This window comes from Nonomuraea sp. JJY05, assembly GCF_043496855.1.
Taxonomy (GTDB): domain Bacteria; phylum Actinomycetota; class Actinomycetes; order Streptosporangiales; family Streptosporangiaceae; genus Nonomuraea.
In genome coordinates, this window is record NZ_JBIEIS010000037.1 from 1 (window position 1) to 115343 (window position 115343).

General features: G+C 70.2%; 96 protein-coding genes and 2 pseudogenes (1 of these 98 running past the window's edge). 49 read left to right on the forward strand and 49 right to left on the reverse strand.

What is annotated here, in order from left to right; translation table 11 throughout:
• Positions 1 to 350: 350 nt before the first annotated feature.
• Together recQ and ACFKCF_RS43175 are read right to left on the reverse strand one after the other, a co-directional pair.
• A complete protein-coding gene (recQ, locus tag ACFKCF_RS43170; protein WP_394501172.1) occupies positions 351 to 2162 on the reverse strand; it encodes a DNA helicase RecQ in 1812 nt (603 codons plus the stop codon).
• Between the two features lie 245 nt (positions 2163 to 2407).
• Positions 2408 to 3604, reverse strand: coding sequence for an MFS transporter (locus tag ACFKCF_RS43175; RefSeq protein ID WP_394501173.1), 1197 nt, complete (start codon positions 3602 to 3604; stop codon positions 2408 to 2410).
• Positions 3605 to 3702: 98 nt separating this feature from the next.
• On the opposite strand from ACFKCF_RS43175, the gene ACFKCF_RS43180 reads away from it, so the two are divergent.
• From ACFKCF_RS43180 to ACFKCF_RS43190, 3 genes are all read left to right on the forward strand, one after another.
• Complete coding sequence (locus ACFKCF_RS43180; protein ID WP_394501174.1) at positions 3703 to 4464, forward strand: SDR family NAD(P)-dependent oxidoreductase; 762 nt, start codon at positions 3703 to 3705, stop codon at positions 4462 to 4464.
• Positions 4465 to 4492: 28 nt separating this feature from the next.
• Positions 4493 to 4744, forward strand: coding sequence for a type B 50S ribosomal protein L31 (locus ACFKCF_RS43185; protein ID WP_394501175.1), 252 nt, complete (start codon positions 4493 to 4495; stop codon positions 4742 to 4744).
• A 90-nt stretch (positions 4745 to 4834) separates the two neighbouring features.
• A complete protein-coding gene (locus tag ACFKCF_RS43190; protein WP_394501176.1) occupies positions 4835 to 5107 on the forward strand; it encodes a DUF3040 domain-containing protein in 273 nt (90 codons plus the stop codon).
• Positions 5108 to 5165: 58 nt separating this feature from the next.
• Here the strand turns inward: ACFKCF_RS43190 and ACFKCF_RS43195 are convergent, their stop codons facing one another.
• From ACFKCF_RS43195 to ACFKCF_RS43210, 4 genes are all read right to left on the reverse strand, one after another.
• Positions 5166 to 5396, reverse strand: a complete 231-nt coding sequence (locus tag ACFKCF_RS43195) for a DUF6343 family protein (protein ID WP_394501177.1) — start codon at positions 5394 to 5396, stop codon at positions 5166 to 5168.
• A 21-nt stretch (positions 5397 to 5417) separates the two neighbouring features.
• Entirely contained in the window at positions 5418 to 6122 is a 705-nt protein-coding gene (locus ACFKCF_RS43200) for a maleylpyruvate isomerase family mycothiol-dependent enzyme (RefSeq protein ID WP_394501178.1), read from the reverse strand.
• A gap of 17 nt (positions 6123 to 6139) precedes the next feature.
• Positions 6140 to 6844, reverse strand: a complete 705-nt coding sequence (locus tag ACFKCF_RS43205; RefSeq protein ID WP_394501179.1) for a DUF4344 domain-containing metallopeptidase — start codon at positions 6842 to 6844, stop codon at positions 6140 to 6142.
• Between the two features lie 127 nt (positions 6845 to 6971).
• Entirely contained in the window at positions 6972 to 7706 is a 735-nt protein-coding gene (locus ACFKCF_RS43210; RefSeq protein WP_394501180.1) for a hypothetical protein, read from the reverse strand.
• A 176-nt stretch (positions 7707 to 7882) separates the two neighbouring features.
• Here ACFKCF_RS43210 and ACFKCF_RS43215 point away from each other — a divergent pair, with 176 nt between their 5' ends.
• Positions 7883 to 8755 (forward strand): sugar kinase, encoded by an 873-nt coding sequence (locus ACFKCF_RS43215; RefSeq protein ID WP_394501181.1) that lies wholly within the window; start codon positions 7883 to 7885, stop codon positions 8753 to 8755.
• Here the strand turns inward: ACFKCF_RS43215 and ACFKCF_RS43220 are convergent.
• On the reverse strand, positions 8752 to 12015 hold the full coding sequence (locus ACFKCF_RS43220) for a discoidin domain-containing protein (protein WP_394501182.1): 3264 nt from the start codon (positions 12013 to 12015) through the stop codon (positions 8752 to 8754). The two genes, ACFKCF_RS43215 and ACFKCF_RS43220, sit on opposite strands and share 4 nt — an antisense overlap.
• Positions 12016 to 12254: 239 nt before the next feature.
• On the opposite strand from ACFKCF_RS43220, the gene ACFKCF_RS43225 reads away from it, so the two are divergent.
• The 5 genes from ACFKCF_RS43225 to ACFKCF_RS43245 all read left to right on the forward strand — a co-directional run bounded on the left by ACFKCF_RS43225 (position 12255) and on the right by ACFKCF_RS43245 (position 18071).
• Positions 12255 to 13250 carry a LacI family DNA-binding transcriptional regulator gene (locus ACFKCF_RS43225; RefSeq protein WP_394501183.1) on the forward strand — a complete coding sequence of 332 codons (996 nt, stop codon included), beginning with the start codon at positions 12255 to 12257 and terminating at the stop codon, positions 13248 to 13250.
• A 148-nt stretch (positions 13251 to 13398) separates the two neighbouring features.
• On the forward strand, positions 13399 to 14730 hold the full coding sequence (locus ACFKCF_RS43230; protein ID WP_394501184.1) for an ABC transporter substrate-binding protein: 1332 nt from the start codon (positions 13399 to 13401) through the stop codon (positions 14728 to 14730).
• 5 nt (positions 14731 to 14735) lie between these two features.
• On the forward strand, positions 14736 to 15602 hold the full coding sequence (locus ACFKCF_RS43235) for a carbohydrate ABC transporter permease (protein ID WP_394501185.1): 867 nt from the start codon (positions 14736 to 14738) through the stop codon (positions 15600 to 15602).
• On the forward strand, positions 15599 to 16552 hold the full coding sequence (locus tag ACFKCF_RS43240; protein WP_394501186.1) for a carbohydrate ABC transporter permease: 954 nt from the start codon (positions 15599 to 15601) through the stop codon (positions 16550 to 16552). The genes ACFKCF_RS43235 and ACFKCF_RS43240 overlap by 4 nt, the downstream gene beginning before the upstream one ends.
• A 4-nt stretch (positions 16553 to 16556) precedes the next feature.
• Positions 16557 to 18071, forward strand: coding sequence for a glycoside hydrolase family 13 protein (locus ACFKCF_RS43245; protein ID WP_394501187.1), 1515 nt, complete (start codon positions 16557 to 16559; stop codon positions 18069 to 18071).
• A 78-nt stretch (positions 18072 to 18149) separates the two neighbouring features.
• Here the strand turns inward: ACFKCF_RS43245 and ACFKCF_RS43250 are convergent, their stop codons facing one another.
• Positions 18150 to 19025, reverse strand: a complete 876-nt coding sequence (locus ACFKCF_RS43250; RefSeq protein ID WP_394501188.1) for a LysR family transcriptional regulator — start codon at positions 19023 to 19025, stop codon at positions 18150 to 18152.
• Between the two features lie 62 nt (positions 19026 to 19087).
• On the opposite strand from ACFKCF_RS43250, the gene ACFKCF_RS43255 reads away from it, so the two are divergent.
• Entirely contained in the window at positions 19088 to 19846 is a 759-nt protein-coding gene (locus tag ACFKCF_RS43255; protein ID WP_394501189.1) for an SDR family NAD(P)-dependent oxidoreductase, read from the forward strand.
• A gap of 107 nt (positions 19847 to 19953) precedes the next feature.
• Here the strand turns inward: ACFKCF_RS43255 and ACFKCF_RS43260 are convergent, their stop codons facing one another.
• From ACFKCF_RS43260 to ACFKCF_RS43295, 8 genes are all read right to left on the reverse strand, one after another.
• Positions 19954 to 20811, reverse strand: a complete 858-nt coding sequence (locus tag ACFKCF_RS43260) for a phosphotransferase (RefSeq protein WP_394501190.1) — start codon at positions 20809 to 20811, stop codon at positions 19954 to 19956.
• Positions 20812 to 21807 (reverse strand): LacI family DNA-binding transcriptional regulator, encoded by a 996-nt coding sequence (locus tag ACFKCF_RS43265; RefSeq protein WP_394501191.1) that lies wholly within the window; start codon positions 21805 to 21807, stop codon positions 20812 to 20814.
• Between the two features lie 32 nt (positions 21808 to 21839).
• Positions 21840 to 23210, reverse strand: a complete 1371-nt coding sequence (locus ACFKCF_RS43270; RefSeq protein ID WP_394501192.1) for a GH1 family beta-glucosidase — start codon at positions 23208 to 23210, stop codon at positions 21840 to 21842.
• The gene (locus tag ACFKCF_RS43275; RefSeq protein ID WP_394501193.1) at positions 23207 to 24010 is read right to left on the reverse strand and encodes a carbohydrate ABC transporter permease; all 804 of its coding nucleotides are present in this window, start codon (positions 24008 to 24010) and stop codon (positions 23207 to 23209) included. Before ACFKCF_RS43275 ends, ACFKCF_RS43270 begins: the two co-directional genes overlap by 4 nt.
• Position 24011: 1 nt before the next feature.
• A complete protein-coding gene (locus ACFKCF_RS43280) occupies positions 24012 to 24956 on the reverse strand; it encodes a carbohydrate ABC transporter permease (protein ID WP_394501194.1) in 945 nt (314 codons plus the stop codon).
• Complete coding sequence (locus tag ACFKCF_RS43285) at positions 24953 to 26251, reverse strand: ABC transporter substrate-binding protein (protein WP_394501195.1); 1299 nt, start codon at positions 26249 to 26251, stop codon at positions 24953 to 24955. Before ACFKCF_RS43285 ends, ACFKCF_RS43280 begins: the two co-directional genes overlap by 4 nt.
• A gap of 122 nt (positions 26252 to 26373) precedes the next feature.
• Entirely contained in the window at positions 26374 to 27264 is an 891-nt protein-coding gene (locus ACFKCF_RS43290; RefSeq protein WP_394501196.1) for a serine/threonine-protein kinase, read from the reverse strand.
• Positions 27265 to 27387: 123 nt separating this feature from the next.
• Positions 27388 to 29205, reverse strand: coding sequence for an N-6 DNA methylase (locus tag ACFKCF_RS43295; RefSeq protein WP_394501197.1), 1818 nt, complete (start codon positions 29203 to 29205; stop codon positions 27388 to 27390).
• Between the two features lie 76 nt (positions 29206 to 29281).
• On the opposite strand from ACFKCF_RS43295, the gene ACFKCF_RS43300 reads away from it, so the two are divergent.
• Positions 29282 to 30052: a PP2C family protein-serine/threonine phosphatase gene (locus ACFKCF_RS43300; RefSeq protein WP_394501198.1), complete on the forward strand. Its 771-nt coding sequence runs from the start codon at positions 29282 to 29284 to the stop codon at positions 30050 to 30052.
• A gap of 181 nt (positions 30053 to 30233) precedes the next feature.
• Positions 30234 to 31103 carry a CHAP domain-containing protein gene (locus ACFKCF_RS43305; protein ID WP_394501199.1) on the forward strand — a complete coding sequence of 290 codons (870 nt, stop codon included), beginning with the start codon at positions 30234 to 30236 and terminating at the stop codon, positions 31101 to 31103.
• Between the two features lie 4 nt (positions 31104 to 31107).
• On the opposite strand, the gene ACFKCF_RS43310 is transcribed toward ACFKCF_RS43305, so the two are convergent.
• Complete coding sequence (locus ACFKCF_RS43310; protein WP_394501200.1) at positions 31108 to 32157, reverse strand: glucose 1-dehydrogenase; 1050 nt, start codon at positions 32155 to 32157, stop codon at positions 31108 to 31110.
• 126 nt (positions 32158 to 32283) lie between these two features.
• On the opposite strand from ACFKCF_RS43310, the gene icmF reads away from it, so the two are divergent.
• Positions 32284 to 35475, forward strand: coding sequence for a fused isobutyryl-CoA mutase/GTPase IcmF (icmF, locus tag ACFKCF_RS43315; RefSeq protein WP_394501201.1), 3192 nt, complete (start codon positions 32284 to 32286; stop codon positions 35473 to 35475).
• A gap of 82 nt (positions 35476 to 35557) precedes the next feature.
• Positions 35558 to 36058, forward strand: a complete 501-nt coding sequence (tpx, locus tag ACFKCF_RS43320) for a thiol peroxidase (RefSeq protein ID WP_394501202.1) — start codon at positions 35558 to 35560, stop codon at positions 36056 to 36058.
• A 42-nt stretch (positions 36059 to 36100) separates the two neighbouring features.
• Here the strand turns inward: tpx and ACFKCF_RS43325 are convergent, their stop codons facing one another.
• On the reverse strand, positions 36101 to 36904 hold the full coding sequence (locus ACFKCF_RS43325; RefSeq protein ID WP_394501203.1) for an SAM-dependent methyltransferase: 804 nt from the start codon (positions 36902 to 36904) through the stop codon (positions 36101 to 36103).
• A 99-nt stretch (positions 36905 to 37003) separates the two neighbouring features.
• On the opposite strand from ACFKCF_RS43325, the gene ACFKCF_RS43330 reads away from it, so the two are divergent.
• Positions 37004 to 37750: a helical backbone metal receptor gene (locus ACFKCF_RS43330; protein WP_394501204.1), complete on the forward strand. Its 747-nt coding sequence runs from the start codon at positions 37004 to 37006 to the stop codon at positions 37748 to 37750.
• Between the two features lie 4 nt (positions 37751 to 37754).
• Here ACFKCF_RS43330 and ACFKCF_RS43335 read toward each other — a convergent pair whose 3' ends face one another.
• Genes ACFKCF_RS43335 through ACFKCF_RS43350 form a run of 4 tightly spaced genes read right to left on the reverse strand, consistent with a single transcriptional unit; the run spans position 37755 to position 42020 of the window.
• The gene (locus ACFKCF_RS43335) at positions 37755 to 38912 is read right to left on the reverse strand and encodes an ROK family protein (protein ID WP_394501205.1); all 1158 of its coding nucleotides are present in this window, start codon (positions 38910 to 38912) and stop codon (positions 37755 to 37757) included.
• 3 nt (positions 38913 to 38915) lie between these two features.
• A complete protein-coding gene (locus ACFKCF_RS43340) occupies positions 38916 to 39761 on the reverse strand; it encodes a carbohydrate ABC transporter permease (protein WP_394501206.1) in 846 nt (281 codons plus the stop codon).
• Complete coding sequence (locus ACFKCF_RS43345) at positions 39748 to 40656, reverse strand: carbohydrate ABC transporter permease (protein ID WP_394501207.1); 909 nt, start codon at positions 40654 to 40656, stop codon at positions 39748 to 39750. The genes ACFKCF_RS43340 and ACFKCF_RS43345 overlap by 14 nt, the downstream gene beginning before the upstream one ends.
• Positions 40653 to 42020 carry an ABC transporter substrate-binding protein gene (locus tag ACFKCF_RS43350; protein ID WP_394501208.1) on the reverse strand — a complete coding sequence of 456 codons (1368 nt, stop codon included), beginning with the start codon at positions 42018 to 42020 and terminating at the stop codon, positions 40653 to 40655. The genes ACFKCF_RS43345 and ACFKCF_RS43350 overlap by 4 nt, the downstream gene beginning before the upstream one ends.
• 378 nt (positions 42021 to 42398) lie before the next feature.
• Here ACFKCF_RS43350 and ACFKCF_RS43355 point away from each other — a divergent pair, with 378 nt between their 5' ends.
• From ACFKCF_RS43355 to ACFKCF_RS43365, 3 genes and pseudogenes are all read left to right on the forward strand, one after another.
• The gene (locus ACFKCF_RS43355) at positions 42399 to 43427 is read left to right on the forward strand and encodes a zinc-binding alcohol dehydrogenase (RefSeq protein WP_394501209.1); all 1029 of its coding nucleotides are present in this window, start codon (positions 42399 to 42401) and stop codon (positions 43425 to 43427) included.
• Positions 43428 to 43429: 2 nt separating this feature from the next.
• Positions 43430 to 44215: a sugar phosphate isomerase/epimerase family protein gene (locus tag ACFKCF_RS43360; RefSeq protein WP_394501210.1), complete on the forward strand. Its 786-nt coding sequence runs from the start codon at positions 43430 to 43432 to the stop codon at positions 44213 to 44215.
• Positions 44212 to 45390 (forward strand): annotated as a pseudogene (locus ACFKCF_RS43365) (hypothetical protein); the annotation flags it as partial. The gene ACFKCF_RS43360 and the pseudogene ACFKCF_RS43365, both read left to right, overlap by 4 nt.
• 9 nt (positions 45391 to 45399) lie before the next feature.
• On the opposite strand, the gene ACFKCF_RS43370 reads toward ACFKCF_RS43365, so the two are convergent.
• Together ACFKCF_RS43370 and ACFKCF_RS43375 are read right to left on the reverse strand one after the other, a co-directional pair.
• Entirely contained in the window at positions 45400 to 46458 is a 1059-nt protein-coding gene (locus ACFKCF_RS43370; RefSeq protein ID WP_394501211.1) for a zinc-binding alcohol dehydrogenase, read from the reverse strand.
• Positions 46459 to 46507: 49 nt separating this feature from the next.
• Positions 46508 to 47551, reverse strand: coding sequence for a Gfo/Idh/MocA family protein (locus ACFKCF_RS43375; RefSeq protein WP_394501212.1), 1044 nt, complete (start codon positions 47549 to 47551; stop codon positions 46508 to 46510).
• A gap of 129 nt (positions 47552 to 47680) precedes the next feature.
• On the opposite strand from ACFKCF_RS43375, the gene ACFKCF_RS43380 reads away from it, so the two are divergent.
• Both ACFKCF_RS43380 and ACFKCF_RS43385 read left to right on the forward strand, forming a co-directional pair.
• On the forward strand, positions 47681 to 48631 hold the full coding sequence (locus tag ACFKCF_RS43380) for a glucosyl-3-phosphoglycerate synthase (RefSeq protein ID WP_394501213.1): 951 nt from the start codon (positions 47681 to 47683) through the stop codon (positions 48629 to 48631).
• A complete protein-coding gene (locus ACFKCF_RS43385) occupies positions 48628 to 49743 on the forward strand; it encodes a glycosyltransferase (protein WP_394501214.1) in 1116 nt (371 codons plus the stop codon). The genes ACFKCF_RS43380 and ACFKCF_RS43385 overlap by 4 nt, the downstream gene beginning before the upstream one ends.
• 70 nt (positions 49744 to 49813) lie before the next feature.
• Here ACFKCF_RS43385 and ACFKCF_RS43390 read toward each other — a convergent pair whose 3' ends face one another.
• Positions 49814 to 50608 carry a universal stress protein gene (locus ACFKCF_RS43390; protein ID WP_394501215.1) on the reverse strand — a complete coding sequence of 265 codons (795 nt, stop codon included), beginning with the start codon at positions 50606 to 50608 and terminating at the stop codon, positions 49814 to 49816.
• Between the two features lie 78 nt (positions 50609 to 50686).
• Between ACFKCF_RS43390 and ACFKCF_RS43395 the strand changes: the two genes are divergently transcribed.
• Positions 50687 to 50989, forward strand: coding sequence for a hypothetical protein (locus tag ACFKCF_RS43395; RefSeq protein ID WP_394501216.1), 303 nt, complete (start codon positions 50687 to 50689; stop codon positions 50987 to 50989).
• Positions 50990 to 51066: 77 nt separating this feature from the next.
• On the forward strand, positions 51067 to 51630 hold the full coding sequence (locus tag ACFKCF_RS43400; protein WP_394501217.1) for a phosphatase PAP2 family protein: 564 nt from the start codon (positions 51067 to 51069) through the stop codon (positions 51628 to 51630).
• On the opposite strand, the gene pip is transcribed toward ACFKCF_RS43400, so the two are convergent.
• Positions 51584 to 52555: a prolyl aminopeptidase gene (pip, locus tag ACFKCF_RS43405; protein WP_394501218.1), complete on the reverse strand. Its 972-nt coding sequence runs from the start codon at positions 52553 to 52555 to the stop codon at positions 51584 to 51586. The genes ACFKCF_RS43400 and pip overlap by 47 nt on opposite strands.
• A 44-nt stretch (positions 52556 to 52599) precedes the next feature.
• Here pip and ACFKCF_RS43410 point away from each other — a divergent pair, with 44 nt between their 5' ends.
• The gene (locus ACFKCF_RS43410; RefSeq protein ID WP_394501219.1) at positions 52600 to 53511 is read left to right on the forward strand and encodes a threonine/serine dehydratase; all 912 of its coding nucleotides are present in this window, start codon (positions 52600 to 52602) and stop codon (positions 53509 to 53511) included.
• Here the strand turns inward: ACFKCF_RS43410 and ACFKCF_RS43415 are convergent.
• A complete protein-coding gene (locus ACFKCF_RS43415; protein ID WP_394501220.1) occupies positions 53508 to 54080 on the reverse strand; it encodes a hypothetical protein in 573 nt (190 codons plus the stop codon). The genes ACFKCF_RS43410 and ACFKCF_RS43415 overlap by 4 nt on opposite strands.
• A gap of 75 nt (positions 54081 to 54155) precedes the next feature.
• The gene (mscL, locus tag ACFKCF_RS43420; protein ID WP_394501221.1) at positions 54156 to 54575 is read right to left on the reverse strand and encodes a large conductance mechanosensitive channel protein MscL; all 420 of its coding nucleotides are present in this window, start codon (positions 54573 to 54575) and stop codon (positions 54156 to 54158) included.
• 193 nt (positions 54576 to 54768) lie between these two features.
• Here mscL and glgX point away from each other — a divergent pair, with 193 nt between their 5' ends.
• Genes glgX through treZ form a run of 3 tightly spaced genes read left to right on the forward strand, consistent with a single transcriptional unit; the run spans position 54769 to position 60695 of the window.
• A complete protein-coding gene (gene glgX, locus ACFKCF_RS43425; protein ID WP_394501222.1) occupies positions 54769 to 56862 on the forward strand; it encodes a glycogen debranching protein GlgX in 2094 nt (697 codons plus the stop codon).
• The gene (gene treY, locus ACFKCF_RS43430; RefSeq protein WP_394501223.1) at positions 56855 to 58984 is read left to right on the forward strand and encodes a malto-oligosyltrehalose synthase; all 2130 of its coding nucleotides are present in this window, start codon (positions 56855 to 56857) and stop codon (positions 58982 to 58984) included. Before glgX ends, treY begins: the two co-directional genes overlap by 8 nt.
• Entirely contained in the window at positions 58974 to 60695 is a 1722-nt protein-coding gene (gene treZ / locus ACFKCF_RS43435; RefSeq protein WP_394501224.1) for a malto-oligosyltrehalose trehalohydrolase, read from the forward strand. Before treY ends, treZ begins: the two co-directional genes overlap by 11 nt.
• A gap of 653 nt (positions 60696 to 61348) precedes the next feature.
• On the opposite strand, the gene ACFKCF_RS43440 is transcribed toward treZ, so the two are convergent.
• Positions 61349 to 62629: a serine hydrolase gene (locus ACFKCF_RS43440; protein WP_394501225.1), complete on the reverse strand. Its 1281-nt coding sequence runs from the start codon at positions 62627 to 62629 to the stop codon at positions 61349 to 61351.
• 2772 nt (positions 62630 to 65401) lie between these two features.
• Between ACFKCF_RS43440 and ACFKCF_RS43445 the strand changes: the two genes are divergently transcribed.
• The gene (locus tag ACFKCF_RS43445) at positions 65402 to 65974 is read left to right on the forward strand and encodes a hypothetical protein (protein WP_394501226.1); all 573 of its coding nucleotides are present in this window, start codon (positions 65402 to 65404) and stop codon (positions 65972 to 65974) included.
• 249 nt (positions 65975 to 66223) lie between these two features.
• On the opposite strand, the pseudogene ACFKCF_RS43450 reads toward ACFKCF_RS43445, so the two are convergent.
• Positions 66224 to 66469, reverse strand: a pseudogene (locus tag ACFKCF_RS43450) (DUF6348 family protein); the annotation flags it as partial.
• Between the two features lie 165 nt (positions 66470 to 66634).
• Positions 66635 to 67045, reverse strand: coding sequence for a nuclear transport factor 2 family protein (locus ACFKCF_RS43455; RefSeq protein WP_326644037.1), 411 nt, complete (start codon positions 67043 to 67045; stop codon positions 66635 to 66637).
• A 50-nt stretch (positions 67046 to 67095) separates the two neighbouring features.
• Here ACFKCF_RS43455 and ACFKCF_RS43460 point away from each other — a divergent pair, with 50 nt between their 5' ends.
• Complete coding sequence (locus ACFKCF_RS43460) at positions 67096 to 67578, forward strand: MarR family transcriptional regulator (RefSeq protein WP_364677601.1); 483 nt, start codon at positions 67096 to 67098, stop codon at positions 67576 to 67578.
• 127 nt (positions 67579 to 67705) lie between these two features.
• Here the strand turns inward: ACFKCF_RS43460 and ACFKCF_RS43465 are convergent, their stop codons facing one another.
• The 11 genes from ACFKCF_RS43465 to ACFKCF_RS43515 all read right to left on the reverse strand — a co-directional run bounded on the left by ACFKCF_RS43465 (position 67706) and on the right by ACFKCF_RS43515 (position 78915).
• Positions 67706 to 67993 carry a hypothetical protein gene (locus ACFKCF_RS43465; protein WP_394501227.1) on the reverse strand — a complete coding sequence of 96 codons (288 nt, stop codon included), beginning with the start codon at positions 67991 to 67993 and terminating at the stop codon, positions 67706 to 67708.
• Positions 67994 to 68524: 531 nt separating this feature from the next.
• Complete coding sequence (locus ACFKCF_RS43470; RefSeq protein ID WP_394501228.1) at positions 68525 to 70120, reverse strand: FAD-dependent monooxygenase; 1596 nt, start codon at positions 70118 to 70120, stop codon at positions 68525 to 68527.
• A gap of 727 nt (positions 70121 to 70847) precedes the next feature.
• Positions 70848 to 71942, reverse strand: a complete 1095-nt coding sequence (locus ACFKCF_RS43475; RefSeq protein ID WP_394501229.1) for a hypothetical protein — start codon at positions 71940 to 71942, stop codon at positions 70848 to 70850.
• Complete coding sequence (locus ACFKCF_RS43480; RefSeq protein WP_394501230.1) at positions 71939 to 72433, reverse strand: SigE family RNA polymerase sigma factor; 495 nt, start codon at positions 72431 to 72433, stop codon at positions 71939 to 71941. The genes ACFKCF_RS43475 and ACFKCF_RS43480 overlap by 4 nt, the downstream gene beginning before the upstream one ends.
• A 44-nt stretch (positions 72434 to 72477) precedes the next feature.
• Positions 72478 to 72771, reverse strand: a complete 294-nt coding sequence (locus ACFKCF_RS43485) for an MTH1187 family thiamine-binding protein (RefSeq protein WP_394501231.1) — start codon at positions 72769 to 72771, stop codon at positions 72478 to 72480.
• 151 nt (positions 72772 to 72922) lie between these two features.
• Entirely contained in the window at positions 72923 to 73246 is a 324-nt protein-coding gene (locus tag ACFKCF_RS43490; RefSeq protein ID WP_185071335.1) for a hypothetical protein, read from the reverse strand.
• 10 nt (positions 73247 to 73256) lie between these two features.
• Positions 73257 to 73934, reverse strand: coding sequence for a uracil-DNA glycosylase (locus tag ACFKCF_RS43495; protein ID WP_394501232.1), 678 nt, complete (start codon positions 73932 to 73934; stop codon positions 73257 to 73259).
• 106 nt (positions 73935 to 74040) lie between these two features.
• The gene (locus ACFKCF_RS43500) at positions 74041 to 74940 is read right to left on the reverse strand and encodes a carbohydrate ABC transporter permease (RefSeq protein WP_394501233.1); all 900 of its coding nucleotides are present in this window, start codon (positions 74938 to 74940) and stop codon (positions 74041 to 74043) included.
• Positions 74937 to 76313: an ABC transporter permease subunit gene (locus ACFKCF_RS43505; RefSeq protein WP_394501234.1), complete on the reverse strand. Its 1377-nt coding sequence runs from the start codon at positions 76311 to 76313 to the stop codon at positions 74937 to 74939. Before ACFKCF_RS43505 ends, ACFKCF_RS43500 begins: the two co-directional genes overlap by 4 nt.
• Positions 76314 to 76325: 12 nt before the next feature.
• On the reverse strand, positions 76326 to 77660 hold the full coding sequence (locus ACFKCF_RS43510; protein WP_394501235.1) for an ABC transporter substrate-binding protein: 1335 nt from the start codon (positions 77658 to 77660) through the stop codon (positions 76326 to 76328).
• 7 nt (positions 77661 to 77667) lie between these two features.
• Positions 77668 to 78915 carry an ABC transporter substrate-binding protein gene (locus tag ACFKCF_RS43515; protein WP_394501236.1) on the reverse strand — a complete coding sequence of 416 codons (1248 nt, stop codon included), beginning with the start codon at positions 78913 to 78915 and terminating at the stop codon, positions 77668 to 77670.
• A gap of 130 nt (positions 78916 to 79045) precedes the next feature.
• Here ACFKCF_RS43515 and ACFKCF_RS43520 point away from each other — a divergent pair, with 130 nt between their 5' ends.
• The 3 genes from ACFKCF_RS43520 to ACFKCF_RS43530 are packed head-to-tail and all read left to right on the forward strand — an operon-like array spanning position 79046 to position 82541.
• Complete coding sequence (locus ACFKCF_RS43520) at positions 79046 to 79552, forward strand: PadR family transcriptional regulator (RefSeq protein ID WP_394501237.1); 507 nt, start codon at positions 79046 to 79048, stop codon at positions 79550 to 79552.
• Positions 79549 to 80277: an ABC transporter ATP-binding protein gene (locus ACFKCF_RS43525; RefSeq protein WP_350729980.1), complete on the forward strand. Its 729-nt coding sequence runs from the start codon at positions 79549 to 79551 to the stop codon at positions 80275 to 80277. The genes ACFKCF_RS43520 and ACFKCF_RS43525 overlap by 4 nt, the downstream gene beginning before the upstream one ends.
• Entirely contained in the window at positions 80274 to 82541 is a 2268-nt protein-coding gene (locus tag ACFKCF_RS43530; RefSeq protein ID WP_394501238.1) for an FtsX-like permease family protein, read from the forward strand. The genes ACFKCF_RS43525 and ACFKCF_RS43530 overlap by 4 nt, the downstream gene beginning before the upstream one ends.
• Here ACFKCF_RS43530 and treS read toward each other — a convergent pair.
• Together treS and ACFKCF_RS43540 are read right to left on the reverse strand one after the other, a co-directional pair.
• Complete coding sequence (treS, locus tag ACFKCF_RS43535) at positions 82528 to 84243, reverse strand: maltose alpha-D-glucosyltransferase (protein WP_394501239.1); 1716 nt, start codon at positions 84241 to 84243, stop codon at positions 82528 to 82530. The genes ACFKCF_RS43530 and treS overlap by 14 nt on opposite strands.
• A 263-nt stretch (positions 84244 to 84506) precedes the next feature.
• Positions 84507 to 86141 (reverse strand): asparagine synthetase B family protein, encoded by a 1635-nt coding sequence (locus ACFKCF_RS43540; RefSeq protein WP_394501240.1) that lies wholly within the window; start codon positions 86139 to 86141, stop codon positions 84507 to 84509.
• A 72-nt stretch (positions 86142 to 86213) separates the two neighbouring features.
• Between ACFKCF_RS43540 and ACFKCF_RS43545 the strand changes: the two genes are divergently transcribed.
• The 4 genes from ACFKCF_RS43545 (at position 86214) to ACFKCF_RS43560 (ending at position 91510) form a co-directional block, all read left to right on the forward strand.
• Entirely contained in the window at positions 86214 to 88058 is a 1845-nt protein-coding gene (locus ACFKCF_RS43545) for a hypothetical protein (protein WP_394501241.1), read from the forward strand.
• A gap of 23 nt (positions 88059 to 88081) precedes the next feature.
• Positions 88082 to 88717, forward strand: coding sequence for an anticodon-binding protein (locus ACFKCF_RS43550; protein WP_394501242.1), 636 nt, complete (start codon positions 88082 to 88084; stop codon positions 88715 to 88717).
• A gap of 124 nt (positions 88718 to 88841) precedes the next feature.
• Complete coding sequence (gene lysA / locus ACFKCF_RS43555; RefSeq protein WP_394501243.1) at positions 88842 to 90224, forward strand: diaminopimelate decarboxylase; 1383 nt, start codon at positions 88842 to 88844, stop codon at positions 90222 to 90224.
• A complete protein-coding gene (locus ACFKCF_RS43560) occupies positions 90221 to 91510 on the forward strand; it encodes a homoserine dehydrogenase (protein ID WP_394501244.1) in 1290 nt (429 codons plus the stop codon). Before lysA ends, ACFKCF_RS43560 begins: the two co-directional genes overlap by 4 nt.
• Here the strand turns inward: ACFKCF_RS43560 and ACFKCF_RS43565 are convergent.
• The 4 genes from ACFKCF_RS43565 to ACFKCF_RS43580 are packed head-to-tail and all read right to left on the reverse strand — an operon-like array spanning position 91507 to position 97140.
• Entirely contained in the window at positions 91507 to 93198 is a 1692-nt protein-coding gene (locus tag ACFKCF_RS43565) for a glycosyltransferase (RefSeq protein ID WP_394501245.1), read from the reverse strand. The two genes, ACFKCF_RS43560 and ACFKCF_RS43565, sit on opposite strands and share 4 nt — an antisense overlap.
• Positions 93195 to 95210 (reverse strand): glycosyltransferase, encoded by a 2016-nt coding sequence (locus ACFKCF_RS43570; RefSeq protein ID WP_394501246.1) that lies wholly within the window; start codon positions 95208 to 95210, stop codon positions 93195 to 93197. The genes ACFKCF_RS43565 and ACFKCF_RS43570 overlap by 4 nt, the downstream gene beginning before the upstream one ends.
• The gene (locus tag ACFKCF_RS43575) at positions 95207 to 96706 is read right to left on the reverse strand and encodes a glycosyltransferase (protein ID WP_394501247.1); all 1500 of its coding nucleotides are present in this window, start codon (positions 96704 to 96706) and stop codon (positions 95207 to 95209) included. Before ACFKCF_RS43575 ends, ACFKCF_RS43570 begins: the two co-directional genes overlap by 4 nt.
• Positions 96703 to 97140, reverse strand: a complete 438-nt coding sequence (locus ACFKCF_RS43580; protein WP_394501248.1) for a hypothetical protein — start codon at positions 97138 to 97140, stop codon at positions 96703 to 96705. Before ACFKCF_RS43580 ends, ACFKCF_RS43575 begins: the two co-directional genes overlap by 4 nt.
• Before the next feature lie 223 nt (positions 97141 to 97363).
• On the opposite strand from ACFKCF_RS43580, the gene ACFKCF_RS43585 reads away from it, so the two are divergent.
• Both ACFKCF_RS43585 and ACFKCF_RS43590 read left to right on the forward strand, forming a co-directional pair.
• Positions 97364 to 98473: a glycosyltransferase family 2 protein gene (locus ACFKCF_RS43585; RefSeq protein WP_394501249.1), complete on the forward strand. Its 1110-nt coding sequence runs from the start codon at positions 97364 to 97366 to the stop codon at positions 98471 to 98473.
• The gene (locus tag ACFKCF_RS43590; protein WP_394501250.1) at positions 98470 to 100116 is read left to right on the forward strand and encodes a glycosyltransferase; all 1647 of its coding nucleotides are present in this window, start codon (positions 98470 to 98472) and stop codon (positions 100114 to 100116) included. The genes ACFKCF_RS43585 and ACFKCF_RS43590 overlap by 4 nt, the downstream gene beginning before the upstream one ends.
• 96 nt (positions 100117 to 100212) lie before the next feature.
• On the opposite strand, the gene ACFKCF_RS43595 is transcribed toward ACFKCF_RS43590, so the two are convergent.
• The gene (locus tag ACFKCF_RS43595; protein ID WP_394501251.1) at positions 100213 to 101712 is read right to left on the reverse strand and encodes a glycosyltransferase; all 1500 of its coding nucleotides are present in this window, start codon (positions 101710 to 101712) and stop codon (positions 100213 to 100215) included.
• A gap of 158 nt (positions 101713 to 101870) precedes the next feature.
• On the opposite strand from ACFKCF_RS43595, the gene thrC reads away from it, so the two are divergent.
• The 12 genes from thrC to glyA all read left to right on the forward strand — a co-directional run.
• Positions 101871 to 102929: a threonine synthase gene (thrC, locus tag ACFKCF_RS43600; RefSeq protein ID WP_394501252.1), complete on the forward strand. Its 1059-nt coding sequence runs from the start codon at positions 101871 to 101873 to the stop codon at positions 102927 to 102929.
• 12 nt (positions 102930 to 102941) lie between these two features.
• The gene (gene thrB, locus ACFKCF_RS43605) at positions 102942 to 103868 is read left to right on the forward strand and encodes a homoserine kinase (protein ID WP_394501253.1); all 927 of its coding nucleotides are present in this window, start codon (positions 102942 to 102944) and stop codon (positions 103866 to 103868) included.
• A gap of 457 nt (positions 103869 to 104325) precedes the next feature.
• The gene (rho, locus tag ACFKCF_RS43610) at positions 104326 to 106359 is read left to right on the forward strand and encodes a transcription termination factor Rho (protein ID WP_394501254.1); all 2034 of its coding nucleotides are present in this window, start codon (positions 104326 to 104328) and stop codon (positions 106357 to 106359) included.
• Positions 106360 to 106506: 147 nt separating this feature from the next.
• Positions 106507 to 107772: a sensor histidine kinase gene (locus ACFKCF_RS43615; RefSeq protein ID WP_394501255.1), complete on the forward strand. Its 1266-nt coding sequence runs from the start codon at positions 106507 to 106509 to the stop codon at positions 107770 to 107772.
• A 10-nt stretch (positions 107773 to 107782) separates the two neighbouring features.
• Complete coding sequence (locus ACFKCF_RS43620) at positions 107783 to 108418, forward strand: response regulator transcription factor (RefSeq protein ID WP_185071359.1); 636 nt, start codon at positions 107783 to 107785, stop codon at positions 108416 to 108418.
• Between the two features lie 118 nt (positions 108419 to 108536).
• The gene (gene rpmE, locus ACFKCF_RS43625; RefSeq protein WP_106248153.1) at positions 108537 to 108755 is read left to right on the forward strand and encodes a 50S ribosomal protein L31; all 219 of its coding nucleotides are present in this window, start codon (positions 108537 to 108539) and stop codon (positions 108753 to 108755) included.
• Between the two features lie 80 nt (positions 108756 to 108835).
• Positions 108836 to 109888, forward strand: coding sequence for a peptide chain release factor 1 (prfA, locus tag ACFKCF_RS43630; protein ID WP_394501256.1), 1053 nt, complete (start codon positions 108836 to 108838; stop codon positions 109886 to 109888).
• A complete protein-coding gene (gene prmC / locus ACFKCF_RS43635; protein WP_394501257.1) occupies positions 109885 to 110739 on the forward strand; it encodes a peptide chain release factor N(5)-glutamine methyltransferase in 855 nt (284 codons plus the stop codon). Before prfA ends, prmC begins: the two co-directional genes overlap by 4 nt.
• 28 nt (positions 110740 to 110767) lie before the next feature.
• On the forward strand, positions 110768 to 111415 hold the full coding sequence (locus ACFKCF_RS43640) for an L-threonylcarbamoyladenylate synthase (RefSeq protein ID WP_394501258.1): 648 nt from the start codon (positions 110768 to 110770) through the stop codon (positions 111413 to 111415).
• Positions 111416 to 111612: 197 nt separating this feature from the next.
• Positions 111613 to 113610, forward strand: a complete 1998-nt coding sequence (locus tag ACFKCF_RS43645) for a hypothetical protein (protein ID WP_394501259.1) — start codon at positions 111613 to 111615, stop codon at positions 113608 to 113610.
• On the forward strand, positions 113610 to 113984 hold the full coding sequence (locus ACFKCF_RS43650; protein WP_357727531.1) for a hypothetical protein: 375 nt from the start codon (positions 113610 to 113612) through the stop codon (positions 113982 to 113984). The genes ACFKCF_RS43645 and ACFKCF_RS43650 overlap by 1 nt, the downstream gene beginning before the upstream one ends.
• A 424-nt stretch (positions 113985 to 114408) precedes the next feature.
• Positions 114409 to 115343 carry the 5' portion of a serine hydroxymethyltransferase gene (glyA, locus tag ACFKCF_RS43655; RefSeq protein WP_394501260.1) on the forward strand. It continues 331 nt past the right edge of the window, so only the first 935 of its 1266 coding nucleotides appear in the window; the start codon lies at positions 114409 to 114411; its stop codon lies beyond the right edge, outside the window.

Sequence of the window (115343 nt, forward strand, 5' to 3'; positions counted from 1 at the left end):
TCGCGCCCCGCGTGTTGCGCCCCGCGTGTCGGGCCCCGCGTGTCGGGCCCCCATCTCGGGTTGGTGCTTGGATCCCAGGTGTCGGGTGTCGGGTGTCGGGTGTCGGGTGTCGGGTGTCGGGTGTCGGGTGTCGGGTGTCGGGCGTCGGGTGTCGGGTGTCGGGTGTCGGGTGTCGGGTGTCGGGTGTCGGGTGTCGGGTGTCGGGTGTCGGGTGTCGGGTGTCGGGTGTCGGGTGTCGGGTGTCGGGTGTCGGGCGTCGGGCGTCGGGTGTCGGGTGTCGGGTGTCGGGTGTCAAGGTCGGCGTCCGGGGGCCGGAGGCGGGGGTGAAGGTGAGCAGGAAGGGTGGGACGTCAGGTGTCGTCCTGGAGGACCTCCAGGACTTGCTCTCCGTACTTCGCCAGTTTGTTCTCACCGACCCCGTTGATCCTGCTCAGCTCCGCCATTGAGGACGGCCGGGCGGTGGCGATCTCTCTCAGGGTCGCGTCGTGGAAGATGACGTACGCGGGCACGCCCTGCTCCTTGGCGGTGGCGCCGCGCCACGATCGGAGCCGTTCGAAGAGCGGGGCCGCTTCGGCGGGGAGCTCGGCCGCTGCCTGGGCTTTCGATGAGGTGGCCGCCTTGGCGCGGGCGGGGCGCAGGGTGTCGCGGCGCAGCAGCACCTCGCGCTGTCCCCGCAGCACCGAGGCGCTGTCGTCCGTCAGCACCAGCGCTCCGTAGTCGGACTCGACGGCCAGCAGTCCCTGGGCCAGCAGTTGCCGCACCACGCCGTGCCACTCCGCGTTGCCCAGGTCGGTGCCGACCCCGAACACGGTCAGCGTCTCGTGGCCGTGCTGCAGCACCTTGGCGGTCTTCTTGCCGAGCAGGATGTCGACCACCTGCCCCACCCCGAACTTCTGCCGCCGCTCCCGCGCCAGCCGCAACACCGTCGACAGCACCTTCTGGGCGGGAACGGTGCCGTCCCAGGACTGGGGCGGACTCTGGCAGGTGTCGCAGTTTCCGCACGGCTCGGCGCCCTTCTGGCCGAAGTAGTCGAGCAGCATCACCCGGCGGCACCCCACGGTCTCGCACAGCGCCAGCATGGCGTCGAGATGGACCACCTGGCGGCGGCGGTGGGCCTCGTCGCCCTCCATGGCCATGCGCCGGTGCTGGACGACGTCCTGGAGGCCGTATGCCATCCACACCGTCGCCGGGAGGCCGTCACGGCCCGCGCGCCCGGTCTCCTGGTAGTAGCCCTCGACCGACTTGGGCAGGTCGAGATGGGCGACGAAGCGCACGTCGGGCTTGTCGATGCCCATGCCGAACGCGATCGTGGCCACCACGATCAACCCGTCTTCGCGCAGGAAGCGGGACTGGTGGGTGGCGCGGGTGCGGGCGTCGAGGCCCGCGTGGTACGGCACGGCGGCGATGCCGTTGTCGACCAGGAACTCGGCGATCTTCTCGACCGAGGAGCGCGACAGGCAGTAGACGATGCCGGAATCGCCCGGATGCTCGGTGCGCAGGAACTCCAGCAGCTGTCGCTTGGGCTCGCTCTTGGGCGTGATCCGGTAGTGGATGTTGGGCCGGTCGAAGCTGGCGACGAAGTGGCGGGCCTCGCCCAGGCCGAGCCTGGAGGAGATCTCGGCGTGCGTGGCCGGGGTGGCCGTGGCGGTCAGCGCGATGCGCGGCACGTCGGGCCAGCGCTCGTGCAGCGTGGACAGCTCGAGGTAGTCGGGACGGAAGTCGTGCCCCCACTGCGCCACACAGTGGGCCTCGTCGATGGCGAACACCGAGATCTCCCCCTTGGCCAGCAGCCGCAGCGTGGCGTCCACGCGAAGCCGCTCCGGGGCGAGGTAGAGGAGGTCGAGCTCGCCGGCCAGGAACTCCGACTCGACCAGCTGCCGCTCGTCGAAGTCCTGCGTCGAGTTGAGGAACCCCGCGCGCACGCCGAGCGCCCGCAGCGCGTCGACCTGGTCCTGCATCAACGCGATCAGGGGCGAGATGACGACCCCCACGCCGCGGCGGACCAGGGCGGGGATCTGGTAGCAGAGGGATTTGCCGCCGCCGGTGGGCATGAGGACGAGCGCGTCGCCGCCGGCCACGACATGGTCGATGATCTCCTGCTGCCCCGCCCTGAACGAGTCGTAGCCGAACACGCGGTGCAGAACGTGGGTGGGGGTATCCATGTGGCTACCTTACGTGTTCGCGGATGAGCGTTTCGTGATTTCCGCCGACGGCGATCGGGGGCTCCAATGCGCTCGGCCTGGCCTCCCCAGTTTGCCCGACGGTGATCGGTCCATGAACCGATAAGGCGTCCTCCGTCCGTTGCCCTTCGCCCTCGCCGTCCGGTGTTCTGCGCGTTGGGCGTGGCTGGAGGTGACGGGGGAGAAGCAGTCAAGGGCGCGCGGGAGGTGCTCATCCATCATCGCTGTCATGCGGTGGCGGGGTTGGGGTGGGAGGTGCGGTGGTAGGCGATCAGGGAGAGGGCGCCGAGGGCGCAGGCTGCCGCCACCGCTCCCATCACCGCCGGATAACCGGCGAACTGGGCGATTCCGGCGGCCAGTAGCGGTGCGACGGCCTTGGCGACCGTGATGGGCAGCGCGAGTGCCCCGCTCAGGGACGCGTACGCGCCGGTGCCGTAGCGGTCGGCCAGGAGCGCCGGGCGGGCGATCGTGCCCACGCCGAACCCCAGCCCGAACAGCACCACCCCGGCCACCGCACCCGCCGTGCTCCTGCCGATCAGCGGCAGCAGCACCGCCGCCAGCCCTTGCACCCCGAACATCACCGCCGTGATCAACGCCACGGACCACCGGCCCTGCAGGCCGGTGGTGACGAGCCGCCCCGTGACCGACAGCACCCCGAGCAGGCCCGCGACGCCGGCGGCGAAGACGGGGGCGTGGCCGAGGGCGATCAGGTACGTGACCAGCAGGACGCCCATGACCGCCACCGCGCCGGTCTGGGTCAGGAAGGCCGCCGCCAGCAGCCAGAAGGGACGCTCGCGCAGCGCCGACCCGACGATCTCGCGCCGGTTCACGTGCGGGGGCGCGGCCCGGCTCCGTACCGCGAGGGCGTGCAGCGGCACCGAGGTCAGGGCATATCCGACGGCCAGGATGACCAGGGCCTGGCGCCACCCGTACAGGTCCACGAGAAAGCCCGTCAGCGGCAGGAAGATGCTGGACGCGAACCCCGCGACGACGGTGACAGCGAGTAACGCCCGCGAGCGCCTGGTCGCGTCGAACCAGGCCACGATCACGGCGAAGGCCGCCTCGTAAAGAACCATCGCCGACGCCACGCCGAGCACCCCGCAGACCAGATACAACTGCGCCACGGAGCGCACCTGCGACCACGCCAGCACCGCGAGCCCGCCCAGCACCGACCCGAGGGTCATGAGCCCGCGCCCGCCGTGCCGGTCGAGCCAGCGGCCGATGAGCGGCGCCGCGACCCCCGACACGAGCACGGCCAGGGTGATCGCTCCGGTCAGCTGCGCGACCCCGGCGTGGAGGTCGCGGGACATCGGTGGGATGAACACCGAGAACGCGTAATAAAGCACGCCATATCCGGCGGTTTGTGTGATCGAGAGGGCACCGATCATCCACGTGGGGGACTTCGGCACGGTGGCGTCGATCACTCCAGGATCGTTCCCATTCATCGGTCAGAAATGCGGTGATAAATGTCACTTCGCCCCGTCAGGAATAGCTCACAGTGAAAGCGGAATAGCGTCGAGTCATGACCTTTTCCTATGTGGTGACCGGCGGCGGGCGTGGCATCGGAAGGGCCGTGGTCGAACGGCTCCTCGGCGAGCAGGACACCGTGGTGGCCGTCGAACGCGACCCCGACGCCCTCGCCTGGGCCGGCCCCAGAGTCATCCCGCTGATCGGCGACGCGGCCGACGAGGAGGTCGCCGCCTGGGCCGCCGACCTGGCCCAGGAGGCGGGCATCCTGCGCGGCTGGGTCAACAACGCTGCCGTGTTCCGGGACGCCTCCGTCCACACGTCCCCGATAGCCGAGGTCAGGGCCCTGATCGCGGCCAATCTCGACCTCGCCGTGGTGGGCTGCGCCACCGCCGTACGCCACTTCCTCGCGGCCGGCACACCCGGCGCCATCGTCAACGTCACCTCCCACCAGGCCACCAGGGCGGTGCCCGGCAGCCTCCCCTACTCGACCGCAAAGGCCGCCACCGAGGGCCTGACCAGGGCGCTGGCCGTGGAGTACGGCAGGCACGGGATCCGGGTCAACGCGGTGGCCCCGGGCTCGGTGGCCACCGAGCGGTATGAGGCGTTCCTGGAGTCGCGGACGCCGGAAGCGCGGCAGGCCGTCGAAGAGCAACTGGCCCTGCTGCACCCGCTCGGCCGGGTCGCGACCCCCGCCGAGGTGGCCTCCGTCGTGGCGCACCTCCTCTCGGACGAGGCGGCGTTCGTGAACGGCGCCACCGTCCCCGTGGACGGCGGCCGTTCGGTGCTGGGACTCGATCCGGAAGCCAGGGAATGAAAACCGTTGTCATCTGGTTGTGCGGGCCATGAAGAAGAACCTGCACCCCGCGTACGGCCCCGTCGTCTTCCGTGACCCGAGCGTCGGGTTCGCGTTCCTCACCCGCTCGACCCTCCCCAGTGACAGGACGATCGAGTGGGAGGACGGCAAGACGTACCCGGTCGTCGACGTGGACGTCTCCTCCGCCAGCCACCCCTTCTACACCGGTCGCGGCCGCATCCTCGACACCGCGGGCCGCGTCGAGCGCTTCAACCAGCGCTACGCGAACCGCCGCAAGTGACGGCGCGCCCCCGCGGGCACGGGTGTGCCCGCGGGGGAAGCCATGCCGGTCCGCCAGAGGGGGCATGCCTGCGCTACTCGTGGGTAAAAGGTGGTCACCGGCATCGGAGCAGTGGTGATGGCGATGAGTCTCTCTGGAAAGGAACGCCGCATTCTCGCTGAGATCGAGCAGGCCCTTGAGCGAGAGGACCCCGAGCTGGCCAAGCGCGTCGCGGCGATCAACAAGATCGAATCTGACGGGGACATCTTCCCCCGGGCATACGGTGATCGCCTGCGCATGTGGGTGCTGGCGCACGTCTGGATGATCTTCTCGGCCGGCGCGCTGCTGATCGTCCTCCTGCTGCTCGCCGTCCTGACCACCTGACGTCAGCGGCGCCGTGCCGACCCGCCGGAGAGTCACCGCCTGACGGTCAGCGGCACGGTCAGCGGCGCCGGCGCAGCAGCGCCAGGTCGGCGGCGGCCACGACGGCCACCGCGGCGGCGATCGCCGCCTCCCAGCGCCAGACCTCCGCCCCCGTGCTCGCGGCACGCACCGCGAAGAACACCGCCGCCGCCACCCCCAGCACCAGCGCGACCAGCGACAGGATCCGCCGGGCGCGCAGCGGGCTGCGTGCGGTCAGTGGCTCCGTGCCCGCCCGGTTACGCAGCCACATGGTCGATCTCCTCCCAGAATGTCAGGCGAGGCACCTCAGAGCCGCGACGATGCGCGGGTCGATCCCGTGCGACGCGGGCAGGCGCCCCACCGTGGCCTCCACGAACTCCGGGTACGACAGCGAGGCCGTGACCCCGTCGACGGCGGCCCAGACCTCGTCAGCCGTCTGCTCCACCTGAACCTTGGCCTCCTGCTCGGCCAGCACGAACCGCCCCACCGCGACCCGCCACAGCGTCCGGTCGTCGGCCTCGGCGTCGGAGACGGGCGCGCCGACGTCGTCGGCGTGGGTGGCGTACTCGGAGTCGTAGTGGAAGGCCTGCCGGCCGCACGGGTAGGGCCCGGCCATGGTGTCGATCAGCCCGTCGGGGCCGAGTTCGCGCATGCGGCGCCGGGTCTCGCCGTTCTGGACCCGCCACTCCTCCAGCACTTCCGCCACGGGCAGGTCGCGCCGCTGCCGCACCGACCACTCGTTGAAGTCGTTGTAGCCGGACACGCCGGCCTTGGAGAGCCGGGTCAGCAGGTCCTGCACGCTCCCGTCGAGGCAGGCGTGGTTGTACAGCTCCTCGCCCGCCAGGTGGCCCAGCACGTCGCGGACCGACCAGCCCTCGCATCGGGACGGCCGCCGCCAGCCGGCCTCGTCGAGCCCGCTGAAGAACCGGTCGAGCCGGGCGGCCTCCGTGTCGAAGATGTCGAACGGATCGAAGTGTTTGAGCAGCTCGTCGGCCATACTCCGGACGCTACCCGCTACGTGCCCGCTTTCACGGCCATCGATCCGATGGCCGACCTGACCCGGTCGTACTCGTCGGCGCAGGAAGGCACCCGCTCGGGTGGGACCCAGCCGCCCTGGGCGATCCGGTCGTATTTGCCGGGGTCGGCGCCGTACAGGAGGCAGGAGAAAGTGGCGGCCTCGGGCGGCCCCGACAGGTGGTCGAGGCCGGAGTGTCCGGCGAGCAGGTGGCGGGCCTCGGCGGCGGCCACCACGCGCTTGGGCGCGTCGGACGTGAGCGTCAGCGCCGCGAACCGGTCAGCCTGCTCCTCGCTGTCGGCCAGGCCGTTCAGCGTGGTCAGGGCGTGGCCGAGCTGGTGGTGGAAGAGCACGGCCAGCGCGCCGTCCATGCGGGCCGACCTGGTACGGGCGTCGCTCTCCTCGGTCTCGGAGATGCCGGCCATCACCCGGCGCACCTTGTCGACCAGCTGGTAGCAGATGGTGATCCGGCGCTCGTCGTGGTCCCAGGTGGCCTCCGCCGCGTCGCAGTCCCGGGCGACGACCTTGACCGGCGCGGGCAGCCGGATCCGGGTCTCGAGCGCGTCGCTGTCCTTCAGGAGCTTCCTGGCCTGTTCGGCGCGTGGCGAGCCGGACTGCTCGTAGCGTACGGAAAGCTCGGATGAAGGCGCCGCCCCCAGCGTGCTCGTCATGCTCAGGACGAGGGCGAGGAGGGGATGCGGCATACGAGGCTCCTTCGGGGGTCGGTAGATCCACGCAATGCGACTGTCCATGCACGCAAAGCGTGATCCCTAAACCTGAAAAGCCGGAAGGCCCGGCCCCTGGGAAGGGACCGGGCCTCCGTGTCATGGATTAACGACGCCACCAGCTGCCGTAGACCCGCACGTAGTCCGTGCGGCTCTTGGCACCGTCGAGCTCGTCGGTGCCGTCGAACACGGCGCGGAAGGTGCCGCTCTTGTAGGCGCGGGTCTCGGCGTAGAACTTGCCGCCCCACTTGGTCTTGGCGGAGGCGACCCACTTCCAGCCGCTGGAGCCGTTCGCGCGGAAGTAGACGTTCACCTTCTCGCCGCGGACGCCCTCCCAGCCGTCGTCATCCACCTGGAGACGGCCGGAGAACTCGATCGTACGACCCTTGCGGATCTTGCCCGGGTCGGCGGAGAAGCGCGAGATGCGCGTCTCGGCCTTGCTCTTCTCGACCTCGACCGAGAAGAACGCCGTGTCCTTCGCGATCTCCTTGCCGGCGGAGTCGAAGGCTACAGCGGTGGCCTGCCACTTGCCCTGGGGGTCGCCGTCGGTGAAGCCGACGGCGAAGCGCCAGCCCTCGAGGTCCTTGACGTCCTTGGCGCGCAGCGTGCGGGCGCCCTCGGGCGCCACGCTGAGCTCGACCTTCTTGACGTCGGAGCTGGCCCCGATGTCGAAGTACGCGGTCGTCTCGGAACCGGGCTCGACCACGACCGGGTTGGGGTCGATGTCGCGGATCTTGAGCTGGGTGTCGACCTTGGTGGCCGCCGAAGCAGTGCTCGCGCCCGACATAAGCATGGCCCCGCCCACAAGGGCGGAGACGATACCAAGTGCGATCTTTCTCATGAGGGTGCTGATTCCTCTCCCCGTATTGACTTGGAGCCGGCTCGGGGTGGCCGACCCCTTTACTACTTTGAGCCATGAGAAGGGGAAAAGGTTGGCTAAAGTTACAGAAAATCTTTGATCACGCTGACAACCAGGGCTTATGCGGCAAAAGTACTTGACCGGCTACAGTCTGGCGCATGACCGACGTCTACACGCTCGGCGAGCCCTTGGGGGTCGTCTCCAGTGGCCGGGTTCGCCATGAGAGCGAGGCCCGGCTGGATGTGTGCGGGCCGGAGTTCACCCTGGCCATCGCGCTGGCCAGGCTCGGGCACCGCAGCGCCTACCTGGGCAAGGTGGGTGATGACGAGCTGGGCGCGAGGGCGCTCACCGCGCTCAGAGGCGAGGGCGTGGACGTCGCGGACATGCGCGTGTCCGAGGGGCTGCGCACCGGGCTGATCCTCAGGGAGACCCGGGTCGGCCGGGCACAGAGAGTGACGCAGTACCGCGCGGGCTCGGCGGGTTCGCGGCTCACTCCGGGCAACGTGCCGATCGACCGGATCGGAGCGTCGAAGATGCTCCACGTGACCGGACTCACGGCGGGCCTCGGGCGGGACGCGCTCGACGCGGTGCGCACCGCCGTGAGCGCCGCGAAGAACGCCGGGGTGATGATCTCCTTCTCCGTCGACTACGTGCCCGAGCTGTGGCCGTCGGTACGCGAGGCCGAGGAGGTGCTCGGCGAGCTGGCCTGCGACTCGCACCTGCTCTTCCTCCGCCAGGACGAGCTCGACCTGGTCAAGCCCGCGCTCACGCCGGAGCGCGAGGTCGTGGTGGACCGCGGCGCCAAGGGCGCGAGCGTGCGCGCCGACCGGATGCGCTACGACGTGCCGGGCTGGCAGGTCCCCATCGTGGACACGGCCGGCGCGGGGGAGGCGTTCGCGGCCGGTTACATCAGCGCCGCGCTCGACGGCCTCATCCCCCAGGAACGCCTGCACCGCGGGGCGCTGTTGAGCGCCGCCGCGGTGACCAGCGTCAGCGACTGGCAGGGGTTGCCCACCAGGTCAGATCTCTAATTGGTGGTCAGGGTGAAGGTCGAGGTCGTGTTCCTGATGTTCTGGTAGTTGTCGGCGAACCTCAGGTTGTTGATCGTGGCCGACCCGACGGCCGGGCCCTGCCCGGGCTCGGGCATCTCGTTCACCCAGACGCCGAACCCCGACTTGGCGTCGAAGGCGTCGCCGCTCCTCCGCGCCCCGCTGATGGACACGTTCGTGAGGATGGTGTCCTTGACCGGGTTCAGCGGCGCGCTGCCGGAGTAGCCGGTCTGGAACATGATCCCGCTGTACGTGGGGTCCACGATGTCCAGGTTGTTGACCCGGATCCCCTGGAACACCTTGGACGAGGAGAACAGCCACAGCGCCGGGAACGTCTGCTGCCCCCAGAAGTGCCCGCCCGCCCGGACCAGCGAGATGTTGTCGAACGTCGTCGGCGGATTGGCGCCGAACCCGTTCATCGGGATCCCGAAGTCCAGCGAGCTGATCGTGACGCCGGGGTAGGTCAGCGTGTCCGCGACGTAGATGTTCCTGAACGTGTTGTCGTAGCCGCCGTACACGGCCACGCCCGCGGCCCGCCACGTGAGCAGCGAGGTCAGGTTCTCGAAGACGTTGCCGGTCTGCTCGCCGGGGTTGTTGTCGGTGGCCGAGAACAGCGCGAAGCTGTCGTCGCCCGTGGCCCTGGCCTCGACGTTGGTCACGTGGTTGCCGGTGCTGCCGTTGGTCATGTTCAGGCCGTCGGCGAACAGGTTGCGGATCCGCGAGTTCCTGATCGTGATGTTGTCGGTGTTCGTGCCCCAGTAGAGGCAGATCTGGTGCTCGGCCCAGACGTTGTCGATGGTCATGTTCGCCACGTTCGAGAAGTCGAAGACCTTGCCGGGGCCGTCGATACGCGAGGTGTAGTTGCCGAAGTAGGCGAAGTTCGCGAACGTCGAGCCGTTGGCCGAGGCCTCCGTGCGGAAGCCCACGTCGGTGTTGTCCTGCCCGGCGGGGGAGTGGAACCGGGTGAACCAGGGCCCCGCGCCGACGATCTTGACGGACTTGCCGTACACCTGGAACTTGCTCGACGTCTGGTAGTCGCCCTGCGGCAGGTAGACGCCGGTCAGTTTGGCGTCCATGCGGGCCTTGTCGAGCGCGTTCTGCACGTCCTGGTGGGTGAAACCGGTCGGGACGGCGTACTTCGCCGGGTCCGGGTTCGCGACCGGCGTCGCCTGCTCGAAGTCCACGAAGTCGATCGCGTACGTCTGGTTGTTGGCCGCGTCCTTCTGCAACCTGATCGTGCTGCCCTTGGGCACGGTGGCGCCGAGGAGCACGTTCGCCTCGTCGTAGATGTGCCTGGGCGGTCCCGAGCCGGGCGAGTTGTTCGGGCCGGCCTCGGGACCGTAGAGCCAGGCGTAGCGGGAGGTCAGATTGACGGCCTTGAGGAACGAGCCGTTGACGTAGACGTTCAGGGTCGAGTTGAGCCCGCCGCCGCCCGCCGCGTCGGGCATGGAGAAGCGGGTGACCAGGGTGTTCGTGTCCGCCCTGGTGGTGAACTCGACGTACGCGCCGGTCTGGTCGAGCGTCACCGCGCGCCGCCCGGACGCCTCGCCGGCGATCGTGCCGATCTCCCTGCTCGGGCCCACGCGCGTGGCCCCGCCGCCGATCACGGCGTCCTCGGCCTCGTACGTGTCGTACGGCATGTTCGCGCCGCGGCCCACGAACAGCGGCAGCTCGCTGGTGTTGTTGGCGCGCTTGACGGGCAGCTCGTCGGCGTCGTCGGCGAGCACCGTCTTCACCGTGTACTTGCCGTTGGCCGCGCTCCACGTGCCCAGGCTCACCGGGCTCGTGGTCGCGCCCGCCGCGATGGCGCCGCCGGTCGAGCCGGTCAGCGTCTTGACGACGGTGCCGGAGTCGTTCGTGACGGTGAGCGTGATGCCGTGGGAGGCGCCGCTGGAGGCCACCGTGCCCTGGTTCTTGATCGCCACCGAGAACGTCACCGTGTTGCCCGCGGCGGGGTTGCCCGGCGTCCAGGCGACGGGTGAGGCGACCAGGTCGGCCGTGTCGACCGGCTTCACGGTCAGGGTGCCGGTGGCGGTGTTGTTGGCCTCGTTCAGCTCGACGACCTTGCCGTCCTCGTCCACCTTGGCGGACAGCTGGTAGGTCCCGGCGTCCCTGGCGCCGATGTTCGCGGACACGGTGGTCGACGCCCCCGCGGCCAGCGCGCCCACGCTCGCGCTGCCGACCTTGGTCGCGCCCGCGTAGAAGTTCACGGAGGTCGCGGCGGCGGCCGCGGTGCCCGCGTTCCTGACCGTGGCCGACAGCGTGACCGCGTCCGTCTCGACCGGCGCGGCCGGGGAGGACGAGAGGCCGCTCACGGTCAGGTCGGGATTGGCCGACGGGGTGCCGAAGATCTGGAACTCGGCCACCTGGCCGCCCGGCGCGCCCGAGTTGGCGGTGATCTGCAGCCGGACGTCGGCGGCCTTGCCGGTCACGGGGATCGTCACGGAGTTACCGGCGGCCGGGTCGAAGGTGTGGACGGCCTGCGCGACCAGGGTGCTGAAGGCGGTCGCGCTCTGCTCCCGGCCCAGGACCTGGATGGTCTGGGTCCGCCTGGCCCAGACCGGGTCGGGGTTGAGCCTGAGGGTGATCGAGGTCAGGTCGGCGTTGGCGCCGAGCTGCACGGTCAGCGTGTTGGGGTAGGCCGCGCCCTCCCAGTACGTCTGGAGGTTGTCGTCGTTGGCGTTGGCGGCCACGTACGTGTGGGTGTGCGAGGATTCGGTGATCGGCTTGCCGAGGGCCAGGTTGGCGCCGCTCGGCGGCGGGTTGTCCGGGGCGCTGCCCCACACCTCGAACTCGGAGAGCTGGCCCGCGGGCCAGCCGGTGTTCGCGGTGATCTGCAGCCGGACGTAGCGGGCGGTCGTGGCGGCGAAGGTGATCGTCGCGGTCGGGTTGAAGGTGTACGTCGCCGAGGCGACGATCGTGCTGAAGGCGGAGCCGTTCGTGCTGCCCTGGACGGTCAGCGTCTGGGTACGGCCGGGCCAGCCGGACGGCAGCTTCAGCACGAGCTTGTTGACGCTCGCGGCGGCACCGAGGTCGACCTGGACCCATTGCGGGAAGGCGTTGTTGGCCGACTCCCAGTAGGTGGCCTGGTTGCCGTCGGTCACGTTGGCGGCGGAGTAGACGTCGGTGAAGCTGCTCGCCGTGGCGGTCCTACCCGCCGCGAGGTTGGTGTCGGCCGCCGCGTAAGCGGGTGCGGCCAGGAATCCGAGGGCTAACGCAAGGGCGGCTAAGAGTGCTCTCATGGGGGTGGCCCTTCCGGGTAAGGCGGATGGCCGAACCATAGGATGTCGAGCAGATGGCCGCAATATTTCGACGAGATTTCGCAAACAGTTGACTGACGCGAATCGGCTTCGGTGCGCTCCCGCTGCTGGTCAGGAACTCGTCACAGCTGGGGAGACAGCTATGGAGGCTGTGCAAAGCCCGACGTCGTATCGACGTAAGCGATTGCAAGCGCTTGCGCTGAAGGCCGTATAGTTTGCGCATGACGCGACGACTCGCAGAGGTGGCCAAGAAAGTCGGAGTCAGCGAGGCGACGGTGAGCCGCGTGCTCAACGGCAAGCCAGGGGTCTCCGACGCGACCCGCGAGGCCGTGCTGACCGCCCTCGACGTGCTCGGCTACGAGCGCCCCACCCAGCTGCGCGGCGACCGGGCCCGGCTGGTCGGCCTGGTGCTCCCCGAGCTGCAGAACCCGATCTTCCCCGCCTTCGCGGAGGTCGTCGGCGGAGCGCTGGCCCAGCAGGGGTTCACCTCCGTGCTGTGCACCCGCACGGTCGGCGGCGTCTCCGAGGCCGACTACGTGGACCTGCTGCTCCAGCAGCAGGTCAGCGGCGTCGTGTTCGCCGGGGGCCTCTACGCCCAGGCCGACGCCGCGCACGGGCATTACGAGCTGCTGCACGAGCGCAAGTTGCCCACCGTGCTGGTCAACGCGGCCGTCCGGCATCTCGACTTCCCGCAGGTGTCGTGCGACGACGTGGTGGCCGCCGAGATGGCCCTGGCCCACCTGCGCGCGCTCGGCCACGAGCGGGTCGGCATGGTGCTCGGGCCGAAGGACCACATGCCGTCGCGGCGCAAGCTGGAGACGTTCCAGGCCGAGGGCGGGGACCCTGGGCTGGTCGAGCACACGATGTTCTCGCTGGAGGGCGGGCACGCGGCCGCCGCCCGGCTGGTCAGGCGCGGGGTGACCGGCGTCATCTGCGCCAGCGACCTGCTCGCGCTGGGCACGATCAGGGCGGCCCGCCGGGCGGGGCTCGCCGTGCCGGCGGACATCTCGGTCATCGGCTTCGACGACTCCGCCCTGATGAACTGCACCGAGCCCCCGCTGACCACGGTCCGCCAGCCGATCGACGCCATGGGCCGGGCCGCTGTGGACCTGCTGGTCGCGCAGATCGACAAGGCCGTGGTGCCGGCGGACGAGCTGCTGTTCGAGCCCGAACTCGTCGTCCGTGCCTCCACCGCCCGCGCCCGCGCGGCGGATTAGGAGCCCGGCCTTCCCTGGGGCGGGCTGCGCTTAATCCAGTCGTTATCTTGCAATATGCAGTCGAAATATTGCGAACATCCGTCCTCGATCCTATGGTGTGGGCACCTCGCATCAGAAGGGTCAGACCATGCGGAGATCCACTGGGCTCTTGCTCGTATCCGTGCTCGGCCTCTCAGCCACAGCCTGCGGCTCCGGCAACCCCGCCACCCCGTCGGCCGGAGCCGGCGCCAAGGCCGTGACGATCACGGTGGCCTGCCAGCCCGCCAAGTCCGCGCCGAAGGAGCGCCAGGCCTGGGACGACGACGTGGCCACGTTCATGAAGGCGCACCCGGGCGTGACGGTCAAGAGCACGGACCAGCAGCCCTGCTTCGACCCCAAGACGTTCGGCCCCAAGCTGGCCGGCGGCCAGATGGAGACCGTCTTCGTGGTCCCGGTGACGAACTACGACGACGTCATCGGCCAGGGCCAGGCGCTCGACATCACGCAGTACACCAGCGCCATCAAGAACTGGAACGACCTGCGCCCCGACGTGCGCGAGCTGGTGACCAAGGACGGCAAGGTGTACGGAGTGCCGAACGTCCACTACGGCGTCGGCCTGGTCTACAACCGCGCCCTGTTCACCAAGGCCGGGCTCGACCCCGACACCCCGCCCAAGACGTGGGCCGAGGTCCGCGAGGCGGCCAAGAAGATCGCCGCGCTCGGCCCCGGCTACGTCGGCTACGGCGAGTACTCCGGCGGCAACACCGGCGGCTGGCACTTCACCCAGGCCATCTACGGCCGCGGCGGCAGCATCCTGACCCCCGACAACAAGAAGGCCGCGTTCAACTCGCCCGAGGGCAAGGCCGTGCTGCAGAACCTGCACGACATGCGCTGGGTCGACAACAGCATGGGCAACAAGCTCCTGGTCGGCTGGGAGTCGCTCATGATGGCCATGGGCAGCGGCAAGGTCGGCATGATGCTGGGCGCGCCCGACGTGGTCACCGACGTGGTCAACAAGTTCAAGGGCAACGTCGCCGACTACGGCATCACCGGCTTCCCCGAGGCCAAGGCGTCGCTGAGCGGCGGCGAAGCGTTCATGATCAACCCGAAGGCCACCCCCGAGGAGGCCAAGGCGGGCCTGGAGTGGCTCGACTTCCGCTACAACACCGTCGGCAAGGGCCGCTTCGACTTCGCCCGCGGCAAGGCCATCGGCAACCCGGTCGGCGTGCCCGACAACGCCGTCTACGGCGACTCGGCGACGGGCAAGGCCATCCAGGCCGACCGCGAGAAGAACGCCTCGCTGCCGGTCGCGAACTACGCGCCGTACGTGCAGGCCGCCGCGACGATCCCGCCGAAGGCCGAGCCGGTGCACGCGCAGGAGCTGTACGCCATCCTCGACGTGGTCATGTCGGGGGTGCTGAGCCGTAAGGACGCCGGCGTCGACCAGCTCCTGTCGGACGCCGAGACCAAGGCGAACTCCATGCTGGCGGCCAAGGGCTGACCTTGATGGCAATCTTGCGGCGCAACCTGACGGCCTACGGGTTCCTCTGCGCGGCCCTGTTCTGTTTCACGGTGTTCGCCTGGTATCCGATGGTCAGGGAGTTCATTCTGAGCTTCCAGAAGACCGACCTGATCAACCCGCCCACCTGGGTGGGGCTGGACAACTTCGAGGTGGCGGTGCAGGACCCGGCCTTCGGCGAGGCCTGGCTGAACACCGTGGAGTTCACGCTGCTCGCGCTGCTGTGCGGCTATGCCGTGCCGTTCGTCGTCGCGCTCGTCCTCAACGAGCTGCGCCACGCCCGGGCCTACCTGCGGTTCGTGGTCTACCTGCCGGTCATGCTGCCGCCGATCGTGGCGGTGCTGCTGTTCAGGTGGTTCTACGATCCGGGGCCCGGGCTGTTCAACCAGGTCCTGGACTTCTTCCACCTGCCGCCGCTGGCCTGGCTAGACTCGTCGTCGACCGCCCTGATCTCCCTGGTCCTCGTCTCGACCTGGATGAACATGGGCAGCGCGACGCTGATCTACCTGGCGGCGCTGCAGAACATCCCGCCCGAGCTGTACGAGGCCGCCGAGCTCGACGGGGCCGGGATCCTCAAGCGGATCAGGCACGTCACGATCCCGCAGACCCGGCTGATCCTGCTGCTCATGCTGATGCTGCAGATCGTGGCGACCATGCAGGTGTTCATCGAGCCGTACATGCTGACCGGCGGCGGCCCGGAGAACGCGACCGTGAGCGTCGCGTACCTGATGTACCAGTTCGCGTTCTCGCAGATGAACTACGGCCAGGCGGGCGCGCTCGGCATGCTCCTCATGCTCGCGCTCCTCGTCTTCGCGGCCTTCCAGCTCAGGACGACCCGTGAGGACCCGGCATGACGGCGACCGAACACAGGCGGGCTCCGGTGTCCGAGCCGCCCGGCAGGGCGCGGCCGAAGCGCCGGCGAAGGCCGCCCAAGCCGATCCAGGTGCAGTTCCGCACGATCGTCTCGCCGCACCAGCTCAACAGCAGGTGGGGCCGGCGGATCTACTGGCTGGTGCTGGTCGCGGTCATCGTGGTCTTCACGCTGGCCTTCGTCTTCCCGCTCTACTGGATGGTCACCGGCGCCATGAAGACGCCGGAGGAGATCGCCCAGATGCCGCCGTCGCTCGTCCCGGCCGACCCGGCGCTGGACGCGTTCTTCGAGGCCTGGGACCTGTTCGACATCGGCACGCTGCTGGCCAACACCGCGTACTACTCGCTGGGCGCGTGGCTGTTCTCCATGGCGGTGGACGTCACGGCCGCGTACGCGCTGTCGAAGCTGCGCCCGATGTTCGGCAACGTGATCCTCGGCGCGATGCTGGCCACGCTGATGATCCCGCCCATGGTCATCCTCATCCCGCTCTACGTCACGATCGTGGACCTCGGGCTGCTCAACAACGCCTGGGGCCTGTGGTTCCCGGCGGCGGCGAACGGCTTCAACATCTTCCTGCTCAAGCGGTTCTTCGACTCGATCCCGCGCGAGCTGATCGAGGCGGCCCAGATCGACGGCGCGGGCCCGCTGCGGGTGCTCTGGTCGGTCGTGCTGCCGGTCTCCAGGCCGATCCTGGGCGTGGTCTCCATCTTCACGATCGTCACCGCGTTCAAGGACTTCGTCCTGCCGCTGCTGGTCATGACCGACAGCGAGAAGATGACGATCAGCGTGGGCCTGTCGCAGACGGCGGGCGCGGTGACCCAGAACCAGATCATGGGCGGTCTGGTCATCGCCAGTATCCCAATGATCATCGTCTTCTTCGTCTTCCAACGACACATCATGGCGGGGCTCACCGCCGGAAGCATCAAGGGATGAGCGCATGTCGCAAACGTGGTGGCGGGGGGCCGCGATCTACCAGGTCTACCTGCGTAGCTTCGCCGACGGGAACGGTGACGGGATCGGCGACCTGGCCGGCCTGCGCTCCCGCCTGCCGTACCTGAAGGATCTCGGGATCGACGCCATCTGGCTGAACCCGTGGTACCCGTCGCCGATGGCCGACGGGGGCTACGACGTGGCCGACTACCGGGACATCGAGCCGGTCTTCGGCACGCTGTCCGAGGCCGAGCGGTTCGTCGAGGAGGCGCACGAGCTCGACATCAAGGTCATCATCGACGTGGTGCCGAACCACAGCTCCACGGAGAGCGCCTGGTTCAAGGAGGCCCTGGAGGACCCCGCGGCGCGGGACCGCTTCTGGTTCGCCGACGAGCCGCTGAACGACTGGCAGTCCATCTTCGGCGGCTCGGCCTGGACCCAGGTCCCCGACGGCCAGTGGTACCTGCACCTGTTCGCCCCGGAGCAGCCGGACTTCAACTGGACCAATCCCGAGGTCCACCGGGAGTTCGAGGACGTGCTGCGGTTCTGGTTCGACCGCGGCGTGGACGGCGTGCGCATCGACTCCGCCGCCCTGCTGATCAAGTCGGACACGAAGTACGAAGACCTCGACGAGGTCCACGACGTCTACCGCCGGTGGCGCGAGGTGGCCGACGAGTACGGCGAGCGCATCCTGATCGGGGAGGTCTGGCTCCCCGACCAGGAGCGTTTCGCGCGCTATCTCCGGCCCGACGAGCTCCACACGGCCTTCAACTTCGACTTCCTGTCCTGCCCGTGGGACCCGGCCGAGCTGCGCAGGGTCATCGACCTGACCCTCGCCACCCACACCCCCATCGGCGCCCCGCCGACGTGGGTGCTGTCGAACCACGACGTGACGCGCCCGGTCACCCGGTACGGCCGCGCCGACACCACGTTCGCGCACGGCGGCCGCCTCCACGGCACCCCGTCCGACCTGGAGCTCGGCTACCGGCGGGCCAGGGCGGCGGCCCTGCTGGCCATGGCGCTCCCCGGCTCCGTGTACGTCTACCAGGGAGAGGAGCTGGGCCTGCCCGAGGTCGAGGACCTCCCGGACGAGCTCCGCCAGGACCCGATGTACGCCAGGTCGGGCGGCGCGAACCCGGGCCGGGACGGCTGCCGCGTGCCGCTGCCGTGGTCGGGCGAGGAGCCCCCGTTCGGCTTCGGCGCGGGCACGCCGTGGTTGCCGCAGCCGGAGGCGTGGCGGAAGCTGACCGCCGAGGCCCAGCGCACGGACCTGGGCTCGATGCTCAACCTCTACCGGACGGCCCTGGGCCTGCGCCGCGACCTGCTGGGGGACGGCACGTTGACCTGGCTCCCGACGGGCGGCGAGGTCCTGGCCTTCACCAGGGACTCGGGCCTGACGAGCGCCACCAACCTGGGCTCCGACCCGGTGCCGCTACCCGCGGGCCAGCTCCTCCTGGCCAGCGGCGCCCTGGAGGACGGCGCCCTGCCCCCCGACACCACGGCCTGGCTCACCCGGGACTGACCGCGGCACGACCTCCCCGGCGGCGGCCGGCGCGAGGCACAGGCCACCGAGAGGCCGCTCTCCACGCCGCGCGGCCGATCAGGTGGCGCACATGCACGTGACGACCGCGTCCACCAGCCTCCGCACGGCCGGCCGCCGGTCGCCGCGCCGCCAGACGACGGCCAGCCTGCTCGGCGGCAGCCCCGCCACGGGCCTGCTGACCACGTCGTCGCGCCGGTAAAGCGCGGCGTTCCCGGCCGAGACCAGCATCACGGCCCGCCCGGTCGCGACCAGCTCGAACGCCTCCTCGGCCGTCTCCGCCTCCGCCCCCACCACGGCGGGCGCCGCCCGCTGGTCGGTGGCCAGCCAGAAGTCCCGCATGGGTCCGGCGGAGACCGGCAGCGCCACGAACGCCTCCCCGGCCAGGTCGGCGAGCGTGACCTCGGAGCGGGCGGCCAGCGGATGGGCGGCGGGCAGCGCCACCCAGCGCTCCTCCGTGCTGACCACCGTCCAGTCGTACTCGCCGTGACCCGGCATGGGCAGCCACGCGACGGCCACGTCGACCTGGCCGTCGCCCAGCCCCACGGTGGGGTCGCTCCACGGCACCTGACGGAAGCGCAGGTCCCAGCCGGTCAGCGCACAGGAGATGGACGGTACGAGCCCGCGCCCGATCCGCGTCTGGAACCCGACGACCAGCGTCCGCTCGTCGCGCACCGCGGCCACCGCCCGCTGCGCGCCCTCCCACTGCTCGATGATCCGCCGAGCCTCGGGCAGCAGCGCCGCCCCCGCCGCCGTCAACGCCACGGTACGGCGGTCGCGCTCGAACAGCTTGGCCCGCATCGACAGCTCCAGCTGCCTGATCTGCCTGCTCAGCGAGGGCTGCGAGACGAAGAGCCGCTCGGCCGCCGCTCTGGTGAAGCTCAGCTCTTCGGCGACCGCCACGAAATACCTGAGATCCCGAATATGGGTATCCATAGCAAAAAGCTATAACAGCCGGTCTTGGACGGCCGTGGGAGCCGCGACCCACGATGGGACGCATGAGAGATTTGTCGGGAAAGACAGCATTGGTAACCGGAGCGTCGCGCGGAATCGGGCGGGCCATCGCCGAGCGCCTGGCCGCCGACGGTGCCCGCGTGATCGTCCACTACGCCCGCAACGACGACCTGGCCCAGAAGACGGTGGCCGCGATCGAGGGCGCGGGCGGGCAGGCGTACGCGGTGAAGGCGGCATTCGAGGACGGCGTGGACGCGTTGTTCGAGGGCATCCGCGAGGAGCGGCTGGACATCCTGGTCAACAACGCCGCCATCCTCGCCGGGGTGCTGGGCACGGTGACCGAGGAGCAGTTCGACCGGGTCTTCGCGGTGAACGTGCGGGCGCCGTACTTCATCATCGAACGCGCCCTCCCGCTCCTGAACGACGGCGGCCGGATCATCAACATCTCCTCGGCCGTCGTCCGCATCGCCCTCCCGGACCTCGTCTACTCGATGACCAAGGGAGCCCTGGACACGCTGGGCTTCAGCCTGGCGCCTCTCCTCGGCGAGCGGAACATCACCGTGAACACCGTCTCGCCGGGCGTCACGGAGACGGACATGAACACCTGGCTCCGCGAGGACGACGGCACCGCCGAGCGCGCGGTCACCGAGGTGACGGCCCTGGGCCGCATCGGCCGCCCGGAGGACATCGCGGACGCCGTGGCGCTGCTCGCCGGCGAGGAGTCCCGGTGGATCACCGGACACGTCCTGGACGTCACCGGCGGCTACTTCCTCGGCCCGCGCGGCGGCGTGGTCCCGGTCTAGCGTCCGGCGGGGGAGCGGTCCCGGTCCGGGGGTGGCGGCGAGCGGTCCCGGTCCGGGGGTGGCGGGGAGCGGTCCCGGTCCGGGGGGCGGCGGGGAGCGGTCCCGGTCTAGCGGGTGGCGCCGCTGGGGTCCCGGAGCCACGCCTCCAGGGCCGCCTGGGCGTCGGCGGCCCCGGCGGGCAGCCGCAGCGCCCTGACGAGCATCCACAGCGTCCCCTGCAGCCCGCGCGCCGCCAGGAACTCCCGCAGCTCGGGATCGTCGGGATCGTGCCCGTAGGCCCGGACGGCCGCCCGGCCGTCGAGCCGCTTCGTACGCAGCAGGCAGGCCAGATCCCACTCGACGGGCGCGGCCATGCTCTCCTCGAAGTCGTTCCAGAGCAGCCCGGCGGGGGTGGCGAGGAGGTTGCCGGGGTGCGCGTCCCCGTGGACGGCCTGCGCCGTCCGGCCCGCCAGCCGTTCGGCCAGGCCCGCGTGCGCGTCCCGTAGCCGCGCCAGCACGTCGGGCGGGACCTCCCCGTCGAGCAGCTCCAGCAGCCGCAGCGGCTCGTCGAGCACCGGCCCGAGGTAGGGCAGCCCGCCGGGAAAGCCCCGGAGCGCCTCGTGCAGCTCGGCGAGCGCCCGCCCGGCCGCCTCCGGGCTCGGCTGATGGCCGGGGTCGTGCTCGACGTGCCTCCAGAAGGAGAGTGCGACCCCGTCGCGCAGATGCGGCCCGGCGGGCAGCAGGTCGCTCGGCGGCACGACCGGCACGCCCTGCCCGTGCAGGTAGGACACGACGTCAAGCTCCCGCCGCAACGCGTCGGCGGGCCGGGCCCGCCCCAGCGCGGTCACCGTCGGCACCCGCGCCACGATCGGCGCCGGGCGCAGGTGGACCCGGAGGTTGAACGAGTCGTTGAGGACCACCGGATCCACCACTCGGATGCCGTGCTCCTCGGCCAGGGAGACGGCGGCGGCCACTGCCGGGATCACTTAGGCGGATTCCCTGATCACCAGCTCCGTCGGCATGATCACCGGCTCGGCCGGGCCGCCCTCGAACAGCCCGAGCAGGAGCCCGACCATGGCCGCCGCCTGCTCGGCCACCGGGTGCCTGAGCGTCGTCAGCGGCGGCTCGGTGTATTTGGCCGCCTCGATGTCGTCGAAGCCGACCACGGCCACGTCGTCGGGCACCCGGCGCCCGGACTGTCGCAGCGACTGCAGGGCGCCGACGGCCATCAGGTCGTTGGCCACGAAGACGGCGTCCAGGTCGGGGTCGTCGCGCAGGAGCTGCCGCATGGCGATCGCGCCCGACTCCCGGGTGAAGTCGCCGATCGCCACGATCGACCTGAGGTCGGAGTCGCGCAGCACGTTGCGGTAGCCGGCCAGCCGGTCCTGGCCGCCGATCATGTCCTGCGGGCCCGCGATCGTGGCGATCCGGCGCCGTCCCGTCTCCACCAGGTGCCGGACCCCGATCTCCGCTCCGCCGACGTTGTCGTTGTCGACGTACGGCATCTCCACGGGGACGGCGGGCCGCCCGTAGGAGACCACGGGGACGCGCAGGCGCGACAGCGCGGCCGGCAGCGGGTCGGCGCCGTGCATGGAGATCAGCATGACCCCGTCCACGTGCCCGCCCGCGATGTAACGCTCCACCCGGGCGTGGCTCTTGGCGGAGGAGGCCAGCATGAGCACGACCTGCTTGTTCACCGCCTCGAGCGCCACCGACGCCGACCTGATCGCCGTGGAGAACATCGGGTCCTCGGAGAAGACCCGGGTGCCCGGCTCGCTGACGACCAGGGCGATCGAGTCGGTGCGCTGGGTGACCAGGCTGCGCGCGGCCGAGTTGGGCACGTAGCCCAGCTCGTCGATCGCGCGCTGCACGGCGTCGCGGATGTGGGGCGCCACCGTCGTCTGGCCGTTGACGACCCGGGAGGCGGTGGCGCGCGAGACCCCCGCCCGGGCGGCGACCGCCTCGAGGGTCGGGCGTCTCATGACTGCATCAAGTGGGAGAGCACGGAAAAAATCTACAGGCCGTTCCTGGTGATGACGTCTCTGTACCAGAGAGCGCTGTCCTTGAGGACCCTGGCCTGTGTCGCGTAGTCGACGTGCACGATGCCGAACCGGCGCCGGTAGCCCTCGGCCCACTCGAAGTTGTCGAGCAGCGACCAGACCAGATATCCGCGCAGATCCGCGCCCGCCCCGATGGCCCGGTGCACCTCGCGCAGGTGACCCTCCAGGTACGCCACCCGCTCGTCGTCGTGCACGCGGCCGTCCTCCACGACGTCGTCGAAGGCCGCGCCGTTCTCCGTGACCATGAGGCCGACCTGCGGATAGTCCCGCGAGAGCCGTACGAGCAGCCGGGACAGGCCGTCCGGCACGATCGGCCAGCCCATCGCGGTCGTCGGCGTGTCCGCCGCCGTGAACCTGACGCCCTCGGAGCCCGGCCACGCCGCGTCGGCCGGCAGCCCCGGACCCGACTCGACCACGCACGGGTTGTAGTAGTTGACGCCGACCAGGTCGATCGGCGCGTTGATCAGCGCGAGGTCGCCGTCCAGGACGTGGTCCGTCCCGCCGTTGCGCGCCGCCGCCTCCAGAATTTCCAGCGGGTACGTGCCGTGCACCGCCGGGTCGAGGAACTGCCTGGTCAGCAGCGCGTGGACGCGGTCGGCGACGGCCGCGTCCGCCTCGCCGGCCACCGCCGAAGGGTCGTTGACCTGGGCGGGGGTGAGCACCGGGGAGGAGTTGACCACCAGCATGAGGCTGCGCGCCCCGGACTCGCGCAGCCGCCGCGCGGCCAGCCCGTGGCCGAGCAGCAGGTGGTGCGCCGAGCGCAGGGCGTCGGCCGGGTCGCGGCGGCCCGGCGCGTGCACGCCGTTGCCGTAGCCGAGGAAGGCCGACACCCACGGCTCGTTGAGCGTGGTCCAGTCGCCCACCCGGTCGCCGAGCCGGTCGTGGACGGCCTGGGCGTAGTCAGCGAACCGGTAGGCCGTATCGCGATTTGTCCAGCCACCACGGTCTTCGAGAGCTTGGGGAAGATCCCAGTGATAAAGCGTCACATAAGGCGAAATTTCGGCGGCGAGTAGCTCATCCACGAGCCGGTCGTAGAACGCCAGCCCGCGCGGGTTGACCGGGCCGGCGCCGTCCGGCTGGACGCGCGGCCACGCGACCGAGAACCGGTAGGCCGCCAGCCGCAGCTCGCGCATCAGCCCGACGTCCTCGCGGTAGCGGTGGTAGTGGTCGCAGGCCACGTCGCCGGTGTCGCCGTCCGCCACGTTCCCGGGGGTGTGGGAGAAGGTGTCCCAGATCGACTGGCCCCGCCCGTCCTCCTTCACCGCCCCCTCGATCTGGTACGAGGCCGTCGCGGCACCCCAGACGAACTCCTCGGGAAAGATCATCCCTTAACAGCTCCTTGCATGATTCCACCGATGATTTGCCTGCCGAACAGGGCGAAGACGGCCACGAGCGGGAGCGTGCCGATCGCCGTCCCGGCCAGCCCGAGCACGTAGTCGTTGACGTAGCCGCTGGCCAGCGTGGACAGCGCCACCTGGACCGTCGGGTTGTCGGGGTTCAGCACGACCAGCGGCCAGAAGTAGTCGTTCCAGGCCGACATGAACGTCAGCATGCCGAGCACCGCCGCCGCCGGACGGGCGGCGGGCAGCACGACGTGCCAGAACAGCCCCCACGTCGAGCATCCGTCCACCCGGCCCGCCTCCAGCAGTTCGTTGGGCAGGGCCCGCGACAGGTACTGGGTCATGAAGAACACGCCGAACGCGTTGACCAGCGCCGGGACGATCAGCGCGTAGTTGGTGCCGGTCCACTCCAGCTTCACCATGAGCATGTAGAGCGGGATGATGCCGAGCTGCGCCGGGACCATCATGGTGGCCACGGTGATCACGAGCATGATGTTCCTGCCCCTGAACTTCAGCTTGGCGAAGGCGAACCCGGCCAGCGTCGAGAAGAACATCACCGCGATCGAGATCGACCCGGCCACGACGACGGAGTTGACCAGCGCGAGCCCGAAGGGGACGGTGTCGAAGACCCGGGAGACGTTGGCGAAGAAGTTCCCGCCGGGGATCAGCGGCGGCGGCACCTGGGCCAGCGCCGAGTTGTGCCGGGAGGCCACGACGACGCTGTAGTAGAGCGGGAAGGCCGAGAAGAAGGCCACCGCGGTCAGGGTCAGATAACGCAGCCTCATATCAGCTCCGGGTGATCAGGAAGTTGACCAGCGCGACGATCACCACGGCCAGGAACATCAGCCAGGACGCGGCCGAGGCGTAGCCGAAGTCGAACGTCGAGTTCGCGAAGCCCTGCTCGTAGACGAACAGCGCCAGGGTCTGGAACTGCCGGTCGGGCCCGCCGGTGGCGATGCCGCCCCCGCCGCCGCTGCTCTGCCCGAACAGCAGGGGCTCGGCGATGATCTGCATGGCGCCGATCGTCGAGACGATGACCACGAAGACGATCGTCGGCCGGATCATCGGAATCGTGATCTTGCGGAGCTGTGTGAAGCCGCTCGCGCCGTCGATGGTGGCGGCCTCGTACAGCTCGCGCGGCACGGCCTGCATGGCGGCCAGGAAGATCAGCGCGTTGTAGCCGGTCCAGCGCCACATGATCATCACGGAGAGGGCGATGTGCGAGGTCGCGGTGCCGGCCGCCCAGTCGATCCTGCCGGCGCCGAACCACGAGAGCACCCAGTTGATCAGGCCGAAGTCCCGGCCGAAGAGCTGGCTGAAGATGACCACGACCGCCACCACGCTCGTGACGTTGGGCAGCAGCAGCGCGACCCGGAACAGCGTCTGGAAGCGCAGCCGCCGGTTGAGCAGGTGCGCCAGCCAGATGGCCAGCATGAGCTGCGGCACGGTCGAGAGCACGCCGATGGACAGGGTGTTGAACGTGGCGTTCCAGAAGTACCCGTCGCTCAGCAGCGCCGAGTAGTTGTCCAGCCCGACGAACGTCTGGGTCTCCGACAGCAGCGACCACTCGTGCAGGCTCACCCAGGCCGTGTAGACCAGCGGGAACAGCCCGAAGGCGCAGAAGAGCAGGAAGAACGGCGCCACGTAGGCGTACGGCGACACCCTCAGGTCGAGGGTGTGCCGCACGCTGCGCCTACGCCGTCGCGAGACCGCGAGGGGAAGGGTGCTCATTTGATCTTCTTGACGTCCTCGAGCACCTGGGCCCACGCCTCGTCAGGCGTCTGCTTGCCCTGCTCCACGCGGCCGAGCCCGTTGCCGATGGCCGTGCGCACGTCGGCCTCCTTGGGGCCGAGATGCTGCGGCTTGAGCGCCTTGGCGGCGTCGGAGTAGATCTTGCCGATGGGGGCGTCGCCGAAGAACGGCTTGGTGAAGTTCTGGATCGACGGGTCGTCGTACAGGGCCGGGATCGACGGGAACGTTCCCTCCTCCTTGAACACCTTGGCCTGGTTGTCCTTCGAGGTCAGGAAGTCGATCAGCTCGGCGGCCTCCTTCGGGTGCTTGCTCTGCCTGGGCACCATGAGGTGCGAGCCGCCGCTGTTGCCGGAGCCGCCGGGCACGGTCGCGATGTCCCACTTGCCGGCCGAGTCCTTGGCCTGCTCCTGGATGAAGCCGGTCATCCAGGCCGGGCAGATGATCGTGGCGAACGAGCCCTTGGCGAAGCCGGTGTTCCACGGCGGCGTGAAGGCCGCCAGCTTGGCGGTCAGGCCCTCCTGGGTGAGCTGGTTGGACAGGTCCCAGGCCTTCTTCACGTCGGGGTTCGAGGCCGCGATGATGTGGTCCTGGGCGTCGTACAGGCCGACGGGGGCCTGGTTGACCATGGCGCGGAAGATCTCGCCGGGGGAGTCCACGAACTTCGCGCCCGCCACGTTCGCCGTGGCGAACTTCTTGCCGGTCGCGATGTACTGCTCCCACGTCGGCCAGAGGGCCGCCACCTCGGTCCGGCCGGTCGGCAGCCCGGCCTTCTTGAACAGGTCCTTGCGGTAGCACATGGCCAGCCCGCCCACGTCGGTGCCGAGGCCGAGCACCTGCGTGCCGTCCTTGCTGAGGCCCTGCTGCCACTTCCAGTCGAGGTAGTCGGGCTGCCGCTTGTCGAGCCCGTACTGCTTGAGATCGACGAACTTGCCCGGCTGGGCGGTGAACGTGCTGATGTAGCCGACCTCGACCGCCTCGACGTCCCCGGCGCCGGCGTTCGTGGCCAGCCGCTTGACGAGGTTGGTGTGGTGGTCGTTGAACTGCGTGACGTTCTCGACGATCTCGATGTCGGGGTGGGTCTTCTTGTACTCCTCGTAGAGCGGTTTGAAGCCGAAGTCGCCGAAGAGGCCGACGGTGAGCTTGATCTTCTCTCCCGGCTTGGCGCTCTGCGTGGCGGTGCTCCCGCTACCGCCTCCGCCACCGCAGGCCGTCGCCAGGGCGAGCAGGGACGCGGTGATCAAGGGCATGGCGAATCGCCGGACGCGAGGGGTCATGGAACCCTCCTTGGTCGGTGCTTGCGAGGTGTGAGAGAGCGCTCTCTCAAGAGAGTCGCGGCGCTCGTGCCAGGCTGTCAACGGGGAATTGAATAACGATCCGGCTTAGCGAGAGAGCGCGTTCACGCGTTGAGCGCGCGGCCCGCCATGCGGGCGTACATGCGGCCGGGGCTCGGGGCCTCGGTGAGGAATCCGGGCAATACGGGCAGCTCTACGGCGAACGGGTCGAGCCGCTCGTACAGCTCGTTCGCGTCGGCGGGCCGGTCGCCCGGCTGCTTCTCCAGCAGCTGCGACAGCAGCGCGCCCAGCTCGCGGGGCAGCCCGGGGATGGCCGGCGGGCGCTCCTTGACCTGCTTCTCGAAGACCATGTAGTCGGTGGGGCCGGTGAACAGCTGGCGCCCGGTCAGCATCTCGTGCAGCACGCAGCCGAGCGAGTAGAGGTCGCTGCGCGGCTCGGCGACGCCGTGCTGGATCTGCTCGGGAGCCATGTACGCCGGCGTGCCCAGGATCTGTCCGATCCTCGTGAACGTGGTGACGTCGGCGTCCCGCAGCATGGCCAGCCCGAAGTCGAGCACCTTCACGCTGCCGTCGGGGCAGAGCATCAGGTTGGTGGGCTTGAGGTCGCGGTGGCAGATCGCCAGGGCGTGGGCCGCCGACAGCACGGCACACGCCTGGGCCGCGATCGCGGCGGCCCACGAGACGGGCAGCGGGCCGTGCTCGCTGACCACGTCGGCCACGGTGACGCCCTCGATGAACTGCATCACCTGGTAGAGCCGCTGCTCGTGGGTGCCGAAGTCGTAGAGCACCGGCGCGCCGGGATGTTCCAGCCGGGCCAGGATGCGGGCCTCGCGGATGAACCTGCGCTCCAGCTCGTGATCGTGCCCGCTGGGCAGCCTGAGCAGCTTCACCGCCACCCGGCGGTCGAGGTGGCGGTCGTGGCCCGCGTAGACGGCGCCCATGCCGCCTTGCCCGAGAGGGAGGTCGTCGAGCACATAGCGGTCGCCGATGACCATTCCGCCCCTCCCAGCAGCCTTCGGGAAAAAACTACACCGTCAGGCGACGGCGTGCCGTCGGCTCAGGGAGTGAGGCCATGAGCCCGCGAGGGAAGGCGGCGGCTCGGAGCGACCGAGCCAGCCTCACGAAGTGAGGCCATGGGCAGGTGGGTGGAGGTGGCCGTCGGCGAGGCCGTCGAGGCCGAGCCTGATCAGCGCCTGCCCCAGCGTCGAGGTCTCGCGGATGGCGTCCTCGAGCACGGCGAGCTGCCGGAAGGCGTCCCCGTACGCCTTCTGCTCCTTCAGCGACAGGCGCGGCAACCGGGTGCGGCGCACGTCGAACCGGCTGGAGCCGGTGGTCGCCCGCCCGCCGGCGGCGCGCAGGAAGCCCGCCAGGAAGTCGGGGTCCAGCCGGCGCGCGTCCACCCGGTAGAGCGTCAGATGGGGCCCCAGCACCGCGCCCCCGCCGTCGGGCATCACGCGCACGCTTGAGTAGGAGGCCACCACGTCCCCGGGGCGGATCGCGATCAGCCCCTGCTGCATGGTGGTGGAGCCGGACGGCGGCGTGCCGTTGAGCACGTCGTCGGAGGTCAGCACGGGCACCTCGCCGCCGTCCGCGGCCATCTTGGGCGGGGCCTGCGACGTGGTCACCAGGCCTTCCTTGATCAGGTCGCCCAGCGTGGTCGCGGGCTGGTCGAGCGGCTGCTCCAGGACCTGCAGGTCGGGCGGCGCCGAGGCGGCGGCCATGAAACGGTCGCGGGCCTCGGCATACGCCTTGCCGACGTCGTCGCGCCGCTGGTGGCGGGCCGGGGTCATGTCGACCTCGTCGGCCAGCAGGTCGATGATGCGCACGGTCTGGTCGGAACGGTCCTCCAGGTACGCCTCCCAGGCCGGCTCGACGCTCGCCAGGTCGGCCGCGGCGTCGAGGATCAGCACCTCGGACGGCGGCCGCTCGCCCGCCGCGGGCCGGCGCAGCAGCCAGAGGTCAGACCCGGGCAACGCGATGACGGCCCGCAGGGCGCCCGCGCGCAGCAGGTTGGCCCGGATGCGGCGGCCCGCCTTGCGGCTGGCGGCGGCCGGCGGCATGAGAATGGCGACCAGGCCACGCGGCTTGACGTGGGTGAGGCAGTGCTGCACCCAGGCCAGCTCCGGCTCGCCGCGCGGCGGCAGGCCGTACTCCCAGCGCGGGTCGCCGGTCAGCTCCTCGTAGCCCCAGGCCCGCTCGTTGAACGGCGGATCGCACACCACGGCGTCGGCCCGCTCGCCGGCGAACCCGTCGTCGCGCATCGAGTCGCCGGCCACGACCTGGGCCTCGATGCCGCGCAGCCGGAGCCTGGAGGCGGTGATGGCCGCCGAGGTCTCGCTGAGCTCCTGACCGAGCATCCTGGCCGCCCCCGGCTCCGCCTGGGCGTGCTGGTCGTGGGTGGAGGCGAGGAGCAGCGTGCCGACGCCGCAGGCCGGGTCGAGGATCGTCGAGCCACCCGGCCGTACCAGGCTGACCATGAGCCCGGCCACGTCCTCGCGGGTCACGGAGAGCTGGCGCGAGTGCGCTTCGAGGTAGCGCTCGCAGAGGAACTCGTACGCCGTCAGCGCGCCGAGCTGCTCGGCCAGCTCCAGGACGAGCTCGGCCAGCTCCGGCTCAAGTCCGCCCTCGGGCGATTGGGGACCCGCGGCCGGGCGGGTCAGCAGGGCGCCGGCCTGGGCCACCAGCTCGCCCAGACGCAAATCGCCCGCGGCTTTCAGGCGTTGCCACACCCGATCTCCCAGAGAGACCTGGTAGGACTTCCCATAGCGACGTAGCCAGGACTCGACCTGCCGGAGCGAGAAGAGGGGCTGGTTGGCCGTACCGCCGATGGGAGCGGGGAAGTCGTCGTGGCGACGGCGCCAGTTGCTCACCGCGGCACGCCCGACACCGGCGAGCCGGGCGATGTCCCCGGCGTTGACGGTCGGGTCGTGGCTCATGGTGCCCACAGTAGTTCACAAGAGTCTTCAGCGCATCTGCTTGTGAAGTCTTTCAACCAATGATTTACTGCTGGGTATGAAGCACAACATCCGCTATGCCGCCGGATCAGACGTGGGCCGCCGCAGGGAGCAGAACGAGGACTCCGGCTATGCGAGTGGCCGGCTGCTCGTGGTGGCCGACGGGATGGGTGGACACGCGGCCGGCGAGCTGGCGAGCTCGGCGGCGATCGCCGTCATGCGCGAGCTGGATGCCACGCTTCCCGAGACGGGCGCCGACCTCGAGGCGGCCCTGGAGGGCGCCGTGCACGAGGCGGCACGCAGGCTGGTCGAGCTGGCCGACATCGACCCCGCGCGCAGGGGGATGGGGACCACGGTGACCGCCATGCTGTGGGACGGCTACCGGTTCGCCCTGGCTCATCTCGGTGACTCCCGCGGATACTTGCTTCGCGATGGTGCTCTCTACCAGATGACCAAGGATCACACACTTGTGCAGTCGATGGTGGACGAAGGGCGGATAACCGAGGACCAGGCCGCCGTGCATCCCCGGCGTTCGATGGTGCTGCGGGTGCTGGGCAGCGAGGGCAGGGCGGAGCCTGACATGGCGCTGCGCGAGTCCGAGCCCGATGACCGCTACCTCCTCTGCTCCGACGGTCTCACGACCGTACTCGGTCCCGAGGTTCTGCACGAGGTCCTGACCACGGTGGCAGACCCGGGCGCGGCCGTCCAGCGGCTGATCGATCTGGCCAACGAGGGCGGCTCGCCGGACAACGTGACCGTGATCGTGGCCGACGTGGTCGCGCCGGGCGCGGGCGAGGTGGCCGTCTACCGCGTGGGGGCCGGCGCGTAACAGGAGTGATCATCAGTCTCACCTGCCTCACCAGTCACAAAACCGAAATATTGGCTAATAGCACGACACTTTCCGAGTGATTCGCGCAATTTCCCGATGGCACTACTACAGTCCATCGTGATTTGTCGGTTTTCTGGGAGGAGTCACCCTGGACCCGATCGCGGACGAGCTGCTGAAGACGGTGCGGCAGGAACTCGGCTACAAGGAGAAGAACGGCCAGTTCACCAAGTTCGGACAGTGGTATGCGGATCGCGTCCAAGACACCCAGTACCGCAACGGGCCGTGGTGCGACATGTTCCTCGCCTGGGCCGCGGACAGAGCCGGCCTCAGCCAATATGTGGGCGAGTTCGCCTGGACGCCCTCACATGCCGCCTGGTTCATGAAACAGGGGGCGTGGACGCAGAAGCCCGAGCCGGGTGCGCTCGTCTTCTTCGACTGGAAGGGCGGCAAGAGCTACAAGGGCATCGACCACGTGGGAATCGTGGAAAGCGTCAGCGGAAAGAAGATCCACACGATCGAGGCGAACGTGGACCGGATCTGGCTCAAGCGCAAGACGCGGGAGACGGACAAGGTCGTCGGCTACGGCATCCCGCGCCTGGTCAAGGCCGGTGCCGACAAGCTCGGGGAGATCCGCTCGACCGAGCGGCCCTTCGTAGCGGCACCGCGCGTGGAGACCGGGCAGGGGTCGCCTTTAGATGTCCTGGGCACGCCGCCCGCGCTGCTGACCGCGATGGTGCTCATGACCGTCGTGCTCTCCCTCCGCATCACCGGCCGCCGCCGCGGCACCCACCGCCGCCTGGCCTGGCCCTGGAACGCGCCAACCACCCCGCACCTGCCGCCCGAGCCTGAGAAGGCTCGCGAACGGGTGACGGTCCGCGCCAAGGCATCGCCTCCGGAGCACACGCAGGCCAAGCCCCGTCCCACCCCGACGCCGGCCGCCCGCCCGGCCAGGACGCGCGTCACGGCCGCCGCCGCGACCAGGCACCCGGCCTCTACTTCTACCTCTACCTCGGCCTCGACGAGACGCAAGCCCTACGAACCCGGCCCATGAGGGGCTAGGTCGTGAGGTCGATGACCACCTTGACGTCGTCGCCGCGTTCGAAGGCGTCCTGGCCGCGCGACAGCGGGACCCGTCGCGTGATCAGCCGTTCGAGCCACCCGAGGTCGGCCTTGACCAGCGAGTCGGCGGCGTCCCTGTAGTGTCGCAGGTTCGCGTTCACCGAGCCGAAGACCACGTCGTTCTCCAGGACGATGTCCCGGTTGATGAGCCCCGCGTCCACCCGGTGCGCACGTCCTCCGGGTGAGAGCCCGGCCAGGCAGACGATCCCCGTGGCGGCCGTGCCGACCATGGCGTCGATGACGAGCGTCCCGGCCCCCGTGCACTCGACGATGATGTCGGGCTTGACCGTGGTGAGCTCCTTCAGCGACGACCCGGAATGGTAGGTCCCCTCCAGTGCCGCCACGAGCCGCGACTTGAGCCCCGCCGGCGACCGGTCGAGCACGTGCACCTCCAGCCCGCGCTGCCGCCCCATCAGCGCCGCCAGCAGCCCGATGGGCCCGGCCCCCGTGACCAGCAGCGTGCGGGGCTCGAACCAGGCGCGCGACCCGATCCGCTCGATCTGCTCCCACGCCTTGGCGACCACCGAAGCGGGCTCGACCAGCATGCCCACACTCTCCAGCGACGGATCCAGGCGCACGGCGTAGGCGCCCTCGACCGTCCAGCGTTCGGAGGCGTAGCCGTCGATCTGCTTGATGCCCCGTTCGGTGTACTCGCCGTTGCGGCACATGTCGAACTCGCCCCGTCTGCAGGCCCCGCAGGGCACGGGGTCGGGCCGCCGTACCACCCCGACCACCAGGTCGCCGGGAGAGTACGCGGAGCCTTCGGGCACCTCCAGCACCCGGCCCAGCGACTCGTGCCCGAGCACCATGCGTTCCTTGCCGGGCGGCGGCCAGCCGTACTCGGCGGTGATCAGCTCCCTGTCGGTCCCGCAGACTCCCAGCGCCAGCCCCTGGACCAGCAGTTCGCCCTTGCCCGGCACGGGATCGGAGATCTCTTCGACGGCGAGCGTCCCCTTCTTGCCCGGTGCGAACGTCAGTGCACGCATGCGGTGTCACCCCCTCGCGCCCCCTACCCCGGATCGCGGAGGCAAATAGTAGGACGTCCTAGTACCAATTAATAGGACGTCCTAGTATCTTCGGAAGGGAGAGCCCTCACGAAGGAGTGAACAGGCGTGCACGTCCCGGTACACCCAGTCCGTTTCGTGACCGCCGCGGCCCTGTTCGACGGCCACGACGCGGCGATCAACATCATGCGGCGCATCCTCCAGTCACAGGGGGCCGAGGTCATCCATCTCGGGCACAACCGCTCGGTGGACGAGATCGTCACCGCCGCCCTCCAGGAGGACGTCCAGGGCGTGGCGATCAGCTCGTACCAGGGCGGCCACGTGGAGTTCTTCACCTACCTCGTGGAGCTGCTGCGCGAGCGCGGGGCCGGGCACGTCAAGGTGTACGGCGGCGGCGGGGGAGTGATCGTCCCCGAGGAGATCGAGCTGCTGCACTCGCGCGGCGTCACCCGCATCTTCTCGCCCGAGGACGGCCAGCGGTACGGGCTGCCCGGGATGATCAACCGGCTCATCGAGGACTGCGACGTCGAGCTGGACGGCTCCCCGTCGGTCGAGGCCGTGGTCTCGGGCGACCAGGCGGCGCTGGCGCGCGCGATCACGCTCATCGAGTCGGGCCGCGCCCCGGAGGGGCTGGTCGAGGGCCTGAAGGCCGCCGCGACGGACAAGCGCGCCCCCGTGCTGGGCATCACCGGTACGGGCGGCTCCGGCAAGTCCTCGCTCACTGACGAGCTGGTCCGCAGGTTCCGCGTGGACAACGACGACAAGCTGCGCATCGCGGTCGTCGCCATCGACCCGACCCGCCGGCGCGGCGGCGGCGCGCTGCTCGGCGACCGCATCAGGATGAACAGCCTGAGCCCCCAGACCTACTTCCGCTCCCTGGCCACCAGGGGCGCCGCCAACGAGGTGCCCGCCTGCCTCGACGAGGTGATCACCGCCTGCCGGGCCGCGGGCCACGACCTGGTGATCGTGGAGACGCCCGGCATCGGCCAGGGCGACGCCGGGATCGTCCCCCACGTGGACGTGCCCATCTACGTGATGACGCCCGAGTTCGGGGCGGCCTCGCAGCTGGAGAAGATCGACATGCTGGACTTCGCCGAGGCCGTGGTGATCAACAAGTACGAGCGGCGCGGCGCGGAGGACGCCCTGCGCGACGTGCGCCGCCAGCTCGTACGCAACCGCGAGGCGTTCGGCGCCAGGCCGGAGGACATGCCGGTCTTCGGCACCATCGCGGCCCGCTACAACGACGCCGGGGTCACGGCCCTCTACCAGCACCTCAAGCCCCTCCTGCTGGGCGAGCCGGGGCCGGGGCTGCTGCCGAAGGTGTCCGGGCGCACCTCGCAGGCGTCGGCCGCCATCGTGCCGCCGGCCAGGGTCCGCTACCTGGCCGACATCGCCGAGACCGTGCGCGCGTACCACGCCGAGACGCTCGCCCAGGCCGAGGTCGCCCGCCGCCGCCAGCAGCTGGCCGCCGTGCGCTCCCTCCTGGACGACTCCCGCCTGGAGGAGCTGGAGGAGCGGGCGGAGCGGGAGCTGAGCGAGGAGAGCCGGGCCCTGCTGGCCGGCTGGCCCGCCGTCAAGGAGCGCTACACCGCCGACGAGCTGGTGGTGAAGGTGCGCGACCGCGAGATCCACACCCCGCTCTGGCGCGAGACCCTGTCCGGCAACCGGATCCCGCGAGTCGCGCTGCCCCGCTACAGCGACCACGGAGACCTGCTGAGGTTCCTGCGCGGCGAGAACCTGCCCGGATCGTTCCCCTTCACCGCCGGCGTGTTCCCGTTCAAGCGCGACGACGAGGACCCGACCAGGATGTTCGCCGGTGAGGGCGACCCGTTCCGCACCAACAGGCGCTTCAAGCTGCTGTCCGAGGGCCAGCCCGCGACCAGGCTGTCCACGGCGTTCGACTCGGTGACGCTCTACGGCCACGACCCGGACCTGCGGCCCGACATCTACGGCAAGGTCGGCACCTCGGGCGTCTCGATCGCGACGCTCGACGACATGAAGGTGCTCTACGACGGGTTCGACCTCGCGGCGCCGAACACGTCCGTGTCCATGACGATCAACGGCCCCGCGCCCACGATCCTGGCCTACTACCTCAACGCCGCCGTCGACCAGGCCCTCGACCGCTTCCAGGCCGAGCAGGGGCGCCCGCCGTCGGCCGAGGAGGCCGCCTCGCTGCGCGCCCGTACGCTGGCCACGGTCAGGGGCACCGTGCAGGCCGACATCCTCAAGGAGGACCAGGGCCAGAACACCTGCATCTTCTCCACCGAGTTCTCGCTCCGGATGATGGCCGACATCCAGGAGTGGTTCATCAAGAACGGCGTGCGCAACTTCTACTCGGTCTCGATCTCCGGCTACCACATCGCCGAGGCAGGGGCCAACCCGATCAGCCAGCTCGCCTTCACGCTGGCCAACGGCTTCACGTACGTGGAGGCGTACCTGGCCAGGGGCATGAAGATCGACGACTTCGCCCCGAACCTGTCGTTCTTCTTCTCCAACGGCATGGACCCCGAGTACAGCGTGCTCGGGCGGGTGGCCCGCCGCATCTGGGCGGTGGCCATGCGCGAGCGCTACGGCGCCGGGGAGCGCTCGCAGAAGCTGAAGTACCACATCCAGACCTCGGGCCGGTCGCTGCACGCCCAGGAGATGAACTTCAACGACATCCGCACGACCCTCCAGGCCCTGATCGCCGTCTACGACAACTGCAACAGCCTGCACACCAACGCCTTCGACGAGGCCGTGACCACCCCGTCGGCCGACTCGGTGCGCAGGGCCATGGCCATCCAGCTCATCATCAACCGCGAGTGGGGCCTGGCCAGGAACGAGAACCCGCTGCAGGGCTCGTTCATCGTCGAGGAGCTGACGGACCTGGTGGAGGAGGCCGTGCTCGCCGAGTTCGAGCGGCTGTCCGACCGGGGCGGCGTGCTGGGCGCGATGGAGACCGGCTACCAGCGCGGCAAGATCCAGGACGAGTCCATGCTGTACGAGATGCGCAAGCACGACGGCTCGCTGCCGATCGTCGGGGTGAACACGTTCCGCAACGGCACGGACGAGCCGCCGGCGCACAAGCTGGAGCTGGCCAGGGGCACCGAGGACGAGAAGCGCTCGCAGCTCGACCGGCTGCGCGCCTTCCACGAGCGCAACCGCTCCGAGGCCCCGGCGCAGCTCGCCCGGCTGCGCGAGGTGGCGATGTCGGACGCGAACGCGTTCGAGGTGCTGATGGACGCGGCCCGCGTCTGCTCGCTCGGCCAGATCACCGAGGCGCTGTTCGAGGCGGGCGGCCAGTACCGCCGCAACGTCTGACCCTCGCGTGGGTGATGAGGGGGCGCGGGAGCCGCGCGGATAGGATCACGGGTCGGGGAACATCGCTATCCAGGAGGCTTTCATGTCCGACGTCACTTTCAAGGGCACGCCCGTCGCCGTGGGCGGCACCTTCCCGACGCCCGGGGCCAGCGCGCCCGCGTTCAAGCTGGTGGGCGGCGACCTGGCCGAGCACTCGCTGGAGGAGTACGGCCAGAAGACCAAGGTGCTCAACATCTTCCCGAGCCTCGACACCGGCGTCTGCGCGGCCTCGGTGCGGCGCTTCAACGAGGTGGCCGCCGAGCACCCCGAGGTGGCCGTGCTCTGCATCTCCGCCGACCTGCCCTTCGCCCAGAAGCGGTTCTGCGGCGCGGAGGGGCTCGACAACGTGGTCACGCTCTCGCTCATGCGGGGTCGCGAGTTCCTGACCGACTACGGCGTGGCGCAGGAGTCGGGGCCGCTGGCGGGGCTGGCCGCGCGCGCGGTCGTCGTGCTCGACGGTGACAACAAGGTGGTCTACTCCGAGCTGGTGCCGGAGATCACCCAGGAGCCCGACTACGACGCCGCGCTGACGGCGCTCAAGTAGCCCGGGTAATGAGCCGGGGGTCCACGACGTGGACCCCCGGTCTCAGCTCCTCCTGGCCACGCCGCACAGGATCAGCGACGACTCCGGCCCGTCGGCGAAGTCGATCATGTCGGCCTGGTCGGGACGCCACTCCGGCAGCCAGACCAGGCCCGGGTCGACCAGCTCGAACCCCTCGAACAGCGCCGCGATCCGCTTCCGGCTCCGGAACGTGAGCGGGGCGTTGGTGTCCCGGTAGACCTCGGTGATCGCCTCCACGGCCGCGGGGCGGGCGTCGCTCGTGCCGTGGGACATGACCAGGCAGCTGCCGGGAGCCATGGCCTCGCGCAGGCTCACCATGATTTCCCGAGGGTGATCGCAGTCGGCGACGTAGTGCATGGTCGCCGTCAGCAGCACGCCGACCGGGCGGCTGAAGTCGATCGCCGCCATCACCTCCGGATTGCGCAGGATACCCTCGGGCTTGCGCAGGTCACCCTCCACCGCCGTCGTGTCGCCCTGCCCGGCCAGCAGCGCCCTGGCGTGCACCAGCACCACGGGATCCCGGTCCACGTAGACCACCCTGGCCCCCGGCGTGATCTTCCTGGCCACCTCGTGCACGTTGTCCTGGCCCGGCAGCCCCGTGCCGATATCGAGGAACTGCGTGATGCCGGACTCGGCGAGGTACCGAACGGCACGCCCCAGGAACGCCCGATTCGCCCGGACTGCCGCTCGTAACTCCGGAGCCGCCTCGAGCATCTTCTCCGCCGCCGCCCGATCGGCAGGGAAGTGGTCCTTGCCGCCCAGGAAGTAGTCGTAGAGCCGGGCGACGTTGGGAGTGTGCGGATCGAAGGCTGGCGACTCTCGTTCCAACCGTCATTCCCCCGATCAAGATTTAACGATCTTCAGTCTGGATTCTACGGATCTATACCGACATTCACTGCCGAATACCCGCCGATCTAGGCTGCTGTTGTGGACGACACCGGCGTGCCCGTGAAGATTCCCGAGACCGTGCGGCGGATCGTGTCCCTGGTGCCGTCGCTGACCGAGTCGGTGGCGGCGACCGTGCCGGAGGCGCTGGTCGGGGCGACCGACTGGTGCTCGCACCCGGCCGGCCTGGACGTGACCAGGGTCAGGGGCACCAAGAACCCCGACCTCGACGCGATCAGAGGGCTCCGGCCCGACGTGGTCCTCGCCAACGCCGAGGAGAACCGCGCGCCCGACGTCGAGGCCCTGCGCGAGTCGGGCATAGCGGTCTGGGTGACGAAGATCGAGACCCTCGATCAGGCTTTCGTGTCGCTGGACCGCATGTTCCGGGCGGCGTGCCGTACCGGACGTCCCGGGTGGCTGGACGCGGCGGAGGAGGCGTGGCGCGCGCCCGTGGAAGGGGCGCGGCGCACGGCCGTCGTCCCGATCTGGCGGCGGCCGTGGATGGTGGTGGGGCGCGACACGTTCACCGGGGACGTGCTCAGGCGCCTCGGCGTGGACAACCTCTACGCCGGCCACGAGGAGCGCTACCCCAAGATCCCCCTGCCCGAGCTGGTCGAGCGGCGGCCCGACCTGGTGGTGCTGCCGGACGAGCCGTACGCGTTCTCGGAGACGGACGGCCCCGAGTGCTTCCCCGGGCTCGCCTGCGCGCTGGTCAGCGGGCGGCTGCTCACCTGGTACGGCCCCTCGCTCGTGGAGGCGCCCGCCCTGCTGCGGAGCGCTCTTGGCTGAAGAATCACCGGGCCCGTAGGCGCCCCGCGGCCAGGGCGGCGTCCACCGAGGCGGGGGAGAGCACGTGCTCCATGACGATCACCGCCATCCCGACGATCCCGGCGCGGTCCTCGAGCGAGGTGGGCACGATCTCCAGGTTCCTGGTCGTGTACGGCAGGCTGTGCCGATAGACGATCTCCCTGATCCCCGTCAGATAGTGCTCCCTGGTCTCCGCCATGTCCCCGGCCAGCACCAGCACGCCCGGATTGAGCAGGCTGACCGCGGTGGCCAGCACCAGGCCCAGCGTGCGCCCCGCCTCCTGGGTGCGGGCGATGGCCGTCGGATCGCCCGCCTGCACGAGGCGTACGACGTCGCGGCTGGACCCCTGGCCCAGGTCGGTGGCCAGGGCGTGGCCGCTGGCCAGCGAGGCCACGCAGCCGCGCGAGCCGCACGTGCAGACCCGGTCGTCGTGCTCGTTCAGCCGCACGTGCCCGATGTTGCCGGCGGCCTCCTCGACGCCCCGGTAGATCTGCCCGTCGAGCACGATCCCGGTGCCGATCCCGGTCGAGACCTTGATGAGGATGAGCGAGTCCGTCTCGCGCCACGACGACCACCACTCGCCCAGCGCCATCGCGTTGGCGTCGTTCTCCACCAGGATGGGCACGTCGTAGGTCGCCCCGATCGCCTCGCCCACCGGATAGCCGTCCCACCCGGGCATCAGGAACGACCTGATCATCCGCCCGGTGTTGTGGTCCACGGAGCCGGGCAGGTCCAGCCCGATGCCGCACACGTCGCTCGGCGGCCGCCCGGCCCGGTCGAGCAGCCGCTGGAACGCCTCCCGCACCCACGACAGGACCGCCTCGGGGCCGAGCTCGATGCGCATCTCGGTGCGCTCCTCGGCCAGGGGGTTGGCGGCCAGGTCGGTGAGCGCGACGCCGGCGTGGCTGGCGCCCAGGTCGGCCACCAGCATCAGGCGCCGGCCGGCGTCCACGTCGAGCACCGAGGGCGGTCGCCCGCCCCCGGAGGCCCCGACGCCGGACTCGTGGATGTACCCGGCGTCGATGAGCCGGTCGACCCGGTCGGTGATCGTCGACCGGGACAGGCCGGTGTACTCGATCAGTTCTTTGCGCGTACGGCAGGTGCCATGGCGGATGAGCTGGAGGATCTGCCCTGCCGTCAGCATGGTCTATCCCTTCTCTGCTCCTGCCGTGAGGCCCTCCGTCAGCAGCCGCTCACTGGCGAAGAACACGATCACGATGGGCAGCGTGAGCACCACCGAACCTGCCATCAGGACCGTCGTAGGGATCTCTATGCTCCCCGCCAGCTGCGAGAGGCCCAGGGACACCGTCCAGCTCTCCCGCTTCTCCACGAGGAAGAGCAGGGCGAACAGGAACTCGTTCCACGCGATCATGAACGCGTAGAGGCCGGTCGCCATCAGCGCGGGCTTGGACAGCGGCAGCACCACGCGCCAGATGGTCGAAAGCCTCGTGCACCCGTCGATCGCGGCCGCTTCCTCCACGCTTTGCGGCACGGTCTCGAAGTAGTTGCGGAGCATGTATACCGTGACGGGCACGGTTTGCGCGATATACACGAGGATCAGTCCGAAAAGGGATCCGCGTAGCCCGAGCATCGTGAAGAGCACGAACAGGGGGATGGCCAGCACGATCGCCGGAAACAGGTAGACCGCCAGGAAGAGGAAGTGCACCTGCCGCCGCCCGAAGAAGCGCAGCCGCGCGACCGCGTACGCGCCCGGGATCGAGATCAGCAGCGTGACCGCCACCGAGGCGAGGGCGACGATCGCGCTGCTTCTGAGGAAGCTCAGGAAGCCCTGTCTGGTCAGCACGTCCACGTACGTGTCCAGGGTGAAGCCGCGCGGCCAGAGCGAGCCCGGCTCCAGGATCAGCTCCTGGATGTCGCGCACGGACAGCATCACCATGTAGAAGAACGGGAACGCCGTCATCAGGAAGAGCACCCCGATGACCAGCGGCTTCAGCACCCGGAAGAGGATCCGCTCGAACCTATCTCTGCTCACCTTCACCCCCGCCGAAGAACCGCAGGTAGATGGCCAGGAACACGACCAGGAAGACCGCCAGCACGATCGCCTGCGCGGCCGAGGCGCCGATGTCGTCGCGGGCGGTCAGGAAGTTGTAGACCCGCACGCTGACCACCTCGGTCCCGGCCCCGCCGCCGGTCAGCAGGTAGACGTCGTCGAACTTGGTGAACGTGAACACGAACCGCAGCACCGACAGCAGCGCGATGATCCGCCAGAGCTGCGGCATGATCACGTATCGGAACCGCTGGGTCGGCGTGGCCCCGTCCACGACCGCGGCCTCGTCCAGCTCGGCGGGCAGCGCCTGCAGCCTGGCCAGGATGAACAGGAACGCGAACGGGAAATACCGCCACGCCTCGAACGCGATCACCGTGAACAGCGCCACCGGCACCTGCACGCCCAGGAGCTCGCCCTTGGCCTGGGTGAGGAACGCGATCGGCTCGTGGAGCCAGGTGTTGACGATGCCGTACTGGGGGTTGAGCATCGTCTCCCACAGGAACGCCACGGCCACGACGGGCGCCACGTACGGGATCAGGATGGAGGCCCTGACGAGGGTCCGCCCCCTGAACCTGTCGCGCAGCGCCAGCGCCGCCACGAGCCCGATCGCGATCGACAGCGCGGTCCCCGCGACGGTGTAGACGAGCGTGTTGACGAGGGACGACCAGAAGCCGGGCTCGGAGACCACGTACGAGAAGTTCTCCAGCGTGTAGTGGCCGAAGATGCCCACCCGGCGGATGTTGATCAGCCGCGCGTCCTGGAACGCCAGCATGATCGCCCACAGCAGTGGCAGCACCACCACGACCAGCGTGATGACGAGCGTCGGCGAGATGAGCGCCAACCCCGCCCGCCCCTCCTGCTGCCTTAAGGTGCGGGTCACTGGCGGATACCCCGCTTGATCGTCTCCACGTCGGCCTTGGCCTGGGCGGCGGCGGCCTGCGGGGTCAGGGAGCCGTCCACGACCGCGCTGAGCGCCTTGGGCACGGGCAGCTCACCCATGGTGGCGCCGACCAGCTTGCCCTGCCCCTGCGGGATGCCCCAGCGGGCGAAGGTGTCCGGGCTCTTGCGCAGGGCGTCCAGCACGTCGGCCGGGTAGATGTCGGCCAGCGGCTTCTTGGAGTCGACGCCGGCGGGCAGCTTGTTCCACTTGTCCTCGAAGCCCTTGCGGGTCGGGAACTTGCCCTCGGGCGCCATGCCGATCCAGCGCTCGTAGCCCTCGTTCATCATGTAGGCGATGAACTTCGCCGAGGGGTCCTTGGCGGCGTCACGGGTGACCGCCCAGGAGACGATCTCGCCGTACTGCGCGGGCGCGCTCCCGTCGGGCCCCTTCAGTGCGGTGACCACGCCGGTGTTCTCGGCCAGCCACTCGGGGTCGGCGCGGCACTCCTGGCAGCTCGGCAGCGCGTCCTTACGGAGCCCGGCCAGCTCGTCGAGGATGAACGACGACCAGATCGTCATGGCCGCCTTGCCGGAGAAGTAGGTGGCCCGGGTGGAGTCGACGTCCTGCTTGCCCTTGACGGAGTAGTCCTTGGCGAGCTTGGCGTAGAACTCGAACGCCTTCACGCACTGCGGCGAGTCAAGGGCGACATTTCCGGAATTGTCGACGAGTTGGCACCCGTTCGCGAGCGCGACGTGCTCGAAGCTCTGCGCGGTGAACGAGTCCTTCGGCGCGATCGCCAGCGTGATGCCCGCGACCCCACCCGTGTTGAGCTTGGCGGCCGCCGCCTCCAGCCGCTCGTACGTGTCGGGCGGCTGCAGCCCGGCCTTGTCGAACAGATCCTTGCGGTAGAGGATCAGCTGCGCCCACCCGTCGCTCGGCACCGCGAGCAGCTTCCCGCCCGAGCTGTCGAGCTCCAGGGCCCGCGGCGAGAAGGAGTCCCGGCCGAGCTGGTCGACGACCTTGCCCGGGGTCTCGGTGTCGAGCAGGTCGTTGGCCTCCAGCTCGCGCACCGCCGCCAGCGGCAGCGCGCCGATCACGTCAGGCAGGTCGCCGGCCGCGGCGGCGGCCGTCACGGCCTGGCTGAACTGGTCCTCGGCCATGGCGACCAGCTTCACCTGGATCCCGGTCTTCTTGGTGAAGTCGGCGGCGATCTGGTTCTGTACGGCCATCCGGTCGTTGAGGTTCTCTTCGGTCCAGACGGTGATCTGGTTGCCGGCGGACGACTCGCCACCGTCGCCGCACGCCGCCAGCGAGGCGGTGGCCAGCAGCGCGACGGAGAGGACGGCGGTTACCTTCTTCGGCATGGCACGCTCCTCCGGTTCGGGGATATGCCGCCCTTACCCTCGTCATGACCTCGGCAACGTTCGGTAGTCGATAACGAGACCGGTCTGTACCCACTCCGTGCCTACACCGCCAAAAATGGATCTTTGGCGCAAAAGATCTACTTTGGGGGTATTTCGGTCATCCGGAGGTCACTGCAGTAGCTAGAAAGCCCAGGTGTTCGGCCTGGTAGGCGATGTCGGTAAGGTCACTTTCCGGAAGACACGCTGCCAGAAACCCCAATTTCACCAGCCGCCCCCGGCGGAAGTCGTAGACTTAAGAGTGTTACGAGCGCAACTATCGTATGCAAACAAGTACTAAAGCTTTGACTTTTGTTTGATCATTAAGCGTAAGTGTGGGGAATGCGCGTCATCACGTTCGAGCAGCCAGGCCGTGTCCGCGTCAGCCTGGAATCGCCAGCCGACCTGGCGCCGGGATCCGTACGAGTCCGTACGATCTACTCCGGCGTCTCGGCGGGCACGGAGCTCACCGCCTATCGCGGCACAAATCCATATCTCACCCGCCATTGGGACACCGAGCGCCGGCTCTTCGTCGATGGCCAGACCCACGCCTACCCGCTGACCGGCTGGGGCTACCAGGAGGTCGGCGAGGTCGTCGAGGCCGCGCCCGACGTCGCCGACCCGCCGGTGGGCAGCATCGTGTGGGGCATCTGGGGCCACCGCGCCGAGGCCGTCGTGCCGGCCGAGAAGCTGGTCGGGCACGTGATGCCGCCCGGCGCCGACCCGCTGACCGGCGTGTTCGCCCGGGTCGGGGCCATCGCGCTCAACGCGGTGCACGCCGCCGACGTGCACCTCGGCGACCAGATCGCGATCTTCGGCCAGGGTGTCATCGGGCTGCTCGCCACCCGCCTGGCCGTGCTGAGCGGCGCCCGGGTGGTCGCGGCGGACGCCATCCCCGACCGGCTGGAGCTGGCCAGGAGGTTCGGCGCGGCCGAGGTGTTCGACGTGCGCTCCGGGTCGGTGGCCGAGTTCATGCGCAAGCGCATCGAGGGCGCCGACACCGTCATCGAGCTGAGCGGCACCCACCAGGGCCTGCACGAGGCCATCAGGACCGTGCGCAAGGGCGGCAGGGTCGTGGCCGCCGGCTTCTACCAGGGCGACGGCGTCGGGCTGCGGCTGGGCGAGGAGTTCCACCACAACCAGGTCCAGCTCGTCTCCTCCCAGATCGGCGGCGTGGCCTCCTGGCTGGCGCACCGGTGGGACGTCGAGCGCCTGCAGCGCACGTTCATGGCGCTCGTGCACGAGGGCCAGATCGAGGTCGGCGACCTGATCAGCCACGTCGTCCCCGTCGAGAGGGCCGCGCAGGCCTTCGACCTGATCGACAAGCACCAGTCCGAGGTGCTCCAGCTCGTCTTCACCTTCGAGGAGTGACAGTGAAGCTCGCCGTACAGGAGCAGCTTCTGCCCGGCCGCACGCTGCAGGAGAAGTTCGCGTTCGCGCTCGATGCCGGGTTCGACGCCATCGAGCTGCGCGGCAAGGGCGATTTCCACTTCGCGGGCCGCCTGACGGAGCTCAAGCGGGCGCGGGCCGACGGCGTGGTCATGCCGACGGTGTGCGTGGACATGCCGCACTTCATCGGCGACTTCGACCCGGCCAAGCGCAAGGACGCCATCCAGCAGCTCAGGTCGCAGCTCACGGTGATCGCCGAGCTCGGCGGCATCGGCGTCATGACGCCCGCCTCCTGGGGGCAGTTCTCGCTGCGGCTGCCGCCGTTCGAGCCGCCGCGCAGCGCGGAGCAGGACCGTGAGGTGCTGACCGAGGCGCTCGGCATCCTGGGCGAGCACGCGCAGCGCAACGGCGTGCTGATCATGCTCGAACCCCTCAACCGGTACGAGAACCACATGGTCAACACCCTGGCCGAGGCCGTCTCCTACTGCTCGATGGACTCGATCAGGATCGTCGGCGACACCTACCACATGAACATCGAGGAGGACGACCCCTGCCGCTCGCTGGTCGAGGCCGCCCCCTACCTCGCGCACATGCAGATCAGCGAGTCCAACCGCAACCAGCCGGGCACCGGTCACATCGACTGGGGCGCGCAGCTGGCCACGCTCGACGCCGTCGGCTACGACGGCTACCTCGCCCTGGAATGCCGCCTGCGGGGCGAACCCGAGATCGTCCTCCCCCAGACCGCGGCCTTCGTCAGGAAATACCTATGACCCTTCGCGACGCTGTGCGTGTCCTGGTGGCCAACTGGGACGGCAGCTACACGGTCCCCTCCCGGCGCCTGTACCCGCACCAATGGAGCTGGGACTCCGCCTTCATCGCGATCGGCAACGCCCAGTGGTCGCCGCGCAGGGCCAGGATCGAGCTGCTCTCCCTGTTCGGCGCGCAGTGGCGCGACGGCAGGGTGCCGCACATCGTGTTCAACCCCGCGGTGCCCGAAGGGGCCTACTTCCCGGGGCCCGAGTTCTGGCAGGCGCACGCGCCGGGCGGGTCCGCGACCTCCGGCATCGTCCAGCCCCCGGTCCACGCGCTGGCCGCGTGGAAGACGCACCTGGCCGAGCCCGACCCGGCGTTCCTGCGCCGGATCTACCCCCGGCTCGTGGCCCAGCAGGAGTTCCTGCGCGCGGCCAGGCGCTCCCCTGAGGGGCTGATCTCGATCGTGCACCCCTGGGAGTCGGGCATGGACAACAGCCCGGCCTGGGACCTGCCGCTGCGGGCCGTACGGCCCGACAGCGTGGGCTTCGTCCGCAGGGACCTCGCCACGGTCAGCGCCGACGAGCGGCCCACCGACCGCGACTACGAGCGCTACGTCTCGCTCGCCCGCGCCTACCGCGACTCCGCCTACCGCGGCCCGGGGGAGTTCCAGGTCGAGTGCCCCCTGTTCAACGCCGCGTACGGCGTCGCCGAGTCGACGCTGGCCCGGATCGCGCAGGTGTGCGGCCTCGACCCCGAGCCGCACGAGCGCGAGGCGGCCGCGATCACCGACGCCATGGTCGAGCACCTCTTCGACGGCGGCCTCTTCCAGGCCCGCGACGTGCGCACGGGGCGGCTGCTCCACGCCGGCAGCACCGCCGGGCTGACCCCGCTCATGCTCCCGCACCTGCCGGACGAGGTCGCCGACGCGCTGATCGGCACCGCGCTCGACCGGTTCGCGCTCAAGGACGGGGCGCTGCCCAGCTACTCTCCCGCGGCGCCCGAGTTCGACCCGGCCCGCTACTGGCGCGGCCCGAGCTGGATCAACCTCACCTGGCTCGTCTGGCAGGGGCTCAAGGACCGCCGCCCCGACCTCGCCGCCCTGGTCGCCGAAGGGATGGTCAACGCGGTCGCGCGATCGGGCTTCCGCGAGTACTTCGACCCCTTCAGCCTGCACGGCCACGGCAGCCACGACTTCAGCTGGTCAGCCGCCCTCATCCTCGACGTGGTCGCTGAGCACGGCCTGGACGGTCTGCCGGCGTCTGGCCGCGAGATCGGACAGGAACCCCGGGGCCTCGGCGAACCCGACGACGTCGGTGATCACGTGCTCGCGTAGCCGCGAGCCGTACCGCCTGAGCAGGGAGATCGTCTCGTGCGAGAGCCGCTCCCGGTCCCAGGAGTGCGCCAGGCCGCGCGGCACCCGGCCGATCTGGGCGCAGCGCAGCGTCAGCCCGTTGTGGTGGAACTCCTCGCCCAGCCGCACCTCCTGCGCGCCCTGGGTGTAGAAGGCGAGGTCCACCAGCGTGCCCTGGGGGCGGAGCATCCTGAGACCGAGGGCCAGCGCCCTGGTCTGCCCGCGGCACTGGAACACCACGTCGGCGCCCCGGTCGTCACGGCCGTGCCGCCAGCGGCGCTTCAGGTCCACGGCGGGATCCTCGTCGGCGGCCAGGACGTTCGCGCCGAGCGCCGCCGCGATGGCCAGCCTGGCCGGGGTCTCGTCCACGACCACGACCTCGGCCGCGTCGCAGGCCATGGCGAAGCACGCCGTCAGCAGCCCCACCACGCCCGCTCCCACGACCGCGACCCGCCGCCCGCGCACGCCGTCACCGAGCCGCTGCACGGCCGGGCCGTGCAGGTCGTGCGCGGCGTGCAGGAGGCCGTTGGCGCAGATCGGGCCCATGTGGGCGACGTAGACGCCGAGCATGGGGTCGAGGTCGTCCGGCAGCTCCACGAACCGGTCGGCCATCGGGTCCGCCACGTACGCCGTGCGATGTCCGTAACACATCGCGACCAGCGCTCCCTCGCTCACCGCCCGTGTCCGCGTCTCGACCACCAGGCCGACCTGCATGTAGCCGATGCCGCGCACCGGGTAGGCGATCGACGGCGTGCCCTCGGTGAACAGCCCGAGCGCCGGGTCCCAGGTCGAGGACAGGTACGGGTTGGTGCCCTTGACGTAAGTCAGCTCGGTGCCCGCCGAGACCCCGCTGTGGGTGGTGGCCAGCATGAACCCACCCTTGGGAATGCCGGGCAACTTCTCCTCCACCAGGCAAACTTCCCCTGGCGCCTCAATACTCAGGACTGCGCCCATGGCCTCACTCCGTTCGGCGGCTCGGTCGCTGGGGTCCGTCGCCTTCCCTCGTCACTCTGGTCGCTTCGCTCCCGCCGTTCCTCAGTCCAGGCGACGGCGCTCCCTCGCTCCCATCCAGCACCACCGGCCTCCGTTCCGCCGCGGACTGTGCGAGGGCCAGCGCCAGGCGATGCGTCCGCAGCGCCTCCCCGTACGGTACGCGTACGTCGGCGTCCTTACCCTGCACCGCGTTGATGAACTCCCGGTCCACGCGCGTCTTCGCCAGGCCGTCGTCCTCGATCACCCGCTGGCCGTCCACCAGCAGCCGCGTCTCGCTGAGCTCCAGCGCGAGGCCGTCGGCGCACACCTCCAGCCCCACCCGGTGCTTCTGGGCGAGCAGGCAGGAGGTGGCCAGCAGCCCGGCCGCGCCGTCGGCGAAGCGCAGGACCGCCGCGGTGGCCCGGTCGACCTCGCCGTCGTTGTGGTTGACGGCGGGTACGGCGTGCACCATCGACACCTCGCCCACCAGGACCCGGGCGAGGTCCAGCACGTGGACCGCCTGCTCGACGATCTGGCCGCCCGACATGGTCGGGTTGAGCCACCAGGCGACCGGCGGCACCTTGTCCAGCCAGTGGCCCAGGGCGAGCCGTACGGGGCGCTCCGCGAGCAGGTCACGGGCGTGTTCGATGATGTCCAGATAACGCCAGTGATGGCCGACCGCCGTTGGCAGCGATCTTCGCTCGATTTCGGACGCGATGTTTTCTGCGGTTTGGAGGTCGAGCGAAAGGGGTTTTTCCACAAAAAACGGTAGATTACACGACAGAACATCATGTTCGGGGGTGCCGTGCGCGAAAGGAGGCACACAGACGTAAACAGCATCGAGACCGCCGGCGCTGAGTAGGTCGGCATGGTCACCATAGGCGGGGGCGCCGTGCCGGGAGGCCAAAGCCTCGGCCCTGTGGAGATCAATGTCGGCGATTCCCGCGATCGAGACATCTGGGAAGCCGGACAGTACATCTGCGTGGCGAGCGGCGACATTTCCGGCACCGATGATGCCGACGCGGGTCATTGGGGACACATTCCGGCATATGCCACATCTGATCGCCATCAAACAAAGAGGTTCAAAGGCGCATAGATCGGGCAGAAGTCGTGACCTCGTGAGATCGGGGCTTACTGCATGGAGAGAAACCTGCGAGCCTTGGCCAGAATCCAGGAGTGGTACGGTCCGCACTCGAGCACGGCAGCCGAGTGGCCGGTCGACGCCTTGATGCTGGCCAAGGGATCCACCACGGTAAGTGTCATCCTGCCTGCTCGTGACGAAGAGCGCACAGTGGGTGACATCGTCCGCGTGATCCACCGAGACCTCGTCGAACGGGTTCCGCTCGTCGACGAGATCCTCGTCGTCGACTCCAACTCGATCGACGCCACCGCCGAACGCGCCCGCGAGGCGGGCGCCCGCGTGGTGGCGCAGAACCAGGTGCTCTCCCACCTGCCGCCCTTGACGGGCAAGGGGGAGGCGCTGTGGAAGGGGCTGGCCGCCTCAAAGGGCGACATCGTCGTGTTCGTGGACGCCGACCTGCTCAACTTCGGCGCCCACTTCGTGTCCGGCCTGGTGGGGCCGCTGCTGGTGGACAGTGACATCAGCTTCGTCAAGGCGACCTACGAACGTCCGTTCACGGGCGAGGACGGCGTGGTCCGCCGCGCCGCCGGCGGCCGGGTGACCGAGCTGGTCGCCCGACCGTTGATCAACATGTTCTGGCCGGAGCTGGCCGGGTTCTCGCAGCCGCTCGGCGGCGAGTACGCGGCCAGGCGCGAGGTCCTGGAGCAGGTGCCCTTCGTCACCGAGTACGGCGTGGAGTTCGGCCTCCTCGTCGACCTGCTCCAGCTCGTCGGCCTGGACGCGATGGCCCAGGTGGACCTGGGCAGCCGTACGCACACGCACCAGTCGGTGGGCGCGCTCGGCCGGATGGCCGGGCAGATCATGCTCACCGCCTGGTCCCGCCTGGAGCGCCAGGGGCGCGTACTGGCGGCTCAGCGCCCCGCGCACACGATGCTGCAGTTCGGTATCGACGGGGCGGACCTGGTGGACGTGGCCGTGGCGGAGCGACCTCCGCTCGCCTCCCTCGTGCAAGAGGAGGATGTGGCATGAAAGTCCTGGTCAACGCGGGGCCGTGGCTCGCGGTCCCGCCCCCCGGCTACGGCGGGATCGAGAACGTCGTGGCCACGCTGGTGCCCGCGCTGCGCGAGCGCGGCGTGGAGGTCGTCCTGGCCTCCGTCGGGTCCAGCACGCTCGAGGTGGACGAGCTGATCAGCGTGTACGACGACGGCCAGTTCACCGAGTTGCAGAAGCCGTACAACCAGGTCATGGGCATCGCGCACGCCCACCAGGCCAGGGTGGTGGCCGAGCTGCGCGCCCGCGACGACATCGACCTCGTCCACGACCACGTCGAGGTGGTCGGGCCGGCGGTCCTGTCGGCGTTCGGCGGGCCGCCCGTCCTGCACACCCTGCACTGGGACCTGCGCAAGCATCCCGCGTTCTACGGCGCGTTCCCGCCGTCGATCGCGGTCAACGGCGTCTCGGAGTCGCAGCTCGCCCGGGCTCCCGACGCCCTGCGGGAGGCCTCGCTCGGGGCCGTCTACCTGGCCAGCCCGCTCGCCGACCGCGACCTGCGGGTCGATCGGGGCGAGTACCTGATGGTCATGGGCCGGATCTGCGGGCTCAAGGGCCAGCACGTGGCGGCCAGGATCTGCCAGAAGCTGGGGCTCCCGCTGGTCCTGGCGGGACCGGTAAGCGGCCGGAACACCCCCGCCGAGCTGGACGTCGTGGTCCAGAACCCGTACCACCCGCTGAACAGCCATCCGGACGTCCGCTACCACCTCGACCAGGTGTCCCGTTACCTCGACGGGGATCTGGTCAGGTGGGTCGGCGCCGTGGGCGGTGAGGCCAGGGACCAGCTCTACGCGGCGGCCAGGGCCGCGCTCTTCCCCATCCAGTGGGACGAGCCCGGTGGCACGGCCGTCGTCGAGGCGCTCGCGCTCGGGGTGCCGCCGGTCGGGCTGCGCCGCGGCTGCCTGCCCGAGATCATCGACCACGGCCGCACCGGCTTCCTGGCCGACTCCGAGGAGGAGCTGGCGGAGTGGGTGCTGCGGGTGGACGAGATCGACCCGGAGGAGTGCCGCAGAGAGGCCCGCCGCCGGTTCTCCCCATCCGTCATGGCGGAGCGCTACCTGGAGCTGTACGAGGCCACCACGGCCCGCTGACCTCGTGCCGCACTGAAGAGGCGCCCGAGCCGGATGGGGAGCCGGCTCGGGCGTCTCGGCGCGTCCGGTGTCAGGCGAAGCCGCGGGGGAGCACGATGACCGGGCAGGGCGAGGCCCGCAGCGCCTTCATGGCCAGCTCGCCCAGGAACACCCGGTGCGGCTGCGCGTCCTCGCTGGCCGCGCAGACCAGCAGCTCGCCCGGCAGCCACTCCACGTTCGCCAGCGCGGCGGCCACGTCGTGCCCCTCGGCCACCTCCGCCTCCGCCTCGATCCCGGTGGTCTCCCAGGCCAGCCGCACGGCCAGCGCGAGGTCGTCCCTGAGCTTGCCCGGATCGTCCGTGCGCAGGTCGAGGGTGATCAGCCGAAGCGGGATGCCCAGCCGCAGCGCCGCCTGCGCCACCCGTTCGACCGCCTCGTCGCACTGCGGCCGGTGCACGTACGCCAGCGTCAGGCGGCCTGGCCCGTCGACGGGGACGTACTGGGCGGGCACCAGCAGGACCGCCTCCGACGACAGGTGGAGCAGGTGGTTGGAGGTGGCGCCGATGGTGATGCGGCCGGGCTGGCCGCCGTCGGCCGAGCCGACCACGATCAGGTCGGCCCTGATGCGGCTGGCCAGCACCGACAGCCCGCGACCCGTGCCCCTGCTCTCGTACGCGAGATAGCCGGCGGGGATCGAGCCGAGCTCCTCCGCCGCGTGCGCCAGGTTGGCCTGCGCCTCCACCGCCAGCCCCGGGCTGCCCGGCGGGTAGATCGTGGCGACCGTGAGCTCGCCGCCGGTGAGCCGGCTGATCGCGGCGGCCAGGGCCAGGGCGTCGCGCCCGCCCGGGTCGTTCGTGTAGCCGACGATCACGTGCTCTCCGATCACGACTGCCCTCTTACCCGCTCTGAGCTGGGAATACGCGGCCTTGATCGGAACGTTGCAAACCATCGGAGGCGCAAAGAAGTGAAGATCACTCTTGACATCAGTTTCAACGGGGCCCGCGGTCCCGTCACGCTGCGTGAAGCGGTTCAGCAGCTCAGGGCGCGGGATCTGGCCTGCACGGTGGCCGCGGACGCCGTGGAGCAGAAGGTGACCGTCTTCTCGGCCTGCGTGGAGCGCGGGTTCACGCCGCTCCGCAGCGAGATCATGGCCGCCTACTACATCGCCGAGCGCGACGCCACCTCCGAGGCGTTCGACCGGGGGCTCATCACCAGGGCCGAGCTGGAGACGCAGCAGGCCGCCCTCGTGCGCCAGCTTCTTTCTTAGGACATTTCGCGACTTTTGGCCTTAGGGTCGAGGCATTTGACGGCGGGAGTTCGTAAGGTCGTGTCCATCGCCCATTCATGGATTGGACACACGTGTACCGCGACATCGTCGACTTCGCCCTGACCACGCCCGGGTGGCTGCACACCCTCGCCGAAGTCGGGACGGATGCCGGGTTATTCCTGTTCGTGGCGCTGTTCGTGGCGGCCGCGCTCCGGGCGTGGCGGGCTCCGGCCCGCGACCTGGCACTGGTGATCGCGGGTCCGGCCGGGGTGGTGTTCGCGTACGTCGTGAGCGAGGTCGTCAAGACCATCATCAGGGAGGACCGGCCGTGCCGGGGCGGGGTCACGACGATCTCCGCCTGTCCGCCCTCGGGCGACTGGTCCTTCCCCAGCAACCACTCGGTGATCGCGGCCGGGGCCGCCGCCACCCTCGTGCTCGCCTGGCGGGCGCTCGCGTGGGTGGTGCTGCCGCTGGCGGCGGTCATGGCGTTCTCCCGGGTCTTCGTGGGCGTGCACTATCCGCACGACGTGGCCGCGGGGTTCGTGCTCGGCCTGGCACTGGCGCCGCTGTTCGCACTGCTGCTGGTGGGGGCCGTCACCCCCGCGGTGCGGCTTGCGAGAACCCGTCTGTCGCCTCAATGAGCCGGTCCAGGATGCCCGGCTCGGTGAAGGCGTGCCCGGCGTCGTGGATCAGGTGGAAGTCGGCCTCGGGCCAGGCCTTGTGCAGGTCCCAGGCGGTGGCCGCGGGCGTGCAGGCGTCGTAACGGCCCTGCACGATCACGGCGGGGATGTGCCTGATCTTGTCGACGTCCCTGATGAGCTGCTCGGGCTCGAACCAGCCGCCGTGGTGGAAGTAGTGGTTCTCGATGCGGGCGAAGCAGACGGCCAGCTTGTCCTCGCCGAACTCCGCGACGAGCTCGGGGTCGGGCAGCAGCGTGATCGTGCCCGCCTCCCACTGCGCCCACGCCTTGGCCGCCGCCAGCCTGGCCTCCCCGTCCTGCCCTTCGAGCCGCCTGCGGAAGGCGGCCATGAGGTCCCCGCGCTCCTCGGCGGGAATGGGCGCGAGGAAGGACTCCCACCGGTCGGGGAACAGGTAGCAGGCGCCGTCCTGGTAGAACCAGTGCAGCTCCTGGGGCCGCAGCGTGAAGATCCCCCGCAGGATCAGCGCGGTCGTGCGGTCGGGGTGCCGCTGCGCGTACGCCAGGGCCAGCGCGCTGCCCCACGAGCCACCGAAGACCTGCCACCTGTCGATGCCGAGGTGCTCGCGCAGCTTCTCCATGTCGGCCACGAGGTGCCAGGTGGTGTTGGCCGCCAGGTCGGTGGCGGGGTCACTGGCGTGGGGCAGGCTGCGACCGCAGTTGCGCTGGTCGAACAGGACGATCCGGTAGCGCTCCGGGTCCCACTGGCGCCGGTGCTTGGCCGAGCACCCGCCGCCGGGGCCGCCGTGCAGCATGACAGCGGGCTTTCCCTCGGGATTGCCGCAGACCTCCCAATAGATCTGGTTGCCGTCTCCCACGTCGAGCAGGCCGGACTCGTAGGGTTCGATGGGCGGGTACAGCGTTCTCATGGTCTCCGATCCTGCCTCATTCTGGCGACCCGTAGGGTGATCGCATGGAGCTGGTGACGATCGACGACATTCGGACGGCGGCCGGGCGGATCAAGGGCGTGGCGGTGCGGACGCCGCTCATACGGATGGGCGAGGCGTGGGTGAAGCCGGAGAGCCTGCAGCCCGTCGGGGCGTTCAAGCTCCGGGGCGCGTACAACGCCGTGGCCTCGCTGCGGCCCGACGGCGTGGTGACGCACTCGTCCGGCAACCACGGGCAGGCCCTCGCCTTCGCGGCCAGGGAGTTCGGGGTGCCGTGCGTGGTCGTCGTGCCCGAGGGGACGCCCCGGGTGAAGACGGCGGCCATCGAGGGATGGGGCGGCGAGGTCGTCGTCGTGCCGCCCGAGCAGCGGGAGGTCGTGGCCGGGAAGCTGGCCGCGGAGCGGGGGCTGACGCTGGTGCCGCCCTACGACCACCGGGCGGTGATCGCGGGGCAGGGCACCGTCGGTCTGGAGATCGTCGAGGACCTGCCCGACGTCGAGGTGGTGCTCGTGCCGGTGGGCGGCGGAGGGCTCGCGTCGGGGGTCGGCACGGCGGTCAAGGCGCTGCGGCCCGACGTCCGGGTGATCGGGGTAGAGCCGGAGCTGGCCGCCGACGCCGCCGAGAGCCTGGCCGCCGGCCACCCCGTGGAGTGGGGGGCGGCCCGGACGTTCCGGACGATCGCCGACGGGCTGCGTACGGCGCTGTCCGAGCTGACCTTCGCGCACATCAGCCGCCGGGTCGACGAGATCGTCACCGTGTCGGAGGACGAGATCAAGGCCGCCATGGGGCATCTGGCGCGCTCGGCCCGGGTGGTGGCCGAGCCGAGCGGGGCGGTCACCACGGCGGCGCTGCTGTGCGGCCGGGTCGCGCCCGCGCGCACGGTGGTCGTGCTGTCCGGCGGGAACGTGGATCCCGAGCTGCTCAGGCAGGTGATCTAGGCCCACTCGTGGCGCGCGAGGAACGAGCGTTCGCCCGTGGCGTACTCGTTGAAGGCGGCCTGCACCTCCGCCAGCTCCGGCACCATCGTCCGGATGAGCGTGCCCTCTTTGTACTCCAGCTCGTAGCCGGGCGAAACCTGCAGGAAGTGCCGCCCGAAGTTGACCAGGGCCACGAACGGGTTCTGCGCCGACAGCGTGGCGAGGACGTCGTGGATCAGGCCGAGGTCGGGGTCGTGGACGACCATGCCGTCGCCCGTGTGGAGCTGCATGCCCTCGTAGACCCCCAGGGGTGCCACGTTGTGCACCAGGTCGCGCTGAGGGTCGTAGCAGACCAGCCCGTGCGCCCGCGCGACTGTGAACACCTGCGCGGACGTCTCGTCCATCGTGTCCAGGTCCATCGTCACCAGCACATGGCCGGGGTAGATCGTGACCTCCCCGGGCAGCTCCTTGGCGACGTCGGGTGCCTCCCCCGTCACAGGGGAGTCCCGCTTGACCGCCAGATAGGTGGCGCGGGCCTGGTCCCTGCTGATGGGCACCGGCTCGTCCCACACCATCAACTCAACGCTCATCGGTCCATCTTGACGGACAAGTACCGTACTCGCGCGACACGGCGCCCATGTGCCGGAAAGCCGTGCCGGACAAAGTTACGCGGGCTTCTCCGAATCCGGCACCAGCTCGACCGTGCAGGCGGCGCACCGCCGGGCCTCGGCGGGGATGTCGGTGAGGCATTCGGGGCACTGCTTGGTCGTGGCGTCCTTGTCCCGGTCGAACAGGCTGATCAGCCGGGTCATCGGGGCCACGATCAGCCAGTACACGACGGCGGAGACCACCATGAAGGTGACGAGGTGGTTGAGGAAGTCGCCGTACTTGAACCGGCTGCCGTTGACGGTGAAGGAGTAGTCGGCGAAGTTCGGCTGCCTGCCGCCGGTGACGGCGCCGATCAGCGGGGTGATCAGGTCGGAGACGAGCGCCTGCACCAGGCCGCTGAAGGTGGCGCCGATGATCACCGCCACGGCGAGTTCGACGATGTTGCCGCGAAGTAAGAACCTTTTGCAGCCGCCCATGGCACCACCACGTAGCCAGGATCGGCGCCGGCAAACCATGCTTTGGGGGTGGGCCGCCTCCGATACCGCGCCGTCGGGGACGGCTCACGCCGTTCAACTGGAATAACGACCTGGTGAGGGTGGGAAGGAACAAAGCGGCTTGTCCGGGTGAGCGGGGGAACGGAACATGGGGAGAGACCGCAAGGGAGCCTCGATGATCGAGATCTGGCCGGGAGACCCCTATCCGCTCGGGGCGACCTACGACGGTGCGGGGACGAACTTCTCGCTCTACACCGAGGTCGCGGACGCCGTCGAGCTGTGCCTGTTCGACGAGGACAACGTCGAGTCGAGGGTGCCGCTGACCGAGGTCGACGGGTTCATCTGGCACGGCTACCTGCCGGGGATCGGGCCGGGCCAGCGCTACGGCTACCGCGTCCACGGCCCGTACGACCCGGCGCGCGGGTTGCGCTCCAACCCGGCCAAGCTGCTGCTCGACCCGTACGCCATGGCCATCGAGGGCGACGTGACCTGGAACGAGGCGGTCTACGGCTACCGGTTCGGCCAGCCCGACACGCGCAACGACACCGACTCGGCCCCGTACGTGCCGCGGTCCATCGTGATCAACCCGTTCTTCGGGTGGGGGCACGACCGGCCGCCGGCGACGCCGTACCACGACACCGTGATCTACGAGGCCCACGTGCGGGGGCTGACGATCAGCCACCCCAAGATCCCCAAGCACCTGCGCGGCACGTACGCGGCGCTCGGCCACCCCGAGATCCTCGACCACCTCACCAAGCTCGGCGTCACGGCGCTGGAGCTCATGCCGGTGCACCAGTTCGTGACCGACCACATCCTGGAGCAGCGCGGCCTGTCCAACTACTGGGGCTACAACTCGATCGGGTTCTTCGCGCCCCACAACCGCTACTCCAGCCAGGGGCAGCGCGGCGGGCAGGTGCTGGAGTTCAAGGCCATGGTCAGGGCGCTGCACGAGGCGGGCATCGAGGTCATCCTCGACGTGGTCTACAACCACACCGCCGAGGGCAACCACCTCGGGCCCACGCTGGGCCTCAAGGGGATCGGCAACCCCGACTACTACCGCCTGGTCGACAACGACCCGCGCTACTACGTGGACACCACGGGCACCGGCAACAGCCTGCTCATGCGCTCGCCGCACGTCCTGCAGATGATCATGGACTCGCTGCGTTACTGGGTCATCGAGATGCACGTCGACGGGTTCCGCTTCGACCTCGCCTCGACGCTGGCCCGGGAGCTGCACGAGGTCGACCGGCTGAGCTCGTTCTTCGACCTGGTGCAGCAGGACCCGGTGCTGTCGCAGGTCAAGCTGATCGCCGAGCCGTGGGACGTGGGGCCGGGCGGCTACCAGGTCGGCAACTTCCCGTCGCGGTGGACGGAGTGGAACGGCCGCTACCGCGACACGATCCGCGACCTGTGGCGCGGGCAGCCGGCGACGCTGCCCGAGTTCGGGTCCAGGTTCACCGGGTCGAGCGACCTCTACCAGGACGACAGCCGCCGCCCCGCGGCCTCGATCAACTTCGTCACCTGCCACGACGGCTTCACCCTGCAGGACCTCGTCTCCTACAACGGCAAGCACAACGAGGCCAACAAGGAGGGCAACCGCGACGGCACCGACGACAACCGGTCCTGGAACTGCGGGGAGGAGGGCCCGGCGGGCGACACCGTCGAGGCGCTGCGCGAGCAGCAGAAACGCAACTTCCTCACCACGCTCTTCCTGTCGCAGGGCGTGCCGATGCTCTCCCACGGCGACGAGCTCGGCCGCACGCAGAAGGGCAACAACAACGGCTACTGCCAGGACAACGAGCTGACCTGGGTCGACTGGTCCGACGTGCGGGAGAACTGGCTGCTGCTGGAGTTCACGCAGAGCCTGGCCGCACTGCGCAAGCGGCACCCGGTCTTCCGCCGCAGGCGCTTCTTCTACGGCAAGCCGGTACGCGGGCTCAACGACATCGCCTGGCTCACGCCGTCCGGGGAGGAGATGACGGACGGCGACTGGAACGTCGGATACGCGAAGTCGCTGGCCGTGTTCCTCAACGGCGACGCCATCACCGAGCCCGACCGGCGGGGCCGCACGATCACGGACGATTCGTTCCTGGTGCTGTTCAACGCGCACTACGACATGATCAAGTTCACGATTCCCGAGGACTACGGCGAAATGTGGCACACGGAGATCGACACCGCCATGCCGATCATGCTCGACGTGCCGATCTGCCGCGGCGGGGAGGCCATCGAGGTGCCCGGACGCAGTGTGCGGGTGCTGCGCCGTGTCTAGGCCGGCCTCCACCTACCGGGTGCAGCTGACCCCCGACTTCGGCTTCGCGCAGGTGGCCGAGATCGCCGGCTACCTGCGCGACCTCGGCGTGAGCCACGTCTACCTGTCGCCGATCCTGCAGGCCACGCCCGAGTCGCGGCACGGCTACGACGTCACCGACCACTCCAGGATCAGGGAGGAGTTCGGCGGGGCGACGGGGTTCAGGGAGATGGCGCAGCAGCTCGCCGCCCATGACCTGGGCATCGTGGTGGACATCGTGCCCAACCACATGAACACGGTCAACGCGCAGTTCTGGTCGGTGCTCAAGGACGGGCCCGCCTCGCCGTACGCGAGCTGGTTCGACATCGACTGGCAGGACGGGAAGGTCGCGCTGCCCGTGCTCGGCGACGACACGGAGCCGTACGTGCACGGCGACGTGGTGCGGTACCACGGGCACACCTACCCCTATCCCGGCCACTACCGGCTGGTGGACTGGCGCGAGGGGCCCGGCTACCGGCGCTTCTTCGACGTGTCCTCCTTAATCGGCCTGCGGGTGGAGGATCCGGCGGTGCTGTTCGCCACGCACGAGGTGATCTTCTGGCTGCTCGACGAGGGGCTGGTGGACGGGCTGCGGATCGACCACCCCGACGGGCTGGCCGACCCGCGCGGCTACCTGGAACGGCTGCGCGCCAGAGTGGGCGAGACCTGGACCGTGGTCGAGAAGATCCTCATCGGGCCCGAGCGGCTGCCGGGCGACTGGGCCTGCGACGGCACCAGCGGCTACGACGTGCTCAACCGGGTGAACGGGCTCTTCGTCGATCCCGACGGCAAAGCTCCCCTCGTCCAGCTTTTTGCCGACATCACCGGGCAACCTTCCGAGTACCGGCCCGTGATGGCGCAGGCCAAGCGGGAGGTGATCGACCTGTTCTTCGGCGCCGAGGTCGCGCGCCTGGCCAGGGCCGCCGGGCAGGACCCCGCCGCCGTGCGTGAGCTGCTCGCCGCGATGCCGGTCTACCGCGCGTACGTGGTGCCCGGCGAGCCGCCGCCGCCCGAGTCCGTCGAGATCGTCGAGCTGGCCGCCGAGGCGTGCTCGCCCGCCGTGCTGCCGCTGGCCCGCGAGGTCCTGTACGGCTCGGACGAGGCGATCGTACGGTTCCAGCAGGCGTGCGGGCCCGTCATGGCCAAGGGTGTGGAGGACACGGCGCTCTACCGGTGGTATCCGCTGGCGTGCCTCAACGAGGTGGGCGGGGAGCCGGACGCGTTCGGGGTGGCGGTGGAGGACTTCCACGACTTCTGCGCGGAGCTGCGGCCGTACACGATGACCACGCTGTCCACGCACGACACCAAGCGGTCGGAGGACGTACGGGCGCGGCTGTCGGTGCTGTCGGAACTGCCCGAGGAGTGGGCCGCCGCGGTGGCGTCGTGGTCGGCCTCGGTGCGCTTCGACCCCCAGCTGGACTATCTGGCCTGGCAGAACCTCATGGCGGCCTGGCCGATCTCGGTCGAGCGGTTCACGGACTACCTGCTCAAGGCGGCGCGGGAGGCCAAGACCGCCATTTCCTGGATAAATCCGGATCCATCTTATGAGCGTGGGTTGCGGGAGTTTGCCGCTGCGGCGGTGCGGCAGCCGGTCGGCGAGTTCACCGCGCGGATCGAGCCCTACGCCATGTCCAACTCGCTCGGGGCCAAGCTCGTGCAGCTCATGATGCCCGGGGTGCCCGATGTGTACCAGGGCAACGAGACGACCGACTTCTCGCTGGTCGACCCGGACAACCGGCGGCCGGTGACGTACCCCCGCAAACCCGAGACCGCGTGGGACGCGGCCAAACTGCTGGTGACGACGCAGGCGCTGCGGCTGCGCCGCCGTCTCGGGGGAGCGGCGCCGTACCGGCCGCTGTGGGCGGAGGGGCCGGCGGCGTCGCACGTGATCGCCTTCGCCCGCGGGGAGCGGCCGCAGGCCGTCGCGGTCGCCACCCGGCTTCCCGCGCGTCTGGCCCGCTGCGGATGGGGCTCCACGTCCCTGACGCTCCCCGGCGGGACCTGGCGCGACCTGCTCACCGGCTGCCTCTACACGGGGCGGATCCCGCTCGCGCACCTGCTCGGTCAGTATCCGGTCTCACTGCTGGAGCGACATGATCTTTGAGGTCTGGGCACCGAAGGCCACGGCTGTCGAACTGTTTGCCGCGGGCGAACCTCACGCGATGTCGCGCGGGGAGAGGGGCTGGTGGTCGGTCGAGGTGGCGGGGGCCTCGCACGGCACGCGGTACGCGTACCAGGTGGACGGCGAAGGGCCGTACCCGGATCCGCGGTCGCGGCGGCAGCCGGAGGGGATCTTCGGGCCGAGCGCCGTGTACGAGCACGCTCGCTTCACGTGGTCCGACCACGACTGGAAGGGCCGCGACCTGCGGGGAGCGGTGATCTACGAGCTGCACGTGGGGACGTTCACGCCGGAGGGGACGTTCTCGGCGGCCATCGAGAAGCTGCCGCACCTGGTGGAGCTGTCGGTCGACTTCGTCGAGGTCATGCCGGTCGCGCCCGTGCCCGGGGGGCGGAACTGGGGTTATGACGGGGTGGACCTGTACGCGGTCAACGAGACGTACGGGGGGCCTGACGGGCTCAAGTCGTTCGTGGACGCGTGCCATCGGGCCGGGATCGGGGTCATCCTGGACGTCGTCTACAACCATCTCGGCCCGTCGGGGAACTTCCTGCACCCCTTCGCTCCCTATTTTTCCGGATTTAAGGGCAGCTATTGGGGCGATGCGGTCAATTTGGACGGGCCGGGCTCCGACGAAGTACGGCGGTACTTCGTCGGCAACGCGGTGCAGTGGCTGCGCGACTACCACATCGACGGGCTGCGGCTGGACGCCGTACACGCGCTGCACGACCGCCGCGCCGAGCACCTGCTGGCGGAGCTGTCGGCGGAGGTGGACGCGCTGGCCTGCTCGCTCGGCCGCCCGCTGTCCCTGATCGCCGAGTCCGACCTGAACGACCCGCGCATGGTGCGCTCGCTCGACGCCGGCGGCCTGGGCATGACCGCCCAGTGGTGCGACGACATCCACCACGCCCTGCACTGCGCGGTGAGCGGGGAGTCCCACGGCTACTACGCCGACTTCTCCTCCCTGCCGGCGCTGGCCAAGGTGCTGACCTCGGGAGTGCTCCACGACGGCACCTACTCCTCCTTCCGCGACCGCTCCCACGGCCGTCCCTTCACGGGCGTGCCCGGCCACCGGCTGGTCGCCTGCGTCCAGAACCACGACCAGATCGGCAACCGCCCCGGCGGCGACCGCCTGTCCGTCCCCGCTCTCAAGCTGGGCGCGGGCCTGCTGCTGACCTCGCCATTCACACCCATGCTCTTCATGGGGGAGGAGTGGGGGGCGCGCACGCCGTTCCTGTTCTTCTCCGATCACATGGAGCCCGCGCTGCGGGAGAGCGAGGCGGCGCGGCGGGAGCGGGAGTTCGAGGGATTCGGGTACGTCTGGGACGCGCCGGACCCGTCGGACGAGGACACGTTCCTGCGCTCGAAACTGGACTGGGGCGAGGTGAAGGAGGAGGAGCACTGGTCGCTGCTGTGCTGGTACCGCGACCTGATCGCCCTGCGCAAGGCGCTGCCCGAACTGTGCGACCCGCGTATGGACCGGGTCAGGGTGGAGGTGGATCCGCTGGGGAAGTGGCTGGTGATGTGGCGGGGGTCGCTGGCGGTGGCGGTGAACTTCGCCCAGGAGTCGGCCACGGTACCGGTGCCCTCCGGAACGGTGCTGCTGGCCTCGGACGATCCCGTCATGGCGGACGGCGACTCCTTGTGGCTCCCGGCCCAATCCATGGCCATCTGCAAACCTCATCCCCCTCGCCAGTAGGCGGGTTTGGTTGGCGGCGGGGGCGTAGGGCGTCAGGCGGGTTCTTCGGCGGGGCCGGTCACGCGGATGACTCTCGCTGACGTTCGGATCGCCCCTGCGGACACCCACCCCGGGACCGTCGTGCACGTCCCCACCCTCACAGGCAACCGGACCTGCGCCATTCTCCGCACTCCGGCACTCCGGACTCCGGCACTCCGGCACTCCGGACTCCGGCACTCCGGACTCCGGCACTCCGGCACTCCGGACTCCGGACTCCGGACTCCGGACTCCGGACTCCGGGGACGCGGGTACTCCAAGCACTCCGGGGCTCGGGGCACTTCAAGGCTTGGGCACTCCGGGGCTCGGAGTTCTCCGAGCTCCGGGTGCTACAGGCGCCCCGACCGCTCTGAGCGGCGCTATGGATGGCGCTATGGAGGGCGCGGGTCTCTCGGCCGAGTGGGACGTGCCGCACGCCTGCCCGACCCACCCGAGCCCGGGGGGCGTGCCGCGCCTGCCCGACCCACCTGAGTTTGGTGGCGCCTGCCCGGACCGGCAGGGTCAGGTGTGGCGCGCGCCTGACCAACTCGCCGAGTCGGGCGTGGCGCGCGCCTACCCCACCGTGCCGGCCTACCCGGCTCGGCCGAGGTTTCTCAATTTCATGCGCTAATCAGCTATCAGGGGTGACGCCGCTTCTCGTAGTCGTCGATGACCTTGCCCAGTTTGGCGAGCTTCTCGGTGAACCAGACGTTCTCGGCGCCCGTCGGCGGGCGGTTGGAGTCCACGTACTGGTAGCCGAGGTTGGAGAACATGGCGACGACGTAGGTGCGGCCTCCCTTGCCGGGCAGGGCCTTCACGATGCCCGCGTCGGCGCCGGAGTTGTTCACCCAGCCGTTCTTGTGGGCGTACGTCACCTCGGCCGCGTCGTTGCACGGCCGTACGTCGTGGCCGTACGCGATGCCCTGGCCCGGGATGGTCACGGTGCCGTCGGCGCCGATCCAACGTGAGGGCGTGAGCTGCGGGATGCCCGGGGCGGGGTAGGCGGCGCCACACCAGTTGGTGGTCGACAGGGTGAGGTTCATGCCCTGGTCGCCGAGCTTGCCCTTGAAGAACGCGCGGGAGGCGTCGCTGAGGACGGCGCCGGTGACGCCGGTGCCGTTGGGGGCCGTCCACAGGGTGCCCAGGCCGCCGTTGACCAGCATCAGCAGCTTGGCCGTGTCGAGCGAACTCATGGTTACGGGGTTGCCCCACCGGGCACCGTTGGCCGGGTTGGTGTTCTTCAGCTGGAGCGTCTCCAGACCCAGGTCCTGGAAGGTCTGGTTGAGGCCGTCGACGGCGCTGCGGTCGTGCAGCAGCTTGACCATGGCGCAGGTGGCGGCGTTGGACGACCACGTGAGTGAGGCGTCGAGATAGTTGCGGACCGTGTTGCTGCTGGCCGGGCCGCACAGCGAGCTGATCGTCGTGGGCTGGTAGTCGTAGGTGTCGTCGAGCGAGATCTGGCCCTGGTCGACCAGGCGCAGTACCCCGAACGCCACCATCAGCTTCAGCACCGACGCGGGGTAGGGGCTCATGAAGTCGATGGAGGCGTTCTCGCGCCCCGGCACGATGTCGATGGTGCCCTGGCCGTGGTTGGCGTACCAGCCGGCGTCGTCCCACTGCCGCCAGCGGACGTCGGTGGTGTGCAGGTTGCGGTCGACCGGCACGACTTTCCCGTCCGGATACTGCGGGCTCATCAGCACGGTGCCCGAGGAGACAAGCCGCCCGGCCCGGTTCAGCTCGATGACGGTCAGGTCGATCTGTGGCTGCTGCGAGATCGGCGCGGCCGCCGCGACGGCCGCGAGCAGGTCAGCCTTCTTCGGAGGCTTCTTCGTCTCCTTGTCGACGTTGTCCTGCCGCAGCGCGTTCAACTCGGCCGCGCCGGCCGGCGGATTGGTGTCCAGGACCTGCTCGAACTGCAACTGGTCGAGAGTTCGGCGTAAGTGATGCGCGAGCACGCTCGCGGAGCCGTCTTCCGTTGCGGCGGCCGGAGGTGGCGCGACCAAACCGCCTAGCAGTACGGCCGCAGTGGCGAGCCCGGCGAGACCTCGACTTCGATTTCTGGATCTTGGGAGGTTCACCGCGCCACTCTAGCCAGCGAGCGACCGGCGAGCGCAAAATATCTTGAACCGGGATTGATGCGCAGCGCCATCTATCGGCGCGACGAGCGTACGGCCGACTCTTAAGCCTTCGACACGTCACGCTCGCCGATGCAAACCATAGGCCTGCCGAGCGCCGCCCACGGCCGCCACAAAGCTGTTGGCACATGGCACGCCACCGATGCTTCACGCCGGCCGCGCCATCCCCCGCCCATGGCCGCCACAAAGCTGTGGGCACATGGCACGCCACCGACGGTTCACGCCGGCCGCGCCATCCCCCGCCGCCTTGACGGCCGCTCTCCATGAATCCGCACACCCCAAACCCATGCCCGCCGACTCCCCGCCCCCACGCGACATCTCGCTGTCGTGCTGTGCGGCTGCCTGGTGATGTCTTGCTGTTGGTGGTGGGGCCGCCGCCCGGCAATGCCTCGCTGTCGGTGGCAGGCCAACGCCCGGGCGATGCCTCGCGTCTGATCGCAGGCCGACGCCCCAGCGATCCTTCCCAATCGATCCCGCGCCGATCCGCCCAGTGGCGCTACGCAGCCGATCTCACGCCGACCCCTCCCGCGGGACCGCAGCCGATCCGGGCGGACCGCAGCGGATCAGAGCGGAGCGTTATCCACAAGGACGAGCACAACCCCAGGCGTTATCCACAGAACCGCGCTCCACTCCGCCCAGGTCCCCCACGATCACCGATGATCCTGAGTGCCCAGCCACCCTTGAAGCCCCTAACACCGCTCCCGAGACCCGCCCTCCGCCCCAAGAGCGCCCGCCGCCCGACACCGCCGCCCGACACCGCCGCCCGACACCGCCGCCCGACACCGCCGCCCGACACCACCGCCCGCTCCAAGACCGCCCGACGTTCCCAAGACCGCCCAATGTCCCCAAGACCGCCCAATGTCCCCAACGCCGCTCCACGCCCCCCGCACCGCCAGGCGCCCAACGTCCCAACAACCCGCATTCCCAGCATCTCCTGCACCCCCAACACGCCAGCACTGCAAGCCCAACCACACCACAGCCCCACGTTCGCGCGGAGCCCAGAGACAACCCCGGAGTGCATTCACCATGAAGATCATCTTGCCTGTGCCCGCTACGCTGACCTGCCTCTTCATCGTGGCCACAGAGCACCTGCCGTTCGACGTCGACTCCTTCGTGCCCTGGCGCATAGCCGGCCCGTACAGAAGAGCCGCGATCACCGCAACAGGCAGCGGCTCCTTGACGGTGACCCACCACCAGGCCCCTTGGAGACCAACCGCGGCCAACCTCACAGACGAGGAAAGACGTCGCCTACGCCGCACCACCCAATACGTGGTGGTGTCCACGACCGCGCCCCCGCACAAGCTTCCGGCCTGCATTCAGACGGCGAGAGCGACGGCCCGAGCCCTGGCGAGGGAGTGTGATGGACTCCTGATCGACCCACTGACAGGCGCCACCATCCTCACCTGCGGAAGATGCGCAGGCGAGCCCACGGACTTCCGGCTCACCGACGACTGGCTGTCGTGGGACGTCCAGGTCCACGACGCCGCGACCTGTCCGCCTTGGGACCCGTCCGACATGGGCGTGTGCGACTGCCTACGCGTCACGTCCCGCGGCCTGCGCCGCTTCGCCCTCCCCGAGATCACCCTCGACGGGGCCGCCTGCGCCCACAACCTGTGCGCTACCAACCTCCTCCGCACAGTGGCCCACCGCCTGGTCACAGACCACCTGGCCTACGTGAGCACTCACCCGGAGGCCACCGACCGCAAGATCGACGATTTCCTCCAGATAAGCCCCGTAGATCAGCCGGACGGCGGCCTCCCTTTCGGCGTCCAGCTGACGCCCTACGACGCGGATCAGGGAGAACTGGGCCGCACAGGCACCATCCGCCGCCTCAGGATCGGCCCGCCACCGGGCGCCGGCCAGATCACCTGCCTGAAGGTCGGCCCACCATCAGGCTTCCCCGGCTCTCTGAACGACTGGCTATGCGCCACCCAGAAACCCGCCCACCCCCCACTCACCTTGATCAACTGCCATCCTCCAGCCCCACCCACCCCCTCACGACCAACCCCCTTCCTCCCAACGCCCCTGACCCCCGCCCACCCCCTGGAGCCGACCCGAACCATGCACCCAGCCCTGCCCATGGAACCGACGCCGGCCCCCGCCTTGACCGCGACACCGGTCCCACCGCCCGCTCATCCCCCACGAGTGGAGGCCGAACGTGCGGCAGCCTGAGCCCGACCTCCTCGCCCCCGGCCCGACCTCAGCGCCTCCGAGCGATCCCAGCGCCCCCCGGCCCGACCTCAGCCCCCGCGACCCCAGCCCCCGCGACCTCAGCCTTCCCGCGCGAGCTCATCGCCCCGGCCCGACCTCATTGCCTCCGCGCGACCCCCACCCTCTGCGACCTCAGCGCCTCCGCACGACCCCAGCGTCCCCGCCGGACCATGCCCTGGCTGTGGCGTCGACAGACATCCTTTTCTTAGGCGTCCGCATGCAGGAGGGAGCGATGGAAGAGACAGATGTGATGCCTGTTATGGTCGGATTTGTTGGTAAAAGTGCATGCTCGTCCTGAACCGAATCGAGGCATTCGGCCGTCCAAGTGACGTGATCCCGTTTGAGATGATCGATGAAGATCTGCGTACGGCGCGTCAGCGGGCGCGTCGCTGGGAGGGGCTGAACGAGCGCCACACAGCCGTTGCCGCCCTCGTGAGGCAGGCCCGGCGGGAGCTCGACGTGGTCGAGGTGTGGGACCAGGAGCAGATAGCCGTCGCGGAAACGAGGCTGGGAGCGTACATGGCCGTGCTCGCGGCGGTGGAACGGGACCTGGCAGAGGTGGGACCGGCGCGGGAGCTCTACGAGGAGTTGCTGGCACGTGAGGAGCGGCGAGTGGCCGCTTCGGCCGATCCCCGGGGCGCCGAGTTGCTGGAGATCGGGCGGTTGCTGGCCGAGTTGGATGTGGAGTTGCCTGCTCGGGAACGGGCCCGGACGGCCGGGTTCGCGGTCCTGTGCGGCCAGGGGGCGGTAGGCGAGTTCGTCCGGCAGGTGGAGGCGCTCGGCATGGTGGCGGAAGGCGGCCTCCAGAGGATGGGCGGTGTCCGAGAAGTGGTGGAGCAGCTCGAGGACCGTTGCCGGGAGCTGGGGCAGCTGCGTGACGGGTTGCGGGCTCGCCGGGAGGAGGTGCTGCTCGGTTGAGTCCGGGTTGCTTGGGAGGTGATCGGTGGGTTGGCCGGGGTCGTTGGGTGGAGGTGTTGCTCGGTTGAGTCTGGGGTTGCTTGGAAGGTGGTCGGTGGGTTCGCTGGCCCCGTTTTCCGCACGTGCCGCCCTGTCATGGGTCGGCCACTATGGAGCCGCCGACACGGCCTCTCTTTCCCAAGAAGCCGTGTCCGAAGACGGCGGGTGGCGGAGGAGCGGAGGGCTGTCGGGACAAGGTGTGGAACGGGCCTAGCTGGTTTCGTGGTGCACGAGCAGCACGAACGTGCGGGGCGTGGGACACGCCGGACGTGACCGGTCCAGGCCGGCGAGGGTGCGGGAGCCGGCCTCGTGATAGTCGCCGTCGCCCCGGATCTCGGCGATATCGCTCCCCTCGGCGCCCCCGAAGAACGCCTTGACGCCGATCAGCTGATCGCGGCCGAACGTGCCCTTCAGCGCCGGGGCCAGGTGCGGCGGGAGCATGTGCTGCGCGGCCCACCGTTGTGTGGCGGGGTGTCAGCGGCGGGAGCATGTGCTGCGCGGCCCGCCGTTGTGTGGCGGGGTGTCAGCGGCGGGAGCGCGTGCTGCGCGGCCCGCCGTTGTGTGGCGGGGTGTCAGCGGCGGGAGCATGTGCTGCGCGGCCCGCCGTTGTGTGGCGGGGCGTCAGCGGCGGGTCAGGCGCTCGTAGCAATCGTAGTTGCGCTGGGCCGCGATCTTGCCGTCGCGGAACTCGAGGAATGTCCCGATGTGAGCCCGCAGGGTGTGGCCGGCCGGCAGGTCGCCCAGCGGTACGGCGAGTGTGCCGGTCCAGAGCACCTCGAGGGCGACCTGGTCGCCGGCCGCGACCGCGTTCAGCACCTCGAAGCGCTGCTCTTTGATGGTCGTGCGGCCGCGTTCGGCCGCCGCGCGCAGACCTCTGAGGTCGCGTACGGCGCCGTCGGGGAAGAGCGCATTGGGCAGCTCGCGCTGCACGGCGTCCTCGTGGAAGTACGGCTCGGGGCTCTCGCCTCGGGACACCGCCTCGTGATAACGAACGGCGAGGTCCACGTTGGCGTGCTGGTGGAGGTTCGTCATATTCACAACCATAGTTGTACAATCATGGTTGTCAACTGCAGAATGTCTTCATGCAGCCTGTACAACCCGGCGACCTGGACACCGGGACACTTGCCCTCTTCGTCGGATTCGCGGCCGCCTCCGTCGTGCAGGAGAGCCTGGCGGAGCAGGGCTTCTCCGGCCTGCGGTTCGCACACGGATACGTCTTCCAGCATCTCGTCGGCGACGTGGGCCCCACAGTGGGCGACCTGGCCCCGAAGCTGGGCGTGACGCAGCAGGCGGCATCCAAGACCGTGGCCGAGCTCGAACGCCTCGGCTACGTGGAGCGCCTGGCTGACCCGCGCGACGCCCGCATCCGCCGCGTGCACCTGACCGGGCGAGGCCGCGAGGCGGTGGCGACAGCCCGGCGGGCCCGCGAGGCGCTGGAGTCGCGGCTGGCCGAACGCGGCGGGAAGCGGCGGTTGGAGGAGTGCCGCGCGCTGCTCGCGGACCTGCTGGACGAGCTGGGCGGCGCACCGGCCGTACGCCATCGCGAGGTCCGGCCGCCCCGCTAGCCCCCTTTTTCGGCATGTTAGTGATCTTCGGCGGAGGTCTCGTGGATCGATGTCGAGGAGGTCCAGGAGACGGAGTTGAAGATCGGTGGGTTGCGGAATGGTCGGGGGTGACTGGCCGGTGCCCGGATCAGCCGGATGCCGTCAGCGCGTCCAGGACGAGCTTGCCGGTGGGAACGGCGGGCCTGCCGACGTACAACCCGTCGACCCTGGCCTGGCCGCGGGCGGCCAGTGCGAGGCGGACCTGGTGTTCGATCAGGCAGGTGAGCAGGGCCAGGCAGATGACGGTGATCAGCGCGTTGATGTGGCGGTCGCTCTTGAGGTACAGGCTGGTGACGGCCAGCGGGCCTTTTGAACGCCTGATGGCGGCGCTCGACGGCTTCCTGGCCTTCGTAGTGGCGCAGCACTTGTTCGGCATCGGCCTGACGTGGGTCGAGGTTGGTCAGCAAGGCGTACCAGCCGTCGGTGGCGGCTTCAGCGTCCAGGGCGTGGGCGTCGAAGTGCCAGGCGAGGGTCGGCTTGCCAGTGAGTGGGTCGGTGCCGGTCTCAGCCCTCAGGTAGGCGCTCACCTGGCGGACGCGGCCGATGGCGGTGATCCGGTCGGCGACCGCGTGCTCGTCGGGATAGTGGCGGCCCACCGCCCACTGCCTGGCCCATGCCTGGTCGTGCACCAGCGGAGCGGGCGAGGTCGGCCGGTTGGCCACCAGTACCTCGATCACCTGGCCATGAGTCAGCTCTGCGGTATCGCGTACGGGGTAGGCCGCCTCCACCAGCTCCCGGACTGGCAGCCGGGAGCAGAACCCCCGCCACCACCGGTAACGCTCCCAGAATCTTCTCGACACTGGCCCGACCCCACTCCGCACGTGTCTCACCAGCCAGGTCATACCGCGACAACGATCACCACAGCAGCCCAGCGATCTTCAAACAACCTCACGTACGGAAAACCGGGCTAGCGGCTGAGGAGTTGGGTCATGATCTGCTCGAGGGTGGCTGCCGGGTTTGGGACGGGGCCGGGGGAGCGCCAGGCAACATAGCCGTCCGGTCGGACCAGGACGGCGCCGCCCCCGCTGACGCCGTACCGCTCCCGGAAGTGCCCGTTTACGTCCTTCAGCTCCTCGTCCACCACCAACCGCGTGAGCTGGACACCGAGGCGCTCCTTGACCAGACGTCCGGCGTCCATCCAGGCCTGGCCGCCCTGTCTGTCGGCCAGTAGCACGAAGCCGGAGCCGAAAAGGTCGATGGTCGAGATGCGTTGGCCTTCCCAGTCGAGCACCACGTGTGGGGCGCGGCTGCCGGGGCGGCCGTTGGGTACGCGTGGGTCCTCCAGGATGGAGCCGTCGTCGCCGGGTTCGTCCAGGATGGCGGTGGAGTGGTAGCGGTATCCGATGATGACGCTGATGAAGTCATCGACCGGCTCCGGGTAGCCGACGCGGGCGGTTGGAGGCATGCGTACGCCGAGGTTGGCGAGCTGGGCGTCGGCCGTCAGCGTGCCGATCGGGCGGCGTTCGGCGTCGTACGTGTCGAGGAAGCCGGGTCCGGCCTGGCCTGTGACGACGAGCCAGAGGCGCCAGGCGAGATCGCAGCCGTCCTGGAGCGCGGTGCTGCCGCCCTGCCCGCCGGTGGGTGGCATGGTGTGGGCCGCGTCCCCGGCGAAGAACACCCGGCCGGCGCGGTACGTGTCGGCCACCACGTGCCCCAGGGCGAACGACGCCTTGTCCAGTAACTGAACGTCCAGGTCGGGCTGGTCGGTCGCGATGCGTACCAGCTCTATGCAGCGCTCCTCGGTGAAGTCGGCGTCGCTCTGGCCATCGGAGTAGTTGACGCCCAGCACGTGTGCCCCGACGCCGGTGCCGGTCACGATCACACCGGTGAAGACGTCGTTCTGCAGGTACCAGAGCGTGACCTCGCGCTCGCGCACCAGCCCGCTCAGGTCCGCGTCGAACATGATCGAGCACATCCGGCCCAGCTCGCCCTTGCCCGAGGTGGGGACGTTCAGGAGGCGGCGGAGCGGGCTCCGGTAGCCGTCCGCGGCCACCACGTAGTCGGCTCGTACGAGGCGGTCGCCGTCGGCGTCGCGGATCAGCGCGGTCACGCCGTCCTCGTCCTGTTCCAGCGAGACCAGCTCGGTGGAGAAGCGCAGGTCGGCGCCCAGCTCCTCGGCCGTGAACCGCAGCAGCCGCTCGATCGCGGCCTGGGGCGCCCCCACCTGCGCCGCTGGGGTGATGTCGGCCAGGAAGGCCATCTCCTTCTGCTCGTCGTTGACGATCATGTAAGGGTTCGGGTCGGCCAGGCTCTTGCCGATCGCTATGCGCATGTTGTCCCCGATGCCGGCCCAGGTCTCGCGGAGTTCCTGCTCGATGCCGGGTACGGGGCGCAGCAGCTCGATGGCTCGGGGGCCGACGCCGAACGCCTTGGGTTGGATCGAGGTGCCTGGGTGCTTCTCCACCAGCATGACGGGCACGTCGCGCCAGGCCAGGAGCGTTGCCGTGCTCAGACCTGCGTACCCACCGCCCACCACCAGGACGGGCACCCGCTCTTGTTCCATGCTTGTCCACCTCCGGGAACGCGTAGTATCGCGTCTATGGTCGAGGAACACGATATGTCGCGTATGGAGAGACGGTCAAGACATATCGCGTTCTAGGATGAGGCGGGTGGGATGGCTCTTGGGTGGGATTGGCGGCGGGACTGCGGGCTGGGTCGAGGGTGCAGGTGCAGGTGGTGTTGATGCCGGATGGGAGATGAGGCTGGGGGTTCATGAGGCTGCAGCTAGTGATGGGCGGAGGGGGTGTGGGCTTGGGGATCGTGCTTTCTGATGGGGTGGAGCCACGCAAGAGTGGGTCCGCGGCCGCTCGGTGTGGTGCTGGCCGCCTCGCGGGGTGGCATCGCGCTGGGGGTGGGTTTGCGCTGGGGGTGGGTTTGCGCTGAGGGTGGGCCGCGCTGGGGGTGGCATCGCGCTGGGGGTGGGTTTGCGCTGGGGGTAGGCCGCGCTGGGGGTGGCCCGTGCTGGGGGGCCCGCGCTGGCGGTGGAGCCGCGTTGAGGGCAGCCGCGCTGGGGTGGGCCGTGCTTGGGTGGGGCCGCACGGGGGCTGGGGCCGCGCTGGGGTGGGCCGTGCTTGGGTGGGGCCGCACGGGGGCTGGGGCCGCGCCGAGTAGGCCGTGCTTGGGTGAGGCCGTGCTGGGGTGGGGCCGTGCTGAGTGGAGCTGCGTTGGGGGTGGGCCCGCGCTGGGGTGGCGCGGGCCCGGGTGTTGGTGTGGGGGTGTGGTTGGTGGTGTTAGCGCACCAGGCCTGGGACCAAGGTTGTGCCGTAGTCGCGTAGGGCGAAGAGTTCTCGGGTTTTGCCGGTTCGTACGTCCATGGCATAGACCATCGACGTCGGTCCGCGTGATGACTCGGGGACGGCCACCACGGTGACTTCGGTGGCGTTCAGCCAGCTGCCGAGTCGCGACGGATGGAGCTCTTCCGGGATGCCGGAGATCGGGGTTCGGGTTTCGTGGCCGCCCTGCACCGCGTCGAATATGACGATCGTGCCGTCCTGCTGCACCATCGGCTCGCGGTTCTCATCGAAGGTCTGGCCCAGGCGGGCGAGGGTGCGGCCGTCGGGGGCGAGGGTGCTGTAGTCGTAGGTGAAGTCCTGGATGGTGATCGGCTCGTGACCGAGCACCCACACCTGGCTGGTGTTCTCGTACGGCTTGGCGAGCACGACGGGGCCGGAGCCGTCCGACACGCTCACGGGCCACCAGCCGCGCGGGAGGTCGGACACCGTGCCCCGCTCCACGTCCACCAGCTTGTTGGGCTCCCGTCGCCCGCCCCAGCTCGACACGATGAACCGCAGCCCGCTGGGCGACAGCCGCAGGGTGCGTTCGTTCGAGGCCGAGAAGTCCTCCGCGGGCTGCTTCAGCGGGGATTTCCAGGTTTTGCCGCTCGCCAGGTCGCGCACCACGATCGTGCGCTGCTTCGAGTTGTAGTACGCGAGCCGGCGGCCGTCCGCCGTGACCGCCAGGGGGCCGGTCCCCAGTGTGGCGGGCAGCTCATAGGTGTCGCCGTCGTGGGTCACGAGCCGCCAGGCGCGCTTCGTGCACGTGGTGGTGCGGCATTCCGGCCGGTACGCCTGTTCGATCGGCCCGACGCCTTCCGAGGGCAGCGGGGAGACCGTCGTCTCCGGCGGGGTGAGGACGATCGGGGGCTGGGGGTGTAGCTGTTGGAAGAGCACGGTGCCGCCCCCTGCGACCAGGCAGGTCGCCGCCGCGATGGCCACGGCCAGGCGGGTGGCGCGCCGACGTCGGGCGCCCCGCACCGCCTGGGCCGCCAGGTCGACGGCGGGCGCCTGATCGGCCAGCGCGTGCAGGTCTTCGCGCAGCGAGTTCACCGGTACACCTCCTGGGGGACGAGCGCGCGCAGTTTCGACAGCGCGTAGTGTGTCTGGCTCTTGACGGTGCCGATCGAGACGCCCATGAGCTGCGCGGTCTCGTGTTCGGTGCGGTCCTCGTAGAAGCGCAGCACGATCAGCGCCCGCTGCTTCGGCGTGAGCCGCGCGAGCGCGTGGAGCAGGGCGAGCCGGCGTACGGTCGCCTCGTCGTGCGGCTGCCCGGGCGCCGCGAACTCCGGTAATTCGGCCTCAAAAACCTCGATCCGCTTCCGCCTGCGCCAGGAGATGGTCTGGTTTACCAGGGCTTTGCGCGCGTACGCCTCGGGGTTGCCGCCCTTGGCGAGCTTCACCCAGTGGGAGGCGACGCGGGTGAGGACCGTCTGCAACAGGTCCTCGGCGAGGTGGGCGTTCCCGGTGAGCAGGTACGCCGTCCGCATCAGCGATTGCTGGCGGGTTCGTACGAACTCGTGGAACCCCTCGTAACGGTCCATACATGGAACAACTTCGCCGAAGGGTCCAAGGTTGGAAAAACCGGCTACTCGGAGAGGTGGCGTTCCAGGGACTCGAGTTTGCTCGTCATCCCGTCGGTGACCCCCTGCCGGAGGTCGGCCTTGAGCACCAGGCCGACCCGGGGCGCGACCTCCGCCACCGCGTCCACCGCGCGCTTGACCACGTCCATGACCTCGTCCCACTCACCCTCGATCGTGGTGAACATGGCGTCCGTCCGGTTGGGCAGGCCGCTGTCGCGGACCACCTTGACGGCGCGGGCGACGGGCTCGGCGACTCCTTCGCCGACGCCCAGCGGGGTGATGGAGAATGCGACGATCACAGCGTGCCTCCTTGCGACGGGCCGGAGGATCCCGATCTTAGCCAGCCCCAGGGCTTGGCCGGCTGCCGGGTCTCAGCCGGCCGTCGGCGAGAAGCGAAAAGCCACGACGCCTCCCAGAACGCCGTGGCCACCGCCATACTTCACCCACGTCTCACGCGTGGTCGTGCTCCTCTTCGTCCTCGTCCTCGCTGGGCCCCTCGGAGGGCTCCACCCCGAGGACGGCCTCGCGCGGCTCGATCTCGTTGATGTGGTCGACGAGCTGCAGCACGTGGTCCGGCTCGATGAGCCACTGCAGCGCCGAGGCGCCCGTCTCGTCGGAGCTGACCAGCTCGGCCTGCTCGGTGCGCTCCTCGGCGGTGAGGTCGGCGTCCGGGTGCCGGATCTCGGCCAGTGCGGCCGCCTGCAACGCGTCCACGTCAAGCACCTCGACGGTCAGCTCGACCGTGAGACGCAGGAACTTCGGTTCATCACTCATGGCGACGACTCTAGGGCAGCTTCCACTCGACAGGTGCCGCGCCTTGCTGTTCCAGCAGCTCATTGGCCCGGCTGAAGGGACGCGAGCCGAAGAAGCCGCTGCGCGCGGAGAGGGGGGAGGGGTGGGCGGACTCGATGCGGGGCACGTCGCCGAGCATCGGGGCCAGGTTGCGGGCGTCGCGGCCCCAGAGGATGGCGACCATCGGCTTGTTGCGCGCCACGAGGGCGCGGATGGCCTGCTCGGTGACCTGCTCCCAGCCCTTGCCCCGGTGGGAGGCGGGCTTGCCGGGCATCACGGTGAGGACCCTGTTGAGGAGCAGGACGCCCTGCTCGGCCCATGGCGTCAGGTCGCCGTTGGCGGGGCGGGGGAGGCCGAGGTCGGTCTCCATCTCCTTGTAGATGTTGACCAGGCTGCCGGGCAGCGGCCGCACGTCGGGAGCCACCGAGAACGACAGCCCGACCGGGTGGCCGGGCGTGGGGTAGGGGTCCTGGCCCACGATCAGCACCTTGACGTCGTCGAAGGGCTGGTTGAAGGCACGCAGCACGTGCGCGCCCGCGGGCAGGTACTGCCTGCCGTCGGCGATTTCCTTGCGTAGGAAGTCGCCCATCAGGGAGATCTGCTCGGAGACGGGCTCGAGCGCGCGGGCCCATCCGGCTTCGACGACTTCGTTCAGGGGAAGACCGGCCATGGCCGATGAGCTTATCCAGGTCCGGTCCGGCTTGCTGCCGAAACGTCGGGTCCAGCCGTACCAGAATGATCACAAGGTGCCCGCGCGGATCGCGCGGGCACCTTGATCACTTCACGGAGCCGGCCATCATGCCCTGGAAGAAGTACCGCTGGAAGGCGAAGAACAGAACCAGCGGGATGATCAGCGAGAGGAACGCACCGGACGAGAGGATGTCCACGTTCGATCCGAACTGCCGCATCTGCGACTGCAGGGCCTTGGTCATCGGCTGGTTGTTGGTGTCGGCGAACACCAGCGCGATGAGCATGTCGTTCCACACCCACAGGAACTGGAAGATGCCCAGCGAGGCGATGGCGGGCTTGCCCAGCGGGAACACCACCGACACGAAGATCTTCCACTCGGGCGCGCCGTCCATCCGCGCCGCCTCCAGCAGAGAGGACGGGATGCCGACGAAGAAGTTGCGGAGCAGGAAGATCGCGAACGGCAGGCCGAACGCGGTGTGGAACAGCACCACGCCCGGGATCGAGCCGAAGATCCCGATGCCTCCGTAGAAGGACGCGACGGGGATCAGCGCGATCTGGATGGGCACGATCAGCAGGCCGACCACGACGAGGAACGCCAGGTCACGCCCGGGGAACTCCATCCACGCGAACGCGTAGGCGGCCATGGCCGCGATGCCGATCACCAGAACCGTGGTGGGCACCGTGATCAGCACGGTGTTCCAGAAGGACGCGGTGAAGCCGCTGGCCAGCAGGTCCTGGTAGTTCGCGAGGGTCAGCTCGGCCGGCTTGGTGAAGATGGTCCACCAGCCCTCGGCGTTGTTGACGTCCGTCGTACGCATCGAGACGACCAGCAGGCCCAGCGTCGGCACCAGCCAGAACAGGCCCAGCACGATCATGACCACCTGGACGGCGCCGCCGCCGATCCGGTCCACGATCTTGCTCACCGCGCTCCTGCGCGGCGCGCCCGTCTCCAGCCCCGAAGGGGCGGTAGTCGTGGCTGTCGTCATGATTCGTCCCTTCTGAACCGGCGGATGTTCATGATCATGAAGGGGAGAACCAGAATGAGCAGGAAGACGGCCAGCGCGCTGCCCAGCCCCTGGTTGTTCCCACCGCCGAACGACACGCGCCACATCTCCAGCGCGATCACGTTCGCCTGGGGCTGGACCGAGGCCGGCGCGATGATGAAGACCAGGTCGAACACCTTCAGCGTATTGATGATCATCGTCACGAAGACGACCAGCAGCACCGGCGAGAGCAGCGGGACGGTGATCTTGCGGAACACCTGCCACTCCGTGGCGCCGTCGATGCGAGCCGCCTCCAGCGCGTCACGCGGGATCGCCGCGAGCCCCGCCGCGATCAGCACCATGGCGAAACCGGCCCACACCCAGACGAACGCGCCGATGATCGCCGGGGTGATGAGTGTCGGGCCGAGCCAGCTCAGGCCTCCGTAGGCGGCCTGGAAGTTCGACTGCGGGAGCCGTACGACGTAGGAGCCCGCGGGCAGGCCCTCGAAGCGGAACGAGCCGTCGTCGGCCGTCGTGGCGGTCGCGGCGACCTTGCCGTTCTGCACCGCCTCGACGGTCATGCCCGGCAGGCCCTTCTCCGAGGCGTCCACCTCGCCGTTCTTGCCGCCGCCTCCCGGCGTGAAGTCGAACCACACGGTCCCCGAGAGGCCGCCGCCGGCCGCGGGGGGCTTGGCGGTCTGTGCGTTGGCGGGCAGGGCGTTCGGCTTGACGCCCACGATCGGGATCAGCACCGGCTGGCCCGCCTGGGCGGGCTGCTTGGTGACGACCGCGCCGCCGTCGGCGGCGACCGGAGACTGCTCGCCCTCGCGCGGGCGGGCCTCCGGGTAGCCCTGCGAGGAGGAGAACGTGTCGTGCACGGTGGTGAGCACGGCGTTGGCCACGCCCTTGGCGGGGTCCTGCTCGTAGACGAGGCGGAAGATCACGCCCGCCGCCATCAGGGAGACCGCCATGGGCATGAACACGATCAGCTTGAACGCCGTCGACCACCTGATCCGCTCGGTCAGCACCGCGAAGATCAGACCCAGCGTGGTCACCACGATCGGCGCGACGACAACCCAGATGAGGTTGTTGCGGATCGTGGTGAGCATGCCGGAGTCGGTGAAGATCGTGCCGTAGTTGCCCAGTCCCACGAATCCGGTGCCTGCCGAGTCGAACAGGCTCCGGAAGATGGAGTAGACGATCGGGTAGACCACCCAGATGCCCAGCAGCACCGCCGCCGGGAGGAGGAAGGCTATGGCGACCGCCGGCGAGGGGCCGAGGCGTCTTTGCGTACGGGGGGTTTCAGCCGGTCCGGTGGAGGGCTCGTCCGCGGTGTCCGCGGACGAGACCTGCGGGCCGTCCAACCGTTCGGTCACGGCCTTACCTCTTTACTTCTTCCAGGCCTTCTTGGCCTCGGCTTCCAGTGTGGTCTGAGTTCCCTTGATGTCGGTCGGGTTGCGCAGGAAGTCCTGCAGCGCCTTCCACTCACCCTTGCCGTCGGTGCCGCCGAACGCGCTCGGCGCCAGGTCGGACATGTCGTAGCGGACGGCGTCGCCGGCCGAGACGATCGTCTGGCCGAGCTGCTTGGTCAGCTCGTCGGGGTAGTTGTCGGGGGAGACGTTCTTGTTGGGCGACAGGTAGCCGGGCAGCTTCGCCCAGATCTCGCCGCCCTCCTTGGAGGCCAGGAACTGCAGCAGCGCCATCGCGCCGGGGGAGTCCTTCATCGCGACCGCGACGTCGCCGCCCAGGACGACGGGGGCCGTGTCACCGACCTTGGGGAACGGGAAGTACTTGGCCTCCTCGCCCACCTTGGCCTTCGACTGCGCCGCGGAGACGGCCACGAAGTCGGCCTCGATCACCATGGCGGCCTTCTTGTCACCGTAGACCTTGGTCACGCAGCCGGGGAAGTCGGTCTGCAGGGCGCCGGCGTTGCCGTCGACCACGAATTCCTTCTTGCCCGTGATCTGCGCGATCTTCTCCAGCGCGGTGGCCACGGTCGGGTCCGTCCACGGGATCTCGTGCTTGGAGAGCTTGTCGTAGTTCTCCGGCCCGGCGGTGGACAGGTAGACGTTCTCGAAGAGGTCGGTCAGCGTCCAGCCGGACGCGCCGCAGAACGAGAACGGGGCGGTGCCGGAGTCGGCGATGGTCTGCGCGTTCTTGACCAGCTCGTCCCAGGTGGTGGCCGGCTGCACGCCCGCGTCGTCGTACGCCTGCGACCGGTACCAGACCAGCGACTTGTGCGCCGCCTTGATGAGCACGCCGTACACCTTGCCGCTGGCGGAGCCGAGCTCCTTCCAGTACGGGGTGTAGTTGGTGTCCACCTCCTTGACGACGTCGTCGGTCAGCGGGATGAGCGCGTTCTGGTCGGCGTACTGCTGCACCAGGCCCGGCTGCGGCAGGATCGCGACGTCCGGCGGGTTCTTGCCCTGGATGCGCGGGCCGAGGTAGGCGCCGGTGTCCTCACCGGTGGAGGCGTACGTGACCTGCGCGCCGGTCTTCTCGGTGAAGGCCTTGAGCACCTGCTGGAAGTTCTTCTGCTCGTCGCCGGTCCACTTGGCGGCGACCTCGAGCTTCACGCCCTGCAGCGGCTTGGCGCCGGCGGCGGGGGCCGACGCGGAGCCTGAGGCGTCGGTGGACGGCGAGGTGGTCGTCGGGGCGTTGCCGCAGGCGGCGACGGCTACCGCGAGCCCGGCCAGGATTGCTGCTGCTCTGGCGTTTCGCATGGCTGCCTCACTGGGTTCTGATGATCTCTTCGAGTTCTGACTTCATGGAGACCGCGACGTCGTCCGCGGACTCGGTGTAGGGGTTGCCGAGCGCCTTGGCGACCGAACTGGCGATCACCAGGCTCAGCTGGTTGTAGTTGGCGCTCACCGGCCGTGTCTTGGCGGCGAGGATGCTCTCCTTGAGCACGGGCAGGTAGGGGAAGCGCTTGATCAGGGCGGGGTCGTCGTAGAGCTCGGTCCACACGGGCGGGAAGGAGCCCTCGGTGAGGACGCGGCGCTCGTTCTCCAGACTGGTGAAGTAGCGGATGAACTCCTGCGCCGTGTGCTGACGCTTGGAGTAGGCGCTGATGGCGAGGTTGGCGCCGCCCAGCGTGCTGGACCCGGGGCCGTTGAGCCCCGGCAGCCGGGTCACCCCCAGCTTGTCGCCCAGTTTCGCCCTGGCCGGGCCGTAGCCGTGTGGCCAGTTGCGGGCGAAGGCGAGCCGGCCCTCCTGGAAGGCCAGGCGCGTCTCCTCCTCCTTGTAGCTCAGCGACTCCTTGGGGATCCAGCCTTCGCGCAGGCCCTGGAGCAGGAAGTCGAGCGCGACGCGGGTCTTGGCCGGATCGAGGGTCACCTCGGCGCCGTCCTTGCTGACGATCTGCCCGCCGGCGGACTGCAGAGCCTCGGAGAAGTTGACGGTGAGCCCTTCATAGGCCAGGAACTGCCCGGCATAGCCTCCAATATCGTGCTTTTTCGTTATCTGTCGTGATTGGTCGCGAAGCTCGGCCCACGTCCGCGGGGGCTTCTTGACCAGGTCGGTCCGGTAGTAGAGCAACCCTGCGTTGCTCGTGTACGGGACCGCCCAGAGCTTGTCCTTGTAGATCGCCGTTTCCACGACGGGTGGCAGGAACCTGTCGAGCGGGAACAACCCGCGCTCCAGGGGGATGATCCAGCCGTTCTCCGCGAACTCGGCGGTCCACACCACGTCGAGCCCCAGTACGTCGTACCGGCTGCTCTTGGCCTGGAGGTTGGCCACCATCTGAGCGCGCTGCTCGTCGGCGGCCTCGGGCAGCTCCAGCAGCGTCACCTTCTCGGCCGGGTGGGCCTGGTTCCAGCGGTCCAGCAAGGGTTGCAGGTACGCCGTGGTGTCGCGGCCGGTGGCGAACGTGATGGGGCCTGTGCCGCCCGTGCCGGTTTCGCCGCCGCCCTCATTGCTCGCCGATGCGCAACCGGCCGCCGCCAGGAGGACGACCAGGGGGAGCGTGAGCGAGCGCACTCTGTTTCCTCCGCGTTCAGAGTGATTTACATACGTGTTAGGTAGATGCATTCATGTTATGCACACATGTAATCTGTAGGTCAACGGCTAGCTGCGTAACGCGTTCGTAACACGGCGGGGAGGTGGGGCGGTGCGGCTTCACCTGCTGGCGCTCCTGGCGAAAGAGCCGGCCCATGGCTACGAGCTCAAACAGGCGCTGGAGCAGACGTTCGGCAGCGCCTATCCGTCCCCCAACATCGGCCAGATCTACGTCACGCTCGGCAGGCTGGAGAAGGACGGCCTCGTCCGGGCGGTGGACGTCGAGCAGTCCAACCGGCCCAACAAGAAGGTCTACTACCTCACGGCCAAGGGCCGGGAGGTGCTCACGCTCTGGGTGGACGAGCCCACCGAGGGCCCCAGGGTGCGCGACGAGTTCTTCATGAAGCTCGTGCTGGCCCCACTCACCGGCATCGCCGACCGGATGGCGCTGATCAGTCGTCAGCGCCGCCACTACCTGTCGCTCATGGGCGATCTCAACGACCTCCTGGCCCGCACTGCGCCGACCGACCGGGTGGCGATGCTCCTCATCGAGGGCGCCATGCTCCACCTGCAGGCGGATCTTGACTGGCTGGAGCGTTGCCAGGAGGATCTGGCATGAGCGCGGTTGTGAAAACGGTCAATCTGGTCAAAATCTACCAGGATGGCGCGGTGCCCGTGCCTGCCGTGCGCGGCGTGGACCTGCAGGTCGAGCCGGGTGAGTTCGTCGCGATCATGGGTCCGTCCGGCTCCGGGAAGTCCACGCTCGTCCACATGCTGGGCGGGCTCGACACCAGGACGAGCGGTGAGATCTGGCTCGACGGCAAGCGCGTCGACACGCTCTCGGAGAGCGCCTGGGCGCTGCTGCGGCGCAAGAAGGTCGGGTTCGTCTTCCAGTTCTTCAACCTCGTCGCCAACATGACCGTGGGCGACAACGTCGAGCTGCCCGCGCTGCTGGCCGGGGCCTCGCCCAAGGTGGCCCGTGAGCGCCGGGAGAGCCTGCTCGGCGCGCTCAACCTCACCGACCGCGCCGACGCCTCGCCCGCCCAGCTCTCCGGGGGCGAGCAGCAGCGGGTCGCGCTGGCCAGGGCGCTGGCCAACCAGCCCAGCGTGCTGCTGGCCGACGAGCCCACCGGCAACCTCGACAGCCGCAACACCCGGGACGTGCTCCGCCTGCTCAGCGACGTCCACAAGGAGGGCCAGACGATCGTGATGGTCACCCACGACGCGCGCGTGGCGAGCCTGGCCGACCGGCTGGTGTCGCTGTTCGACGGGGAGATCGTGGACGACGGCCGCATCGCGCGCCGCCGCACCCGCACGGCCGGCGAGGTGATCGACCTCCGATGAGCGCCTCTTTGGCAGGGAGCCGGTGGATCAAGGCGGACCTGCGGGCCCGCAAGGGCCAGGCGGTGCTGACGGTGCTGACCGTGGCCGGGATCGTGGCCGCGCTGATCACCGCGGCGACCCTGCTCGAGGAGGGCACCAACCCGTGGCGCAGCCTGTTCGCCCAGACCGACGGCGCCCACATCTGGCTCTACACCGACGACAGCCCCCAGGCTGACCTGAGCGGCATCGACGGCGTGACGCAGATCGCGGGCCCCTACCGCTCGGCGCCCGTGACCGTGGCGCAGGACGGCAAGAGGGAGCCCGCCGCGCTGCGCGCGATGCCCGCCGCGCCGCCGCAGGTGGCGCACCCGGTGGTGGCCGAGGGCCGGTGGCTGGACGCCTCACAGCCCGACGGCGTGGTCGTCGAGCGCTCGTTCGCGAGCTCGCTGCGGCTCAGGATCGGCGCGTCCTTCACGATCATCGCGCTCAGCGGTGAGCGCCACACCCTGTACGTACGCGGCATCGCCGACTCCGCCGAGCAGGGCTTCTACCCCCAGTGGACGCCCGGCCTGGCCTACGTGCTGCCCGCCATGCTCGACCGCATCGAGCCCATGCTGGGCCGCAGCGAGTGGGTGACCGGGCTGCGCCTGGCCGACCCCGACGCCACGCAGGTCGTCTCGCAGCGCGTGGTCGTCATGCTGGAGGACAAGCTCCAGCGCGTCTACACCTGGCGCGAGGTCAGGGCCGCCATGGAGCTGGACAACCGGCTGCTGGGCACGCTGCTGGCGCTGTTCGGGGTGGTCGGGCTGGTGGCCGCCGCGCTCGCCCTGGCCAACGCGGCCGGCGGCCGGGTGCTGGCCCAGCTCCGCGACCTGGCCACGCTCAAGTCGATGGGCTTCACCAAGGGCCAGATCGCGCTGCTGCTCCTGGTCGAGCACGGTGCGCTGGGCCTGCTCGGCGTCGCGATCGGCGCCGTGGTGGGCTGGGGCGTGATGGCGGCGATGCTCGGCACGACGTCCGTGGCGCCGATCCCCGTGCTGGCCATCGTCGCGGGCACGGCCCTGGTGGTGCTGGCCGCCGTGGGGCTGCCCGCGTGGCGCGGCGGCCGCACGCCGCCGATCCCCGACGCGCCCGCCCTGCCGCCACGCGGCCGCCTGTCCAGGCTGGCCCGCCTGGCTCTCCTCGTACGCCTCCCGCCCGCCCTCGTCCTCGGCACCAGAGACGCCTTCACGAGGCGCGTGCCGGCGTTCCTGACGGCGTTCGGGCTGGCCGTGCCGATGATGATGATCACGATCGGGCTCGGCGTCTGGGCCACCCTCGACAACTTCGCCGACCACCCCGAGCAGGTCGGCCAGCACGCGAGCCTGTACGTCAGGCCGGGCAAGGCGGAGCCGGCCGAGGCCGAGCGCGTCGCCAAGCGCGACAGGGACGTGGCGACGGTCTATCCGGGCACCGACGTGGACGCCCTGGCGCCCGGCATGGCCCGCTCGGTCCGCGTGCGGGCCATCGGCAGCTCGACGGAGCCGTACCCGTTCCCGGTGGTCGAGGGGCGCATGTACGGCCGTCAGGGGGAGGCGGTGGCCGGGCAGGGCCTGCTCGACCTGCTGGGCATCAAGATCGGCGACCGGGTGCGGCTGACCGTGGGCGGCACGCCGCTGATCGTCAGGATCGTCGGCAGGACCGTCGAGCCCGACCTCGACGGTGAGGTGATCTCCGTGGGGCTCGACAGCCTGGCGGCCAAGGACTCGGTGCCGCCGGAGTACTACGCGCTCGCCCTCAAGAAGGGCGCTGACCCCGCCGAGGTGCGCGGGCGGCTGCTGGCGGAGTCGAAAGAGAGCCTCGACGTGCAGGCCGCGGTCAACCCGGCGGACCGCCTGTCGATCATCCGGGTGGTGATCGTGGCGCTGATCGCCGTGCTGATGCTGATCGCCCTGGCCAACCTGCTCACCGCCAGCGCGCTCGGGCTGCGCGACCACGCGTTCGACCTGGCCGTGCTCAAGGCCATGGGGCTGACGCCGCGCCAGGTCATGGCCACGCTCGTGACGGGCACCGGGCTGCTGGTCGTGCTCGGCGTCGGCGTGGGTGCCGCGGCGGGCATGTCCGTGGTGACCGGGCTGATCGACCTGCAGGGTCACACGAGCGGCGTCGGCGCGGGCATCGGGCGCGCGCCCTCCGCCCTGACGCTGGCCGTCGCCGTCGTGTCGACCGTGGGCACGGCCCTCGCGGTGGCGCTCATTCCCGCCCGCCGCGCGGCCCGTGCCCAGGTGCCGGTCACGTCGCGCTGAGAGCGGCTTCTTCCTTCTTCTTCAGCGCGAACCAGTAGAAGCCGTGCCCCGGCAGCGTCAGCAGGTACGGCAGCTCGCCGACCGGCGGGAACTCCACCCCGCCCCGCGCCTCGACCGGGACCATCCCCTCGAACCTGCGCAGGTCCAGCTCGACCGGCTGCGGGAACTTCGACAGGTTGTTCACGCAGAGCATGATGTCGTCGCGGTCCTCGCGGACGAAGGTGAGCACGGAGGGGTTGGACGACCACATTTCCGTGTACGCCCCCACGCCGAACACCGCGTGGTTGCGCCGGATCTCCAGCATCTTGCGGGTGAAGTGGAGCAGCGAGCCCTCATGGCGCTGCTGGGCCTCCACGTTGACCGCCTGGTAGCCGTAGATCGGGTCCATGACCGCGGGCAGGTAGAGCCGCCCGGGGTCGGCCGAGGAGAACCCGGCGTTGCGGTCGGGGCTCCACTGCATCGGCGTGCGGACCGAGTCGCGGTCCTCCAGCCAGATGTTGTCGCCCATGCCGATCTCGTCGCCGTAGTACATGACCGGCGAACCGGGCAGGCTCAGCAGCAGGGCCGTGAACAGCTCGATCCGGTCCCTGTCGTTGTCGAGCAGGGGGGCCAGGCGCCGGCGGATGCCCAGGTAGGCCCGCATGCGCGGGTCCTTGGCGTACTCCTTGTGCATGTAGTCGCGCTCTTCCTCGCTCACCGTCTCGAGCGTGAGCTCGTCGTGGTTGCGAAGGAAGATGCCCCACTGCGCCTTGTCGGGCAGCTTGGGCGTGCGCGACATGATCTCGGAGATCGGCTCGCGGGTCTCCTTCTTGACCGCCATGTAGATGCGCGGCATGAGCGGGAAGTGGAAGGCCATGTGGCACTCGTCGCCCCCGGTGGTGGGGTCGCCGAAGTACTCCACCACGTCCTCGGGCCAGCCGTTGGCCTCGGCCAGCAGCACCCGGTCGGGGTAGAGCCGGTCCACCTCGGCCCTGATCTTCTTCAGGTACGCGTGCGTCTCCGGCAGCCCCGAGCACGCGGTGCCCTCACGCTCGAACAGGTACGGGACCGCGTCCAGCCGGAACCCGTCGATGCCCAGGTCCAGCCAGAACCGCAGCACCTCCAGCATGGCCTCCTGCACCGCCGGGTTGTCATAGTTGAGGTCCGGCTGGTGGTGGAAGAAACGGTGCCAGTAGTACTGCTTGCGCACCGGGTCGTAGGTCCAGTTGGACTCCTCGGCGCCGATGAAGATGATCGGTGCGTCGGGATAGCCGCCAGGGTGGTCCGACCACACGTAGAAGTCGCCGTACGGACCCTCGGGGTCGTGCCGGGACGCCTGGAACCAGGGGTGGCGATCGCTGGTGTGGTTCATCACGAGGTCGGTGATGATCCGCAGGCCACGTTCGTGAGCCTTCTCGATCAGCTGCACGAAGTCTCCCAGGTCCCCAAAGTCCGGAAGGATCTTCATGTAGTCCGAGATGTCATACCCGCCGTCGCGCAGAGGCGACTCGTACAGCGGCAGCAACCACAGGCAGTCCACGCCGAGCCACTCGAGGTAGCCCAGCTTCTCGATGAGACCGCGAAGGTCGCCGGTGCCGTCGCCGTTGGAGTCCTTGAACCCCCGGACGAGGATCTCGTAGAACACCGCCCGCTTGTACCAGGCTGGATCCTCCGAGACGAACGCCTCGGAGATCGGCTCCGGCAATGGGGATGCGTTGATCATATGTCGCTCACAGGAAGAGATGTGGGCAGGACGAAGTCACCGGTTGCCCCGGCGTTGTTATCTGGTGACCGCGCCGCGTGGAGTCGTCATCCCTGCGAACTCCACTGCCCTAGAACGAGACCGGATTTGTGATCTGGTGCCCGTTTGTGCGGCGCTTACGGGCCGAACACTACCAGCCCGTTGGCTTTCCGGAACCCGCTTCTGCTGTGCGAGGGTTAATACCCGCGAGATCCGTACGTAATCGCCCTGTTACCGAGAGTTCACTAAAAAGGTGGCGCGAGGTCCGAGAGGTCGTTCTCGAAGTCGCTCAGCCATAGCCCGAAGAGCACCAACCCCCGCACCCAGAAACGATCGTTCCAGCCGTTGAACCTGGTCAAAGCGTCGGGACCGCCCGAGACCACCTCGTGCAGCTCGTCCGACAGCAGCCCCGGCACCCTCCTCACCACAGTCTCCAGCATGCGGTGCGAATAATTTCGGGCGGGGGCGGCCGTGGAACGCAGCGGCACCCTTTGGAGGGGCTGCTTGACCACATTCGTCGAGGGGAGTGCGGCCACCCGTGGATTGGCCGCATGGAGCACTTCGCGGTAGAAACGGCCCTTGTCCTTGCGGGCCACGCCGACCGACAACGCGGCGTCGAAGAAGCGCGGGTCGATGAACGGCGCCGCGAACGACGCCTCGGGCCCCACCAGGTTGACCGCGGAGCGCGCGATGCCGCGCACGGTCCTGGTGTGCAGCACCGACAGCGGCAGCTCGGCGCGGTGCCCGTGGAGCATGGAGGTGGCGGCCAGGAACTGCTCGCGCACGGTCTCCTCCATCCACTGGGCGGCGGCCTTGGACAGGAACGGCTGCGAGGGCGCCCCCAGCGACAGCGAGCCGAGCACGGCCGCCGATCGCTCGGCCTGCGTCGTGGCCTCCAGCGCGGCCCCGCTGACCATGAAGTTCTTCAGCAGCGGCCCGCCGGCCAGGCCGTCGACCAGGATCCGGCCCGCCTGGTGCACCTCCTTGGCGAACGGCGCGTACCAGGCGTGGTGCGGCGTCAGGTATTCGAGCCTGCGGGCCACCTCGACGGCGTCGTCCGGGTAGTCGGCGGCGTCCTGGGTGATCACCCGGTGGGGGATGCCCAGCTCCCTGGTGATCGACCTGGCGAACGCGATGTCGGTGTCGGTGCCGTCGTCGGGGCTGGTCGTCCACGACTCGACGTCCATCCCGCGGGCCTTGGCCACGCTGGCCAGCAGCCGCGAGTCGTAGCCGCCGCTGACCGGCACGAGCAGCTTGCGGCCCTCGTAGTCCCGGTAGACCTCGTCCAGCAGCTCGACGATCTCGCGCGGGCTGATCCACGACTCGTGCGGCTCCGAACGCAGCCAGCGCGGCAGCCTGCGCTCGGTCGCGAGCCTGCCGTGCCGCCACACCAGGGCGCTGGAGCCGGGCAGCCGCTTGACGTCCGCGTACGGCGTCGCCTCGCCCAGCGGGAACGTCACCTGGAGGATCGACGCCCACGCCGACCAGTCGATCTCGACCTGCACCAGGCTGAGCAGCGGCTGGATCTGCGACGAGAAGTAGACCGCCTCGCCGAGGCGCACGTAGTAGACGTCCACGAGGCCCAGGGCGCCCGTGTGGAGCGTGACACTGTCGCCGTCGCCGATCAGCCCGGGGGTCTCGAACGTCTCCGCGACCGTCATCCAGTCGTCGTCCCCGGAGGGCTTGCGCTCGCCCCAGGAGAACGCGTACGAGTGCCCCAGGCGGTGGTAGGGCGGCAGCGGCGCCGAGCTGAACAGCGCCGCGTCGGACGACTGGAGCGCGGGCAGGAGCCTCGGGCCCGCCGCGGTCAGTTTGCCGAGTATGGCGGAGTCGATCCGGCCGAGAGCGCCGCAGACGTAGGGCCGCACGTTGAACTGCACCGGATCTCATCCCTTCGAGACGCTTCAGGCAAAAAGAGTATCCTTTGCCGGGCTGAGGGAGCGGAGGGTCAATTGTCGACGGAGCTTGAGAGCACGCGGCGGGCGTTGCGGGATGCTGTCGCGCAGGCCGAGCGCGCTGCCGAGCTGGCCAGGCTGCTGGATGCCGCAGAGGCCAAGCTGGCCGCGGCCGAGCAGAGCGCCGGGGAGGCCAGGTCGCTGGCCGAGCGGCTGAGCGAGGTCGAGGAACGGCTGGAGGCCGAGCAGGCGGCCGCCGACAAGCTGCGCAAGGAGCTGGCCGAGCAGCGCTTCCAGGCCGAGGTGGCCAACTGGAAGCTGTCCTCGATCAAGGTCGCCCGCTGGAACCGCCTCGGTGACGCGATCAAGAGCGGCAAGAGCAACCCGGTCCGGCTGGCCAAGGGGCTCAGGGGCGCGGCCAAGCCCGTCAAGCGGCCCATCGCGCCCAAGCGCAAGCCCCCGGCGGCCGCCAAGGCCAAGGACGAGCGTCCCGGGGCGGCGTACCAGGCCACCAGCACGACCAGGACGCTCGGGGGCGCCTCCTTCAAGCTCAAGCCCTTCCGGGTGCCGACGGGACCCAACACCAGGCCGCACCTGACGGCCGCGGTCATCGCCGACCCGCACGCCGAGGCGCTGCTGCGGTACGAGTGGCGGCAGACGACCGGCTTCACGCCGCGCGACTTCGCCAGGGTGCTCCCGCTGGAGGTGCCCCACCTGCTGGTGGTCGAGTCCGTCACGCAGGGGCCGTGGGCCGAGGAGATCACCGGCGAGCCGGGCGAGGGGCTGAAGACGCTGCTGGCCTGGTGCGCCGAGCGCGGCATCCGCACGGTCTTCTGGCACACGCAGGGCGACGTGGCCGCGTACGCGGCGGCGGCCGAGCTGTTCGAGCACCGGTTCACGACCGATCTGACGGTGGCCTGGCCGCGGCTGCAGTTCGGGGTGCAGCCGCGGGTGCACAACCCGCTGCCGCTCTCCGGCGGGCGCATCGACCGGGTCCTCACGCTGGACCAGCTCCTGCCCGGGCACCTGACCTACCCCGACGTGCTGACTTCCTACCGCTGGGCGGCCGCGGTGGACTGCCCGCCGGGCACGCCCCAGTGGCGGCTGGCCGAGCTCGCCGCCTGCGGCACGCCCATCGGCACCGAGGCCGACACGCGGCGGGCGCACGTGGCGCTGCGGCGGGCGTACCAGATGGGCACGATGACCGAGCGGGTCGACGAGCTCCTCGACGCGATCGGCCTGCCCAGCGCCCGCGCCACGCTCAACACCTCGGTGCTGCTGCCGATCATGGACCCGTACCTGATGGAGCACGCGCTGGCGCAGGTCGCCAAGCAGTCGGGGGTCGACCAGCTCATCGTCATCGGGCCGCCGGAGTCGGAGCTGCGGGCCCGCGACGTGCTGCCGGACGTGGAGATCGTCTACCGCCGCCCGCACCCGGCGATGACCGAGGGCGCGATGCTCGACGCCGGCATCGACCTGTGCGAGGCCGACCTGGTGGCGGTCATGGACCCGCGCGACGTGTACGGCCCGCACTACCTGTCGGACCTGCGGCGGGCGTTCCTCTTCAGCACCGCCGACATCGTCGGCAAGGCGGCCTTCTACGCCCACCTCCGCAAGCCGCAGGCCACGCTGCTCAAGCAGCCCGAGGCCGAGTACACCTACCTCCCGGAGATCGCCGGGGCGACCCTCCTGGCCCGCCGCAACACCCTCCGGGAGATCGGCTTCGCGGACCTTACGGACGGGTGGGACGAGGTGCTCATGCGGCAGTGCCGGACGGACGGGATCAAGGTGTTCTCCGCCGACCGGTTCGGCTACGTGCGGGTGCGCGACGAGGACCGCTGGCTGCTCGGGGCGGCCCACCTGGTCGAGTACGGCTCCGCCGAGCCGCATGCGCTCATCTGAGCCCCAGGGCTAGGGTTTCGGCCATGACGCCTCCAGAACTGGCCGAGGAGCTGGCCGAGGTGCTGGGGGAGCCGCCGGCGCCCGAGGGGACGTGGGAGGAGGAGGCCGTCTACGTCTCCGCCGCGGCGCTGCGCCGGAAGATCCCCGCCGAGCCGCTCGCCCGGCGGGTGCGGGAGCTGGCCGGGGTGTCCCTGGTGGAGGTCCGGCGGGACGGGTTCCTGCGGATCGTGGTCAGCGAGCCGGGGGAGCTGGTGGCAGGCGTCGGGCCGCTCGACATCCCTGAGCCTCCGTGGCCGGACTTCCCGCGGACCTGGGACAACCCCGGGTTCGTGGTGCGATACGGGCACGCGCGGGCCCACGCAGTGCTCCGGTGGGCCCGCGAGCTGGGGGTGCCGTCCGGGGGGTTCAGGGGGGAGCTGCTCGACGGCCCGTACGACCGGCGGGTGCTGCGGGTGCTGGCCGAGCTGCCCGGGCGGACGGTGAGCAGGGAGCCGGGGTGGGAGACGTACCTGGTGCGGCTGGCGCTGGCCTATCACGACGCGTATGAGCACGCGCCCGCCGTACCGGTGGGCGACGAGGCGCCGGGGCCGGTGCACACGGCGCGGGTGCGGCTGGCCGAGGCTGTGACTGGTGTGCTACCTGGGCCGGAACGAATGTAGCGGGTCGCAAAATATTCGGCCAAACGGCGAAAAATCGTAAAAATATCCCTTCTGGAGCTTGATCGCGTCTCGATACGTGGGCAGAGGGTCATGGCTCAGTTGCGGTTCCGATAGCCTCGATCAGGTGAGTCGATTCGTCCATCCAGCCGGGGACCGGCACGCCGAGATGCTGCCCCACGAGCGCCCTCCGCTGGCGCCCGCCGACCTCAACCGGATCAACCCAGCGATCTGGCCGCGAACGTCGACCCGGACCGATGGCACGCTCACTGTCGGCGGCGTCGACGTGCGCGAGCTGGCTCGCGAGCACGGCACGCCGCTCTACGTCCTCGACGAGGACGACGTGCGCTCGCGCATGCGCGACTACGCCACGGCCTTCGCCGGCTCCGACGTCCACTACGCCGGCAAGGCGTTCCTGTGCAAGGAGATCGTGCGCTGGCTCCACGACGAGGGCCTCGGGCTCGACGTGGCCAGCGGCGGCGAGCTGGCGGTGGCGCTCAGCGTCGGGTTCCCGCCCGAGCGCATCACGATGCACGGCAACAACAAGTCCGTCGCCGAGCTGACCAGGGCGCTGGAGGTCGGGGTCGGCCACATCGTGGTCGACTCGTACGAGGAGATCGCCAGGCTCGGCCACCTCGCCCAGCGGCTGGGCAAGCGGCCCAAGGTGATGATCCGGGTGACCACCGGGGTCGAGGCCCACACGCACGAGTTCATCGCGACGGCGCACGACGACCAGAAGTTCGGGCTGTCGCTCAACACCGGCGCGGCCGCGGAGGCCGTACGCCGGATCCTCGCCCTGCCGCAGCTCGAGCTCGTCGGGCTCCACTCGCACATCGGCTCCCAGATCGTCGACACGGCCGGGTTCGAGGTGGCGGCCAGGCGTCTGGCCGCGCTGCTCGTGCAGATCAAGGACGAGCACGGCGTCGTGCTGCCCGAGCTCGACCTGGGCGGCGGCTACGGCATCGCCTACGTCGAGGGCGACGAGGCGCCCGACATCAAGGAGCTGGCCGACGGGCTGCGCGAGATCGTCACCAAGGTGTGCACGGACGCGGGCCTGCCCGTGCCCAGGCTGACCGTGGAGCCGGGGCGCACCGTCGTCGGGCCCGGCGGCATCACCCTCTACTCGGTCGGCACGGTCAAGGACGTCGAGGGCCTGCGCACGTACGTGAGCATCGACGGCGGCATGAGCGACAACGTGCGCACCGCGCTCTACGGCGCCGAATACACCGCGGCGCTGGTCAGCCGCGAGAGCAGCGCCGAGCCCATGCTCAGCCGCCTGGTCGGCAAGCACTGCGAGAGCGGCGACATCATCGTGCGCGACTTCCACCTGCCCGCGGACCTCGCCCCCGGCGACCTGATCGCGGTGGCGGCCACCGGCGCCTACTGCCGGTCGCTGGCCAGCAACTACAACTACCTGCCCAGGCCCGCCGTGGTCGCCGTCTCCGGCGGCAAGTCGCGCGTGATCGTGCAGGGCGAGACCGAGGACGACCTGTTGAGGGGGCAGCTGTGAAACCGCTGAAAGTGGCGCTGCTGGGCTGCGGCGTCGTCGGCTCGCAGGTCATCAGGCTCATGCACGAGCAGGCCGCCGACCTGGCCGCGCGCATCGGCGCCCCGCTGGAGCTGGCCGGGGTCGCCGTGCGCCGGCTCGGACGCAAGCGCGACGTCGAGGTGGACCCCTCGCTGTTCACCACCGACGCCGAGGCGCTGGTCACGCGCGACGACGTCGACATCGTCATCGAGGTCATCGGCGGCATCGAGCCGGCCCGCACGCTGATCGTCGCCGCCCTGTCCAAGGGCAAGTCCGTGGTGACCGCCAACAAGGCGCTGCTGGCCGAGGACGGCGCCGCCCTGCACGAGGCCGCCCGGCAGGGCAACGGCGACCTCTACTTCGAGGCCAGCGTGGCCGGCGCCATCCCGCTGCTGCGCCCCCTGCGCGAGTCGCTGGCGGGCGACCACGTCAAGCGCGTGCTCGGCATCGTCAACGGCACCACCAACTACATCCTCGACAAGATGGACACCACGGGCGCGTCCTTCACCGACGCCCTGGAGGAGGCCCAGACGCTCGGCTACGCCGAGGCCGACCCGACGGCCGACGTCGAGGGCTTCGACGCCGCCGCCAAGGCCGCCATCCTGGCCGGGCTCGCCTTCCACAGCCGCGTGACGGCCGCCGAGGTGCACCGCGAGGGCATCACCGAGATCACCGCCACCGACGTGGCCTCGGCCAAGGCCATGGGCTACGTCATCAAGCTGCTGGCCATCTGCGCCCGCTCCGAGGACGGCCGCTCGTTCGGGGTGCGGGTGCACCCCGCGATGATCCCGCGGTCGCACCCGCTGGCCGGGGTGCGGGAGGCGTACAACGCGGTCTTCGTGGAGGCGGAGTCGGCGGGGCAGCTCATGTTCTACGGCAAGGGGGCGGGCGGGGCGCCCACCGCCTCCGCGGTCCTCGGCGACCTGGTGGCCGTCGCCCGCAACCGCCTGGCGGGCACGCGCGGGCCGGAGGAGTCGACGTACGCGGACCTGGCGGCCCATCCCATGGGCGACACGGTCACGCGCTGCCACGTGGCGCTCGACGTGGCCGACAAGCCGGGCGTGCTGGCGCGGGTGGCGGAGCTGTTCGCCAAGCACGACGTGTCGATCCAGACCGTGCGCCAGGAGGGGCACGGCGACGACGCCCAGCTCGTCATCGTCACCCACCGCGCCACGGACGCCGCGCTGTCGGCGACCATGGAGGGGCTGCGCGAGCTGGACATCGTCCGCGCCGTGGCCAGCGTGATGCGCGTGGAGGGCGACGACTAGCCTTCTCGCGCGGGGGAGTCGTCCGGGAAGGCCAGGGAGCGGACCTTGCGGACGGCTCGCTTGAGGACCGTGCGGTTCTGGGCGCGGGCGAGGCGGACCGCCTCCCTGCGCCAGGCCTCGGCCTTCTCGCGCCAGCGCGTCGCGTCCCGGCCGTTCTTGGCCGCCTCCCGCCGCAGTTGCGCGAGCTCCGCGCGCAGGGCGGCGGTGCGCTTGCGGTAGAGGGCGATCTTCTTCTCGTGTTCGGCGGCGAGCCGGTCGAGCTCCGGGGCGGGTCTCTTGCGCGGCGGGTAGACGGCGGGGCGGCGCCTGAAGCCCCAGCTCTCCCCGTCCAGCCACTCCAGGCCGAAGAGGGCGTCGATCAGGTCGTCCCACTCGTCGTCCGGGGCGGCCACCAGCGCGGCTCTGGACCGGGCGGCCGTGCGGTCCAGCCGGGCCAGCGTGACGCCCTGCTCCGTCTCCTCCAGAGCCAGGCAGAGGGCGCCCAGGTCGTGCTGCTCCATGTGGTCCAGCAGGCGTTCCAGCGTGTCCTTCGACGGGACCCAGCCGGGCGGCAGCGAGAGCTGGAACGGGGCCGTCCCCTCCAGGGGCCTGGTCAGGTGGACGCGGGGGTCGCCGGCGAAGTTGGCCTGGATGAGGCGGAGGTCGAGGTCCGGGTCGGCGAGCGGGGAGCGGCGTTCGGCGGTCAGGGACTCCCAGGGGCCGGGGACGGTGACTCTGACGTCCGGGATCGTGCCGGCCAGGAGGCCGTCCACCGTCGCCCGCACGTCCTCGTACGGGCCCGCCGGCACCGTCGCGTCCACGTACGGCACCAGCCACTGGCGGCCCGGATCCGTGCGGAGGTAGCGGCGGTAGGGGACCAGGTCGGCGACGAAGGGGTCGTTGTAGCGCTTCAGCGCCGCGAATTCGCGCATCGCCGTCGGCAGCCCGATGTGCCAGGCACGCGACTCCGGGTCCGGGACGAACACCGCGCCCGCCTGGGTGAGCCGGTAGCCCAGCTCGGTGTCCTCGGCCAGCACCAGGGACGTGTCCAGACCGCCGATCGAGCGCAGCAGCTCGGCCGGGTACGAAGCCGTGGCGCCCACGTGGATGCGGGTGGCCAGGGAGCTGGGAGCGGTACGCAGGCCGTCGTGGCCGTCGATGATCTGCTCGGCCCAGTCGTGGCGGTGCGGTGACAGCGGGAAGAGCTCGCCCTCCTCGTCCGACTCCAGCGCCTGGCGTACCCGCTCCTGCGTCGGGAGGTCGGTGGCGGCGGTGAAGTCGATCCAGCCCAGGGCCACCACGTACGGGGCCAGGTGGTGCCAGCGCAGCTGGGCCTCCACGTGGTGCCGGTGCGGGACCATGTCGGCGTCCAGGACGAAGACGACCTCGCCGGTCGCGATGTCCACGCCCGCCTGAACGGCCCAGGCCCGTCCCCAGCCGCCCGGCGGGCTGGAGATCAGCTTGGTCCTGGCCGGGACGAGCTCCGGGAGGTGGATCGGGGTGTCGCTGCCGTCGTCCACGACGATGACGTCCAGCAGGTGCTCGGGGTAGCTCTGGGCGGACAGGGCCGCCAGGGTGAGGTCCAGGGTCTCCTGGCGGTCGTGGGCCGGGATGACGACGGTGACGGTCAGCGTGGGCTCCCAGGCGCCCAGGGCGGGAGGCGCGAGCACGCCGAAGTCGTTGCCGCGGATGCGGGGGATGCCGGTCATGCGAAGGAGCTCTCGTCCAGGGCCATGAGGGCGTTCGGGCGGAAGCCGCGCCACTGCTGCCTGTTGCGCTGCAGGAACGTCCCGATGGGCTCCTGCCACGTGTGGTTGGCGGCCGGGCCCCTGCGCAGGATGTAGCCGAGCCCGTGCGTACGGTAGATCTGGCCGCCCGCCGCCTGCAGCGCCTCCTGGAACTGGGTGTCCACCGAGCGCCGCAACGGCCGGAACCCGCCCACCGCCTGGAAGGCCGAGCGCTCCACCAGGATCGTCCCCCCGGCGACGAAGCTGGTGATCTGCTCGGTGACCTGCCTGCGGTGCACGGTGACGTCGATGGACGTCAGGTACACGAACTCCGGCACCGTGCCCACCACCTGGGCGCCCGAGTACGAGTGCGCCAGCAGCAGGTCGGACAGGAAGTCGGGGCCGTACCAGTCGTCGTCGTCCATCTTCAGCAGGAACGAGCCCGAGGCCATGGCGGCCGCGTGGTTCAGCACCTCGCCGAACACGTCCTGGCGATCAGCCTCGAACACCGTCAGCGTGCCCTCGAACGCCCCGATCGCCTTGGCCACGTCCGGGTGGCCCTTCGGGACGCCGTGCAGGGCGAGGATCACCTCGAGCTCGGCGCCTCGCTGGCGGGCGACCTGGTCGAGCGCGAACGACACCATGTCGGTGCGCCGGGTGGCCAGCAGGACCGAGGTGAGCGGGGGCGCGGGGGCGGGCGCGCCGAGCTGCTCCCACCTCGCGGCTACGCCGTGGGTACGGAGCGCGGCGCGGCGCAGGCGGATGCTGTGCTCCTCGCGCCGGAGGTCGTCCGAGAGGTCCGGGCAGCGCTCGACGAGTTCGATGATCTCGTCCCCGAGCGCGCCCGCCCAGCGCGGAACGGCCTGCGCGCGCAGCGGCACGCCGGCGGCGGCCAGGCCGGTCAGCACCCGTACGGCTGCCAGGGGGCCGCTGTGGGCATGCCGCCAGTCCACCTCGACGCCGCGGATCTGGCGGAGCCTGGCCACGTCCGCGTCGGTGACCCCGCCGGACTCGGCGAACGACGTCACGACCTTGTCGTCCAGCACCACCGACCACCGGCCGTCCCGCTCCACCAGCGAGGCCATGCCGCGGGAGGGGGTGGTGACGAAACCCTGGGGGTTCACGAGGCGTTCGTCCACCGGCGGGACCATGGAGGTCTCGCCCAGCACGTCGGGATCGGCCAGCGGCGAGTCGGCCATGCCCGGCCGTCCGAGGTGCTCCCAGGTCACCGCCCGCAGTGTCGGCCGCTCGATGGGCCTCTCGTCCCCGGCCCACTCCACAGTCTCGGCGTCGTCGATCGGCTTGCCGTCGTCGGCGTCCGGGACGGAGGACGGCGCGTCGCCCACGTCCTCCATCGACGGGTGGCCGAGGGTGCGCAGGACCACGTCGCTGCCCGGCGCGCCGACCCGCTCGGGCACCGGCCCCGTCACCTCGGCGGGGGTCGCGTTGGGGTCGCCGGGGCGCCAGGCCGCCGCCCCGACGCCCGCGATCGCCGCCGCCGGGGCCGCGATCACGTCGAGGCGGTGGCCCGCGAACGCCCGCGCCGTCGCGGTCACGGTACGGCCCGCGGGCGTGGAGGCGGAGAACCGGGCGTCGACCACCCAGACCCGGTTCCTGGGCTGGTAGACGCGCAGATCCGTCAGGGACCGCCACCGGTGCGCGGGGGTGGGGGTGGGGACCGGCGCGGGGTGGGCGGCGGGCGTGTCGAGCACGGCCACGACCACCCGCTCGGCCTGTGGCAGCAGCTTGTGCAGCGTCGCGACCCTGCGCAGGTCGGCCGGTGTCCTGGCGAGCACGAGGACCTCGCCCACCTGCTCGGCCTCGGCGGCCGGCTCCAGCAGGTCCCGATCGAGGTCCACGACGTGCCGGGCCTCGCAGGACGTTCCCGAGGAGCCCTGGCGGGCGGCGGGGGCGGCGTAGAGAGGGGCGACGTCGTCGATCCCGGCGAAGAAGACCCGCGCTCCGGGCAGCTCCGCCAGCAGCTGACGGATCATCCGGCGCTCCGCAGCTGCTTGATCAGCGAGCTCAGCCCGCCGCGCCCGGCGGGCTCGTCGGCGGGCGGCGCGGCGGACAGCCGTTCGACCTCGGCCGCGAGCCGCTCCACCTCCGCCCGCAGCTCCTTGACCTCCCGCAACCGCTCCCCGGCCAGCGCCCGCCATTTCGCGGGCTCGCCGGCCAGCGGCTCGGCCTCCTCCGCCACCGCGAAGCCGTACTCGCCCCCGCTGACCCACTCCGACCCGAACATCTCGTCCACCAGGTCGTCGGCCCGGCCCTCGTGGAGCGCCGCGCGCGAGAAGGCGGCCGTGCGCTCCAGGCGGGCGGCCACAACCCCGGAGGCGTCCTCCGACAGCGCGACGCTGACCAGGCCGAGCAGGTCGCCGTCCGCGTGGCGTACCAGCCTGGAGAGCGTGTCGGCGCCCAGCGTCCACCCGGTGGGGACGCGCAGCAGGAAGGGGGCGGGCGCGGCGGAGGCGGGTACGCTCTCCGCGAACACGACCCGGGGCTCGTGCGCGTAGAGGTTGTGCAGCAGGCGCAGGTCGAGGAGGGGGTCGTCGAGGTTGGAGCGGCGTTCGCCGGTCAGCTTGCCCCAGGGGCCGACGATGGTGACGGCCGCGTCGGCGAGGGTGCCCGCGAGGGCCGAGTCGACGGTCGCCCGCGTCCGCTCGTAGGTGGTCGCCGTCACGGCGACCTGGACGTACGGCACCCGCCAGTGACGCCGGGGATGGCTGCGCAGCCAGCGCAGGTCCGGGATGAGATCGCCCAGATAGGACCAGTTGTGCCGGTGCACCTCCTTCTCCCGCAGCATCACGGTGGAGGCCCCGACGTGCCACGCCCTGGCCTGCGGGTCGGGGACGAACACCGCCCCCGCCTGCGCCAGCCGGTATCCGAGCTCGGTGTCCTCCGCCATGTTCAGGGACGTGTCCACGCCGCCCGCCGCGCGCAGCAGATCGGCCCGCACGGACGTGGACGCGCCCGTGTGCAGCAGGTACGCGCCGGCGCCCGCGTTCTTGAGCCACCTGGTCGACTCCAAGGTCTTCCTCGTGTACTCCGACTGGACGCCCTCCTCGCCCGGCTCCTCGACGAACCGGACGTCCCCGATCACCACCGCATGGTCGATCAGGTGGTGCCAGCGCATGTGCGCCTCGATGTGGTCGTCCGCGAGGAGCATGTCGGAGTCGAGCCAGTGGATCACGTCGCCGGTGGCCGCGAGCTGCCCGGCCTGCCGGGCCGCGCCGCGTCCCCACCCGTCGGCCACCCGCACCACCCGCGCGCCCGCCACCCGCAGCGGCGGCTCGCTGCCGTCGTCCGCGACCACGATCTCCATCAGCTCGGCCGGGTACGTCTGCCGCGCCAGCGCCGGGACCGTGCGCTCCAGCGCCTCCGCGCAGTCGTAGGCCGGGATGACGACGGAGACCCGCAGCGAGGGCTCCCACGCCCCCACCGCCGGCGGGGTCAGCGTCCCGTAGTCGTTGTGCCGGACCCGCGTCATACGGAGTCCCTGGCCAGCGCGCGAACCTCCGCGCGCAGCTCCTCCACCTCTCGCGCCCGCGCCATGGCGTTGACCCGGTCCTCCCCGAGCGAGGCGAGGATGGCGCCGAGGTCGTCGGCCCGCCGCGCGGCGGAGTCCTCGACGGCCTGCACCAGCAGGTCCAGCCTGGTCTCGATGTTCTTGAGTGCGGTGGTGGTCCTCGCCAGCTCGGCCTCGTGCTTCTTGATCCGCAGATCGATGCGGTGCGCCTTGCCGTCGAGGCGGCGCACGGTGAGCACGAGGAAGGCGAGGCCAGCCAGGGTGACCAGGAAGGCCACCGTGACCGCTGCCGCGCCGACGGTGATCAGGCCGGCGAGGACGAGCAGGGCGAGCACGCCGGCGGTGAGAGCTGCGAGGAGTGCGGCGGTCGCTGCCAGTCGGCGGGGCGAGAGCATCCGCGCATACCTTTCGTTTGGAACATCAGGGGGCGTCGAGGACACCACGGGATTATTGACACCTTAATAAACACCCGCCCCTACCGTGCCATAGCTTCCTGGAGGAAAACTGAGAATCACCTCCACTCCACCTGCGGCGTAGGGCATGCCGAATGTGGTGGCCGCGTCTACCCGTCAGTAAAACGGGCGTAAGGTAGGCGCCGACCAAGTCCCAAGGAGGCCCATGTCCATCACCCCTTGTGGCTTCGCGCGTACGCCGGAGAAGGGGCTGGCCCGCCTGCACTGGACGCACGACGGCTGGGCGGTGGAGGGGCGGCGCCCCGACGTGCCCGCGCTGCGCCCGCTGCGCGGTCTGGAGATCGAGTGGCCCGCCGCCGAGGTGCCCGTGGAGGGATTGCTGCGGCTGGCCGCCGCCGGGGTCCCGCTGACCGCCGACCGCGCCGCGCCCTGGGTGCCCGGCGACCTCGCCACGCTGCTCACCGACCGCGACTGGCTCGGCCACGCGGCCGACGGGACCGCGCGCTCGCTGGCCGACCTGCGGCGGGAGGAGCACAGCGTACGTCTGCGCCGCCTGGCGCACCGCGCCTCCAAGCCCTCGGTCAGCCCCTCGGTCAGCCCCTCGGTCAGCCCCTCGGTCAGCATCGTCATGTCGAGCAAGCGGCCGGGGATGGTGGGGGCGGCGCTGGCCCAGATGGGCAGGCAGCGGGACGTCGAGGCCGAGGTGCTGCTCGGGCTGCACGGGGTGAGCTTCGAGGAGGTGCGGGAGGCGGTCGAGTCGTGTTCGCTGCCCGTGAAATGGATCGAGGTCGCGCAGGACGTCCCGTTCGGAGAGGTGCTCAACCGGGTAGCGGCCCTGGCACACGGCGACTACCTGGCGAAATGGGATGACGACGACTGGTACGGGCCGCGCCATCTGGGAGATCTGATCATGGCGCTGGCGTACTCGGGGGCCGACGTGGTGGGGACGACGGCCGAGTTCTTCTACCTGGAGCCGCTGCGGGCCACGGTGCGGCGGACGACTTTCGCGAGTGGCGCGGCGTATCCGAGCGAGGTGTGGGCCGATCATGTGGCGGGAGGGACGATCTTGATTTCTCGGGAGAAATTTCAGGAAATTGGGGGATTTCCTGGGCTTCCGCGGGCGGTTGATCTCGAGTTTCTCAAAGCCGCGCAAAAGGCCGGCGCGCGTGTCTACCGTACCCACGGGCTTGGCTACGTCCTGCGCCGTGGGCTCCGCGACGAGCACACCTGGCAGCTGCCCCTCGCCCACTTCCTCAAGGTGGCCGCCAACCAGTGGCGCGGCTTCCGCCCGAGCCTGCTGATGGAAGCCGCATGACCACGGGCGTCGCCGGTGCGGCCAGGGTGCGCGGCAACGACTACCGCATCCTCGAGCCCCTCGCGGAGGACCTCACCCCCGAGCTCACGGTCAGCGTGGTCATCCCGGCCTACGGCGGGCAGGACAAGCTCGACCTGGTGCTCGCCGGGCTGGCCAGGCAGACGTACCCGGCGGAGCTGACCGAGGTCATCGTCGTCGACAACGGCAGCGCGCCCCCGCTGCGCCTGCCCGCCGTCCGCCCCGAGCGGACACGGCTGATCGTCTGCGCGGAGCCGGGCCGGGCCAGCGCCCGCAACGCCGGGCTGGCCGAGGCGACCGGCGACGTGATCCACTGGCTCGACTCCGACGTGGTGCTCACCCCGGGCGCGATCGAGGCCCACATGCGCTGGCACCACGCCGCCCCCTACCTGGTCGTCACCGGCTACATCCGCTTCACCGACGCCGAGTTGCCTCGAGAGCTCCCCGACGACCTGGAGGGGTACTTCGAACCGGCGGCGCCGCACGCCTGGATCGTCGATCTCGTCGAGCGCACCAGCGGCCTCACCGACAATCCCCAGCGCCCGTTCAGCCTGCACGTCGGGGGCGCGACCTCGGTCAACGCCCGGCTGATCGAGACCGCCGGGCCGATGGACGACGAGCTGATCCTGGGCCAGGACACCGAGATGGGCTACCGGCTCGGCCAGGCGGGCGCCGTCTTCGTGCCGGAGCCCTCGGCCCGCGCCTACCACCTCGGGCCCACCATGCGGATGCGCGGCAAGCAGCCGATCGACCGGGTGAGCCACGCCTTCGTGGCCGACCGCATCCCGGCCTACCGGTGGCTGCGAGGGCATCCCGGGCGGCAGTGGAAGGTGCCGTACGTCACCGTGGTGGTGGACGGCACGGCGGGCTACGACTCGGTGCGCGCGACGGTGGACGCGCTGCTCGCCGGCACGTTGCCCGACCTGTCCGTGCTCGTCCTCGGGCCCTGGGACACCCTCGACCGCGACCGCCGCGCCCCCCTGAAGAACCCCGACCTCGACCTGGTGCTGGTCCAGGGCCACTATCGCCATGAAGGCCGGGTACGCCTGTCCGCCGCGGAGTCCGTCGACCCGGCCGTGCCCTTCGTGCTGCGCCTGCCGCCCGGATGGGTCCCCGGCGAGGACTCCCTGGCCCGCCTGCTCGACCTGGCCCGCGACGAGGGGCTCGGCCTGGTGAACGTGCTGCTCCAGGAGTCGTCCCAGGGGGTCGTCGCGGCCCGCCTGGAACGCGCGTCCGCCTTCGCCCGGGCCCGCATCGTGGTGGCCCCGGGGGAGGACCTGGACGACGCGGTGGACTCGGTGTCGGGCGTCACCTGGGTGGAGGCGGAGACGTACGGCTTCACGACGGAGGCGGAGCCGCTGGTGGGACGGCGGGGGGCCTACCGGGCGCGCCTGGAGGCGCAGGCCGAGGCGGCCCGGCTGGCCAAGGAGGCGGAGCGGCTGCGGGCGCAGGTGGCCAAATGGCGGGACGAGGCCGGGCGCTGGCGCAAGTCGACCGTGGAGCTGCGGCGCGAGGTCGGCACGCTGCGCCGCCAGCTGGCCGCGGCCGGCCGCGCCCAGCAGAGCCTGCGGGTCCTGGTGTCGACCACCATGAAACGCGCCTTACGCAAACGCCTGCGCGGTTGACCGACCCGCCCCTTCGCGCGTGCTCCCACCCTCGCTCGGCGCGACAGGGCGTGATGGCGCGCTCCGTGCGGTGACGTGCCCTGTGGAGCGACGGGGTCAGTTGGGGCGCAGGGCGGACTTGAGGCGGCGCAGCAGCGTGTTCTCCGACGTGTTCTCCGACCGGGGCACCGAGACCGCCGCCGGGGCCGGGGCGGGGATGGTGACCGGGGCGGGCTGCGTCGGAGCGGGAGCGGGCCAGTAGCGGTCCGGCGGCTCGTGGCGTACCCCGTGGGTGGTGGCGATGAGGTCGTCCACGTCGGCGGTCCCCGGGTCGGCGAGCAGGACGGCGCGGCCGAGGGCGGAGGTGCGCTCCAGCCGGGCGGTGCGCCCGTCGGGCAGGTCGACGATCAGCACGCCGGTGAGGTCCTTCTGCACGGACTCGATCATGCGCTCCAGCGTCGCCCGGTGCAGCGGCACGTCCACCGGCCCGCGATAGCGGAACGGCGTGGGCGCGGGCGTGGGGGCGGCCTCGTCGATCAGGCGGATGCGGTCGTCGTGCGCGAACAGGTCACGCATCAGCCGCAGCTCGAAACACGGGTCCGACAGGACGGACCGGCGCCCGGAGCCCAGCCGCGACCACGGCCCCACCAGCGTCACCACCACGTCCTGCAGTTTGCCGTCCAGCGCCGCCGCCACCGCCTGCCGCACCACCGACTCGGAGGTGTCCGTGACGTCGAGCACGATCTCCACGTACGGCACCAGCCACCGCCGCCCCCGGTCCTTACGCAGGTCCCTGCGCAGCGGGATCCGGTGCGCCAGGTACGGCTCCACGGCCCGCACGGCGCGTTCCCTGTCGCGGTGCTGCGCGGGCAGCCCCAGGTGCACGGCCTGCGCGTCCATATCCGGGACGAACACCACGCCGTGCATGGCCAGCCGGTAGGAGAACTCGGTGTCCTCGCCCCGCGCCACGTTGGGGTCGAGACCGCCGACGGCGTGGAAGACCTCCCTGGGCAGGGCGAAGGTCGGGCCTGTGCACACGTGGTACGGGTTGCGGCTCTTGCGCAGCCCGTCGGTCTTGGCGATGGTCGCCTCGGTGGAGCTGGACACGGCACTTGCCAGGTCGAACAGCTCTCCCAGGTGTTCCGCCCGGAAGACCTGGCGCGGCGTGACCGGCGGCGTGTCCACGAACTTCTTCATCCCGATCGTGACAAGGTAGTCCGTCACGTGGTGCCAGCGGGCCAGCGCCTCGATGTGCTCGCGACAGGCCACCATGTCGGCGTCGAGACGCTGGATGATCTCGCCGTCGGCGGCCTTGGCGCCGGTGTTGACGGCGTTGGAGATGCCCCAGCCGTCGCGCACCGGCACGACGCGGGTGTTGGCGGGCCGGATCTCGGGCAGCCGGAGGGGAGGCGCGCTGCCGTCGTCGACGACGAGGACCTCCATGAGATGGCCCGGGTACGTCTGCGCCGCCAGCGCCGCGAGTGTCAGGTCGAGCCGGTCCTGCCCGCCGTGAGCGGGTATCACCACGCTCACGGAAAGGGCGGGCGACCAGGTGCCGAGCTCCGGCGCCGCGATCGGTGAATAGTCGTTCTGCCTCAAAGCAGGACGCGCGTCCATGGTGGTGACCCCCTGGCCCGAGACCTTATCGGGAGATGCTGAGAATTTCCTGAATAGCGCCCCTGTCCAATGGATGTGTCCGGGAGGTGGACGCGGATCCTCGGCGGCCTGCCGCACCCCGTACACTCTGTGCCCAACACCGCAGGTAGGGAGTCATCATGAGCAGGTCGTGGCGTGGCCTCATCGAGGAATACCGCGAGCGTCTTCCTGTCACTCCGAAGACGCCTGTCATCACGCTGCTCGAAGGCGGCACGCCGCTGGTCCCCGCTAACCGCCTGTCCGCGCTGACGGGGTGCGACGTCTACCTGAAGGTCGAGGGAGCCAACCCGACGGGCAGCTTCAAGGACCGCGGCATGACCATGGCCATCAGCAAGGCGGTCGAGGAGGGGGCCAAGGCGGTCATCTGCGCCTCCACCGGCAATACCTCGGCGTCGGCGGCGGCCTACGCCGTACGCGCCGGGCTGACCTGCGCCGTGCTGGTGCCACGGGGGAAGATCGCCATGGGCAAGCTGGCCCAGGCGCTCGTGCACGGCGCCACGCTGCTGCAGGTCGAGGGGTCGTTCGACGACTGTCTCGAGATGACCCGCAAGCTGTCGTCCAGCTACCCGATTGCGCTGGTCAACTCGGTCAACCCGTTCCGGCTGCAGGGCCAGAAGACGGCGGCGTTCGAGATCGTCGACACGCTGGGTGACGCCCCGGACATCCACTGCATCCCGGTGGGCAACGCGGGCAACATCTCGGCGTACTGGATGGGCTACCAGGAGTACGCGGCCGACGGCGTGTCGACCAAGCGGCCACGCATGTTCGGCTTCCAGGCCAGCGGCGCCGCGCCGATCGTCCAGGGCGCGCCCGTCTCCCATCCGCACACGATCGCCACCGCCATCCGCATCGGCAACCCGGCCTCCTGGTCGCTGGCCACCTCGGCGCGCGACGAGTCGGGCGGCGTCATCCAGGCGGTGACCGACCGGCAGATCGCGGCGGCGTACAAGCTGCTGGCACAGGAGGAGGGCGTGTTCGTGGAGCTGGCCTCGGCCGCCAGCGTCGCGGGGCTCCTGCAGGCCCACGCGCAGGGGCTCGTCGACCCGGGCCGGCGCATCGTCTGCACGGTCACCGGCAACGGGCTGAAGGACCCCGACTGGGCGATCTCGGGCGCGCCCGCGCCCGTGGTCATCCCCATCGACGTCCACGCCGCCGCGGCGGCGCTCAACCTCGCCTGACAGGGAGTTCATGTGCGGACCGTTGAGATTCGCGTGCCCGCCACCTCGGCGAACCTGGGTCCCGGGTTCGACGCGCTCGGGCTGGCGCTGAGCCTGTACGACGACGTGGAGGCCGCGCTCACCGACGAAGCCGGGGCCCGCGTCACCGTCGAGGGCCAGGGCGAGGGCGAGCTGGATCTCGGAGAGGGCCATCTGGTCGTCAAGGCGATGCGGGCCACGTTCGACCGGATGGGGGTCGCCCAGCCCAGCGGGATCAGCCTGCACTGCCGTAACAGGATTCCGCACGCGCGCGGGCTGGGATCCTCGTCGGCGGCCCTTTGCGCGGGCATCCTGGCGGCCCGCGCTTTGGCTGAGGGCGAACAACTTTCTGAGCCCGGGCGATTTTCCGACGACGACGTTTTCGCGCTGGCCACCGAGATAGAGGGGCATCCCGACAACGTCGCCCCCTGTCTGGCCGGTGGTCTGACCGTGGCCTGGTACGACCACTCGGGGACGCCGCGTATGGTGAAACTGGTTCCTGACGAGCGCATCCGTCCGGTCGTGGTCGTTCCTACTGCCCGGCTGGCCACGGAGACCGCGCGGGGGCTGCTGCCGAAGGACGTGCCCCACAAGGACGCATCGTTCAACGCCGGCAGGGCTGCGCTGCTGATCGCGGCGCTGACCCAGCGACCGCAGCCGTGGCTGCTGCTCGCCGCCACCGAAGATCGACTCCATCAGCATTACCGCGCGCCTGCGATGCGGGAGAGCGCGAATCTGGTAGAACGTCTCCGTGCAGTGGGCGTGCCCGCGGTCGTTTCGGGAGCGGGTCCCACGGTTCTTGCGTTTTCGACATCGGATACGCAGGATTTGATCGCGCCAGAAGTGGGTAATGACTGGCACATCCAGCAAATGGACGTCGACCCGGTTGGTGCGAACGTTCAGGTTCCCGAGACACGCTGATGCCTCTTTAGACCTTCAGGGAATAGCCGTGTGCGCTGGTGATGTTAGGCTGATAGCCGCACCAGATGCCCCCTTGGTGGGTGCGTGCTTGTCAGCCACACATCGCTGCATCATGCTTCACGTCGCGAGGCGTGAGCAGCGCGGCTGTCTCCCCGGACTCTGTTGCCTCCGGTTGGCCCACACCCGGTTGGCTCGAAACGAGGCGGCGACGACGGGGATCTGCGCGTTCGAATCACATCGACATCTGGTTGGCGACAGCAATCTGAGGGGTGTCAGCCACGCGCCACGGCCCTGTGGCGGCTTGGACGAGCCCCTCCCCAAGAGTGGCGGCCGTCCACAGCGACAGCCGAAGATCGCAGAGTGCACCCCGACCCGGTCTGTCCCGCCGGATCGCAAGCACCTCCGGGACGCCCGGCAGAACGAAACCGGCGCCCGACCCCTGGGAAGGACCTTTTAGTTGAGCGACACCACCGAACTCCTCTCCGACGCATCAGGCGCTGAGCCGGCGTCCGGCGACACCCCCACCCGCGCACCGGCGAAGACCACCCGTGCGCGTCGCTCCGGCACCGGCCTGTCCGCCAAGGTGCTGCCCGAGCTGCAGAAGATGGCAGCGGAGCTGGGCATCAGCGGGACCGGGCGCATGCGGAAGAGCCAGCTCATCGCGGCCATCCAGGAGAAGCAGGGTGGCGGTTCCGGCGAGGCCGCACCGGCTTCGTCCCCGGCCGCCGAGGCGCCCGCCGCCGCGGCTGACGCGGCCCCGGCCGCCGAGCGGCCCACCCGTACGCGCAGGGAACGTTCCCGCGCCAAGACCGCCGAGGAGCCCGCGGCCCAGCCCGTCGCGCAGCCGGCGGAGCCCGTGGCCGCGGCCCCCGAGCCCGTGGCGGCCGCCGCGCCGGCGGAGCCGGTCGTGGAGCCGCAGGCCCAGGCCGTGGAGAGCGGCCAGAGCGAGACGCGCGCCGATCGCGGCGAGAGCCGTCGCGAGCGCCGCAGCCGCGGTGAGCGCCGTGAGCGGGGCGACCGCTCCGGCGGCGACCGCGGTGAGGGCGGCCGCGCGGAGAGCAGCCGTGACGGCGGCCGTGACAGCCGTGACAGCCGTGACATTCGTGACAGCGGGCGCGACAGCGGCCGTGACGGTGGCCGCGACCTTGGACGTGACGGTGGCCGCGGCGAGCAGCGCGAGCGCGCCGCCGACGCGGGCCGGAGCGACCAGCGCGGCGACCAGCGAGGTGACCAGCGCGGGGGCGGCAGCGACGACGACGAGCGCGGGCGCGGTCGCCGGGGCCGCTTCAGGGAGCGCAACCGCGGCCGCGGCCGTGACCGCTTTGAGGGCAGCGAGCCCGTCGTCGGCGACGACGACGTGCTCATCCCGATCGCCGGCATCCTCGACATCCTCGACAACTACGCGTTCGTCAGGACCAGCGGCTATCTGCCGGGCAGCAACGACGTCTACGTCTCGCTCGCCCAGATCCGCCGCAACGGCCTGCGCAAGGGCGACGTCATCACCGGCGCCGTCAGGCAGCCCCGCGACGGCGAGCGGCGCGAGAAGTTCAACGCCCTGGTCCGCCTCGACACCGTCAACGGCATGGACCCGGACCAGGCCCGCAACCGGCCTGACTTCAACAAGCTGACCCCGCTCTACCCGCAGGAGCGCCTGCGCCTCGAGACCGAGCCGAACATCCTCACCACGCGGATCATCGACCTCGTCTCGCCGATCGGCAAGGGCCAGCGCGGCCTCATCGTCTCGCCGCCCAAGGCCGGTAAGACGATGGTGCTGCAGTCCATCGCCAACGCGATCACCCGCAACAACCCCGAGTGCCACCTGATGGTCGTGCTCGTGGACGAGCGGCCGGAAGAGGTCACCGACATGCAGCGGTCGGTGAAGGGCGAGGTCATCCACTCGACCTTCGACCGTCCGGCCGAAGACCACACCACGGTCGCCGAGCTCGCCATCGAGCGGGCCAAGCGCCTGGTGGAGCTGGGCCACGACGTGGTCGTCCTGCTCGACTCGATCACCCGCCTGGGCCGCGCCTACAACCTGGCGGCCCCGGCGTCCGGGCGCATCCTGTCGGGTGGTGTCGACTCCACGGCGCTCTACCCGCCCAAGCGGTTCTTCGGTGCCGCGCGCAACATCGAGAACGGCGGCTCGCTGACGATCCTCGCCACGGCCCTGGTCGAGACCGGGTCCAAGATGGACGAGGTCATCTTCGAGGAGTTCAAGGGCACCGGCAACGCCGAGCTCAAGCTCAACCGCTCCCTGGCCGACAAGCGCATCTTCCCCGCGGTGGACGTGGACGCGTCCGGCACGCGTAAGGAAGAGATCCTCATGGGCAAGGACGAGCTCCAGATCGTCTGGAAGCTGCGCCGGGTGCTGCACGCGCTCGACATGCAGCAGGCGCTCGAGCTGCTCCTGGAGAAGATGAAGGAGACCAAGTCCAACGCGGAGTTCCTCCTGCAGGTCCAGAAGACCACGGTGAGCAACGACCGCGACTAGCGGCTTCCTGAGAGGGGCGGCATGGGGTTTCCCCGTGCCGCCCCTTTCACGTCGGGGGCGTACCAGCTCGTAGGTGGGGATAGCCCCACCCCGACGTCGGCTGCCATCCGGATTCACGGCGGCCCCTCCTGAGTGCAGTCTTGAGGCATGCGATCAGCCGCGTTGAAGGACCGTGTGCCGTTCGGGGCCAAGGGCCCGCTGGGGGTCGTGGTGGACCCGATGACGTGGCGGGCGGCGCCGTACCTGCTGATCACGGGGTTGACCGGGCTCGGCTGGTTCGTCGCGCTGTCCGTCACCGTGCCCACGTCGCTCACGCTGACCGTCGTCTGGGTGGGCGTGCCGCTGATGATGGCCACGGTGCTGATGTGGCGCGGCGGGGCGATGCTGGAGAGGCGGCTGATGTACGCGGCGTTCGGCGTGAGGATCGCCGACCCGTACCAGGCCAGGCCCGAACGCGGGGTGGGCGCGCATCTCCGCTGGCTGCTGGGGGACGCGGCCACCTGGCAGGACCTGGGATACCTGCTGATGCTGTTCCCGCTCGGCCTGGTCGAGTCCGCCGTGTCCGTCGTGCTGTGGTTCACGGCGGTGACGCTGATGATCCAGCCCGTCCTGCTGTCGCTGTGGGTGCTGGGGGGCGTCTACACGGACCTGACCATCGACAGCGGGCCGGGTGCCTTCGTCGCCATGGTCTTCGGGGCGCTGCTGTTCGTGCTCGCGGCGTACCTCGTGCGCGGGATGGCCTGGTTGCACGGGACACTGGCGACGGTGCTGCTCGGCGGCAGCCAGGAGGAGCGGCTGCGGGCCAGCAGGGCCAGGGGGGTCGACGCCGCCGAGGCGGAGCGGCGCAGGATCGAGCGCGACCTGCACGACGGCGCGCAGCAGCGGCTGCTGTCGGTGGCGGTGGACCTGGGGCGGGCGCAGTCGAAGTTCGACAGCGAGCCCGAGGAGGCCAGGATGCTCATCGCGCAGGCCCACGCGGGCACCAAGGCCGCCATCGCCGAGCTGCGCAACCTGGCCAGGGGGATCCATCCGGCCATCCTGAGCGACCGCGGCCTGGACGCGGCGCTGTCGGGCCTGGCCGCGCGGGCGCCCATCCGCGTGGACGTCTCCGTCGAGCTGCGGGAACGGCCGCCCGCCGCGGTCGAGAGCATCGCGTACTTCATCGTGGCCGAGACCCTGACCAACATGGCCAAGCACTCCGGCGCCACCGAGGCGTCGGTGACGGTGATCAGGGACCATCGGGGCGTGGTCGTGGACGTGTGGGACAACGGCATCGGCGGGGCCCTCGTCTGCCCGGGCGGCGGCCTGTCGGGACTGGCCGACCGGGCGGCCACCATCGACGGCGTGCTCGTCCTGCACAGCCCCGTGGGCGGGCCCACTCTCGTGCGTGCGGAGCTGCCCTGCGAGTGGTAGTCATGTGGCCATGCGCGTGGTCATCGCCGAGGATTCCGTACTCCTGCGCGAGGGGCTCGCGCGCCTGCTCGCCGACGGCGGCATCGAGACCGTCGCGGCCGTCTCGGACGGGCCCGCGCTGGTGTCCGCCGTCCTGGAGCACGAGCCCGACCTGGCCATCGTCGACGTGCGCATGCCGCCGACCCACACCGACGAGGGCCTGCGGGCGGCGCTGCAGGTGCGCGTGGCCAGGCCGGACTTCCCGATCCTGGTCCTGTCGCAGTACGTCGAGGAGCGCTATGCCGGCGACCTCATCGGCAGGGCCGTCGGCTACCTGCTGAAGGAGCGGGTGGCGGACGTGGCCGAGTTCCTGGAGACGGTGCGGCAGGTGGCGGCGGGTGGCACGGTCATCGATCCCGAGGTCGTCGTGCAGTTGCTGAGCCGCCAGCGCCGCGGCGCCCCGCTCGACTCGCTGTCCCCCCGCGAGCGCGAGGTGCTGGCCCTGATGGCCGAGGGCCGCTCCAACACCGCCATCGCCGCCCGGCTGGTCGTCACGGAAGGCGCGGTGGAGAAGCACATTTCCGGCATCTTCGCCAAGCTGGCCCTGGGGCCCGCGCCTGAGGATCATCGCCGGGTGCTGGCCGTACTCACCTATCTGGGCCGCTGACGGGAATGCGCGATGGCCTGGGATGGTTGGACGATCTGGCACACTGGTAGCTGACCATTTAGCGGTTCCGGTTCACGCCGTGAAGGCGACCCGGCGGCCGCACCCCGAAAGGACAGCGATGAAGCGCGACATCCACCCTGACTACAACGTGACGCAGGTGAGCTGCTCCTGCGGCAACACGTTCACCACCCGTAGCACCGCCAAGAACGGCGTCATCCACGCCGACGTGTGCTCTGCCTGCCACCCGTTCTACACCGGCAAGCAGAAGATCCTCGACACCGGCGGCCGGGTGGCCCGCTTCGAGAAGCGCTTCGGCAAGAAGGCCACGGGCAAGTAGCTTCACCGACGCCGGCCCGGACGCACGCCCGTGCGCTGGGCCGGCGTTGCTGGTGTAGGCCCCACGACTAAGGACACACGGTGAACCTCGACGAGTTGCTCAAGGAGTATTCCGAGCTGGAGCTGCAGCTCGCCGACCCCGCCGTGCACGCTGACCAGAACAAGGCCCGCACCCTCGGCAGGCGCTACTCGCAGCTCACGCCGATCGTCACGACCTACCGCGAGCTCGACTCGACGCGCGACGACCTGACCGCAGCCAAGGAGCTGGCCGGTGAGGACGAGGCGTTCGCGGCCGAGGCGGCCGAGCTGGAGGAGCGCATCCCCCAGCTCGAGGAGAAGCTCAGGCACCTGCTCATCCCGCGCGATCCCAACGATGACAAGGACATCATCATGGAGATCAAGGCGGGCGAGGGCGGCGAGGAGTCCGCGCTGTTCGCGGGCGACCTGCTGCGGATGTACCTGAGATACGCCGAGCGGCTCGGCTGGAAGACCGAGGTCATCGACAGCCAGCCCTCCGACCTCGGCGGATACAAAGACGTCACGGTCGGCATCAAGGCCAAGGGCGACGAGGGCGTGTGGTCCAGGCTCAAGTACGAGGGCGGCGTCCACCGCGTGCAGCGGGTGCCCGTCACCGAGTCGCAGGGCCGCATCCACACCAGCGCCGCGGGCGTGCTCGTCTACCCCGAGGCCGAGGACGTCGACGTCCAGATCGACCCCAACGACCTGCGCATCGACGTCTACCGCTCCAGCGGCCCCGGCGGCCAGAGCGTCAACACCACCGACTCGGCGGTCCGCATCACCCACCTGCCCACCGGTGTGGTCGTCTCGTGCCAGAACGAGAAGAGCCAGCTCCAGAACAAGGAGTCGGCCCTGCGCATCCTGCGTGCCCGGCTGCTGGTCATGGCGCAGGAGGAGGCTGAGGCCGCCGCGCAGGCCGAGCGCAAGTCGCAGGTCCGCACGGTCGACCGCTCCGAGCGCGTACGCACCTACAACTTCCCGGAAAACCGCATCTCCGACCACCGGGTCGGCTTCAAGGCGTATAACCTCGACCAGGTTCTCGACGGTGAGCTCAACGCCGTCACCCAGGCCCTCATCGACGCCGAAATGGCGGAGAAGCTCGCACAACACTCATGACATTTCTGCTGGACGAGATCGCCCTCGCCACCGCCCGGCTGGCCGAGGCAGGTGTTCCCTCACCGCGCACCGACGCTGAGGAGATCGCGGCGTTCGTCCACGGCGTGCGCAGGAGCGAGCTCCACACGGTCAAGGACTCCGACTTCGACGCGCTGTTCTGGGAGGGCGTGGCCAGGCGCGAGGCCCGCGAGCCGCTGCAGCACATCACCGGCCACGCCTACTTCCGCTACCTCGAGCTGTCGGTCGGGCCCGGCGTGTTCGTGCCGCGGCCCGAGACCGAGGTGGTGGCGGGCTGGGCCATCGAGACGCTGCGCGCGATGGATGTGACCGCCCCCCTCGTCGTCGATCTCGGCACCGGCTCGGGCGCGATCGCGCTGTCGATCGCCCAGGAGGTGGCCTTGGCCGAGGTCCACGCCGTGGAGGTCGATCCCGGGGCGTACACGTGGGCCAAGCGCAACATCTCCGAGCACGGCCAGGGCCGCACCCATCTGCACCCCGAAGACCTGGCCGAGGCGCTGCCCGAGCTCAACGGCAAGGTCGACCTGGTCATCTCCAACCCGCCCTACATCCCGCCCGGCGCGATCCCGCGCGACCCCGAGGTGCGCGACTACGACCCCTCCAGGGCGCTGTACGGCTCCGGCGAGGACGGGCTCGGCGAGGTGCGCGCGGTCGAGCGCACGGCCCGCCGCCTGCTGCGGCCTGGCGGCTGGGTGGTCGTCGAGCACGCCGACCAGCAGGGCAGGTCGGTCTATCTGACGTTCCCCGAGGACAACGGCTGGCGCGACGTGCGCCTACGCCAGGACCTCACCAGAAGGGACCGCTTCGTCACGGCCCGGCTGGGCCAGGACTAGGATCCATGCGAGCGAGGTGACAGGACCGATGGCCAGACGCTTTGACTGTTCCGACCTGGAGCAGCGGACCGTGGGCGTGATGGAGGCCGCGGCCGCCGTGCGGCGCGGCGAGCTCGTGGTGCTGCCGACCGACACCGTCTACGGCATCGGCGCCGACGCGTTCACGCCGGCGGCGGTCACGGCGCTGCTCGACGCCAAGGGCCGGGGCCGCGAGATGCCCCCGCCCGTGCTCGTGGGCACCGTCAGAGCCGCCACAGCGCTCATAGACGACCTCGGGCCGTACGGGCAGGACCTGATCGACGCCTTCTGGCCCGGGCCGCTCACGCTCGTCTGCAAGGCCAACAGGGCCCTTTCCTGGGACCTGGGGGAGACCAAGGGCACGGTGGCCGTCCGCATGCCGCTCCACCCGGTCGCGCTCGACCTGCTCAAGGAGACCGGCCCCATGGCCGTCTCCAGCGCCAACCGCTCCGGCGCCCCCGCCGCCACCACGGCGGAGGAGGCCGAGGAGCAGCTCGGCGATGCGGTCGAGGTCTATCTCGACGGCGGCAAGACCACCGACAACACCCCCTCCACGATCCTCGACCTCACCACCGCCGTGCCCCGGCTGCTGCGGCGCGGGGCCATCCCGGTGGAGAAGCTGCGGGGCATCATCGGGTACGTCGCCACCGACGACTGACGTATACCGTCTGCTTATCCCGGCTGCGATCGCGCTCCGGCCGACATTACGGTGAGGCCCGGAGCGGCGATTACGTCCGGGAGTGGCCCATGGGCAAGTTCGACGGCATGGATCCCAAGCTGGTCCGTGACCTGCTGACCGAGGTGAAACACGCGGCCACGCAGATGCGTACGGTCGAGGACCAGGTCAGGGCCGCCATGCGCCGTGCCGGGCTGTCCACCCAGACCACCCACCGTCCGGCCCAGGTCGCGGACGCCGTCGACGCGATGGTCAAGGACGTCAACGTCCGGCTCGGGGTGCTGGAGAAGCGCGTCGACCCGCTGCGCATGGGGGCGGGGGCCACCGAGGACGACGATCCCAAGCAGGTGCGGGGGGATCGGGACAAGTACGACAACCCACGGGCCGACGAGCCCCCGTCGAAGGACGACGACACGAAGTCGGATTCCGATGGCAAGACGGGTGCCGATGGGAAGTCGGATTCGGACGGCAAGACCGGCGGCGACGGGAAGTCGGATTCGGACGGCAAGACCGGCGGCGACGGGAAGTCGGATTCGGACGGCAAGACGGGTGCCGATGGGAAGTCGGATTCGGACGGCAAGACGGGTGCCGATGGGAAGTCGGATTCGGACGGCAAGACGGGTGCCGATGGGAAGTCGGATTCGGACGGCAAGACGGGTGCCGATGGGAAGTCGGATTCCGATGGCAAGACCGGCGGCGACGGGAAAACGGGCTCCGATGCCGATGGGAAGACATGCGACGGTGCCAAGGACACGGGGACCGGCCAGGACGGCGGAAGTGACGGCAGGACCGGCGATCAGCCCGTTGACCAGCCCAAGGATGACGATGTGGGCAGCCGGCGCGACCGCGGCGCCGAGGCGGACGGTGGCGCCGTCAACACCCCGGCCAACGACCAGCAGGACCCGACCAAGCCGCACATCGTGGAAGTGGACGGCGTAAAGGTCCTGCAGATACCCATCGACCCGCCCACGGCCGAGCAGCTGGAAGACCTTCTCGAGAACGCCGACAAGGTGCAACCGGCGGAAATGCCGAAGGTTTCCGCAGACAGCACCACCGCCGCGAACGTCAACACCTGGGCGAATGACGGCAGCGACGTGGTCTCCGCCGACACCACTCCGCCCAACCTGGATGCGCTGAAGACGGTGGTGGGACACCACCGGGAGATCCCGCCGCTGGAAATGCCGGGATTAGCGGACACTGTCGGCTACGACACCAACCCCACGGACGGCACCGCTCCCACCGCGGGTGCGAACGACGCGTGCACCTCCGATGGCACGGACACCACACCCGGCGGTACGGACACCAGGCAGGGCGGCACGGATACGACGCCTGGAGGCACGGATACCAGGCAGGGCGGTTCGCACACGACGCCTGGAGGCACGGACACCACTCCGGGCGGCAAGGATACGACGCCTGGAGGCACGGATACCAGGCAGGGCGGTTCGCACACCACGCCTGGAGGCACGGACACCACTCCGGGTGGTAAGGACACGACGCCGACCCACCCCTCAGGCGGTGACGGAGGACAACGGACGGGCGGCGACCAGCCGACGGGCGACCGCGGGACCGGCGACCAAGGCCGTGGTACGGGTGATCAGGGCACCTACGGCCAGGACAGCCAGCGGAATGGCGACCAGGGCCGTGGTACGGGTGATCAGGGGACCCATGGCCAGGACGGTCAGGGCGCCTGTGACCAGGACGGGCAGGGTGGTCAGGGGGCCCGCGACCAGCGAGACCCTGGGGCAGGGGACCAGGGTGGCCAAGGTGGCCAGGGCGGTCGAGGCGCGGGGGAGCAGGGGAGCCAGGGGAGAGGCGACAGCCCGGTGACCGGCGATCAGGGCACGCGAGGTCAAGGGGCGCCCGTTGCGATCCCGCCGACCAACCCCTCGGTCCAGGCGCAGATCGCATACGGGACAGAAGCCGCTTACCCCGCCGCATCGGACGTCAACGCCTGGGCGAACGACGGTGGCGACGTCGTCTCCGTGGACGTCTCCCCGCCCAGCCTGGACGCCCTGCGGACGGTCGTGGAGCACCACCGCGAGATCCAGCCCCTCGACATGCCCTCCGTAGAGGTTCCGCCCGGCGAGTACGGCAAGGGCGAATGGGCGCCCAGGGACATCCGGCCCGACGGCCCGCCCGGCGACATCGACCCCGGTACGCCGGAAAGGAGCGCGTGATGTACGTCGACCCGCCGGCGCCCCGGCCCAGGGAGCGCGACGAGACCCCGCCCGCCGCCCCCTCAGGGGCCCTGGACAGCCCTCAGAGGGCCTGGGAGTTCAACCCCGACTACCAGCGCCTCGTGCTGGCCTGGAACACCGTCTTGCCGCAGCTGGAGACGCTCAGGACGGCACTGGACAAGGCGTACGGCCTGGCCAAGAGCCCGCAGACGTGGGACGCGCCAGTGGGCGAGCGCTATGTCCAGGACATCCGCGAATGGCGCACCAGGCTGGCCGTCTACCGCCACTCCGTGCTGACCGCCATCAGCGACGAGGCGGCGGACACGCCCAGGTGGATCCCGACGACGGCCAACGCGCCACACGCGTTCCAGTAGCCCGGCCGAGCTCCAGTGGCCCCGCTACACCCGCCGTACTCCGCCTGAGGTTTTGAGGGGAAGTAGCGGGGCGGTCCCTGGAGACGAAGGGATCCGGAGTGCCGGTTGAAGCGGCAGGGGAGAGTGCCGCTCGTGACGCGATGGCACGAACCCGCCTGAGGGAAGTGGGGAAGGCGCGGCTTGGGAGGGAAGCGGCGGAGGCCGCTTCAGAGAGGCGCTCGGACGGCGCGACGTGGTGGGTGGCGTAGTAGGCGGCTTCGGAGGGCGCGACGTGGTGGGCGGCTTGGAGGGGGCCTGAGGGCTGGCCTGCGGGCGGGTTGGAGGGTGGCCGGTGGCAGTGGGGACGGTGATGGTTGAGAGGGGTTGGGGAAGGGGCGAGGGGGTGTGGCTGGGAGAAACGGACATTAGGTCGTACAGTGGGGAAATGGGTGGGGAACCCTACTACGGTCCCGACTTCGGGTTGCTGCAGAGGCAGGACCCGGAGTTGGCAGAGGTGCTGCTCGACGAGCTTGAGCGGGTGCGCGGCGGGATCCAGTTGATCGCGAGTGAGAACTTCACCTCACCCGCCGTCCTGGCCGCCCTGGGTTCCACCCTCACCAACAAGTACGCCGAGGGCTACCCCGGACGGCGCTACTACGGCGGCTGCGAGGTGGTGGACCGGGCCGAACGGCTGGCGATCGAGCGGGCGCGCAAGCTGTTCGGGGCGGAGCACGCCAACGTGCAGCCCCACTCCGGCGCCTCCGCGAACCTCGCCGCCTACGCCGCGCTCCTGCAACCCGGCGACACCATGCTGGCCATGGCGCTGTCGCACGGCGGCCATCTCACCCACGGCTCCAAGGTGAATTTCTCGGGAAGATGGTTCGACGTCGTGTCGTACGGCGTGCGGCGGGACACCGAACTCATCGACTACGACGAAGTCAGGGATCTGGCCCTGCGGCATCAGCCGAAACTCATCGTGTGCGGTGCCACGGCGTACCCCAGGCTGATCGATTTCTCGGTCTTCCGCGGCATCGCGGACGAGGTGGGCGCGTGGCTGATGGCCGACGTGGCGCACCCGATCGGGTTGATGGCCGGCGGCGCGATCCCGTCGGCGGTGCCGTACGCGGACGTCGTGACATTCACCACTCACAAGGCGCTGCGCGGGCCGCGCGGCGGGGCCATCCTGTGCACGGATGAGCTGGCCGGGAAGATCGACCGGGCGGTGTTCCCGTTCATCCAGGGCGGGCCGTTGATGCACGTGGTGGCGGCCAAGGCGGTGGCGTTCGCGGAGGCGATGCGCCCGGAGTTCGCCGGCTACGCCAGGCAGGTGGTCGCGAACGCGCGGGCGCTGACGGAGGAGCTGGCCGGGCAGGGGATGCG

Bases quoted from the DNA above. Each gene is read 5' to 3' on its own strand.
- recQ (WP_394501172.1), bottom strand. From the start codon at position 2,162: ATGGATACCCCCACCCACGTTCTGCACCGCGTGTTCGGCTACGACTCG.
- ACFKCF_RS43180 (WP_394501174.1), top strand. From the start codon at position 3,703: ATGACCTTTTCCTATGTGGTGACCGGCGGCGGGCGTGGCATCGGAAGG.
- ACFKCF_RS43185 (WP_394501175.1), top strand. From the start codon at position 4,493: ATGAAGAAGAACCTGCACCCCGCGTACGGCCCCGTCGTCTTCCGTGAC.
- ACFKCF_RS43195 (WP_394501177.1), bottom strand. From the start codon at position 5,396: ATGTGGCTGCGTAACCGGGCGGGCACGGAGCCACTGACCGCACGCAGC.
- ACFKCF_RS43200 (WP_394501178.1), bottom strand. From the start codon at position 6,122: ATGGCCGACGAGCTGCTCAAACACTTCGATCCGTTCGACATCTTCGAC.
- ACFKCF_RS43205 (WP_394501179.1), bottom strand. From the start codon at position 6,844: ATGCCGCATCCCCTCCTCGCCCTCGTCCTGAGCATGACGAGCACGCTG.
- ACFKCF_RS43210 (WP_394501180.1), bottom strand. From the start codon at position 7,706: ATGAGAAAGATCGCACTTGGTATCGTCTCCGCCCTTGTGGGCGGGGCC.
- ACFKCF_RS43215 (WP_394501181.1), top strand. From the start codon at position 7,883: ATGACCGACGTCTACACGCTCGGCGAGCCCTTGGGGGTCGTCTCCAGT.
- ACFKCF_RS43220 (WP_394501182.1), bottom strand. From the start codon at position 12,015: ATGAGAGCACTCTTAGCCGCCCTTGCGTTAGCCCTCGGATTCCTGGCC.
- ACFKCF_RS43225 (WP_394501183.1), top strand. From the start codon at position 12,255: ATGACGCGACGACTCGCAGAGGTGGCCAAGAAAGTCGGAGTCAGCGAG.
- ACFKCF_RS43235 (WP_394501185.1), top strand. From the start codon at position 14,736: ATGGCAATCTTGCGGCGCAACCTGACGGCCTACGGGTTCCTCTGCGCG.
- ACFKCF_RS43240 (WP_394501186.1), top strand. From the start codon at position 15,599: ATGACGGCGACCGAACACAGGCGGGCTCCGGTGTCCGAGCCGCCCGGC.
- ACFKCF_RS43245 (WP_394501187.1), top strand. From the start codon at position 16,557: ATGTCGCAAACGTGGTGGCGGGGGGCCGCGATCTACCAGGTCTACCTG.
- ACFKCF_RS43250 (WP_394501188.1), bottom strand. From the start codon at position 19,025: ATGGATACCCATATTCGGGATCTCAGGTATTTCGTGGCGGTCGCCGAA.
- ACFKCF_RS43255 (WP_394501189.1), top strand. From the start codon at position 19,088: ATGAGAGATTTGTCGGGAAAGACAGCATTGGTAACCGGAGCGTCGCGC.
- ACFKCF_RS43265 (WP_394501191.1), bottom strand. From the start codon at position 21,807: ATGAGACGCCCGACCCTCGAGGCGGTCGCCGCCCGGGCGGGGGTCTCG.
- ACFKCF_RS43270 (WP_394501192.1), bottom strand. From the start codon at position 23,210: ATGATCTTTCCCGAGGAGTTCGTCTGGGGTGCCGCGACGGCCTCGTAC.
- ACFKCF_RS43275 (WP_394501193.1), bottom strand. From the start codon at position 24,010: ATGAGGCTGCGTTATCTGACCCTGACCGCGGTGGCCTTCTTCTCGGCC.
- ACFKCF_RS43280 (WP_394501194.1), bottom strand. From the start codon at position 24,956: ATGAGCACCCTTCCCCTCGCGGTCTCGCGACGGCGTAGGCGCAGCGTG.
- ACFKCF_RS43285 (WP_394501195.1), bottom strand. From the start codon at position 26,251: ATGACCCCTCGCGTCCGGCGATTCGCCATGCCCTTGATCACCGCGTCC.
- ACFKCF_RS43290 (WP_394501196.1), bottom strand. From the start codon at position 27,264: ATGGTCATCGGCGACCGCTATGTGCTCGACGACCTCCCTCTCGGGCAA.
- ACFKCF_RS43295 (WP_394501197.1), bottom strand. From the start codon at position 29,205: ATGAGCCACGACCCGACCGTCAACGCCGGGGACATCGCCCGGCTCGCC.
- ACFKCF_RS43300 (WP_394501198.1), top strand. From the start codon at position 29,282: ATGAAGCACAACATCCGCTATGCCGCCGGATCAGACGTGGGCCGCCGC.
- ACFKCF_RS43310 (WP_394501200.1), bottom strand. From the start codon at position 32,157: ATGCGTGCACTGACGTTCGCACCGGGCAAGAAGGGGACGCTCGCCGTC.
- tpx (WP_394501202.1), top strand. From the start codon at position 35,558: ATGTCCGACGTCACTTTCAAGGGCACGCCCGTCGCCGTGGGCGGCACC.
- ACFKCF_RS43335 (WP_394501205.1), bottom strand. From the start codon at position 38,912: ATGCTGACGGCAGGGCAGATCCTCCAGCTCATCCGCCATGGCACCTGC.
- ACFKCF_RS43350 (WP_394501208.1), bottom strand. From the start codon at position 42,020: ATGCCGAAGAAGGTAACCGCCGTCCTCTCCGTCGCGCTGCTGGCCACC.
- ACFKCF_RS43355 (WP_394501209.1), top strand. From the start codon at position 42,399: ATGCGCGTCATCACGTTCGAGCAGCCAGGCCGTGTCCGCGTCAGCCTG.
- ACFKCF_RS43375 (WP_394501212.1), bottom strand. From the start codon at position 47,551: ATGACCCGCGTCGGCATCATCGGTGCCGGAAATGTCGCCGCTCGCCAC.
- ACFKCF_RS43385 (WP_394501214.1), top strand. From the start codon at position 48,628: ATGAAAGTCCTGGTCAACGCGGGGCCGTGGCTCGCGGTCCCGCCCCCC.
- ACFKCF_RS43400 (WP_394501217.1), top strand. From the start codon at position 51,067: ATGGATTGGACACACGTGTACCGCGACATCGTCGACTTCGCCCTGACC.
- pip (WP_394501218.1), bottom strand. From the start codon at position 52,555: ATGAGAACGCTGTACCCGCCCATCGAACCCTACGAGTCCGGCCTGCTC.
- ACFKCF_RS43410 (WP_394501219.1), top strand. From the start codon at position 52,600: ATGGAGCTGGTGACGATCGACGACATTCGGACGGCGGCCGGGCGGATC.
- ACFKCF_RS43415 (WP_394501220.1), bottom strand. From the start codon at position 54,080: ATGAGCGTTGAGTTGATGGTGTGGGACGAGCCGGTGCCCATCAGCAGG.
- mscL (WP_394501221.1), bottom strand. From the start codon at position 54,575: ATGGGCGGCTGCAAAAGGTTCTTACTTCGCGGCAACATCGTCGAACTC.
- glgX (WP_394501222.1), top strand. From the start codon at position 54,769: ATGATCGAGATCTGGCCGGGAGACCCCTATCCGCTCGGGGCGACCTAC.
- treZ (WP_394501224.1), top strand. From the start codon at position 58,974: ATGATCTTTGAGGTCTGGGCACCGAAGGCCACGGCTGTCGAACTGTTT.
- ACFKCF_RS43445 (WP_394501226.1), top strand. From the start codon at position 65,402: ATGATCGATGAAGATCTGCGTACGGCGCGTCAGCGGGCGCGTCGCTGG.
- ACFKCF_RS43455 (WP_326644037.1), bottom strand. From the start codon at position 67,045: ATGACGAACCTCCACCAGCACGCCAACGTGGACCTCGCCGTTCGTTAT.
- ACFKCF_RS43460 (WP_364677601.1), top strand. From the start codon at position 67,096: ATGCAGCCTGTACAACCCGGCGACCTGGACACCGGGACACTTGCCCTC.
- ACFKCF_RS43465 (WP_394501227.1), bottom strand. From the start codon at position 67,993: ATGCCGAACAAGTGCTGCGCCACTACGAAGGCCAGGAAGCCGTCGAGC.
- ACFKCF_RS43470 (WP_394501228.1), bottom strand. From the start codon at position 70,120: ATGGAACAAGAGCGGGTGCCCGTCCTGGTGGTGGGCGGTGGGTACGCA.
- ACFKCF_RS43480 (WP_394501230.1), bottom strand. From the start codon at position 72,433: ATGGACCGTTACGAGGGGTTCCACGAGTTCGTACGAACCCGCCAGCAA.
- ACFKCF_RS43490 (WP_185071335.1), bottom strand. From the start codon at position 73,246: ATGAGTGATGAACCGAAGTTCCTGCGTCTCACGGTCGAGCTGACCGTC.
- ACFKCF_RS43495 (WP_394501232.1), bottom strand. From the start codon at position 73,934: ATGGCCGGTCTTCCCCTGAACGAAGTCGTCGAAGCCGGATGGGCCCGC.
- ACFKCF_RS43500 (WP_394501233.1), bottom strand. From the start codon at position 74,940: ATGACGACAGCCACGACTACCGCCCCTTCGGGGCTGGAGACGGGCGCG.
- ACFKCF_RS43510 (WP_394501235.1), bottom strand. From the start codon at position 77,660: ATGCGAAACGCCAGAGCAGCAGCAATCCTGGCCGGGCTCGCGGTAGCC.
- ACFKCF_RS43525 (WP_350729980.1), top strand. From the start codon at position 79,549: ATGAGCGCGGTTGTGAAAACGGTCAATCTGGTCAAAATCTACCAGGAT.
- ACFKCF_RS43530 (WP_394501238.1), top strand. From the start codon at position 80,274: ATGAGCGCCTCTTTGGCAGGGAGCCGGTGGATCAAGGCGGACCTGCGG.
- treS (WP_394501239.1), bottom strand. From the start codon at position 84,243: ATGATCAACGCATCCCCATTGCCGGAGCCGATCTCCGAGGCGTTCGTC.
- ACFKCF_RS43550 (WP_394501242.1), top strand. From the start codon at position 88,082: ATGACGCCTCCAGAACTGGCCGAGGAGCTGGCCGAGGTGCTGGGGGAG.
- ACFKCF_RS43565 (WP_394501245.1), bottom strand. From the start codon at position 93,198: ATGACCGGCATCCCCCGCATCCGCGGCAACGACTTCGGCGTGCTCGCG.
- ACFKCF_RS43570 (WP_394501246.1), bottom strand. From the start codon at position 95,210: ATGATCCGTCAGCTGCTGGCGGAGCTGCCCGGAGCGCGGGTCTTCTTC.
- ACFKCF_RS43575 (WP_394501247.1), bottom strand. From the start codon at position 96,706: ATGACGCGGGTCCGGCACAACGACTACGGGACGCTGACCCCGCCGGCG.
- ACFKCF_RS43580 (WP_394501248.1), bottom strand. From the start codon at position 97,140: ATGCTCTCGCCCCGCCGACTGGCAGCGACCGCCGCACTCCTCGCAGCT.
- ACFKCF_RS43585 (WP_394501249.1), top strand. From the start codon at position 97,364: ATGTCCATCACCCCTTGTGGCTTCGCGCGTACGCCGGAGAAGGGGCTG.
- ACFKCF_RS43590 (WP_394501250.1), top strand. From the start codon at position 98,470: ATGACCACGGGCGTCGCCGGTGCGGCCAGGGTGCGCGGCAACGACTAC.
- ACFKCF_RS43595 (WP_394501251.1), bottom strand. From the start codon at position 101,712: ATGGACGCGCGTCCTGCTTTGAGGCAGAACGACTATTCACCGATCGCG.
- thrC (WP_394501252.1), top strand. From the start codon at position 101,871: ATGAGCAGGTCGTGGCGTGGCCTCATCGAGGAATACCGCGAGCGTCTT.
- ACFKCF_RS43615 (WP_394501255.1), top strand. From the start codon at position 106,507: ATGCGATCAGCCGCGTTGAAGGACCGTGTGCCGTTCGGGGCCAAGGGC.
- ACFKCF_RS43620 (WP_185071359.1), top strand. From the start codon at position 107,783: ATGCGCGTGGTCATCGCCGAGGATTCCGTACTCCTGCGCGAGGGGCTC.
- rpmE (WP_106248153.1), top strand. From the start codon at position 108,537: ATGAAGCGCGACATCCACCCTGACTACAACGTGACGCAGGTGAGCTGC.
- prmC (WP_394501257.1), top strand. From the start codon at position 109,885: ATGACATTTCTGCTGGACGAGATCGCCCTCGCCACCGCCCGGCTGGCC.
- ACFKCF_RS43640 (WP_394501258.1), top strand. From the start codon at position 110,768: ATGGCCAGACGCTTTGACTGTTCCGACCTGGAGCAGCGGACCGTGGGC.
- ACFKCF_RS43645 (WP_394501259.1), top strand. From the start codon at position 111,613: ATGCGCCGTGCCGGGCTGTCCACCCAGACCACCCACCGTCCGGCCCAG.
- ACFKCF_RS43650 (WP_357727531.1), top strand. From the start codon at position 113,610: ATGTACGTCGACCCGCCGGCGCCCCGGCCCAGGGAGCGCGACGAGACC.